General features: G+C 52.1%; 103 protein-coding genes, 1 tRNA gene, 1 other RNA gene and 1 pseudogene (1 of these 106 only partly in view). 57 read left to right on the plus strand and 49 right to left on the minus strand.

What is annotated here, in order from left to right; all coding sequences use genetic code 11:
• Together JM656_RS00295 and yicI are read left to right on the plus strand one after the other, a co-directional pair.
• A protein-coding gene (locus JM656_RS00295; RefSeq protein WP_203359560.1) for a glycoside-pentoside-hexuronide family transporter crosses the window boundary here: on the plus strand, positions 1-1,320 show its 3' portion. It extends 75 nt beyond the left edge of the window; the window shows 1,320 of its 1,395 coding nt (coding positions 76-1,395); its start codon lies off the left edge, out of view; the stop codon is at positions 1,318-1,320.
• Between the two features lie 12 nt (positions 1,321-1,332).
• Entirely contained in the window at positions 1,333-3,651 is a 2,319-nt protein-coding gene (gene yicI / locus JM656_RS00300) for an alpha-xylosidase (RefSeq protein ID WP_203359561.1), read from the plus strand.
• A 151-nt stretch (positions 3,652-3,802) separates the two neighbouring features.
• On the opposite strand, the gene JM656_RS00305 is transcribed toward yicI, so the two are convergent.
• Together JM656_RS00305 and xanP are read right to left on the minus strand one after the other, a co-directional pair.
• Positions 3,803-5,527: an AsmA family protein gene (locus JM656_RS00305; RefSeq protein WP_203359562.1), complete on the minus strand. Its 1,725-nt coding sequence runs from the start codon at positions 5,525-5,527 to the stop codon at positions 3,803-3,805.
• 121 nt (positions 5,528-5,648) lie between these two features.
• The gene (gene xanP, locus JM656_RS00310) at positions 5,649-7,040 is read right to left on the minus strand and encodes a xanthine/proton symporter XanP (RefSeq protein WP_192614080.1); all 1,392 of its coding nucleotides are present in this window, start codon (positions 7,038-7,040) and stop codon (positions 5,649-5,651) included.
• Between the two features lie 226 nt (positions 7,041-7,266).
• Here xanP and gltS point away from each other — a divergent pair, with 226 nt between their 5' ends.
• Positions 7,267-8,472, plus strand: coding sequence for a sodium/glutamate symporter (gene gltS, locus JM656_RS00315; RefSeq protein ID WP_203359563.1), 1,206 nt, complete (start codon positions 7,267-7,269; stop codon positions 8,470-8,472).
• 41 nt (positions 8,473-8,513) lie between these two features.
• On the opposite strand, the gene recG is transcribed toward gltS, so the two are convergent.
• The 5 genes from recG to gmk are packed head-to-tail and all read right to left on the minus strand — an operon-like array spanning position 8,514 to position 14,423.
• Positions 8,514-10,595: an ATP-dependent DNA helicase RecG gene (gene recG / locus JM656_RS00320; RefSeq protein ID WP_203359564.1), complete on the minus strand. Its 2,082-nt coding sequence runs from the start codon at positions 10,593-10,595 to the stop codon at positions 8,514-8,516.
• Positions 10,592-11,335: a tRNA (guanosine(18)-2'-O)-methyltransferase TrmH gene (gene trmH, locus JM656_RS00325; RefSeq protein ID WP_192614083.1), complete on the minus strand. Its 744-nt coding sequence runs from the start codon at positions 11,333-11,335 to the stop codon at positions 10,592-10,594. The genes recG and trmH overlap by 4 nt, the downstream gene beginning before the upstream one ends.
• Positions 11,336-11,339: 4 nt before the next feature.
• Entirely contained in the window at positions 11,340-13,451 is a 2,112-nt protein-coding gene (spoT, locus tag JM656_RS00330; RefSeq protein WP_203359565.1) for a bifunctional GTP diphosphokinase/guanosine-3',5'-bis pyrophosphate 3'-pyrophosphohydrolase, read from the minus strand.
• An 18-nt stretch (positions 13,452-13,469) separates the two neighbouring features.
• A complete protein-coding gene (gene rpoZ, locus JM656_RS00335) occupies positions 13,470-13,745 on the minus strand; it encodes a DNA-directed RNA polymerase subunit omega (RefSeq protein WP_000135058.1) in 276 nt (91 codons plus the stop codon).
• Positions 13,746-13,799: 54 nt separating this feature from the next.
• Positions 13,800-14,423, minus strand: a complete 624-nt coding sequence (gmk, locus tag JM656_RS00340) for a guanylate kinase (RefSeq protein ID WP_203359566.1) — start codon at positions 14,421-14,423, stop codon at positions 13,800-13,802.
• Positions 14,424-14,679: 256 nt separating this feature from the next.
• On the opposite strand from gmk, the gene ligB reads away from it, so the two are divergent.
• Positions 14,680-16,365 (plus strand): NAD-dependent DNA ligase LigB, encoded by a 1,686-nt coding sequence (ligB, locus tag JM656_RS00345; protein WP_203359567.1) that lies wholly within the window; start codon positions 14,680-14,682, stop codon positions 16,363-16,365.
• On the opposite strand, the gene JM656_RS00350 is transcribed toward ligB, so the two are convergent.
• The gene (locus JM656_RS00350) at positions 16,362-16,979 is read right to left on the minus strand and encodes a trimeric intracellular cation channel family protein (protein ID WP_203359568.1); all 618 of its coding nucleotides are present in this window, start codon (positions 16,977-16,979) and stop codon (positions 16,362-16,364) included. The genes ligB and JM656_RS00350 overlap by 4 nt on opposite strands.
• Positions 16,980-17,237: 258 nt before the next feature.
• Positions 17,238-18,101, minus strand: coding sequence for a YicC/YloC family endoribonuclease (locus JM656_RS00355; protein ID WP_192614087.1), 864 nt, complete (start codon positions 18,099-18,101; stop codon positions 17,238-17,240).
• Between the two features lie 125 nt (positions 18,102-18,226).
• Between JM656_RS00355 and rph the strand changes: the two genes are divergently transcribed.
• Together rph and pyrE are read left to right on the plus strand one after the other, a co-directional pair.
• Entirely contained in the window at positions 18,227-18,943 is a 717-nt protein-coding gene (rph, locus tag JM656_RS00360; protein ID WP_203359569.1) for a ribonuclease PH, read from the plus strand.
• 65 nt (positions 18,944-19,008) lie between these two features.
• Positions 19,009-19,650 carry an orotate phosphoribosyltransferase gene (gene pyrE, locus JM656_RS00365; protein WP_203359570.1) on the plus strand — a complete coding sequence of 214 codons (642 nt, stop codon included), beginning with the start codon at positions 19,009-19,011 and terminating at the stop codon, positions 19,648-19,650.
• A 48-nt stretch (positions 19,651-19,698) separates the two neighbouring features.
• Here pyrE and slmA read toward each other — a convergent pair whose 3' ends face one another.
• The 3 genes from slmA to coaBC form a co-directional block, all read right to left on the minus strand.
• Positions 19,699-20,295 carry a nucleoid occlusion factor SlmA gene (gene slmA, locus JM656_RS00370; RefSeq protein ID WP_203359571.1) on the minus strand — a complete coding sequence of 199 codons (597 nt, stop codon included), beginning with the start codon at positions 20,293-20,295 and terminating at the stop codon, positions 19,699-19,701.
• Positions 20,296-20,410: 115 nt separating this feature from the next.
• Positions 20,411-20,869, minus strand: coding sequence for a dUTP diphosphatase (gene dut / locus JM656_RS00375; protein WP_203359572.1), 459 nt, complete (start codon positions 20,867-20,869; stop codon positions 20,411-20,413).
• Positions 20,847-22,067 (minus strand): bifunctional phosphopantothenoylcysteine decarboxylase/phosphopantothenate--cysteine ligase CoaBC, encoded by a 1,221-nt coding sequence (gene coaBC, locus JM656_RS00380; RefSeq protein WP_203361183.1) that lies wholly within the window; start codon positions 22,065-22,067, stop codon positions 20,847-20,849. The genes dut and coaBC overlap by 23 nt, the downstream gene beginning before the upstream one ends.
• Before the next feature lie 180 nt (positions 22,068-22,247).
• Here coaBC and radC point away from each other — a divergent pair, with 180 nt between their 5' ends.
• The 4 genes from radC (at position 22,248) to mutM (ending at position 24,462) form a co-directional block, all read left to right on the plus strand.
• The gene (gene radC / locus JM656_RS00385; protein WP_203359573.1) at positions 22,248-22,913 is read left to right on the plus strand and encodes a DNA repair protein RadC; all 666 of its coding nucleotides are present in this window, start codon (positions 22,248-22,250) and stop codon (positions 22,911-22,913) included.
• A 216-nt stretch (positions 22,914-23,129) separates the two neighbouring features.
• Positions 23,130-23,366: a 50S ribosomal protein L28 gene (rpmB, locus tag JM656_RS00390; RefSeq protein WP_003024071.1), complete on the plus strand. Its 237-nt coding sequence runs from the start codon at positions 23,130-23,132 to the stop codon at positions 23,364-23,366.
• 20 nt (positions 23,367-23,386) lie between these two features.
• The gene (gene rpmG, locus JM656_RS00395; RefSeq protein WP_003024094.1) at positions 23,387-23,554 is read left to right on the plus strand and encodes a 50S ribosomal protein L33; all 168 of its coding nucleotides are present in this window, start codon (positions 23,387-23,389) and stop codon (positions 23,552-23,554) included.
• Between the two features lie 98 nt (positions 23,555-23,652).
• On the plus strand, positions 23,653-24,462 hold the full coding sequence (gene mutM / locus JM656_RS00400) for a bifunctional DNA-formamidopyrimidine glycosylase/DNA-(apurinic or apyrimidinic site) lyase (protein WP_203359574.1): 810 nt from the start codon (positions 23,653-23,655) through the stop codon (positions 24,460-24,462).
• 56 nt (positions 24,463-24,518) lie between these two features.
• On the opposite strand, the gene coaD is transcribed toward mutM, so the two are convergent.
• On the minus strand, positions 24,519-24,998 hold the full coding sequence (coaD, locus tag JM656_RS00405) for a pantetheine-phosphate adenylyltransferase (protein WP_203359575.1): 480 nt from the start codon (positions 24,996-24,998) through the stop codon (positions 24,519-24,521).
• A gap of 8 nt (positions 24,999-25,006) precedes the next feature.
• The gene (gene waaA, locus JM656_RS00410) at positions 25,007-26,284 is read right to left on the minus strand and encodes a lipid IV(A) 3-deoxy-D-manno-octulosonic acid transferase (protein ID WP_192614095.1); all 1,278 of its coding nucleotides are present in this window, start codon (positions 26,282-26,284) and stop codon (positions 25,007-25,009) included.
• 403 nt (positions 26,285-26,687) lie between these two features.
• Between waaA and rfaQ the strand changes: the two genes are divergently transcribed.
• The 7 genes from rfaQ to JM656_RS00445 all read left to right on the plus strand — a co-directional run bounded on the left by rfaQ (position 26,688) and on the right by JM656_RS00445 (position 33,809).
• Positions 26,688-27,758: a lipopolysaccharide core heptosyltransferase RfaQ gene (gene rfaQ, locus JM656_RS00415; protein ID WP_203361184.1), complete on the plus strand. Its 1,071-nt coding sequence runs from the start codon at positions 26,688-26,690 to the stop codon at positions 27,756-27,758.
• Positions 27,755-28,879, plus strand: coding sequence for a glycosyltransferase family 4 protein (locus JM656_RS00420; protein WP_203359576.1), 1,125 nt, complete (start codon positions 27,755-27,757; stop codon positions 28,877-28,879). Before rfaQ ends, JM656_RS00420 begins: the two co-directional genes overlap by 4 nt.
• Positions 28,872-29,669, plus strand: coding sequence for a lipopolysaccharide core heptose(I) kinase RfaP (gene rfaP, locus JM656_RS00425; RefSeq protein WP_203359577.1), 798 nt, complete (start codon positions 28,872-28,874; stop codon positions 29,667-29,669). The genes JM656_RS00420 and rfaP overlap by 8 nt, the downstream gene beginning before the upstream one ends.
• A 132-nt stretch (positions 29,670-29,801) precedes the next feature.
• Positions 29,802-30,812: a lipopolysaccharide 3-alpha-galactosyltransferase gene (gene waaO / locus JM656_RS00430; RefSeq protein ID WP_203359578.1), complete on the plus strand. Its 1,011-nt coding sequence runs from the start codon at positions 29,802-29,804 to the stop codon at positions 30,810-30,812.
• A gap of 40 nt (positions 30,813-30,852) precedes the next feature.
• Positions 30,853-31,557, plus strand: coding sequence for a lipopolysaccharide core heptose(II) kinase RfaY (gene rfaY, locus JM656_RS00435; RefSeq protein ID WP_203359579.1), 705 nt, complete (start codon positions 30,853-30,855; stop codon positions 31,555-31,557).
• Between the two features lie 83 nt (positions 31,558-31,640).
• The gene (locus JM656_RS00440) at positions 31,641-32,660 is read left to right on the plus strand and encodes a glycosyltransferase (protein WP_203361185.1); all 1,020 of its coding nucleotides are present in this window, start codon (positions 31,641-31,643) and stop codon (positions 32,658-32,660) included.
• Positions 32,661-32,666: 6 nt separating this feature from the next.
• Entirely contained in the window at positions 32,667-33,809 is a 1,143-nt protein-coding gene (locus tag JM656_RS00445) for a lipopolysaccharide N-acetylglucosaminyltransferase (RefSeq protein WP_203359580.1), read from the plus strand.
• Between the two features lie 49 nt (positions 33,810-33,858).
• Here JM656_RS00445 and rfaL read toward each other — a convergent pair whose 3' ends face one another.
• Genes rfaL through rfaD form a run of 4 tightly spaced genes read right to left on the minus strand, consistent with a single transcriptional unit; the run spans position 33,859 to position 38,047 of the window.
• The gene (gene rfaL / locus JM656_RS00450; RefSeq protein ID WP_203359581.1) at positions 33,859-35,064 is read right to left on the minus strand and encodes an O-antigen ligase RfaL; all 1,206 of its coding nucleotides are present in this window, start codon (positions 35,062-35,064) and stop codon (positions 33,859-33,861) included.
• A 28-nt stretch (positions 35,065-35,092) separates the two neighbouring features.
• A complete protein-coding gene (gene rfaC, locus JM656_RS00455) occupies positions 35,093-36,055 on the minus strand; it encodes a lipopolysaccharide heptosyltransferase RfaC (protein WP_203359582.1) in 963 nt (320 codons plus the stop codon).
• Between the two features lie 3 nt (positions 36,056-36,058).
• Positions 36,059-37,105: an ADP-heptose--LPS heptosyltransferase RfaF gene (gene rfaF, locus JM656_RS00460; RefSeq protein ID WP_203359583.1), complete on the minus strand. Its 1,047-nt coding sequence runs from the start codon at positions 37,103-37,105 to the stop codon at positions 36,059-36,061.
• 9 nt (positions 37,106-37,114) lie between these two features.
• A complete protein-coding gene (rfaD, locus tag JM656_RS00465; protein WP_203359584.1) occupies positions 37,115-38,047 on the minus strand; it encodes an ADP-glyceromanno-heptose 6-epimerase in 933 nt (310 codons plus the stop codon).
• Positions 38,048-38,346: 299 nt separating this feature from the next.
• Between rfaD and yibB the strand changes: the two genes are divergently transcribed.
• From yibB to tdh, 3 genes are all read left to right on the plus strand, one after another.
• Positions 38,347-39,204 carry a protein YibB gene (yibB, locus tag JM656_RS00470; RefSeq protein WP_203359585.1) on the plus strand — a complete coding sequence of 286 codons (858 nt, stop codon included), beginning with the start codon at positions 38,347-38,349 and terminating at the stop codon, positions 39,202-39,204.
• Positions 39,205-39,489: 285 nt separating this feature from the next.
• Positions 39,490-40,686 carry a glycine C-acetyltransferase gene (kbl, locus tag JM656_RS00475; protein WP_203359586.1) on the plus strand — a complete coding sequence of 399 codons (1,197 nt, stop codon included), beginning with the start codon at positions 39,490-39,492 and terminating at the stop codon, positions 40,684-40,686.
• A 9-nt stretch (positions 40,687-40,695) separates the two neighbouring features.
• Positions 40,696-41,721, plus strand: a complete 1,026-nt coding sequence (gene tdh, locus JM656_RS00480; RefSeq protein ID WP_192614107.1) for an L-threonine 3-dehydrogenase — start codon at positions 40,696-40,698, stop codon at positions 41,719-41,721.
• A gap of 115 nt (positions 41,722-41,836) precedes the next feature.
• On the opposite strand, the gene JM656_RS00485 is transcribed toward tdh, so the two are convergent.
• From JM656_RS00485 to gpmM, 3 genes are read right to left on the minus strand one after another with little or no spacing between them, the layout of a single operon-like run.
• Positions 41,837-42,787 carry a divergent polysaccharide deacetylase family protein gene (locus tag JM656_RS00485; RefSeq protein ID WP_370552339.1) on the minus strand — a complete coding sequence of 317 codons (951 nt, stop codon included), beginning with the start codon at positions 42,785-42,787 and terminating at the stop codon, positions 41,837-41,839.
• A gap of 24 nt (positions 42,788-42,811) precedes the next feature.
• Complete coding sequence (gene envC / locus JM656_RS00490; protein ID WP_238929261.1) at positions 42,812-44,071, minus strand: murein hydrolase activator EnvC; 1,260 nt, start codon at positions 44,069-44,071, stop codon at positions 42,812-42,814.
• Positions 44,072-44,104: 33 nt separating this feature from the next.
• The gene (gene gpmM, locus JM656_RS00495; RefSeq protein WP_203359589.1) at positions 44,105-45,649 is read right to left on the minus strand and encodes a 2,3-bisphosphoglycerate-independent phosphoglycerate mutase; all 1,545 of its coding nucleotides are present in this window, start codon (positions 45,647-45,649) and stop codon (positions 44,105-44,107) included.
• A gap of 248 nt (positions 45,650-45,897) precedes the next feature.
• Here gpmM and JM656_RS00500 point away from each other — a divergent pair, with 248 nt between their 5' ends.
• The 5 genes from JM656_RS00500 to cysE all read left to right on the plus strand — a co-directional run bounded on the left by JM656_RS00500 (position 45,898) and on the right by cysE (position 49,056).
• Positions 45,898-46,329, plus strand: a complete 432-nt coding sequence (locus tag JM656_RS00500) for a rhodanese-like domain-containing protein (RefSeq protein WP_203359590.1) — start codon at positions 45,898-45,900, stop codon at positions 46,327-46,329.
• A gap of 25 nt (positions 46,330-46,354) precedes the next feature.
• Positions 46,355-46,606 carry a glutaredoxin 3 gene (gene grxC / locus JM656_RS00505; RefSeq protein WP_152400605.1) on the plus strand — a complete coding sequence of 84 codons (252 nt, stop codon included), beginning with the start codon at positions 46,355-46,357 and terminating at the stop codon, positions 46,604-46,606.
• 62 nt (positions 46,607-46,668) lie between these two features.
• On the plus strand, positions 46,669-47,136 hold the full coding sequence (gene secB, locus JM656_RS00510; RefSeq protein ID WP_096759097.1) for a protein-export chaperone SecB: 468 nt from the start codon (positions 46,669-46,671) through the stop codon (positions 47,134-47,136).
• Positions 47,136-48,155, plus strand: coding sequence for an NAD(P)H-dependent glycerol-3-phosphate dehydrogenase (gpsA, locus tag JM656_RS00515; protein WP_203359591.1), 1,020 nt, complete (start codon positions 47,136-47,138; stop codon positions 48,153-48,155). Before secB ends, gpsA begins: the two co-directional genes overlap by 1 nt.
• Before the next feature lie 79 nt (positions 48,156-48,234).
• Positions 48,235-49,056, plus strand: a complete 822-nt coding sequence (gene cysE / locus JM656_RS00520) for a serine O-acetyltransferase (protein ID WP_192614113.1) — start codon at positions 48,235-48,237, stop codon at positions 49,054-49,056.
• A 183-nt stretch (positions 49,057-49,239) separates the two neighbouring features.
• Here the strand turns inward: cysE and trmL are convergent, their stop codons facing one another.
• The 6 genes from trmL to JM656_RS00550 form a co-directional block, all read right to left on the minus strand.
• Entirely contained in the window at positions 49,240-49,713 is a 474-nt protein-coding gene (gene trmL / locus JM656_RS00525) for a tRNA (uridine(34)/cytosine(34)/5-carboxymethylaminomethyluridine(34)-2'-O)-methyltransferase TrmL (RefSeq protein ID WP_203359592.1), read from the minus strand.
• 46 nt (positions 49,714-49,759) lie between these two features.
• The gene (locus tag JM656_RS00530; RefSeq protein WP_203359593.1) at positions 49,760-51,100 is read right to left on the minus strand and encodes an aromatic acid/H+ symport family MFS transporter; all 1,341 of its coding nucleotides are present in this window, start codon (positions 51,098-51,100) and stop codon (positions 49,760-49,762) included.
• A gap of 197 nt (positions 51,101-51,297) precedes the next feature.
• Complete coding sequence (lldD, locus tag JM656_RS00535; RefSeq protein WP_203359594.1) at positions 51,298-52,488, minus strand: FMN-dependent L-lactate dehydrogenase LldD; 1,191 nt, start codon at positions 52,486-52,488, stop codon at positions 51,298-51,300.
• Positions 52,485-53,261, minus strand: coding sequence for a transcriptional regulator LldR (gene lldR, locus JM656_RS00540; RefSeq protein WP_192614117.1), 777 nt, complete (start codon positions 53,259-53,261; stop codon positions 52,485-52,487). Before lldR ends, lldD begins: the two co-directional genes overlap by 4 nt.
• Positions 53,258-54,913 carry an L-lactate permease gene (lldP, locus tag JM656_RS00545; RefSeq protein ID WP_203359595.1) on the minus strand — a complete coding sequence of 552 codons (1,656 nt, stop codon included), beginning with the start codon at positions 54,911-54,913 and terminating at the stop codon, positions 53,258-53,260. The genes lldR and lldP overlap by 4 nt, the downstream gene beginning before the upstream one ends.
• 253 nt (positions 54,914-55,166) lie before the next feature.
• The gene (locus JM656_RS00550; protein WP_203359596.1) at positions 55,167-55,529 is read right to left on the minus strand and encodes a YibL family ribosome-associated protein; all 363 of its coding nucleotides are present in this window, start codon (positions 55,527-55,529) and stop codon (positions 55,167-55,169) included.
• Between the two features lie 289 nt (positions 55,530-55,818).
• On the opposite strand from JM656_RS00550, the gene JM656_RS00555 reads away from it, so the two are divergent.
• A complete protein-coding gene (locus tag JM656_RS00555; protein ID WP_192614120.1) occupies positions 55,819-56,028 on the plus strand; it encodes a hypothetical protein in 210 nt (69 codons plus the stop codon).
• Positions 56,029-56,040: 12 nt separating this feature from the next.
• Here JM656_RS00555 and mtlR read toward each other — a convergent pair whose 3' ends face one another.
• The 3 genes from mtlR to mtlA all read right to left on the minus strand — a co-directional run bounded on the left by mtlR (position 56,041) and on the right by mtlA (position 59,839).
• On the minus strand, positions 56,041-56,628 hold the full coding sequence (mtlR, locus tag JM656_RS00560; protein WP_203361186.1) for a mannitol operon repressor MtlR: 588 nt from the start codon (positions 56,626-56,628) through the stop codon (positions 56,041-56,043).
• A gap of 5 nt (positions 56,629-56,633) precedes the next feature.
• Positions 56,634-57,779 carry a mannitol-1-phosphate 5-dehydrogenase gene (gene mtlD, locus JM656_RS00565; RefSeq protein WP_203359597.1) on the minus strand — a complete coding sequence of 382 codons (1,146 nt, stop codon included), beginning with the start codon at positions 57,777-57,779 and terminating at the stop codon, positions 56,634-56,636.
• Between the two features lie 143 nt (positions 57,780-57,922).
• Complete coding sequence (gene mtlA / locus JM656_RS00570) at positions 57,923-59,839, minus strand: PTS mannitol transporter subunit IICBA (RefSeq protein WP_203359598.1); 1,917 nt, start codon at positions 59,837-59,839, stop codon at positions 57,923-57,925.
• 535 nt (positions 59,840-60,374) lie between these two features.
• Between mtlA and JM656_RS00575 the strand changes: the two genes are divergently transcribed.
• The 9 genes from JM656_RS00575 to JM656_RS00615 all read left to right on the plus strand — a co-directional run bounded on the left by JM656_RS00575 (position 60,375) and on the right by JM656_RS00615 (position 70,573).
• The gene (locus JM656_RS00575; RefSeq protein ID WP_203361187.1) at positions 60,375-60,737 is read left to right on the plus strand and encodes a DUF3302 domain-containing protein; all 363 of its coding nucleotides are present in this window, start codon (positions 60,375-60,377) and stop codon (positions 60,735-60,737) included.
• A gap of 2 nt (positions 60,738-60,739) precedes the next feature.
• Positions 60,740-61,876, plus strand: a complete 1,137-nt coding sequence (locus JM656_RS00580; protein WP_203359599.1) for an HlyD family secretion protein — start codon at positions 60,740-60,742, stop codon at positions 61,874-61,876.
• Between the two features lie 91 nt (positions 61,877-61,967).
• Entirely contained in the window at positions 61,968-62,576 is a 609-nt protein-coding gene (locus JM656_RS00585; RefSeq protein ID WP_203359600.1) for a glutathione S-transferase, read from the plus strand.
• 99 nt (positions 62,577-62,675) lie between these two features.
• Complete coding sequence (gene selA / locus JM656_RS00590) at positions 62,676-64,067, plus strand: L-seryl-tRNA(Sec) selenium transferase (protein ID WP_203359601.1); 1,392 nt, start codon at positions 62,676-62,678, stop codon at positions 64,065-64,067.
• On the plus strand, positions 64,064-65,911 hold the full coding sequence (selB, locus tag JM656_RS00595; RefSeq protein ID WP_203359602.1) for a selenocysteine-specific translation elongation factor: 1,848 nt from the start codon (positions 64,064-64,066) through the stop codon (positions 65,909-65,911). Before selA ends, selB begins: the two co-directional genes overlap by 4 nt.
• Positions 65,912-66,101: 190 nt before the next feature.
• Positions 66,102-67,253, plus strand: a complete 1,152-nt coding sequence (gene yiaY / locus JM656_RS00600) for an L-threonine dehydrogenase (protein WP_203359603.1) — start codon at positions 66,102-66,104, stop codon at positions 67,251-67,253.
• Between the two features lie 93 nt (positions 67,254-67,346).
• On the plus strand, positions 67,347-68,885 hold the full coding sequence (aldB, locus tag JM656_RS00605; RefSeq protein ID WP_192614128.1) for an aldehyde dehydrogenase AldB: 1,539 nt from the start codon (positions 67,347-67,349) through the stop codon (positions 68,883-68,885).
• 222 nt (positions 68,886-69,107) lie between these two features.
• Entirely contained in the window at positions 69,108-69,431 is a 324-nt protein-coding gene (locus JM656_RS00610; protein ID WP_203359604.1) for a DUF3302 domain-containing protein, read from the plus strand.
• Positions 69,432-69,436: 5 nt separating this feature from the next.
• On the plus strand, positions 69,437-70,573 hold the full coding sequence (locus JM656_RS00615) for an HlyD family secretion protein (protein ID WP_203359605.1): 1,137 nt from the start codon (positions 69,437-69,439) through the stop codon (positions 70,571-70,573).
• Here JM656_RS00615 and JM656_RS00620 read toward each other — a convergent pair.
• The gene (locus JM656_RS00620; protein WP_203361188.1) at positions 70,567-71,544 is read right to left on the minus strand and encodes a LysR family transcriptional regulator; all 978 of its coding nucleotides are present in this window, start codon (positions 71,542-71,544) and stop codon (positions 70,567-70,569) included. The two genes, JM656_RS00615 and JM656_RS00620, sit on opposite strands and share 7 nt — an antisense overlap.
• A gap of 121 nt (positions 71,545-71,665) precedes the next feature.
• On the opposite strand from JM656_RS00620, the gene JM656_RS00625 reads away from it, so the two are divergent.
• A complete protein-coding gene (locus tag JM656_RS00625; RefSeq protein WP_203359606.1) occupies positions 71,666-72,406 on the plus strand; it encodes a MipA/OmpV family protein in 741 nt (246 codons plus the stop codon).
• A gap of 33 nt (positions 72,407-72,439) precedes the next feature.
• Here the strand turns inward: JM656_RS00625 and JM656_RS00630 are convergent, their stop codons facing one another.
• Positions 72,440-72,751: a hypothetical protein gene (locus JM656_RS00630; protein ID WP_203359607.1), complete on the minus strand. Its 312-nt coding sequence runs from the start codon at positions 72,749-72,751 to the stop codon at positions 72,440-72,442.
• Positions 72,752-73,091: 340 nt separating this feature from the next.
• Between JM656_RS00630 and JM656_RS00635 the strand changes: the two genes are divergently transcribed.
• The gene (locus JM656_RS00635) at positions 73,092-73,565 is read left to right on the plus strand and encodes a 4Fe-4S dicluster domain-containing protein (protein ID WP_203359608.1); all 474 of its coding nucleotides are present in this window, start codon (positions 73,092-73,094) and stop codon (positions 73,563-73,565) included.
• 43 nt (positions 73,566-73,608) lie between these two features.
• Here the strand turns inward: JM656_RS00635 and avtA are convergent, their stop codons facing one another.
• Positions 73,609-74,859 carry a valine--pyruvate transaminase gene (gene avtA, locus JM656_RS00640; RefSeq protein ID WP_203359609.1) on the minus strand — a complete coding sequence of 417 codons (1,251 nt, stop codon included), beginning with the start codon at positions 74,857-74,859 and terminating at the stop codon, positions 73,609-73,611.
• Between the two features lie 176 nt (positions 74,860-75,035).
• On the minus strand, positions 75,036-77,066 hold the full coding sequence (malS, locus tag JM656_RS00645; protein ID WP_203359610.1) for an alpha-amylase: 2,031 nt from the start codon (positions 77,064-77,066) through the stop codon (positions 75,036-75,038).
• Positions 77,067-77,382: 316 nt separating this feature from the next.
• On the opposite strand from malS, the gene JM656_RS00650 reads away from it, so the two are divergent.
• Complete coding sequence (locus JM656_RS00650; protein ID WP_203359611.1) at positions 77,383-78,207, plus strand: protein bax; 825 nt, start codon at positions 77,383-77,385, stop codon at positions 78,205-78,207.
• A 47-nt stretch (positions 78,208-78,254) separates the two neighbouring features.
• Here JM656_RS00650 and xylR read toward each other — a convergent pair whose 3' ends face one another.
• From xylR to xylF, 4 genes are all read right to left on the minus strand, one after another.
• On the minus strand, positions 78,255-79,433 hold the full coding sequence (gene xylR, locus JM656_RS00655) for a D-xylose utilization transcriptional activator XylR (RefSeq protein WP_203359612.1): 1,179 nt from the start codon (positions 79,431-79,433) through the stop codon (positions 78,255-78,257).
• An 81-nt stretch (positions 79,434-79,514) separates the two neighbouring features.
• The gene (gene xylH / locus JM656_RS00660) at positions 79,515-80,696 is read right to left on the minus strand and encodes a xylose ABC transporter permease XylH (protein ID WP_203359613.1); all 1,182 of its coding nucleotides are present in this window, start codon (positions 80,694-80,696) and stop codon (positions 79,515-79,517) included.
• Positions 80,674-82,215: a xylose ABC transporter ATP-binding protein gene (locus tag JM656_RS00665; protein WP_203359614.1), complete on the minus strand. Its 1,542-nt coding sequence runs from the start codon at positions 82,213-82,215 to the stop codon at positions 80,674-80,676. Before JM656_RS00665 ends, xylH begins: the two co-directional genes overlap by 23 nt.
• A gap of 101 nt (positions 82,216-82,316) precedes the next feature.
• A complete protein-coding gene (xylF, locus tag JM656_RS00670; RefSeq protein ID WP_203361189.1) occupies positions 82,317-83,309 on the minus strand; it encodes a D-xylose ABC transporter substrate-binding protein in 993 nt (330 codons plus the stop codon).
• Between the two features lie 370 nt (positions 83,310-83,679).
• On the opposite strand from xylF, the gene xylA reads away from it, so the two are divergent.
• The 3 genes from xylA (at position 83,680) to JM656_RS00685 (ending at position 87,059) form a co-directional block, all read left to right on the plus strand.
• Positions 83,680-85,002: a xylose isomerase gene (gene xylA / locus JM656_RS00675; RefSeq protein ID WP_203359615.1), complete on the plus strand. Its 1,323-nt coding sequence runs from the start codon at positions 83,680-83,682 to the stop codon at positions 85,000-85,002.
• A gap of 74 nt (positions 85,003-85,076) precedes the next feature.
• Complete coding sequence (xylB, locus tag JM656_RS00680; RefSeq protein ID WP_203359616.1) at positions 85,077-86,531, plus strand: xylulokinase; 1,455 nt, start codon at positions 85,077-85,079, stop codon at positions 86,529-86,531.
• A 174-nt stretch (positions 86,532-86,705) separates the two neighbouring features.
• Positions 86,706-87,059, plus strand: coding sequence for a YiaA/YiaB family inner membrane protein (locus tag JM656_RS00685; protein WP_203359617.1), 354 nt, complete (start codon positions 86,706-86,708; stop codon positions 87,057-87,059).
• 24 nt (positions 87,060-87,083) lie between these two features.
• On the opposite strand, the gene JM656_RS00690 is transcribed toward JM656_RS00685, so the two are convergent.
• The gene (locus JM656_RS00690) at positions 87,084-88,079 is read right to left on the minus strand and encodes an acyltransferase (protein ID WP_203359618.1); all 996 of its coding nucleotides are present in this window, start codon (positions 88,077-88,079) and stop codon (positions 87,084-87,086) included.
• 178 nt (positions 88,080-88,257) lie between these two features.
• On the opposite strand from JM656_RS00690, the gene JM656_RS00695 reads away from it, so the two are divergent.
• From JM656_RS00695 to glyS, 3 genes are all read left to right on the plus strand, one after another.
• Positions 88,258-88,560, plus strand: coding sequence for a YsaB family lipoprotein (locus JM656_RS00695; RefSeq protein WP_203359619.1), 303 nt, complete (start codon positions 88,258-88,260; stop codon positions 88,558-88,560).
• Positions 88,561-88,655: 95 nt separating this feature from the next.
• A complete protein-coding gene (gene glyQ, locus JM656_RS00700) occupies positions 88,656-89,567 on the plus strand; it encodes a glycine--tRNA ligase subunit alpha (RefSeq protein WP_006817708.1) in 912 nt (303 codons plus the stop codon).
• A gap of 9 nt (positions 89,568-89,576) precedes the next feature.
• Entirely contained in the window at positions 89,577-91,646 is a 2,070-nt protein-coding gene (gene glyS, locus JM656_RS00705) for a glycine--tRNA ligase subunit beta (RefSeq protein ID WP_203359620.1), read from the plus strand.
• Between the two features lie 57 nt (positions 91,647-91,703).
• Here the strand turns inward: glyS and cueP are convergent, their stop codons facing one another.
• The 3 genes from cueP to JM656_RS00720 all read right to left on the minus strand — a co-directional run bounded on the left by cueP (position 91,704) and on the right by JM656_RS00720 (position 93,198).
• A complete protein-coding gene (gene cueP, locus JM656_RS00710) occupies positions 91,704-92,243 on the minus strand; it encodes a copper-binding periplasmic metallochaperone CueP (protein ID WP_203359621.1) in 540 nt (179 codons plus the stop codon).
• A 173-nt stretch (positions 92,244-92,416) separates the two neighbouring features.
• Positions 92,417-92,629 carry an RNA chaperone/antiterminator CspA gene (gene cspA / locus JM656_RS00715; RefSeq protein ID WP_004126446.1) on the minus strand — a complete coding sequence of 71 codons (213 nt, stop codon included), beginning with the start codon at positions 92,627-92,629 and terminating at the stop codon, positions 92,417-92,419.
• A 278-nt stretch (positions 92,630-92,907) separates the two neighbouring features.
• Positions 92,908-93,198, minus strand: coding sequence for an HTH-type transcriptional regulator (locus tag JM656_RS00720; RefSeq protein ID WP_203359622.1), 291 nt, complete (start codon positions 93,196-93,198; stop codon positions 92,908-92,910).
• Between the two features lie 427 nt (positions 93,199-93,625).
• On the opposite strand from JM656_RS00720, the gene JM656_RS00725 reads away from it, so the two are divergent.
• Positions 93,626-94,336: a DUF3053 domain-containing protein gene (locus tag JM656_RS00725; RefSeq protein WP_203359623.1), complete on the plus strand. Its 711-nt coding sequence runs from the start codon at positions 93,626-93,628 to the stop codon at positions 94,334-94,336.
• 78 nt (positions 94,337-94,414) lie between these two features.
• On the opposite strand, the gene ghrB is transcribed toward JM656_RS00725, so the two are convergent.
• From ghrB to JM656_RS00735, 3 genes and pseudogenes are all read right to left on the minus strand, one after another.
• Complete coding sequence (gene ghrB / locus JM656_RS00730; RefSeq protein WP_203359624.1) at positions 94,415-95,389, minus strand: glyoxylate/hydroxypyruvate reductase GhrB; 975 nt, start codon at positions 95,387-95,389, stop codon at positions 94,415-94,417.
• 22 nt (positions 95,390-95,411) lie between these two features.
• Positions 95,412-95,528, minus strand: a pseudogene (locus JM656_RS22195) (hypothetical protein); the annotation flags it as partial.
• Positions 95,529-95,725: 197 nt separating this feature from the next.
• The gene (locus tag JM656_RS00735; protein WP_203359625.1) at positions 95,726-96,388 is read right to left on the minus strand and encodes an OmpA family lipoprotein; all 663 of its coding nucleotides are present in this window, start codon (positions 96,386-96,388) and stop codon (positions 95,726-95,728) included.
• 157 nt (positions 96,389-96,545) lie between these two features.
• On the opposite strand from JM656_RS00735, the gene JM656_RS00740 reads away from it, so the two are divergent.
• Entirely contained in the window at positions 96,546-98,879 is a 2,334-nt protein-coding gene (locus JM656_RS00740; RefSeq protein ID WP_203359626.1) for a molybdopterin guanine dinucleotide-containing S/N-oxide reductase, read from the plus strand.
• Here the strand turns inward: JM656_RS00740 and JM656_RS00745 are convergent.
• Positions 98,848-99,288 (minus strand): N-acetyltransferase, encoded by a 441-nt coding sequence (locus JM656_RS00745; protein WP_203359627.1) that lies wholly within the window; start codon positions 99,286-99,288, stop codon positions 98,848-98,850. The two genes, JM656_RS00740 and JM656_RS00745, sit on opposite strands and share 32 nt — an antisense overlap.
• Complete coding sequence (gene tag / locus JM656_RS00750) at positions 99,266-99,847, minus strand: DNA-3-methyladenine glycosylase I (RefSeq protein ID WP_203359628.1); 582 nt, start codon at positions 99,845-99,847, stop codon at positions 99,266-99,268. Before tag ends, JM656_RS00745 begins: the two co-directional genes overlap by 23 nt.
• Before the next feature lie 156 nt (positions 99,848-100,003).
• Between tag and JM656_RS00755 the strand changes: the two genes are divergently transcribed.
• The 11 genes from JM656_RS00755 to JM656_RS00805 all read left to right on the plus strand — a co-directional run bounded on the left by JM656_RS00755 (position 100,004) and on the right by JM656_RS00805 (position 112,291).
• A complete protein-coding gene (locus JM656_RS00755; protein WP_203359629.1) occupies positions 100,004-100,708 on the plus strand; it encodes an autotransporter outer membrane beta-barrel domain-containing protein in 705 nt (234 codons plus the stop codon).
• A 253-nt stretch (positions 100,709-100,961) separates the two neighbouring features.
• Positions 100,962-102,164, plus strand: a complete 1,203-nt coding sequence (locus tag JM656_RS00760; RefSeq protein ID WP_203359630.1) for an MFS transporter — start codon at positions 100,962-100,964, stop codon at positions 102,162-102,164.
• A gap of 277 nt (positions 102,165-102,441) precedes the next feature.
• A complete protein-coding gene (eptB, locus tag JM656_RS00765) occupies positions 102,442-104,133 on the plus strand; it encodes a kdo(2)-lipid A phosphoethanolamine 7''-transferase (RefSeq protein ID WP_203359631.1) in 1,692 nt (563 codons plus the stop codon).
• 91 nt (positions 104,134-104,224) lie between these two features.
• Positions 104,225-104,301 (plus strand) — tRNA-Pro (locus tag JM656_RS00770).
• A 32-nt stretch (positions 104,302-104,333) separates the two neighbouring features.
• A non-coding RNA gene (locus JM656_RS00775) (RtT sRNA) lies at positions 104,334-104,466 on the plus strand.
• A 734-nt stretch (positions 104,467-105,200) separates the two neighbouring features.
• A complete protein-coding gene (dppA, locus tag JM656_RS00780) occupies positions 105,201-106,808 on the plus strand; it encodes a dipeptide ABC transporter periplasmic-binding protein DppA (protein WP_203359632.1) in 1,608 nt (535 codons plus the stop codon).
• A gap of 161 nt (positions 106,809-106,969) precedes the next feature.
• Positions 106,970-107,989: a dipeptide ABC transporter permease DppB gene (gene dppB / locus JM656_RS00785; RefSeq protein WP_192614156.1), complete on the plus strand. Its 1,020-nt coding sequence runs from the start codon at positions 106,970-106,972 to the stop codon at positions 107,987-107,989.
• 9 nt (positions 107,990-107,998) lie between these two features.
• Positions 107,999-108,901 carry a dipeptide ABC transporter permease DppC gene (gene dppC / locus JM656_RS00790; RefSeq protein ID WP_203359633.1) on the plus strand — a complete coding sequence of 301 codons (903 nt, stop codon included), beginning with the start codon at positions 107,999-108,001 and terminating at the stop codon, positions 108,899-108,901.
• 10 nt (positions 108,902-108,911) lie between these two features.
• Positions 108,912-109,895, plus strand: a complete 984-nt coding sequence (dppD, locus tag JM656_RS00795; protein ID WP_203359634.1) for a dipeptide ABC transporter ATP-binding protein — start codon at positions 108,912-108,914, stop codon at positions 109,893-109,895.
• Positions 109,892-110,896 carry a dipeptide ABC transporter ATP-binding subunit DppF gene (gene dppF / locus JM656_RS00800; RefSeq protein ID WP_203359635.1) on the plus strand — a complete coding sequence of 335 codons (1,005 nt, stop codon included), beginning with the start codon at positions 109,892-109,894 and terminating at the stop codon, positions 110,894-110,896. Before dppD ends, dppF begins: the two co-directional genes overlap by 4 nt.
• A 180-nt stretch (positions 110,897-111,076) precedes the next feature.
• Positions 111,077-112,291, plus strand: a complete 1,215-nt coding sequence (locus JM656_RS00805) for a sigma-54-dependent Fis family transcriptional regulator (protein WP_203359636.1) — start codon at positions 111,077-111,079, stop codon at positions 112,289-112,291.
• A gap of 42 nt (positions 112,292-112,333) precedes the next feature.
• On the opposite strand, the gene JM656_RS00810 is transcribed toward JM656_RS00805, so the two are convergent.
• Positions 112,334-113,632 (minus strand): aromatic amino acid transport family protein, encoded by a 1,299-nt coding sequence (locus JM656_RS00810; RefSeq protein WP_203359637.1) that lies wholly within the window; start codon positions 113,630-113,632, stop codon positions 112,334-112,336.
• Between the two features lie 129 nt (positions 113,633-113,761).
• Complete coding sequence (gene megL / locus JM656_RS00815) at positions 113,762-114,958, minus strand: methionine gamma-lyase (RefSeq protein ID WP_203359638.1); 1,197 nt, start codon at positions 114,956-114,958, stop codon at positions 113,762-113,764.
• Between the last annotated feature and the right edge of the window lie 385 nt (positions 114,959-115,343).

Below are 115,343 nucleotides of genomic sequence, written 5' to 3' on the forward strand. Positions count from 1 at the left end.
GATAACGTCATGTTGTATATGATGTTTTTCTATACCGATATTTTTGGTATTCCTGCCGGTTTTGTCGGCACCATGTTCCTGTTGGCGCGCGCGCTGGATGCGATCTCTGACCCTTGCATGGGACTGCTGGCTGACCGCACCCGTTCCCGCTGGGGCAAGTTCCGCCCGTGGATTTTGTTTGGCGCCATCCCGTTCGGCATTGTCTGCGTGCTGGCCTACACCACGCCGGATCTCAGCATGAACGGCAAAATGATTTATGCCGCCGTTACCTACACGCTGCTGACCCTGCTGTATACCGTGGTGAATATTCCGTACTGCGCGCTGGGCGGCGTGATCACCAACGACCCGACGCAGCGTATCTCCCTGCAATCCTGGCGCTTTGTGCTGGCGACGGCGGGCGGCATGCTCTCCACGGTGCTGATGATGCCGCTGGTGAATCTGATTGGCGGCGACGACAAAGCCTTCGGTTTCCAGGGCGGGATCGCAGTGCTCTCCGTGGTGGCATTTCTGATGCTGGCGTTCTGCTTCTTTACCACCAAAGAGCGCATCCAGGTGCCGCCGAGCACCACCTCAATGCGTGAAGATCTGCGCGACATCTGGCAAAACGACCAGTGGCGCGTCGTTGGCGCGCTTACCATTCTCAACATTCTTGCCGTCTGCGTGCGCGGCGGCGCGATGATGTACTACTGCACCTGGATCATGGGCTCACCGGAAATCTTCGTCGCGTTCCTCACCACCTACTGCGTCGGCAACCTGATTGGTTCCGCGCTGGCGAAACCGCTTACCGACTGGAAATGTAAAGTCAGTATCTTCTGGTGGACCAACGCCGCACTGGCGGTCGTGAGCGTGGCGATGTTCTTCGTGCCGATGCAGGCCACAATCATAATGTTCGCCTTTATCTTCGTGATTGGCGTACTGCACCAGCTGGTAACGCCGATTCAGTGGGTCATGATGTCCGACACCGTCGACTATGGTGAATGGACCAACGGCAAACGCCTGACCGGCATCAGCTTCGCGGGCACGCTGTTCGTGCTGAAACTCGGCCTGGCGCTGGGCGGGGCGATGATTGGCTGGATGCTGGCCGGCGGTGGCTACGACGCCGCAGCTAAAACACAGAACAGCGCCACTATCAGCATCATCATTGGCTTGTTCACGCTGGCCCCGGCGGTTTGCTACGTGCTGAGTGCGATTATCGCCAAACGCTATTACACGCTGAAAACGCCATTCCTGACCAAAATCATGGGCGAGCTGGCGCAAGGCGCGCGCCGCAATCAGCAGGCGTTTGAAACCCTGCCGGTCAGCAAAGAACTGCAGAACTAAGAGGATAAAAGTATGAAAATCAGTGACGGTAACTGGCTCATTCAGCCGGGCCTGAATGTGACGTATCCGGTTCAGGTGTTTGATGTGGAGCAGCAGGGCAACGACCTGGTGGTGTACGTTGCGCCGCGCGACGTGCGCGAGCGCACCTGGCAACTCGACACATTGATGTTTACGGTTCGCCTGTTCTCGCCGCAGGAAGGGATTGTCGGTGTGCGCATCGAACACTTCCAGGGCGCGCTGGACAACGGCCCGCACTATCCGCTGAACGTGCTGAAAGACGTGAAGGTTGAGATTGAAAACAACGCGGAATTTGCCGGGCTGAAAAGCGGCAACCTCAGCGTGCGCGTCACCAAAGGGGAGTTCTGGGCGCTGGATTTCCTGCGCGATGGGCAGCGCATCACCGGCAGCCAACTGAAAAACAACGGCTACGTGCAGGACGGGAATGCCGGCAGCAACTACATGTTTGAGCGTCTGGACTTGGGCGTCGGCGAAACGGTGTACGGCCTGGGCGAGCGTTTTACCGCGCTGGTGCGCAACGGTCAGACGGTCGAAACCTGGAACCGCGACGGCGGCACCAGTACGGAGCAATCGTACAAAAACATCCCGTTCTACCTGACCAACCGCGGCTACGGCGTGCTGGTGAACCATCCGGAAAACGTCTCCTTTGAAGTCGGCTCCGAGAAAGTCTCCAAAGTGCAGTTCAGCGTCGAAGGCGAATATCTGGAATATTTCGTGATCGACGGCCCGACGCCAAAAGAGGTGCTGAACCGCTACACGCAGTTCACCGGCCGTCCGGCGCTGCCGCCCGCGTGGTCATTCGGCCTGTGGCTCACCACCTCGTTTACCACCAACTACGATGAAGCGACGGTAAACCGCTTTATCGACGGTATGGCGGAGCGCAATTTGCCGCTGCACGTTTTCCACTTTGACTGCTTCTGGATGAAAGCCTTCCAGTGGTGCGATTTTGAGTGGGACCCGGTGACCTTCCCGGACCCGGAAGGGATGATCCACCGACTCAAAGCCAAAGGGCTGAAGGTCTGTGTGTGGATAAACCCCTATATCGGTCAGAAATCACCGGTGTTTAAGGAACTGAAAGAGAAAGGCTATCTGCTCAAACGGCCGGACGGTTCTCTGTGGCAGTGGGATAAATGGCAGCCGGGGCTGGCGATTTATGACTTCACCAATCCGGATGCCTGTAAATGGTATGCCGACAAGCTGAAAGGCCTGGTGGATATTGGCGTCGACTGCTTTAAAACCGACTTCGGCGAACGTATTCCGACCGATGTGCAGTGGTTCGACGGTGCCGATCCGCAGAAAATGCACAACCATTATGCGTACATCTACAACGAACTGGTGTGGAACGTGCTCAAAGAGACCGTCGGTGAAGAAGAGGCGGTACTGTTTGCCCGCTCTGCGTCGGTGGGGGCGCAACAGTTCCCGGTACACTGGGGCGGCGACTGCTACGCCAACTATGAATCGATGGCGGAGAGCCTGCGCGGCGGGTTATCTATCGGCCTCTCTGGCTTTGGTTTCTGGAGCCATGATATTGGCGGGTTCGAAAATACCGCACCAGCGCATGTCTACAAACGGTGGTGCGCGTTTGGCTTGCTCTCCAGCCACAGTCGCCTGCACGGCAGCAAATCCTACCGGGTGCCGTGGGCGTACGACGACGAATCCTGCGATGTGGTGCGCTATTTCACTGAACAGAAATGCCGGATGATGCCGTATCTGTACCGGCAGGCGGCGCTGGCTCGCGAGTGCGGTACGCCGATGCTGCGTGCCATGATGCTTGAATTCCCGGACGATCCGGCCTGTGATTACCTCGACCGCCAGTACATGCTGGGGGATTCCGTGATGGTGGCACCGGTGTTCTCGGAGGCGGGTGATGTGCAGTTTTATCTGCCGGAAGGGCGCTGGACGCACCTGTGGCGCAATGACGAGGTCGCGGGTAGCCGCTGGCACAAACAGCAGCATGACGTCCTGAGTTTGCCCGTGTACGTGCGGGATAACACCCTGCTGGCGCTGGGCAGCAATCGTCAGAGACCGGATTACGCCTGGCATGAAGGCACCGCTTTCCAGCTGTTCCACCTGGAAGAGGGGCGTGAAGCGTTCTGCGAAGTCCCTGCCGCAGACGGCTCGGTTATCTTCACGCTAAAAGTGAAGCGTACTCACAATATGCTCACGGTAACGGGCGAAGGCGACGCGCGCGACTGGACGCTGTGCCTGCGTAACATCCCGCAAATCGGCGATGTGAAAGGCGGCTCTTACGCCAGCAGCGAGTGGGGTGTGGTGGTGAAAGCGGCAGGAAACGAGCTGGTGATTCATCTGTGATGCTGTTCCCCTCTCCCCAAAGGGGGCGAGGGGATGTGTATGGTGCCGGAGTTTGATTTGTAGGCCGGGTAAGGCGAAGCGCCACCCGGCGTTTTTGTTGGCCCCTGAGCCTAAAATTGCCGGGTGGCGCTGCGCTTACCAGGCCTGTGTTTCAGGGCTGGGGTGAAGTAGGAGCCACTGCGGGAACTACAGCCGAAACCGTCGACACTACGCCCCCCGTCATCGTCTGCTCGACCTGCTGTTTCTCGGCATTCAGAGCGTGTAACTGACCGTTCACCGTGGGTTTCAGCGGCGTATCGGCCTGAACAGTGCCGCTGGCGGTAAGCTGGATATTCCCGTCGCCAGAAATCGGCAGTGCTGGCCAACCCCACGGCTGCAGGATGTTCACCGGAACACCTCGTCCGTTCAGGCTTATCTGGGTCTGACGCTGCGACACCTGTGAAACGCTGGCGGTAGCTTCCAGCAATCCTCTCTCGGTGTAGCCACTCAGTTCACTGATGTTAATCGTACTGCTGTTTGCCGTCAGCGCCAGAGAGGGGCGACGCACATCCACGCGATTGAACGTACCCACCGCAGCGTTAAATGTGGCGTTTCCGCTCCACACGCCCCACTGATGGTCCTGTACCAGCCCCAGGTTTGCGCCGTAGCTGTCCAGCGCGGTGAGCTGCCATGGGAACGTGGGATCAACATCAATCACCAGATTGCGGCTGGCGTTGAATTTCTTCAGCGTCAGGCTGTTGAGCCAGCCTGGCAATGGTTTCATCCACAACTGTTTCCAGTTTGTCGGCAGGGTGTATTCCAGCCCGGCAATGGCAGTATCGTCGAGAACGAGTGCTTTACCGGAGCGTAGCCAATGACCGGATGTGCGGATCATGCCGCCTTCCCAGCGGGTGGTGAACTGACGTAGCGCGATGCCGTGCGGAGAAAACTCCGCATTTAAGATGGGATCGAAGAGATGCAGCGAACCATAGATGAACTCGCTGGCATTCATCGACAATTTGCCCTCCTGCGTCTGCCAGTCATCTTTGCTGAAGGTCAGGCTGCGCAAGCTGAGGTCAAGATCGGTCACTGCCCAGTCCGGACCTTGCAGGCGTGCGTCGGTCACCTCAAGGCGGCCAATCTGCAGGGAAGGAATACTTGTGAGCGGCGAAAAGAATTCCACCAGCACTTTGTCGCTTTGTAAGCGGATGTCGTTCAGACGAAGGCTATCAACAATCCAACTGCCGTCCGCATTTCGTCGCGCCACGCCGGTTAATGCGCCGCGTGCGACGTCTGCGCCAATGTTGCTCAGTGTCACCTGTTCTTTGTCGATGCTGCCTTCAATCAGCACGTTAGTGGCGGGGATGTCGTTCAGCGTCAGCGAACCTGCACTGAGCTGGATCTGTGCTTTGCTGCCGAGTACCCGACCCGCTTCAGGATTCCAGGGGATCACGCCACCGTCCACCCGTTGCGCGCTCAGGTTCCACTCGCTGCCGGGACTGTTGAACGCCATATCGTGCAGCTCTAAGCGAACGGCCCGGAAGGGAAGCGGCGCCGTTTGCGAGGAGATATTCAGCGTCCCGTCTTTAAGCAGGATGGTGTCAACATGCTGGGGATCGGTCAGTTGTCGACTACTGAGTCCGATATCCACGGTTTTTGCGACTAACGTGGCAGGCTGACCATCCCGGCCAAAGGTGACGTTCTCCAGCAGGATGTGGGAAGGGGAGGAAAAACGGTGATCCATCGCATCAAAGGCCACGTGGTAGCCGCTATTTTCAGAGATCCAGTTGCTGACGCGTTCTGCTCCCCAGCGGGTTTGCAGCAGAAAATAGAGCACGATAATCGCCACCAAAAAGGCGATCAGCACGTAGATAAGCAGCTTTCCAATAAATTTCATGGTCTTCCATCCCGCGAAGTGCACATAACTGAGTTATGCACGATTTAGGCGTAATCCTCAAGGCGGGAATAGTGAAAGAGCGTTTCTGTGGCGGCGATTGTCGATCGCCGCCACATTCCGCTTACGGCTTTTCTGGCGGGAAAATCAGGTTCAGAACGATTGCGGTGATACCACCCGCAGCAATCCCGGAGGAGAGCAGGTTTTTCACCCAGTCCGGTGCAAATTGCAGGATCAGCGGCTGTTGGGAAACGCCCAGACCTACCGCCAGCGACAGGGCGATAATCAGGATAGCGCGACGGTTCAACGGTTCGCGCGACACGATACGCACCCCGGAGGCGGCGATGGTGCCGAACATCACGAGAGTCGCACCGCCGAGCACGGGTTCTGGAATGTGTTGTACAAATCCGCTCACTGCCGGGAAAAGGCCCAGGACAATCAGCATCAACGCAACCACAAACCCAACATAGCGGCTGGCAACGCCCGTCAACTGGATCACGCCGTTGTTTTGACCGAAGCAGGAGTTCGGGAAGGTGTTAAACACCGCAGAGACAAACGAGTTCAGGCCGTTAGCCAGCACCCCGCCTTTTAGACGTTTCATATACAGAGGCCCGGAAACGGGTTGCTCAGAAACATCGGAGGTGGCGGTAATATCGCCAATGGTTTCCAGTGAAGTGATCATAAAGACCAGCATCAGCGGCAGCAGAAGATTCCAGTCAATGCCCAGTCCGTAATACAGCGGCGTTGGCACCATGATGACATCCTGCGTGGTCGGGGCGGTATTTTCCGGCAACATACCCATAAACCATGCCATCGCGTAGCCTGCGGCCATGGCTATCACCAGCGAAGCAACCCGCAGGTAGGGGTTACGCTGACGGTTAAGCAGAATGATCAATGCCAGTACGACGCCCGCCAGCAGCAGGTTTTTCGGTGAGCCGAAGGTGTTGTCGTTCATCGCGGCATAACCACCGCCGATGGACGTCAGGCCGACCTGAATCAGCGACAGGCCGATGATCATGACCACCACGCCGGAAACCAGCGGGGTAATGATACGGCGCGCGAGATGCAGTACGCGGGAGAGAATCATTTCGGTGCAGCTTGCCAGCATCAGTGTACCGAACAGCGCCGCCATCATCGTGGGAACATCCGCCCCCCCGGTTTTCAGCGCCGTGCCGCCCATAATCAGCGGGGCGACAAAGTTGAAACTTGTTCCCTGAATCGAGAGCAACCCCGAGCCTACCGGACCCCATGCTTTAATTTGAATAATAGAGGCCACACCGGAGGCGAACAGCGACATGCTGATAATGTGTTGAGTATCCTGGGCCGGCAAACCGAGCGCCTGGCAGATTAACAGCGCGGGCGTGATGACTGCGACGAACATTGCCAGCAGGTGCTGAGAGGCGGCAAAAAGAGTTTGAGGAAGCGGCGGACAATCTTCAAGACGGTAAATCAGTTCGCTGTTTTGAGTCTGCGCAATCGGTTGCGCATTTTCTGACTCGACAGTGTTAACAGACATCAGAGGCAATCCCGTGGTGTAAAAGCGGGCATTTTATCCGACCTGGTGACAAAAGCAAACGTTTGCTAATCGTTATTCTTAATATTTAAAACAGATAAAATCACCTTTTTATATAACTTTTGTACCTTTTCTGATTAAAATCCATGCCGATTACTCGTTAAGAGCTGAGAAATGACCGAGGAATACATCGTTCGCGAGGAGCGATGCGTACTTAAAGGAGCTTAATATGTTTCATCTCGATACTTTATCGACACTTGTTGCCGCAACGCTGACGTTGCTGCTGGGACGCAAGCTGGTCCAGTCTGTCTCCTTTCTGAAGAAATACACCATTCCTGAACCGGTTGCTGGTGGATTACTGGTGGCAATCGCTCTGCTGGTGCTGAAAAAGAGCATGGGCTGGGAAATTGATTTTGATATGAGTCTGAAAGACCCGCTGATGCTGGCGTTCTTTGCCACCATTGGTCTGAACGCTAACATTGCCAGCCTGCGTGCGGGTGGCCGTGTCGTCGGCATCTTCCTGATCGTGGTGGTAGGTTTACTGGTAATGCAAAACGCCATCGGCATCGGTATGGCCAGCCTGTTGGGGCTGGATCCGTTGATGGGGTTGATTGCGGGTTCAATTACCCTTTCGGGTGGACACGGCACCGGTGCGGCGTGGAGTAAGCTGTTCATCGAACGCTATGGCTTCACCAATGCGACGGAAGTGGCAATGGCATGCGCAACCTTTGGTCTGGTGCTGGGTGGGCTGATTGGCGGTCCGGTGGCGCGTTACCTGGTGAAGCACTCCACCACGCCAGACGGTATGCCAGACGATCAGGAAGTGCCGACAGCGTTTGAGAAACCGGATGTCGGGCGCATGATCACCTCACTGGTACTGATCGAAACCATTGCGCTTATCGCCATCTGTCTGACCGTCGGCAAAGTGGTTGCCCAGATGTTGGTGGGAACCGTGCTGGAACTGCCGACATTCGTCTGTGTACTGTTCGTCGGCGTGATCCTCAGTAACGGTCTGGCGCTCGCGGGCTTTTATCGCGTGTTTGAGCGGGCGGTTTCGGTGCTGGGCAACGTGAGTCTCTCACTGTTCCTGGCGATGGCATTGATGAGCCTGAAGCTGTGGGAACTGGCTTCGCTGGCGTTGCCGATGCTGGCGATTCTTGTGGTGCAGACGATCTTCATGGCGCTGTACGCCGTGTTTGTGACCTGGCGCATGATGGGTAAAAACTACGATGCCGCTGTACTGGCTGCCGGGCACTGCGGTTTTGGTCTTGGCGCGACGCCGACGGCGATCGCCAATATGCAGGCGATTACCGAGCGTTTTGGTCCGTCGCATATGGCGTTTCTGGTGGTGCCGATGGTGGGGGCGTTCTTCATCGACATCGTCAATGCGCTGGTGATTAAGCTGTATCTGTTGTTGCCGATTTTTGCGCAATAAGGACAATGCGGCGGTGTGAAAACCGCCGCATTGTTTTAGCTTCAGGCGTTGGAGTAACGTTCGGTTTCCGGCATCCAGCGCTCGATCAACGCCGTAGCCTGTTGTGGATAACGTTCGTGAATATGGCGCGCAATGCGCTGAACTTCCGGAATAATGGCCTGATCGCGCAGTAAATCCGCCACTTTAAATTCAGCGCTGCCCGTCTGACGGGTACCCAACAATTCGCCAGGTCCGCGGATCTCCAGGTCTTTTTGCGCAATCACAAAACCGTCGTTGCTGTCGCGCAGAACCTGCAGGCGTGTCTGCGCCGTTTTTGACAGGGGAGATTTGTAGAGCAGGACGCAGTGCGAGGCCACTGCGCCGCGACCGACGCGTCCGCGCAGCTGGTGCAATTGCGCAAGACCCAGACGCTCCGGGTTTTCAATAATCATCAGGCTGGCGTTGGGAACATCCACCCCCACTTCAATGACGGTGGTCGCAACCAGAAGATGAAGATCGCCCTGCTTAAAGGCAGCCATGATCGCCTGCTTCTCGGCGGGTTTCATTCTCCCGTGCACCAGACCAATGTTCAGCTCAGGCAGGGCAAGTTTCAGTTCTTCACTTGTGGCTTCCGCCGCCTGCGCTTCTAACAGATCCGACTCTTCAATCAGCGTACAGACCCAGTAAGCCTGGCGTCCTTCGTGGGTACAGGCGTTACGCACCCGGTCAATAATATCGCTGCGGCGGGTATCCGGAATGGCGACCGTGGTGACCGGCGTACGGCCCGGCGGCAGTTCGTCGATCACCGAAGTGTCGAGATCGGCATACGCAGTCATCGCCAGGGTGCGTGGAATCGGTGTCGCGGTCATGATCAACTGATGCGGGTGGAAGCCCTGCTGCTGACCTTTCTCCCACAGCGCCAGACGCTGATGCACGCCGAAACGGTGCTGTTCGTCGATGATCACTAACGCAAGGCCGTTAAACTGCACCTGTTCCTGGAAAATCGCATGAGTGCCGACCACCATTTGTACCTGACCGCTGGCGATGGCGTCCTGTTGCGCAAGACGCGCTTTGCCTTTTTGTTTACCGGCCAGCCAGCCCACTTCAATGCCGAGCGGGGCAAACCAGTGGCGGAAGTTATTGGCGTGTTGTTCAGCGAGCAGTTCGGTCGGCGCCATCATCGCCACCTGTTTGCCGTGGGCAATCGCCCGCAGCGCGGCGAGTGCCGCAACCAGCGTTTTGCCGGAGCCGACATCACCCTGCACCAGACGCATCATTGGCACATCCAGCGCCATGTCGCGTTCGATTTCCGCCACCACACGCGTTTGCGCCCCGGTCGGTTTAAAGGGCAGTGAATCAAGAAAACGATTTTTGAGTTCGCCTTGCGCACTGAGCGACAGCGCGTGATATCGCTGCGCTCCGGCGCGCAACGCCAGCATACTCAGGTTATGCGCCAGTAATTCTTCCAGGATCAGCCGCCGCTGCGCCGGGTGTTGCCCGGTTTCCAGGTCGCTGAGCTGGAGCGACGGCGGCGGGCGGTGCAGGGTGCGTAATGCCTCCGGCAGACTCATCATGCCCTGTAGAAGCTCTGGCGGTAACAGCTCGGCAATGGCGCAGGTATCCAGTAAATCCAGTGCCTGATCGGTGAGTTTGCGCAGCGTTGCCTGTTTTATCCCTTCGGTGGTCGGGTAAACGGGGGTGAGCGTCTCCTGCAACTCCGGCGTGCTGAGATCGCCCTGAACGCGGTATTCCGGGTGGAACATTTCTGCCCCGTATTTTCCGCGCTTTGCTTCTCCGTAGGCCAGTACGCGGCGACCTGTCGCCAGGCTGTTTTTCATTGCCGCACTGAAATTGAAAAAACGCATAGTGAGGATGCCAGAGCCGTCGCTGATCTGACAGGTCATCATCCGTCGACCGCCAAACGTGATGTTGCAGTTCAGCACTTCCCCTTCTACGGTGGCGTAAACGCCCGGCAGCAGTTCGCCTATCGGATAGAGATGGGTACGATCTTCATAACGCAGTGGAAGGTGCAGGAGGAGATCCTGTACGGTATGCAGGCCAATTTTCGCCAGTTTACTGCTTTGTGCTGCGCCAACGCCCGTTAGTGAACTGAGCGGAACAGCATCTAACAGGCGCCCTTTCATTTACGCTTTATCCTTCCCGCCGCCTCAATGCAACGTGGATGATTTTGCGTAATATTGGAAGCCTGCATGGTTGCCCACCACGCAGCATCGGCTTCAATTTCGCCTTGCGCATTCACATGAGGGTAAGGCAGGCCTTTGCGTTTAGCCACGTTCGCCAGTACCGGATAACCGCCTTCAAACAGCAGACGCTGCTGCTCGTCTTCCGGCAGCATACTGTTCTCACGTCGGTACATGCCCGCGTTTTGCCGCTGGCGCTGTGCTTCGTAGAGAATCAGTGCCGAAGCGACAGAGACGTTGAGTGACTGCACCATGCCAATCATCGGGATGATGATGTCCTGATCCGCAAGGTCTAATGCTTCTTGCGTGATGCCGGTTTTCTCTTGCCCCATCAGAATACAGGTCGGGCGAGTGTAATCAATTTCGCGGAAATCGACGGCTTTGTCCGAAAGGTGAGTGGCCAGAATCTGCATGTCCTGGCTTTTCAGGTGGGAGACGGCGTCGCTAATGGTGCGGTGAGTCTTCACCTGCACCCAGCTGTTGCTTCCCGCCGCCGAAGAGGCCATGGTGCGCATACGGCTACCTGGCCAGACGGCGTGAACTTCATGTACGCCAACGGCATCTGCGGTACGGATAATCGCAGAAACGTTATGAGGTTTATGGACCTGCTCCATGCAGACGGTCAGATCAGGCTGACGCCTGGCGAGCATCTCGCAGATACGCGCATAACGCTGTGCATTCATAAGGCTAGTTTCGGTTACGGGTGACTTTTATCACGTCCGGCATCACGCGGATTTTGCGCATGATATTCGCCAGATGCACACGATCGCGTGCGGTGAGACGAATAAAGGCGCTATAGACGCGACCATCTTTCTCTTCAGTATTCAAACTTTGAATATTGGAGGTGGTGGTGTTAATTGCCGCAGTCAGATTCGCCAGCGCACCCTGATGGTTAAACATGTCCACCTTGATTTCAGCGATGAACTCCTGCTCCGTCTCTTTATCCCATTCGACGGCCATAAACTTCTCTGGCTCTTTCTGGTAACCACGGATGTTACGGCAGGACTCATGGTGAATAACCAGACCTTTTCCGGGGCTGACGTGAGCGATAATCGGGTCGCCGGGAATCGGTCGGCAGCATTTGGCGAAGGTGATCAGCACGCCATCTGCACCTTTAATCGGCAGATGTCCGTGGCTGGACTGCGCTTGTGTGGTTGCCGAAGCATCACCTTGCTGAAGATTCTTCGCCACTACGACGCTCATGGCGTTACCCAGACCGATTTCCGCCAGCAGATCTTCCAGCGTCGCGAGCTTCATGCGCTCAATTTCGCGCTGGATGCTTTCCTGCGGAATTTCAGCCAGTTTACGGCTGCCGCCTAAGGCATGATTCAGCAAGCGACGACCGAGGCTGACGGAATCGTCGCGCTTGAGATTCTTCAGTAACTGGCGAATTTTGGCACGCGCTTTCGAGCTGACGACAAAGTTGAGCCAGGCGGCATTCGGACGTGCGCCCGGTGCGGTAATGATCTCAACCGTCTGGCCGCTGGAAAGCGGTTGCGACAGCGGATAGGGCTGGCGGTCGACGCGCGCGCCGACGCAGGCATGACCGATATCGGTGTGTACCGCGTACGCGAAGTCGACAGGTGTGGCACCGGCAGGCAGTTCGACAATTCGCCCTTCCGGTGTGAAAACGTAAATCTCATCCGGGAAGAGATCGGATTTAACGCTCTCGATAAATTCAAACGAGCTACCGGCACTCTGTTGTAGCTCCAGCAGGCTCTGCATCCAGCGCTGAGCGCGGATTTGTGCGGTGGTGCTGGTTTCGCCGTGCTCTTTATAAGCCCAGTGCGCCGCAACCCCCATTTCCGCCATCTGGTCCATGTCTTCGGTACGGATTTGTACCTCAACCGGAACACCATGTGGGCCGATCATCGAGGTGTGCAAAGACTGATAGCCGTTCGCTTTTGGAATGGCGATATAGTCTTTTACGCGCCCTGGACGCGGCTTATAGAGGCTGTGCATCTGGCCAAGCACGCGATAGCAGGTGTCGGAATCATGAACGATGACGCGGAACGCGTAGATGTCCATGATCGAGTGAAAACGCTGCTCTTTAAGCACCATTTTGCAGTAGATCGAGTACAGATGTTTTTCGCGACCGCTAACGCGACACGGAATTCCCGCTTCCTGCAAACGCCCTTCAATCTCTGAGAGGATTTTTTGAATCATCTCTTTACGGTTGCCGCGCGCAGCTTTCACCACTTCTTTAATAACGCGATAACGGTTCGGGTATAACGCTTCAAAACCCAACTCTTCGAGCTCGGTTTTAATGTGATGAATACCTAAACGGTGCGCCAGCGGACTGTAAATTTCGAGGGTTTCACGGGCGATGCGGCGACGTTTGTCCGGGCGTAATGAGCCCAGCGTGCGCATGTTATGGGTTCGGTCAGCGAGTTTGATGAGAATGACGCGGATATCCTGCACCATCGCCATAATCATCTTGCGAAAGTTTTCGGCCTGCGCCTCTTTCTTATCGCGGAACTTGAGTTTATCAAGTTTCGACACCCCTTCTACCAGTTCAGCAACGCTTTTACCAAAAAGCTGTTCCATGTCCTGGTAGGTGGCGGGAGTGTCTTCAATCACATCATGCAGCAGCGCCGCCATTAGCGTTTCATAGTCGAGTTTCATCTCGGCCAGAATGCAGGCAACGGCTACTGGATGGGTGATATAGGGTTCACCGCTTGAACGTGTCTGGCCCTCGTGAGCGTCACGTGCAACGAGATACGCCTGCCGCAGACGCTTAATTTGGTCTTCCGGCAGGTAGTGTTGAATCAGTTGATTCAGGCTTTCAAACAGATACAAGGGCGACCCGCTGAGTAATTAACGACGACCTTCAGCAATAGCGGTAACGGCTTGTAATTCAGCGGCTTCCTGCTCTTGCTGTTCCTGGCGTTCACGTACGTCGAGGATCTGGTTGTTGATCAGACCTTCTTCGATTTCGCGAAGCGCGATTACGGTAGTTTTATCGTTTTCTTCCGGTACGAGCGGATCCTTTCCGCCTACCTGCATCTGACGAGCGCGACGCGCGGCGACCAGTACCAGGTCAAAACGGTTACCAATTTTCTCTACAGCGTCCTGAACAGTTACGCGTGCCATACTTAAAATGCTCCACAGGTGAAGAAATGACTGGGCATGATACTGAATGTGGGTTCAGTCTGCCAACAGTTTGCTGATTAAAGCGTCATGACGCTGCTTTTGGCGGCTCATGCGCAGACGTTCGGCGCGAATGATGGTTTTCAGATCGCCGAGGGCGGTATCAAAATCATCATTCACAATGAGGTAATCATATTCGGCGTAATGGCTCATTTCTGCAACAGCTTGCGCCATACGTTTTGCAATGACTTCCTCGCTATCCTGACCGCGACCGCGAAGACGGCGGTCCAGCTCAATTTTGGACGGCGGTAAAATAAAGATACTGCGTGCCTGTGGCATCTTTTCACGAATTTGCTGGGCACCCTGCCAGTCAATATCAAGAAAAACATCCACACCGGAAGCCAGCACTTGCTCAATGGCCTCGCGAGACGTGCCGTAATAATTACCGAACACTTCAGCATGTTCGAGAAACGCCTCTCTGCCAATCATGGTTTTGAATTCATCATGATTCACAAAGAAATAATGTTCGCCATGCACTTCACCCGGACGCGGAGCGCGTGTGGTGTGTGAAACAGAAACCTGGGTGTCATACAACGGTTGGGTTTTCAATAAAGCCTGAATCAGGCTGGATTTACCCGCGCCACTGGGGGCAGAAACAATATAAAGCGTGCCTTGAGCCATGAGTATCTTATGTATGTGATTGTCGAAAGAGAGCCTACATACGAGCTTATTATACACGTCGCCGCTATATGACGTAGCCCTTGTCACACTTTTTGCCCCTGATTATTGCGTTTTGCGTACCTTTTTCCTGATTTACCGTGAAATTACTGCAATGAGTAAAAATGACAGGAAGCCTGCTCGCAGGCTGTGCGTTTGCCGCTCGGTACCGAAATCATTCTGCGCTATACCTGCCGGACAACGTACAGCGGAGGTGCAAATGACATTATGGAAGTACATCGCAATCAGTGTATTGCTGTGCCATTCATCAGCTGGCGCGATTTGCCCCGCCTGGCCGGCAGCCAGGGCTGAAGAGGAAATAGCCCGCTTAACGCGGCAAATCGCGCAGTGGAATGATATTTACTGGAAGCAGGGCATTAGCGCAGTTGATGATACTGTTTACGACCAGCTCAGTGCGCAACTCACACAATGGCGGCGCTGTTTTGGCGAGGAGGCCACTACAGATCCGGCTGCGCCGCCAAAAAATGGCGCAATGTTGCATCCTGTTGCCCATACTGGCGTGCGCAAGCTTGCGGATAAACAGGCGATGCAGCAATGGATGCATCGTCGAAGCGATCTGTGGGTTCAGCCGAAGGTAGATGGCGTGGCAGTGACGTTAGTGTACCGGGACGGTAATCTCATCAAGGCGATTAGCCGGGGGAACGGGCTGGAAGGTGAGGACTGGACGCAACAGGTTCGCCATATTCCATCTGTGCCGCGCACCACAAAAGGAACGCTTGCCAATAGCATCCTGCAGGGCGAAATCTTCCTGCTTCAGGAAAACCATATCCAGCGGCAAATGGGGGGAATGAATGCCCGGGCAAAAGTCGCAGGGATGATGATGCGTGCAGAGCCTTCTTCCTCGTTAAGTGCATTAGGCATTTTTATCTGGGCGTGGCCTGATGGTCCGCAGTCGATGCCTGAACGATTGCAGAAACTGACCGATGCGGGGTTTGGTTTAACACAGCGCTATACCCAACCGGTGATCAACGTCGATGATGTTGAGAAAGCGCGAGAGAGATGGTGGACAACGAGTCTACCGTTTGCAACCGACGGCATCGTGGTGCGGATGGCTAAAGAGCCGGAAGCCCGAAGCTGGCTTCCTGGTGAAGGGGACTGGCTGGTTGCCTGGAAATACACCCCGGTGTCACAGGTCGCAGAGGTGGCGGAAATTCTCTTCACCACGGGAAAGAGCGGGAAAACCGCAGTGGTGGCATCGCTTGTTCCTGTCATGCTGGACGATAAAAAGGTTCAGCGTGTCAATCTTGGTTCCGTCCGACGGTGGGAAGAGTGGGACATCGCGCCTGGCGATCGCATTCTGGTCAGCCTTGCCGGGCAAGGTATTCCGCGTATCGACGATGTTGTCTGGCGGAGTACGCAACGGACTAAGCCAACACCTCCCGGAGGGCATTTGGGGCCACTGACCTGTTTTTATGCCTCATCTGAGTGTCGGGAACAATTCATTGCGAGACTGGTTTGGCTGGGATCGAAATCGGTATTGGATCTGGATGGCGTGGGAGAGGCAGGATGGCGTGCGCTGCATCAGGCACATCGCTTTGAGCATATATTTTCCTGGCTTGCGTTAACTCAGGAGCAATTACAGAACACGCCTGGAGTAGGCAAAGGGAAAGGTGCGCAATTGTGGCATCAGTTCAATATGGCGCGCCGCCAGCCCTTTATCCGCTGGGTTATGGCGATGGATATACCGCTAACGCAGGCGGCGCTTAAGGTCAGCGGTATTCGTTCGTGGGAGTCATTAGTGGCGCAGACAGAGCAATACTGGCGAATGCTGCCGTCAACGGGCGAGCGTCGTGCCAGACAGGTCATACAGTGGAGAGAGAATCCGGAGATAAAAACGCTGAGCCAGTGGTTAGCTGCTCAGCGTATTGCGGGGTTTATGCCTTAGTGGCCTTCGTGATGATAATAAAACACGGGCAAACCCAGCTTGAGACGCAGCGCCAGCAATCTCGCGGTGAAGCCAAATATCAACGTGGAGATAACGACCACATCATGGCTGGAGACGTAGTGCTGAAGCGCTATATAAAGCACGGCAGAAGCAAATGACACGCCGGCGTACAGCTCTTTCTGGAAGACGAGGGGAATGCGTTTACAGAACATGTCACGCAATACGCCGCCAAATACGCCAGTGGTCACTGCGGCAACCACGGCAATGATCGGGCCATGACCCATATCCAGCGCAACCTGAGCACCGATGATGGAAAAGACCACCAAACCCAGCGCATCGAGCACAAGGAATAATTTGCGCAGGTAAGGCATGACGGGGGCGACAATGGTCGTCAGCACCGCGGCCGTCGCCACGATAATGACATACTCAGGATGCTTCACCCAGCCGAGCGGATAATGCCCAAGCAGAATGTCGCGAACGGAGCCGCCGCCAATGGCAGTCGCGGTTGCAATGATGATGACGCCGAAGGTATCCATGCGACGACGACCTGCAGCAAGTGCGCCCGTCATGGCTTCTGCGGTAATGCCAATTAAGTACAAAACGTGTAACAGCATGCCTTCCCCCTGATTTACTGGGGATAAAGGTTAGCGATTTGTGCGCAGTATCACGATTGAGATTTTCTAAGGCGAGATGGTTTTAATAACTTTATCTTATGCAAAATTATGTTGTTCATCATATCTCACGCCTTTTCAGGTTATGATGATGAAAAAGAATGATGAAAATAACTAATAGAAAAAGAGGCAGGTGACTTGAAACAATGGAAATACACGTAGCACCGCTTCATTTTCACGGGCTACGTGGTGAACAATGGCTTACTCGATGTTCTGAATCTGTTCGCGCATTTGTTCGATCAATACTTTCAGTTCAATGGCGGAATTAGTGACTTCTGCATTGATCGACTTAGACGCCAGCGTGTTCGACTCACGGTTGAATTCCTGCATCATGAAGTCCAGACGGCGGCCAACCGCCTCTTTTTTCTTCAGGATGTTGTAGGTTTCTTTCACGTGCGCTTCCAGACGATCCAGCTCTTCTGCCACGTCGATGCGTTGCGCCATCAGCACCAGTTCTTGTTCCAGGCGGTTATTTTCCAGCTGAACCTGAGCGTCTTCCAGCTTGGCCACCAGACGTTCGCGCTGCCACTGTAAGATCTCCGGCATGTGCGAGCGTACTTTGACGACTTCGGCGCTGACGCCTTCAAGACGTTGCTCAATCAGGGCCTTCAGCGCCTGGCCTTCGGTTTCGCGGGCGATGATGAAGTCGTCCAGCGTACCGTCAAGGGCGCTCAGGATTTCTGCCGCAATGGCGTCCAGATCCTGCTCCTGAGCGGCCATGACTCCCGGCCAGCGCAGAATATCAACCGGATTGATTTCCCCTTCATCACTCTGCATTTTGACCCAGTTAGCGGCGGTGACGAGTTGCTTTGCGAGCTTCTCATTCAGAATGAGTTCACCTTGTGCGCTGGCATCGGGTTCAAAACGCAACGTACATTCGACTTTACCGCGCGTCAGGCGCGTGCGAATACGTTCACGAACAACAGGCTCGAGGCTACGAAACTGTTCCGGCAGACGAAAATACGTTTCCAGATAACGCTGGTTTACCGAGCGCATTTCCCAGGTGGCGCTACCCCATTCACCCTTGATTTCACGCCGGGCGTAGGCGGTCATACTGCGGATCATAGACGTTCCTGTTTTTAAAGGAGAGATGGGGGGATTATAGCTATGCATGCCCTGTCAGGATAGGAATAACCGACGGAAGTCCGTATAATGCGCAGCCACATTCGTTTCAAGCCGGAGATCTCAATATGCGTCCAGCAGGCCGTAGCGCTAATCAGGTGCGTCCCGTAACCCTGACCCGTAATTATACAAAACATGCTGAAGGCTCGGTGCTGGTCGAATTTGGAGATACCAAAGTGCTGTGTACTGCCTCTATTGAAGAAGGCGTACCCCGTTTTCTGAAAGGGCAAGGGCAGGGTTGGATTACTGCCGAATACGGTATGCTGCCACGCGCTACGCATACGCGTAATGCGCGTGAAGCGGCGAAGGGCAAGCAGGGCGGCCGTACCATGGAAATTCAGCGTCTGATCGCGCGCGCATTGCGTGCCGCGGTTGATCTCAAGACGCTGGGCGAATTTACTATCACGCTGGACTGCGATGTTATTCAGGCCGACGGTGGTACTCGTACGGCTTCTATCACCGGTGCTTGTGTTGCTCTGGCCGATGCGCTGAAAAAGCTGGTCGAGAACGGTAAGTTGAAAACCAACCCGATGAAAGGAATGGTAGCTGCGGTATCCGTGGGTATCGTGAATGGCGAAGCGCTGTGCGATTTAGAGTATGTTGAAGACTCTGCTGCAGAAACCGATATGAATGTGGTGATGACTGAAGATGGCCGCATGATTGAAGTTCAGGGGACGGCAGAAGGCGAGCCGTTCAGCCACGAAGAACTTCTCACCTTGTTGGCGCTAGCCCGAGGGGGAATCGAATCTATTGTAGCGACGCAGAAGGCGGCGTTAGAAAATTGATTTTTAAGGCGACTGAGAAGTCGCCTTTTTTTTGTCTGAAATAAAGTGAGATGAGGAGCGAATCCATGAAACCGTATCAGCGCCAGTTTATTGAGTTTGCGCTTAACAAGCAGGTACTAAAGTTTGGCGAATTTACGCTGAAATCCGGGCGCAAGAGCCCCTATTTCTTCAATGCCGGACTGTTTAATACCGGGCGCGACCTGGCTCTGTTAGGTCGTTTCTATGCGGAAGCGCTGGTGGATTCCGGCATTGAATTCGATTTGCTGTTTGGCCCTGCATACAAAGGGATCCCGATTGCCACCACAACTGCAGTTGCGCTGGCGGAGCATCACGACAAAGACCTGCCATACTGCTTTAACCGTAAAGAAGCCAAAGACCATGGGGAAGGCGGCAATCTGGTCGGTAGTGCGCTACAGGGGCGCGTGATGCTGGTAGACGATGTGATTACTGCCGGCACCGCGATCCGTGAATCGATGGAGATTATTCAGGCGAATGGCGCAACGCTTGCGGGCGTGCTGATTTCATTGGATCGTCAGGAGCGTGGACGTGGCGAGATTTCAGCCATTCAGGAAGTGGAACGCGACTATCGCTGTCAGGTGATCTCTATTATTACGCTGAAAGACTTGATTGAGTACCTGAGTGAGAAACCAGAGATGGCTGAGCATCTGGCTTCCGTTCGCGCGTACCGGGAAGAATTCGGGGTGTAATTTCGCCTGAAATGCCCGGTAGCGTTTCGCTTACCGGGCAATAAAGAGTTACTGCAACTGTGCGGCAACCAGCGGCCAGCGGGCGTCGAAATCGTCCGTCGGTCGGTATTTGAATTCGCTGCGAACAAAACGTGACAGCATGCCTTCACAGAACGCCAGAATCTGGCTCGCCAGCAGCGTTTCTTCCGTGACGTAACCTTCGCCTTCACGCATTCTCTTTTCCCGCAAAACCTGGCGCAACTGCGCTTCGATACGTTCAAAGAGCTGATTGATTCGCCCTTGCAAGCGGTCTTGTTCAAACATTAATGCGTGTCCGGTGAGAATACGCGTCAGACCGGGATTGCGTTCGCCAAATCCCAAAATCAGCAACACAATCAAACGCAAGCGTGTGCTGGTGTCTTTCTCATCTTTCAAAATTAAATTGATACGGGTAATCAGACTATCTTCGATAAACTCAATCAGGCTATCGAACATGCGCGTCTTGCTGGGAAAATGGCGATACAGCGCAGCTTCAGAAACGCCGACGGAAGCTGCCAGTTTTGCTGTCGTGATGCGCTGGCTTCCATCGCTGGATTCCAGCATCAGAGCCAGAGACTGAAGTATTTCTTCGCGACGATTCCGTTTCGCAGTTTGTTTTTCTGCCATGTTACAAAATACCCCTGAAAATAAGCACTTGCCAGGCTGGCACCCACACTACGACCGCAAACTCAGGGTTTGCGGTAATATTATGACGTTATTGCGTAGTGGGATACGTGACGTACTACTTGCGTCCTGAATGGCCGAAGCCGCCTTCACCACGGTCAGTGGCATCAAAATCTTCCACCAGATTAAATTCGGCCTGCACAACAGGAACAAAAACCATCTGTGCGATACGTTCGCCAGGCTCAATGGTGAAGCTGTCCTGACCACGGTTCCAGACGGAAACCATCAACTGGCCCTGGTAATCTGAGTCGATCAAGCCGACCAGGTTGCCCAGCACGATACCATGTTTATGACCCAGGCCGGAGCGCGGCAGAATAACGGCTGCCAGAGAGGGATCGGCGATATGAATAGCCAATCCTGTCGGCAGCAACGTCGTTGCGCCAGGCGCCAGCTCTACGGCGGCGTCGAGACAGGCTCGCAGGTCAAGTCCGGCGGAACCGGAGGTGGCATATGTCGGAAGCGGGAACTGCTGTCCAACTCGCGGGTCCAGAATCTTAACGTCGATTTTTTTCATCATAACGGGTCACGATCTCGTCGAGTAATAATTGGCCGAGGAGTTCTTTACGCTCAAGCGGTAAGACTTTATCTCCATCCTGCCAGAAAAGGTGCAAAGCGTTGCTGTCGCTGTTAAAGCCTTGAGTTGTAATCGAAACATCATTCGCGCAGATCATATCAAGGTTTTTACGGATACGTTTTTGCCGGGCATATTCTTCCACATTATTCGTTTCGGCGGCAAACCCAACAACAAAGGGACGATTAGCATCAAGTGCGGCGACCCCGGCGATAATGTCAGGGTTTTTGACCATTTTTATTGTTAATTCATCACCCTGAGTGGCTTGTTTCTTGATTTTTTCATTCGCGACAGAGGCAGCCCGATAGTCAGCCACTGCGGCACAACCGATAAAAATATGCTGCTGTTGCGCCGCCGCCTGGACTGCCGCTTCCATTTCCAGCGCAGTCATCACATCAACACGCTGAACAAAAGGCGGTGTCGGCAGTGATACCGGCCCGGAAACCAGCGTCACATTAGCCCCGCGCCGCGCGGCTGCGGCGGCAATCGCGAATCCCATCTTGCCGGAGCTGTGGTTAGAGATATAGCGCACCGGGTCGAGTGGTTCGCGCGTTGGACCCGCCGTAATCATGATGTTGAGATGTTGCAGATCGTTGACAGGCGAAAAATGTGCTGCGGCCATGTCCACAATCGTTAACGGGTCGAGCATGCGACCAGGACCCACGTCTCCGCATGCCTGGTTTCCGCTGTCCGGGCCCCAAATCAGCAAGCCGCGGGAGGCAAGAATGCTCAAATTATGCTGCGTTGCCGTGGCGCGGTACATTTGCTGGTTCATCGCCGGGAGCACGGCAACCGGTGACGGCGTGGCCAGACAGATCGTTGAGACCAGATCATTCGCCATACCGGCAGCGACGCGGGCAATCAGGTCGGCCGTCGCCGGAGCGAGGATAACCAGATCGGCCCATTTCCCCAGCTCAATGTGACCCATGGCCGCTTCGGCTGCGGGATCCAGCAGGCTGTCGGAAACGGGGTAGCCCGAAACCGCCTGTAAACTCAGAGGGGTAATAAAGGCTTTTGCCGCTTCAGTCATTACCACGCGGACATCGGCGCCGCGTTCGCGCAAACGACGTACCAGTTCCGGGGTTTTATAGGCCGCAATGCCGCCGCTAACACCGAGAACGATTTTTTTACCGGCCAGGCTCATCATGATCTTTCCTGTGGGGTGTTGGGTTTCACCAGAAGGCGGATATTTTATCACAATCCTTAGCGCGTCGTGTTTTTGCCCGCGATTCACTTTGCGAAGCGGTACGCAGGAGTGATAACAGGGCGTCGAATCCCCTGAGTGGCTGTGCCAACATGTGGCATGACTAAGGGGAGGGTGCGTATGGATACCGCAGAAAGTTTGATGCCTCGGGAAAAAATGCTGCAGTCAGGAATTGGTTCCCTCAGCGATGTGGAGCTTCTGGCCCTCTTTCTGCGTACGGGAACGCCAGGAAAAGATGTGATGACGCTGGCGAAAGAGATGCTCTGTCATTTCGGTTCGCTCTACGGCCTGCTGACGGCTGATTTTATACAGTTCCGTTCCCTTTCTGGGGTGGGCATTGCTAAATATGCGCAGCTAAAAGGGATTGCAGAACTGGCCCGGCGTTACTACAACGTGCGGATGATGGAGGAAAATTCGCTGCTGAGTCCGGAAATGACGCGGGAATTTTTGCAAAGCCAGCTCATGGAAGAGGAACGGGAGATCTTTCTGGTGATCTTTCTTGATGCCCAGCATCGCGTCATTACCCACAGTCGTCTTTTTGCCGGAACGCTCAGCCATGTTGAGGTGCATCCGCGTGAAATCATCCGCGAGGCGATAAAATTAAATGCGTCGGCGGTGATCCTTGCACATAATCACCCTTCGGGGTGTGCAGAGCCGAGTAAAGCGGATAAACTCATCACCGAGCGTGTGGTAAAATGTTGCCAGTTCATGGATATCAGAGTACTTGATCACCTTGTGATTGGGCGCGGAGAGTACGTTTCTTTTGCCGAACGTGGCTGGATTTAGAGCACTTTGCGCGATCCAGTGGGATCTTTGTCTGTTCGGGACTTGAGCACACCGCTTACACAGCGTATACTACGCCACCTTTGAGAATCTCGGGTTTGGCATTTGGGCCTGGCAATCGAGAGTTCGCTTAGAACTGCGATAACCGGGCTGAGAAGCCTGACGAGGCGCCAATACCCCATACGAAGCTCGAGCTAATTTGATTTTTGGAGAATAGACATGTCCCGAGTCTGCCAAGTTACTGGCAAGCGTCCGGTGACCGGTAACAACCGTTCCCACGCACTGAACGCGACTAAACGCCGTTTCCTGCCTAACCTGCACTCTCACCGTTTCTGGGTTGAGAGCGAGAAGCGTTTTGTCACCCTGCGTGTATCTGCTAAAGGTATGCGTGTTATTGATAAGAAAGGCATCGAAACAGTTCTGTCTGAACTGCGTGCCCGTGGCGAAAAGTACTAAGTACTAAGAGGAAATAAATCATGGCTAAAGGTATTCGTGAGAAAATCAAGCTGGTTTCTTCTGCTGGTACTGGTCACTTCTATACCACTACGAAGAACAAACGTACTAAGCCGGAAAAACTGGAACTGAAAAAATTCGATCCAGTTGTTCGTCAGCACGTTTTATACAAAGAAGCGAAAATCAAATAATTTTCGTTTTGATGTAAAGAAAAACCCTGCCTCGGCGGGGTTTTTTGTTTTCTGGCTGTCCCCATAATAAAAACATATCAAACAGTGCCGGAGACGCTATGCCTGAATTACCTGAAGTAGAAACCAGCCGTCGTGGGATTGAACCCCACCTGGTCGGGGCAACCATTTTGCACGCCAACGTGCGCAATGGGCGTTTACGGTGGCCTGTATCAGAAGAAATCTACCGTCTGAGCGATAAGCCCGTACTGAGCGTGCAGCGCCGTGCCAAATACCTGCTGCTGGAGCTACCGGATGGCTGGATAATCATTCATCTGGGGATGTCAGGCAGCTTACGTATCCTCCCCGAAGAACTCCCTGCAGAAAAGCACGACCATGTTGATTTGGTGATGAGCAACGGGAAAATTCTCCGCTATACCGATCCGCGTCGCTTTGGCGCATGGCTGTGGACGAAAGAGCTGGAAGGGCACAATGTCCTGGCACACCTTGGCCCGGAGCCGCTGAGCGACGATTTCAACGGCGAGTATCTGCAACAGAAATGCGCAAAGAAGAAAACGGCCATAAAGCCGTGGTTGATGGATAACACGTTGGTGGTGGGTGTCGGTAATATCTACGCCAGCGAGTCGCTGTTTGCGGCAGGCATCCATCCTGACCGTCTGGCCTCGTCATTGTCGCAGGATGAGTATGTGCGGCTTGTACGTGTGATTAAGGCTGTTTTACAGCGTTCTATCGAACAGGGCGGGACGACGTTGAAGGATTTCCTGCAAAGTGATGGTAAGCCCGGGTATTTTGCCCAGGAATTGCAGGTGTACGGACGTAAAGGTGAACCTTGTCGGGTCTGTGGCACACCGATTATCGCCACCAAACATGCTCAGCGCGCGACGTTTTATTGTCGTCAGTGTCAGAAGTGATTGAAGGGGTGAGTGGTTGCATGCCGGATTAGCGCCAACGCTATCCGGCATCGTCGTTACTTCAGCTTATCCATCAGTGCCTGATGGACGTTGGCTGGCAGGAAATGGGTAACATCGCCCTGATGACGCGCCACCTCTTTGACCAGCGAAGAAGAGATAAATGACCACTCTTTGGAGGGCATCAGGAAGACACTTTCCAGTTCAGGCATCAGATGGCGATTCATGTGCGCCAACTGCATTTCATACTCAAAATCCGCCACCGCACGCAGTCCACGAATCAGAATGCTCGCCTGTTGTTCGCGAGCGAAGCTCGCCATTAAGTCGCTAAACCCCATCACGTCGACGTTACCGAGATGCGCCGTCGCCTGTTGCGCCAGCTCCACACGTTCTTCAAGTGTGAACATCGGTTTTTTACTGGGGCTGGCGGCAATGGCCAAAATCACGCGATCGAACATTTGAGTCGCACGTGTCACGATATCGATATGACCGTTAGTAATCGGATCGAAGGTACCCGGATAAATTGCCCGTTTTTGCATGACAGCCCTCAATGCGTTTTAGGTGGCAGATAGGGTTCCAGCAGTTGTAGCAGACGCTGAAGCGCGCCCTGGTTTTGATACAGCACTTCAACAGCATGGCGACCATAGAAATTACGGTAATCGGCATCGGTCAGCAAAGAAGAGACTTCTTTTGCCAGTGTTATGTCATCGGTGACGGTGATAAGACCACTTGCCTGCTCCAGCCGGGCGCAAATATCTTTAAAATTAAAGGTATGCGGTCCCATTAATACCGGGATAGCGTGCGCAGCGGCTTCCAGTGGATTATGCCCGCCCCGATCAACCAGTGAACCGCCGACGAAAGCGAGATCCGCAATACCGTAGAGCAACATCAACTCGCCCATGGTGTCGCCAATGACCACCTGAGTACTGGCGGAGGGGACTTCTCCTGAGGAGCGTGTGGTAAAGCTTAGTCCAGCCTGGCGCACGAGGTTAATCGCATCCGGAAAACGTTCAGGATGTCGGGGAACCAGAATCAGCAGCAGATTGGGAAACTGGTGTAGCAACGCCTGATGCGCGGCGATAATCACGCTTTCTTCACCGTCATGGGTACTGGTGGCAATCCACACGGGACGATGCGGCGCCCACTGACGACGCAAGGTGACGGCTTTGGCCGCAAGTTGTGGGGTGACAGAAATATCGAACTTCAGGCTACCGGTGACGGTAACTTGATTGCTTCTCGCCCCCAGCGTTACGAAACGCTCACCGTCTTCGCCATTTTGCGCCGCAATAAGCGTAATTCGACGCAGTAGTGTGCGGACAAATTTGCCCAGCTTTGCGTAACCCGCTGCTGACCGTGCAGAAAGGCGCGCATTGGCAATCACTAATGGAATATGGCGTTTGTGCAGTGCAGCAATCAGATTTGGCCACAGCTCAGTTTCCATGATCAACACCAGTTTGGGGTCGACTTTATTGAGGAAACGATTGAGTGCGTCTGGTAAATCATAAGGCAGATAGACGTGCTGAACATCGCTACCAAAAGCGGACTGCACGCGCTCTGAACCCGTAGGCGTCATGGTTGTGACCGTGATCGGAAGATCCGGATAACGGTGACGCAGAGCACGGACTAAAGGTATTGCGGCCAGTGTTTCACCCACGGAGACGGAGTGCAGCATGATCCCGCCGGGTTTCAGTGGGCGACGGTAAAATCCGTAGCGTTCACCCCAACGTTTTCGATAGGCTGGCGCCTTACGTCCGCGCAACCAAAGCCGTATCCAGATCAATGGCTGAATAAGGTAGAGAAGGGCGGTGTAAAGCAATTCGAGCATAATAAATAGCTGACTTAGGGATGTGCTGGGGATTCTATGTATTTAGCTCAGGCTTTACCATTACTTTTCCTATTTTTGAATCAAATAGCTTGAAACGTGGATAAAGAATGCAGGAGGCCACAGTTTTTTTGTATTTTTATGCGATTCATTGATTTTCCCCTGTAACGCAATCTTAAATGGCCGTATTAGCTCGGTGTGCTGTTTTTTATTCCACTGATTATAAAAGAAAAAAAATGCGACGCGCTTAAAATTTATTCATATCGGATCGCGACGAAAGAAGTGTTACACTAACATGCACAAAGTAAGTGCGCGTATCAGTATTCAGGTAGCTGTTGAGCCTGGGGCGGTAGCGTGCTTTTTTTCTGCTTACCTTTACCGGAAAATCACAACAAAAGAGTCGCTTGTGGATAAGCCATTTAGAAAAATCCTGGTCGTAAAGATGCGTTTTCACGGAGATATGTTACTCACGACTCCCGTTATTAGTACGCTAAAGCAGAATTACCCTGATGCAAAAATCGATGTACTGCTTTACCAGGACACAATGCCCATTTTGTCTGAAAATCCTGAAATTAATGCTCTTTACGGCATAAAAAATAAGAAAGCCGGCGCGATGGAGAAAATTTCAAACTTCATTCAACTGGTCAAAACGTTACGGGCAAACCAATACGATCTGATCGTAAATTTGACCGACCAGTGGATAGTCGCTCTGCTGGTGCGAATGCTGAATGTTCCGGTCAGGATTTCACAGGATTATAGCCACCGTCAGTCCTCATTTTGGCGAAATAGCTTTACTGCCATGGCGCCACTGCAGGGAGCGAATGTGGTGGAGAGTAACTTATCCGTTCTGGCTCCATTAGGGGTCACGTCGAACGTGGCTCGCACGACCATGAGCTATAACCCGTCTTGCTGGGAGCGTGTGCGCAGCGAGTTAGATAGGGCGGGGGTCGGCGAGCGTTATGTGGTGATCCAACCCACCGCACGCCAAATTTTTAAGTGCTGGAATAACGAGAAGTTTTCACAGGTCGTTGATGCTTTGCACGATCGTGGCTACGAGGTTGTGCTGACTTCCGGACCCGGGCAGGACGATTTGGCTTGTGTTGATACCATTGCTCGGGGCTGTAAAACACAACCTGTTACGGCGCTTGCCGGTAAGGTGACGTTTCCAGAACTGGGGGCGTTGATTGATCATGCCGATCTGTTTATTGGCGTAGATTCAGCGCCTGGACACATTGCCGCCGCCGTCGATACTCCGCTGATTTGCCTGTTCGGGGCGACGGACCATAATTTCTGGCGGCCGTGGTCGAATAATATGATTCAATTTTGGGCGGGTGACTATCGCGCCATGCCTCCACGCGAGCAGCGCGATCGCAATGAAATGTATCTTTCCGTTATTCCGGCAAGTGACGTTATTGCGGCTGTTGATAAGCTGCTGCCATCAGGTTGCGTTTCTTCTGTGGCGGATACCCCATCATGATCGTCGCATTTTGCCTGTACAAATATTTTCCCTTCGGCGGTTTACAGCGTGATTTTATGCGCATTGCGCAGACCGTCGCCTCGCGCGGTCATCATGTCCGGGTCTATACCCAGTCCTGGGAAGGCGAGTGCCCGGATGATTTTGAACTGATCCGGGTTCCAGTGAAATCGCGCACGAATCATGGTCGTAACGCTGAGTATTATTCCTGGGTGCAGGCGCATATGCGTGAGCATCCGGTTGATCGGGTTGTCGGGTTTAATAAAATGCCGGGGCTGGATGTCTACTACGCCGCCGATGTCTGTTATGCCGAGAAAGTCGCACAGGAGAAAGGTTTCTTTTACCGGTTGACGTCACGGTATCGCCATTATGCAGCCTTCGAGCGTGCAACCTTCGAGCAAGGTAAGCCAACGAAATTGCTGATGTTAACGGATAAGCAGATAGCCGATTTTCAGAAGCATTATCAGACTGAAGCCGATCGCTTTCACATTCTCCCTCCGGGAATTTATCCGGACAGAAAATACAGCCAGCAAATTCCAGATAGCCGGGAAATTTACCGTCAGAAAAACGGTATCACAGAGCAACAGAATTTACTGTTACAGGTCGGTTCTGATTTCACGCGTAAAGGTGTCGATCGATCTCTCGAGGCGCTTGCTTCATTACCTGAGGCTCTGCGGCATAATACGCTACTGTTTATTGTGGGTCAGGATAAGCCGAGAAAATTTGAATCTCTGGCAGAAAAGCTGGGCGTAAGAGCAAATGTCCATTTCTTTTCTGGCCGTAATGATGTGGCTGAGTTAATGGCCGCCGCCGACATATTATTACACCCTGCTTATCAGGAAGCTGCCGGTATTGTTTTACTGGAGGCGATCACCGCGGGATTACCGGTTCTGACCACCTCCGTTTGCGGCTACGCACATTATATTGTGGATGCAAATTGCGGTGCAGTGATTGAAGAGCCTTACCGACAAGAAGGGTTAAATGAGATTTTACGCAAAGCGTTAACTCAACCTTCATTGCGTGCAGCCTGGGCAGAAAACGCCAGGCATTATGCTGATACACAAGATTTGTACAGTCTGCCAGAAAAAGCGGCGGATATTATTACAGGTGATTTGGATGGTTGAGCTGAAAGAGCCGCTGACCACGCTATGGCGAGGTAAAGATGCGTTCGAGGAAGTGAAAACGTTGCAAGGTGAAGTCTTCAGAGAACTGGAGACCCGCAGAACACTGCGATTTGAACTGGCCGATAAAAGCTACTTCCTTAAATGGCATAGAGGCACGTCCCTAAAAGAGATCGTCAAAAATCTACTCTCACTGCGTATGCCAGTGCTAGGCGCCGACAGAGAGTGGAATGCGATTCATCGCCTCCGTGATTTAGGCGTAGACACGATGCACGGCGTGGGGTTTGGTGAAAAAGGCGTGAATCCGCTGACCAGAACTTCCTTCATCATTACCGAAGATCTCACCCCCACCATCAGTCTGGAAGAGTATTGCGCTGACTGGGCAACGAACCCTCCTGATGTAAAAGTGAAGCGGATGATCATTGAGCGTGTTGCTACGATGGTGCAAAAAATGCATGCAGGCGGAATCAATCATCGTGATTGCTATATCTGCCACTTCCTTCTGCATCTGCCTTTCTCAGGTGAGGAAAAAGGCCTCAAGATTTCGGTTATTGACCTACATAGGGCGCAGATTCGTCATAGCGTTCCACGCCGCTGGCGCGATAAAGATCTCATCGGTCTCTATTTTTCCTCAATGAACATCGGCCTGACTCAGCGGGACGTTTTTCGCTTTATGAAGGTTTATTTTGGTTTACCTCTGAATGTCATCTTTCAGCGGGAAGATGAGCTTATTAAAAAAGCTAAAATAAAAGCAGAAAAAATCAGAGAAAGAACGATTCGCCGGTCGTTATAAATAAATTATTGCGAGTATTGTCGATTTACAGGTCAGGATGAAGTTCAGCGCTTCATCTTTTTCCGAATTGAATAAAAGGCGGTGCAGAGTAATATCAACCGCACTTTCAAATATATTGGGTAACTATTAAATATGTCACAGTTTAGTGATAAAGACGTCATTCTTTCTGTCATGGAGTATAACTTTCATAACAGAACATCTGAAAATAATTTTAATATAGCGTTTGGCATAGATAAAAATTTTCTTTTTGGATGTGGTGTATCTATTGCTTCTATATTATTAAGTAATAAATCGATAAACTTTGACTTTCATGTTTTTACTGATCATTTTAGCGAAGATGATCAGAAAAGATTTTCTGCATTAGCCGAACAATATAAAACCTGTATCAAAGTCTATTTAATAGATTGTAATAAATTAAAGTCATTACCCAGCACAAAGAACTGGACATATGCGACGTATTTCCGTTTTGTTATTGCCGATTATTTTTATGGTAAGCTGGATAAGCTTTTGTACCTTGATGCTGATATCGCCTGTAAAGGCAGTATTCAGGAACTGGTTGATTATTCATTTACGGAGCATGAGATTGCTGCGGTAGTCGCAGAAAGAGATATCGAATGGTGGACTGACCGTTCTGTAACGCTGACAACTCCTGAGCTTGTATCTGGATATTTTAATGCAGGTTTTTTGCTTATTAATATTAATGAATGGCAAAAAAATGATATTTCAGTTAAAGCCATTGAGATGTTGCGAGTTCCTGAGTGGGTGGCCAAAATTACGCATTTGGATCAGGATGTTTTGAACGTTCTTCTTGTTGGAAAAGTGAACTTTATTGATGGGAAATATAACACTCGATTTAGTATCAATTATGAACTGAAAGATAAAGTGATTAACCCGGTCAATGATGAAACCGTGTTTATTCATTATGTTGGACCGACAAAACCCTGGCATGAATGGGCAAACTATCCAGTTTCGCAAAGCTTTATTTATGCGAAAGAGCATTCTCCTTGGTGTAATGTCGCTCTGCTCCAGCCTGCAAATAGCAACCAATACAGATATTGTGCCAAGCATAAATTTAAGCAGAAAAGATTTCTTCAGGGCGTGTTAAATTACATAAAATATTACAAGGCTAAAACGATTAAATAATAAAAGACCTTTTAATAGTAACTAATATAATGGCTATCCCATGATTCATAAAAAAAAGATTAAAGATTTAACTGTATTCATAAAAGATAATGATCCTTTTTATGAGAAAATATTAAATGATTTTCTCAATTTCGATCTCAAAATACTGAAGGTATTTCGCTCGATTGATGATACAAAAGTCATTTTGATTGACACACCTCGAGGTCCGATTGTATTAAAAGTCTTCGCACCAAAGCATAAAAAGATAGAGCGATTTCTTAAATCGTGTATAAAAAAAGACTATTATGAGAATTTGATCTACCAAACTAATCGAGTTCGTAGTGAGGGGGTCAATTCTATTAATGACTATTATTTGCTTGCAGAGTATAAAACATTAAATTTTGCACATTATTTCATAATGCTCATCGAGTATATTGAAGGCGTTGGACTAGAAGAATATAAAGAAATACCTGCAGATATAAAACTGCAACTTGCTGAATCAATTAAAGAGTTACATGCTCACGGTATGGTTTCAGGAGACCCTCACAAGGGTAACTTTATTGTTTCTGAAAAAGGTCTTCGCCTGATAGATTTATCAGGTAAAAAAATAAGTCCTGTATTGAAGGCTAAGGACAGAATTGATCTAGAACGCCATTATGGTATAAAAAACGAAATTCAAGATTCAGGATATAACTCGTTGCTCTTTAAAAAGAGATTGAAATCTATAATCAGGGATATAAAAATAAAGCTCGGGTTGAAAAAATAGTAACAAAATTGAACGACTAAACTCCGACACAATATCAATGTATTGATGCTGTAATATCTATGAAAACGAAAGGTGAACGGGAATTGGATTTTAAAAATTTAACCAAATTTAAAGATATCATAGTATTAGACAGTCGTACGGTTAAATGCAATGACCGCGATACTTTTAATATTTCATGGGGAATTGATAGTAATTATCAAGTCGGTGCTGCAATATCGATAGCATCAATTCTTGAGAATAATAAGCAGAATGATATTGAATTTACATTTCATATTATTGCTGACTACCTTGACCAGGATTATGTCGAGCTCTTAACACAGTTAGCAGAACAGTATAAAACAGTCATTAAATTATATCATATCGACTCTGAACCATTGTCTACGCTGCCAAAAACTAATATATGGCCAGTATCAATATATTATCGCTTACTTTCTTTCGATTATTTCTCTGAACGGCTGGATAAGTTACTCTATCTTGATGCTGATATCACATGCAAAGGTTCATTGCTAGAGCTTTCCGAACTGGAATTCGATCACGAGTACGGAGCAGTAGTGGTTGATGTTGATTCAATGCAAGCTAAAAGCGCAGAGCGACTGAATAACACAGAGTTTGAAGGTAATTATTTTAACTCTGGGGTGATGTATATCAATATGAAGCAATGGTTGCAATCAAATCTGACTGAGCGGTTTTTCGATTTACTTTCTCAGGAAGATATTGCTGCAAAAATAAAATATCCTGATCAAGATATTTTAAATATTATGTTCCTTCACCATGCTAAAATCTTGTCCAGAGAATATAACACTATTTATTCTTTAAAATCTGAGTTTGAGATAAAAAATAAAGATTACTACAAATCAATCATCAACGCGAAAACCATATTTATACATTATACTGGTGTGACGAAGCCATGGCATGATTGGGCAAATTATCCATCAGCACAATTTTTTCGTAGTGTATATCAAATATCGCCATGGCGAGTGAAAAATTTACTTCCCGCAGTACGGAAACATGAATATAGAGAAAAATACAAACACTTGCTTTATCAAAATAAAATAATCAGCGGTCTTTTTTCAGCAATTAAATATAACTTAATGAAGGGTTGATTTTATATGATTGATAAAATCATCTTTACGGTTACACCAATTTTCTCTATACCACCGCGTGGTGCGGCTGCAGTTGAAACATGGATGTATCAGGTCGCGCAAACTACCCGTATTCCAAACCGTATCGTCTGCATCAAAAATGAAGGGTATACTGATTATTCGAAGGTAAGTGATAGTTGCTCTATTCACCGTATTGGATTTAGCAGAATATATAAGCGAATTTTTCAGAAATGGACCCGACTGGATCCTTTACCTTACTCTCAGCGCATATTAAATGTTGCTAAAGATTTTTCAGTCACTGATAAAAGTGTCATTGCTGTACACAACAGCATGAAACTGTATCGACAGATTCGCCAGCGAGCCCCTCAGGCAAATGTCGTGATACATATGCATAATGCGTTCGAACCAAAAGGATTGGAGAAGAACGTTAAGATGATAGTTCCCAGCCTGTTTTTAAAAAACTACTATCATTCATATCTCCCTGAAGCAGATATTGCCATTGTTCCTAATGGAATTAATCTGGAAATTTATCAATCAGATTATGAGCCAATCTCCAGGTCGGACCTGAATATCACACCCGAAGATAAGGTGATATTTTACGCTGGGCGTATTGTACCTGATAAAGGTGTATTACTGCTTTTACAGGCATTCGAAAAACTCGTTGAGTCGCACCCGAACTTTAAACTGGTGGTGGTTGGCGATCATATTGAAGTCAGTAAAAGCGACAAAGGGGCTTATCAGCGTGAAGTCCGCGAGATCGCTGAGCGTTTGACAGATAACTGCATTATGTTGGGAAGTATTCCTCCCGAAAAAATGCACTGCTACTATCCACTCGGTGATTTAGTTGTGATCCCTTCTCAATTTCAGGAACCTTTCTGCATGGTTGCAATAGAAGCCATGGGGGCAGGTAAACCCGTGTTGGTGAGTACGCGTGGAGGAATGATTGAGTTTGTTAAAAACAAGGATACTGGCTATCACTTAAGAGAACCCATGACCGCAGAAACTATTGCGGAGGACATTGAGTGCGTACTGCATGACAGCGAACTATCTACTATTGCGAAACGCGGGCAACAGTATGTTTTTGAGCATTACAGTTGGACGAGTGTGACTCAGCGGTTCGAGGATGTCATTCATCATTGGTTTGACTGAAATAAAAAAGGCTACGTTAGGTAGCCTTTTTTATTGAGAATACCCAGAGTTATTTCTTCATGGCAAGCAACAGGCCAACAAGAATACCCAGGTTATCCAATTCGATCTGTTCAACGTTTCCGCGAATAATAAAATACCCGAAGAAAGATAACAGTATAATCATGTGTGCGTTATAGGGGGAGTCACGACCCTCTTTAAACGCCTTTGACACAGTTTCTTTTACGATTGCTGCGTACACAAGTAGCAACCCAGCCAATCCGAGAAGACCGGTGCCAAACCAGACAAATAACGCGAGGTTATGGGGACCGATTGAGGTTCTAAATTTCCATAATGGATAATCTACGGCGCGATTGTTATAGACCGTTTTATAGGCCTTATTACCAAAGCCATAGCCGATAACCGGATTTTCGAGTATGAGATCCAGTGCGCTGCCCTGAGTACCATTTCCATATCGGTATGAGCTGTCTGTCTGGTTGAGTTTAAAGGCCAACTTTGCCGATATTTCTTTGTGAGAGAAAATAGCGGTCGCCGCCAGACCTGCTATAATCATTCCCACAGTCAGCATTTTCCATTTTTTATGCATCAATACCCACGCCAGCCCGATGATTAAGACTGAGAGCCATGCTCCACGAGAAAGAGTACCCAGCATCAGGAAAAGATAGATTGCACTAAAAATAATAAAAGCGATTCGATGTTTTGTTGATTTAAATAACCACAGATTCAGAAGTACCGGGAACAAAAAGACTAATGAATCTGAGATGCTACGGTGTCTGTAATCAATGAATGGCATAACTCCATTCTGAAAATCCTTAATATAAAAGACGATCTCAGACAAACATCGTAAACTTAACGATGTGAGGAAAGAGATGAAAATGAATTTTGAAATAAATTCTACTTTCTCATCCTTTAATAAGACGGGAATGGCAATAGTATACAAAAACATATTTTCGATGACGGAATTATTAATTTCTTTCAGGCTGGCTTTTAAGTCTGGCGTCTGAAATAGCGAAAGAAGTACTGCTATGGTAAGAAATAAAATACTGCCGAAAAGGAATGTTTTGAAGGTGGAAATATAATGTTTTGGTTGCTTACAAAGATAAACAATTGTTGTGATCGTCATAAGAATGACGATGAGATGTTTATAGCGAGTAATACCACCTAAGAAATAGGTGGCGATCAACAAGAATATAAGTGTTCTATTCCAGTATAATTTCCAGTTTTTTTTCTCGTTGGAAAAAAACAATGTGAGGGCCATCTTTTCTCCGATGTTTGTTTGCAAGAGCTTATAAGTTCGAAACTAGTACTTCAAATACGGCAGAGGCAGGCAAATCGGTAAGATTTTTGCTTGCGGAACGGCACTCTACCTGGTTCCTTCCATAGCCACCAATTAACCCAGGGTCCGTTGGGCCGTATAGTGTTACATTTGGACGGTCTAGCGCGGCTGTCAGGTGACTCAGTCCCGTATCAACCGACACGACAAACGTTGCCCCTGCCAATACACGCGCGACGTCTTCCAGGCTCATACGCGGTAAAACATCTACGTAATCAAACCCTTCTGCCAGTCTCTTCGCCCGGGCTTCTTCGTGAGCGGCTCCCCACGGCAATTTAATGCGCACTCCAGACTGGCTTAGCAGACCAATTAATTCCCGCCAGTTTGCCTCCGGCCAGTGTTTATCATCTCTGGTGGTGGCATGTAAAAATACAGCATACTGGTCCGTATCGGTATTCATATTGTTCAGAAAATGCTGCGCAATAGCGTAATCACCCTGAGTCTGGGGTTTGTTGTAACCCAGGCTTTTGGCGAACAGTTCGCGGGTGCGCTCTACCGCATGCTGCTGTTTAGCAACATGATGGCGACAGTTGTAAAACAAGCTGGCCAGCGGCTCACGGGCTGTTTGCCAGTCCATGCCATGCTTAATGCCATGCCCCAGACGAGTGACCAAAGCCGCGCTTTTCACCAGCCCCTGCGCATCTATAATGGCATCATAATGTTGCGCCTGTACTGCCGCCTGAAAGGTTTTGCGTTCAGCTTTAATGGCGGCGGAAAACCAGGCTTTCCGCCAGCGGCGAATCGCCACCGGGATCACCCGATCAACCGCTGCATGCCATGACGGAATTTGTGCAAACCCCTCTTCCACCACCCAGTCAAAGCGAATTCCTGGAATGGCCTGCTGTGCATCAGTGAGCGCAGGAAGCGTATGTAACACATCACCCATTGATGATGTTTTGACGATCAGAACCCGCATTCGTCAGGCTTCCTCTTGTAACAACAGACTGTTGAGTTCTTCCAGGACACGATCTGGTGTAATGTCGATTAGGCTCTGATGATACCCTTCTGCCGCATCTCCTTTACGCACCCGGTGATAACCTGTAATCAGGCGGATCACGCGCGCTTTCTGTGACAGTGGCGGTGTGAAGTCCGGGCTGCTTGGGCCATAAAGTGCGACCAATGGGCGGTTCAGCGCCGCCGCCACGTGCATCAAGCCAGAATCGTTGGTGACAACGGCCTGACATGCCGCGAGGAGGATGACAGCCTGTTCCAGCTGCGTTTCGCCAGCCAGATTACGGCACCACGCCTGTTGTTCGGTGTTCAGAGCCGCCAGGATCTCGTTTCCGGACTCATGATCTTTCGCCGAGCCAAACAGGACAATTTGATAACCTTCATCAATGAGCTGTTTGGCCAGTTCCGCGTAGTGATAGTGTGGCCAGCGTTTTGCCGGACCAAATTCAGCGCCAGGACAAAAGCCGATTATCGGACGTTCAGTGGAAAGTGCAAATTCATTGCAAGTGAGTGATTTTTCCCCTTCACTAACCTGCAATTGCGGCCAGAGTAGAGGTTGTGGCAAATCTTTTGCTGTCTGCATTACGCCTTTGTCGTAGGCCAGCGCAACATAGCGCTCGACCATCAATGGCCAGGCTGCTTTGTCGAGCACACGCGCATCGTTAAGCAGGCCATAGCGCATCTCGCCGCGCCAGCCCGTACGATGAGGAATACCGGCAAAGAAGGGGACGAGTGCCGATTTAAACGAGTTTGGCAGCACGTAAGCGCGATCGTAACGTTTTTCACGCAAACCATGTCCGAGTTTGCGCCGCTCGCCCAGTTCCAGAGCCCCATGACCCAGCGGCATCGGGATCGCTTCATTGACTTCCGGCATCCGCGATAACAGCGGACGGCACCACGCAGGAGCCATCACGTCTATTATCGCCTGGGGATAGCGCGCCTTGAGCGTACGATAGAGACTTTGCGACATCATCATGTCGCCCACCCATGACGGGCCGATCACCAGTATCTTCATGCTTACTTCTTACGCGTCGCGGTTCAGCCAGGCCATATATTCCGTTACGCCTTCGGCAACGGTCTTGAACGGCTTGTCGTAGCCAGCTGCACGCAGGTTGGTCAGATCAGCCTGAGTAAACGCCTGATAACGTCCTTTCAGTTTTTCCGGGAACGGAATGTATTCGATGTCGCCTTTTTTATGGTAAGCGAGAGCTGCATCCGCTACGGCCTGGAAGGATTCCGCACGGCCTGTTCCCAGGTTAAAGATGCCGGAAACGCCATTTTCGAGGAACCACAAATTCACGGCGGCAACATCGCCAACATAGACGAAATCGCGTTTGAAGTTTTCGCTGCCTTCAAACAGTTTCGGCGTTTCACCGTTATTGAGCTGGGTGTTCAGATGGAATGCGACACTTGCCATGCTGCCTTTGTGGCCTTCGCGCGGCCCGTAAACGTTAAAGTAGCGGAAGCCTACAATCTGTGAGTTGGCTTCTGGAAGGATCTGGCGTACGTATTCATCGAACAGGAATTTGGAATAGCCGTAAACGTTCAGTGGTTTCTCGTATTCACGAGATTCAATAAAATCGGATGTGCGGCCGCCGTAGGTTGCTGCGGAAGAGGCGTACAGGAATGGAATTTCGCGCTCCAGGCAATAATGCAGCAGCTCTTTGGAGTATTGATAGTTGTTGTCCATCATATACTTGCCATCCCACTCTGTCGTAGAGGAGCATGCGCCTTCATGGAAAATCGCTTCGATATCGCCGAACTCTTCCCCTGCCATAATCTGGATCAGGAAATCTTCCTTATCCATATAGTCAGCAATGTCCAGATCCACCAGGTTCACAAACTTGGTGCCGTCTTTCAGGTTGTCCACCACCAGGATATCGGTGATGCCTTTATCATTCAGGGATTTAACGATGTTGCTGCCGATAAAGCCCGCGCCGCCGGTAACGATGATCATAACTGTAACCTTCAAATTATGGAGTCAGAGACAATCTCAGACACGAATATCTGTAATCATACCATCACATTGACTCCCCTTCAGCCATTTGCGTGGTGGATAGTGATGAGGAGAAGGAAGAACGCCTTTGCCATTAAACCCTTATGTGTATTTGTATATTTATTACAGAGGTCAGGTGAACTAATCTGTATTTTAGAATGGTAATGATTATTGCTATATCACACAAAGTTACACTCAGCATGCAGAGTGTAACTTTGTGTGATATAATGTTTTTTTTATATTAATGGTTTTTATTAGCGATGAAATCATCTACCACAATAGTAACGGCATATTTTGATATAGGTAGAGGGGAGTGGACTGCTAATAAAGGGTTCCGTGAAAAACTTTCCCGCTCAGTTGATGTCTATTTAAGTTATTTCGAACGACTGGCTGCATTAGAAAACGACATGGTCGTGTTCACGTCTCCTGATTTAGAAGCCAGGGTTGCTGAAATACGCAAGGGGAAACCGACAAAAATCGTTACTGTTGATATAAAAAATAAATTCAAACACATTCGGAGCCGAATAGAGAAAATTCAGCAGGATGAAGCATTTACACGTAAATTAGAAACCCGTCAGTTAAAAAATCCAGAATATTGGTCCCCGGATTACGTGCTGGTTTGTAATTTAAAAGCATATTTTGTGAATAAAGCGATTAATTCTGGTCTGGTCAAAACCCCGCTGGTTGCGTGGATTGATTTTGGCTATTGCCGTAAACCGAAAGTCACACGCGGTTTGAAAGTATGGGACTTCCCTTTTAATCAAAATAAAATACACCTGTTCACGATCAAGAAAGGGTTAAGTGTTTCGTCATTGCAGCAATCGTTTGATTTTATGATTGGTAACCACGTTTATATTATTGGTGGTGCAATTGTTGGCTCTCAGGAAAAATGGAAAGAATTTTACCCATTAGTTACAGAGTGCCAGAAAGTCACACTAGAGAATAATATTGTGGATGACGACCAGGGCATCTTTGTCATGTGTTATTACAAACGACCTGATTTGTTTGTTCTTAACTATCTGGGCCGAGGCAAATGGTTTGATCTCTTCCGCTGTTTCAAACGAACTGCGCTTGGCGCGAAGCTCCAGTCATTAAGGCTCTTTCTTTCCAGAAAATAGTTGCCCGACACAAACGTAGAATCCGCATTTTTTGGCAAGGTACCTCCTGAGTGGGGGATCTTGCCTTATCAACATTGGTTCTCACGCCTAACACTCTGTAAATTCTAATAAATTCATGCCATTAATTGCTTTTTTGCGCAATGCATTCATTCTGAAAATCACCGATAAGCCATGTGGATACGCGTGATTTATGCTGCATTTTAAAGAAGTGATAACGCGTCATCTCGTATCAACGTATAGGTTTGGGTAATATGTGCTGAAATTTGCCCAGTCTGGAGAATCGCAATGCGTGGGGATTTTTATAAGCAGTTGAACAACGATCTGGAAACCGCTCGTGTGGAAGGATTGTTTAAAGAAGAGCGCATTATCACGTCTGCGCAGCAGGCGGACATCACCGTGGCAGATGGAAGCCACGTCATCAACTTTTGCGCCAACAACTATCTGGGGCTGGCGAATCATCCGGAATTGATTGCAGCGGCGAAAGCCGGCATGGATTCCCACGGCTTCGGGATGGCCTCGGTTCGTTTTATCTGCGGTACCCAGGACAGCCATAAACAGCTGGAGCAAAAACTGGCGACTTTTCTGGGTATGGAAGATGCCATTCTGTATTCCTCCTGCTTTGATGCCAACGGTGGCCTGTTCGAAACACTGCTGGGTGCAGAAGATGCGATTATTTCCGATGCGCTGAACCACGCCTCTATTATTGATGGTGTACGTCTGTGCAAAGCGAAGCGTTTTCGCTACGCCAACAATGATATGCAGGAGCTGGAAACACGTCTGAAAGAAGCACGTGAAGCCGGTGCCCGCCATGTGCTGATCGCGACCGACGGCGTGTTCTCCATGGACGGTGTGATTGCCAACCTGAAAGGGGTATGTGACCTGGCGGATAAATACGATGCGCTGGTGATGGTCGATGACTCTCATGCTGTCGGTTTTGTGGGTGAAGGCGGTCGTGGCTCTCATGAATACTGCGATGTGATGGGCCGTGTAGACATCATTACCGGTACGTTAGGTAAAGCACTGGGTGGCGCATCCGGCGGTTATACGGCTGCGCGTAAAGAGGTGGTGGAGTGGTTGCGTCAGCGTTCTCGCCCGTACTTATTCTCCAACTCATTAGCTCCGGCGATTGTTGCCGCCTCCATTAAAGTGCTGGAGATGGTGGAAGCTGGCGGCGAACTGCGTGGCCGTCTGTGGGCGAATGCACGTCAGTTCCGTGAGCAGATGTCTGCAGCAGGCTTTACGCTTGCGGGCGCTGACCATGCCATTATCCCGGTCATGTTGGGAGATGCGGTGGTAGCGCAAGAATTTGCCCGCGAACTGCAAAAAGAGGGTATCTATGTCACCGGGTTCTTCTATCCGGTGGTGCCAAAAGGTCAGGCGCGTATTCGTACCCAGATGTCTGCGGCGCATACGCCCGAGCAAATTACGCGTGCCGTTGCGGCGTTCACGCGTATTGGTAAACAACTGGGCGTAATCGCCTGAGGATGTGAGATGAAAGCGTTATCCAAACTGAAAGCGGAAGAGGGCATCTGGATGACCGACGTTCCTGAACCGGAACTCGGACATAACGATCTGCTGATTAAAATCCGTAAAACAGCCATCTGCGGGACCGACGTTCACATCTATAACTGGGACGAATGGTCGCAAAAAACGATCCCGGTACCTATGGTTGTTGGGCACGAATACGTTGGCGAAGTGGTCGGTATCGGCCAGGAAGTCAAAGGATTTAAAGTGGGTGACCGCGTTTCCGGTGAAGGTCATATCACCTGTGGTCATTGTCGTAACTGTCGTGGCGGACGTACTCACCTGTGCCGTAATACGACCGGTGTGGGTGTTAACCGCCCTGGCTGTTTTGCTGAGTATCTGGTTATTCCTGCGTTTAACGCCTTTAAAATCCCGGACAACATCTCCGACGATTTAGCCTCTATCTTTGACCCGTTCGGCAATGCGGTACACACGGCGTTGTCGTTCGATCTGGTGGGCGAAGATGTGCTGGTATCAGGCGCGGGCCCGATCGGTATTATGGCGGCGGCAGTGGCAAAACATGTGGGTGCGCGTCACGTAGTCATCACTGACGTCAATGAATACCGTCTGGAACTGGCACGTAAGATGGGTATCACACATGCGGTAAACGTCTCGAAAGAGAACCTGCCTGATGTGATGGCCAGACTCGGAATGACCGAAGGGTTTGACGTGGGTCTGGAAATGTCCGGTGCGCCGCCAGCGTTCCGTGCCATGCTGGATACCATGAACCACGGTGGTCGTATTGCCATGCTGGGGATCCCTCCTTCAGACATGTCTATCGACTGGACGAAGGTGATCTTTAAAGGCCTGTTTATCAAAGGCATTTATGGTCGCGAAATGTTTGAAACCTGGTACAAGATGGCCGCGTTGATCCAGTCTGGTCTGGATCTGACCCCGATCATCACCCATCACTTCTCAATTGATGAGTTCCAGAAAGGCTTTGATGCGATGCGCTCAGGCCAGTCAGGAAAAGTGATCCTGAGCTGGGATTAATATTAAAAGGGCTGGTTATCCAGCCCTTTTTTCTTAAAAACACCTGAACGCTGCGAAGGCGTTGTCATAAACATTAGTCACATAGCAGGATTTTATCTTGCTGCTCATCTTCCGCTTAATTTGCGTTAGCGTTAATTCCATTGGAGGAGGATGTGTTCCCCCAACCTTGCCACTGATGCTGGAAGTAAGTGACGACGGTGCTCTGGCGAATACTTTCACTCAATACGTTAAAGAACTGGTCGGCATAGACCGGCGCTAACGGTTGCTTCGGTTTACACAGCTTCACGCCACGGAACGGGTTGCGCGGTGCGTTGGGTTCGCTGTTGCCCGGTGGCGTCAGGTTCGGTGTGGAAGTATCCACCTGGGGTTCGTTGAGCAAGGTGCTTGGGCGCACCAGCGTGATGTCGGCCGGTAGGTTATAGACCATTTGTTGCAACACGCGCACCGTTGATGGGTGGGGGTGTCCGATAGCAATGGCGGATCCATTACGGCGAGCTAACTCAATGGCACGATTAAACTGATGACGGATATCTGCTTCGTTCTGCGAGTCATCAAGGAACACTTTGCGTTTAATCACTTTCACGCCCGTTCCGGATGCGGCCCGCATTGCCTGGCTGTTGCCGATCGTCATGCTGTCGAGGAAATAGAGATCGTAACGCTCCAGTGCCTGCATCACTTTTTGCATACCAAACAGGCTGGAGGTCATCGCGCTGCCCATATGGTTGTTAAGCCCAACGGCGTACGGCACTTTGTCGACGGCATCGCGGATAATCCGCTCAATGTCGGCGCTGTTCATTTCCGGGCGTAGGGTGTCTTTCTCCAGCGGCTGCTTACTTAATGGCGCCATCGGCAGATGGATCAGGACTTCGTGGCCGCTATTGTGTGCTTTGGTTGCCATTTCACGCGCATGCGGCGCATTGGGCAGCACGGCGACAGAGATGTTGGAAGGCATCGCCAGCACCTGGTTTTCATTGTGCGGGCGATAGCCGAAATCATCGATGACGATGGCAAGTTTGCCAGCAAAAACAGGGGTTGCGAACGCCAGCAGGCTGACCAGTGAGAGCATGATACGGCGAAACTGAGGCAAAACTTATCTTCCCAACCACGGCTGTGGATTGACGGCCTGACCCTGGCGACGAATTTCGAAATAGAGCGCTGGTCGACCCTGACCACCGCTGCTGCCAACCAGCGCAATAGGCTGGCCTGCGCGCACTTGTGTACCTACACTGACCAACGCACTCTGGTTGTAACCGTAAAGGCTCATGTCGCCTTTGCCGTGTTCTACAACAACAACCAGACCGTAACCTTGTAACCAGTCCGCCAGAATGACCCGGCCATCCGCAATGGCTTTCACTTCAGTGCCTTCAGACGCACCGATAACCATCCCCTTCCACCGTAGCTCACCCTGCAGTTGTTCGCCATAACGGTGTAGCGTTGGACCGCGTACTGGCCAGAATGCCTGGCCGCGAGGCGCACCCAGACCGCCGGTACGTGATATCAGTGATTTTTCGCTTTCGGTAGGTTTATAGGTCGTGCCTTTGCGAGTCGCTTCCTGTTGGCGATTACGCACAGCTTGCGCTTCGTTGGCTTCACGTTCAGCCCGCGCTTTTGCTGCGGCTTCTGCCCGTGCAAGGCTGTTGCGCAGGCGGGATTCATTAGCGCGCATTTCGCTCAGCTGCTGTTGGCCTTGCTGAATCGATGATTCCAGACCGGAGAGCGTTTTTTGGCGCTCATTACGCGCCTGTTCCAGTTTGGCCTGTTGGGCGCGCTGTTCGTACAGCAGCGTCTGCTGCTGGCTTTGCTTCTCTTCCAGCTCGGCCTTTTGCGAGGCCACTTCTTCACGGGTTTGTTTCAGTTCAGCGATGGTTTCCTGACGCGCCTGGTTCAAATAACCAAAGTAGGCTTGCAGACGTTGTCCACGCTGGCTCTCTTCGCCGCTGAGAATCAACTGAATTCCGGTATGTTCGCCCTGACGAAATGCGGCATCAAGCTGTGCCGCGAGGCTGCGTTCCTGACTGGCTTTTTGTTTCTCCAGTTTGGCAATGGACGCATTCATCTCGGCGATCTGTTTATTCAACTGGGCGAGGGTATTCTGGGTTTCACGCAGTTGACGGGCGGCGGCAGAAATGGCTTCTTCCTGGGCTTTTAACTGCGCAAGCAGGCTTGAACGCTGCTGCTGTTGCTGACGTACGGCGCGTTCTTTCGCGGCGATGTCCGCCTGAATGGATTTGAGTTGGTCACGCTCATCTGCGTGTGCGGAAAAGGCGCACAACAATACGCCAGCGCTAATAACGCTGGCGTAGATCAGGGGCCTGACTGAAAACCTTTGCGGTTTCAGGGCCCATGTAATGGAATTCAACGCCTTTCCCCTCATGGGGAGGGATTATTCCACGATGAACAGCGGCTTACCAGTCATCTCTTGCGGGATTTCCATACCCATCAGCGTCAGCATGGTCGGCGCGATATCGGAAAGTTTACCGCCTTCTACTGCTTTCACGTTTTTAGCACCGACATAAATCAGCGGAACAGGCAGGTTGGTATGCGCTGTATGCGCCTGACCCGTCGCCGGATCGCGCATTTGTTCAGCGTTGCCGTGGTCAGCGGTGATCAGCAACTGGCCGCCAACGGATTCAACGGCTTTGGTCACTTGCTCAACGCAGTGATCCAGCGCTTCAACCGCTTTAACCGCCGCGTCCATCACACCGGTGTGACCCACCATATCGCCGTTCGGATAGTTACAGATGATGGTGTCGTATTTACCGCTCTCAATGGCGGCAACCAGTTTTTCGGTCAGCTCAGCGGAGCTCATTTCTGGCTGCAGATCGTAGGTCGCCACTTTCGGTGAGTTGATCAGAATGCGATCTTCACCGTTGAACGGCTCTTCTACACCGCCGTTGAAGAAGAAGGTCACGTGTGCATATTTCTCGGTTTCAGAGATACGCAGCTGAGTTTTGTCGTTCTTCGCCATCCACTCGCCGAGGGTGTTCGCCAGCGATGCCGGCGGGTAAGCCACTGCGGTTTTGATGTCGGCCGCATATTCGGTCAGCATCACGAAGTTCAGATTGACCACTTTCTTACGGGAGAAGCCGTCGAAGTCAGCGTTAACAAATGCACGGGTAATTTCGCGGGCACGGTCAGCACGGAAGTTCATGAAAATCAACGTATCGCCATCTTCCATCGCTGCGTCGGGCTGGCCTTCTGCACGAATCACGGTGGCTTTCACGAATTCGTCGTTCTCGTCACGCGCATAGGCGGCCTGCAGGCCTGCAACAGCGGTGTCGGTCTGGAATTCGCCCTGCGCCAGTGTCATCAGGTCATACGCTTGTTCAACGCGATCCCAACGGTTGTCGCGGTCCATTGCATAGTAACGACCGATGATGGACGCTACGCGCCCTTTGCCCAGCGCGGCAAATTTGTCTTCGAATTTTTTCAGCGAGGATTCAGCGCTGCGCGGCGGGGTATCACGGCCATCGAGGAAGGCGTGCAGGTAGATTTTCTCTGCGCCGCGCTCGGCGGCCATTTCCACCATCGCCAGGATGTGATCTTCGTGGCTGTGTACGCCGCCCGCAGACAGCAGACCCATGATGTGCACCGCTTTACCGGTATTTTTCGCTTGATCAACGGCAGCGGTCAGCGTTGGGTTCGCAAAGAACGTGCGTTCTTTAATTTCAACGTCCAGGCGAGTCAGATCCTGATACACGATGCGGCCTGCACCCAGGTTGACGTGACCTACTTCGGAGTTACCCATCTGGCGGTCAGGCAGACCCACTTCCAGACCGGAAGCATCGATCAGGGTATGCGGACGTTTTGCCCACAGAGCATCCATTACTGGGGTTTTGGCATTAAAAATGGCGTTATCCTGGCTGTCTTCGCGATAGCCATAGCCATCCAGGATCACCAGTACCATAGGTTTTTTAGAAACCGACATTGCGACAACCTCATACTCAAGAGACAAAAATAATTGCGTAATTTTACTACAGCTGAATCGATAAAATAGCCTCAGAAGATCAAAGAATGAAGTAGAGCGGTCGGAGGATGGCGCGGATTTACGGTTTTTTTTCCGTAGCACCCCGCAAAAATGCAATCCATTGCACGCTCTGGCTGTATTTGCGACAACGCGCAGGTATACTTCTTCCCTGGTTTTTTTAATCACTGAGTCGGGAGTTGTTACCCCCCATGCAAGAAATTATGCAATTTGTTGGCCGCCATCCTGTTCTAAGTATCGCCTGGATTGCGTTACTGGTGGCGGTATTATTCACCACGTTCAAAGGCCTGACCTCGAAAGTGAAGGTAATTACACGCGGCGAAGCGACACGTCTTATCAATAAAGAAGATGCCGTTGTTGTGGATTTACGTCAGCGCGACGACTTCCGCAAAGGCCATATCGCGGGCTCCACTAACCTGCTGCCAAGCGAAATCAAAGCCAACAACGTCGGCGAGCTTGAGAAGCACAAAGACAAACCGGTTATCGTGGTGGATGGCTCTGGCATGCAGTGCCAGGACTCTGCAACGGCGCTGATTAAAGCCGGTTTTGAGAAAGTGTTTGTGCTGAAAGAAGGTGTTGCAGGCTGGAGTGGTGAAAACCTGCCTCTGGTACGCGGTAAGTAAGCTGTAGGTAAACAGGAGCAAAGTCATGGCCAATATTGAAATCTACACCAAAGCGACCTGCCCGTTTTGCCATCGTGCAAAAGCGCTGCTGAGCAGTAAGGGTGTGAGTTTCCAGGAACTTCCAATTGATGGCGATGCCGTTAAGCGTGAAGAGATGATCAAGCGTAGTGGTCGTACGACGGTTCCGCAGATTTTTATTGATGCGCAGCATATCGGTGGGTGTGACGACTTGTATGCGTTGGATGCGCGTGGTGGACTGGATCCCCTGCTGAGCTAACGCACGTCGTTAACATTGCATCAAGACAGTATTAAAGGACAACATTAAAGGGTTTTCTAAACATGTCAGAACAAAATAACACTGAAATGGCTTTCCAGATCCAACGTATTTATACCAAGGATGTCTCTTTCGAAGCGCCAAATGCGCCGCATGTTTTCCAGAAAGATTGGCAGCCAGAGGTTAAACTTGATCTTGATACAGCATCAACCCAACTGGCAGATGACGTGTATGAAGTTGTGCTGCGTGTCACCGTAACGGCTTCCCTGGGTGAAGAAACAGCGTTCCTGTGTGAAGTTCAGCAGGGCGGTATTTTCTCCATCAGTGGTATTGAAGGGACTCAAATGGCGCATTGCCTGGGTGCATACTGCCCGAACATTCTGTTCCCGTATGCCCGCGAATGCATCACCAGCCTGGTTTCCCGCGGTACATTCCCGCAACTGAACCTTGCGCCGGTCAACTTTGATGCGCTGTTCATGAACTATTTACAGCAGCAGACTGGCGAAGGTACTGAAGAACATCAGGATGCCTGATGAACCAAAGTAATGCTTCAATGACTGTGATCGGTGCCGGCTCGTACGGCACCGCTCTTGCCATCACGCTGGCAAGAAATGGCCACCAGGTTGTCCTGTGGGGCCATGATCCTAAACATATCGCGACCCTTGAACACGATCGTTGCAATGTCGCGTTCCTCCCTGATGTGCCTTTTCCTGACTCGCTTCTCCTGGAAAGTGACTTAGCCACTGCGCTGGCGGCCAGCCGTAATATTCTGGTCGTGGTGCCGAGCCATGTCTTTGGCGAAGTGCTGCGTCAGATCAAACCGTTGATGCGCCTGGATGCGCGCCTTGTATGGGCGACAAAAGGTCTGGAAGCGGAGACGGGACGCCTGTTGCAGGATGTCGCGCGCGAAGCGTTAGGACCGGAAATTCCACTCGCAGTGATCTCTGGCCCAACGTTTGCCAAAGAGCTGGCCGCAGGTTTACCAACGGCGATTTCCCTGGCCTCAACGGATGACACGTTTGCTGACGATCTGCAGCAATTGCTGCACTGCGGTAAAAGTTTCCGTGTCTACAACAACCCGGATTTCATTGGCGTACAGCTGGGCGGCGCGGTGAAAAACGTCATTGCGATTGGCGCGGGAATGTCCGACGGTATCGGTTTTGGCGCCAATGCGCGTACAGCGCTTATCACCCGTGGGCTGACCGAAATGTCACGTTTGGGGGCCGCTCTGGGCGCCGATCCGACCACCTTTATGGGGATGGCTGGGTTAGGCGATCTGGTACTGACCTGTACTGACAACCAGTCGCGTAACCGCCGCTTTGGCATGATGCTCGGGCAGGGCATGGATGTTCAGGGTGCGCAGGACAAGATTGGCCAGGTGGTTGAAGGCTATCGCAATACGAAAGAAGTTCGTGAATTGGCGCACCGTTTTGGTGTCGAAATGCCAATAACCGAGGAAATTTATCAAGTATTGTATTGCGGAAAAAACGCGCGCGAGGCAGCATTGACGTTATTAGGTCGCGCACGCAAGGATGAGCTGAGCCGCCACTAGCCGCAAGGATCTGTCATCACAAAATGACCCGGCCCGCGAAGAACGGGCCGGTCGTTAGCCTCAATACCTGGAGTCCGCAATGCCGTGTGAAGAACTGGATATCGTCTGGAACAATATTAAAGCCGAAGCCCGTCAACTTGCGGACTGTGAGCCGATGCTGGCCAGTTTTTACCACGCCACGCTACTCAAGCATGAGAATCTGGGCAGTGCGCTCAGTTATATGCTGGCGAATAAACTGGCTTCGCCCATCATGCCCGCGATAGCCATACGTGAAGTGGTGGAAGAAGCCTACGCGGCAGACCCGGAAATGATCGCCTCGGCGGCCTGCGATATTCAGGCGGTGCGCACTCGCGACCCGGCGGTCGATAAATACTCAACCCCGCTTTTGTACCTGAAGGGTTTTCATGCCCTGCAGGCGTACCGTATTGGCCACTGGCTGTGGAATGAAGGTCGGCGAGCGCTGGCGATTTTCCTACAAAATCAGGTTTCAGTGAGCTTCCAGGTCGATATTCATCCGGCGGCAAAAATTGGCCGTGGGATTATGCTCGATCACGCCACCGGGATTGTGGTGGGTGAAACGGCAGTCATTGAAAACGATGTTTCCATCCTGCAATCCGTTACGCTGGGCGGTACCGGTAAATCGGGCGGCGACCGCCACCCGAAAATTCGTGAAGGCGTGATGATTGGCGCAGGGGCGAAAATCCTCGGCAATATTGAAGTCGGGCGCGGCGCCAAGATTGGCGCAGGTTCCGTCGTATTGCAGCCTGTTCCGCCGCACACCACCGCCGCGGGCGTTCCGGCACGTATTGTCGGTAAACCTGACAGTGATAAGCCGTCCATGGATATGGATCAGCATTTCAATGGGATACACCATACGTTTGAGTTCGGCGACGGTATCTGATTTTCGGGCTATCTTACTTGTCATCCTGAACCCGGGCTGTGCTCGCCATCCTCACGTACTGCGTGTACGCTCCGGTGGCTGCGCGCAGTCCGTGTCCAATCTGACTGCGCCGATAACGCCCGAAAAATAAATGGCAAATGCGTTCACAGGTCGGATAAGGCGTCAGCCGCCATCCGACAAAAATCAACTACGCAATACCGCCCCTGGATACCCCAACTGTCTCCACGCTTCATACACCACCACCGACACGGCATTTGACAGGTTCATACTGCGGCTGTCCGGCATCATTGGAATGCGAATTTTTTGTTCAGCGGGTAGGGTATCAAGAATGCTGGCTGGCAGACCTCGTGTTTCCGGGCCAAACATCAAATAATCGCCATCCTGATAGCTGGCTGCGCTGTGCGCCGGTGTGCCTTTAGTGGTCAGTGCAAACAGGCGCTGTGGATTTTCCGCTGCCACAAAAGCGTCGTAATCGTGGTGGCGTTTTACCGCGGCGAACTCATGATAATCCAGACCTGCGCGGCGCAAGCGCTTGTCGTCCCAGGTGAACCCCATCGGTTCAATAATGTGCAGACGAAAGCCGGTATTGGCGCAAAGACGAATGATGTTGCCCGTATTTGGCGGGATTTCTGGTTCGAATAGAACGATGTTTAGCATACTGCCCCCTTGAGTGCGGGGGGCAGAATAGCAGAAATCACGAGTATTATGCGACGGTCAGGCGTTGTAGCTTGTAGCGTTGCAACTTATAAAGCGTGGCGGCGGCGGCCACGAGCGCCGGCAGGCTGAGAAACATCAGAATACTGTCGGCCTGCCATTGCAGAGAGAGTAACTGAGCGCTGGTCATGGTCCCAGCCACGCCGCCAAAGCGTCCGACCCCCTGCATCCATGCGATACCCGTTGCGCGGCAGTGGGTAGGATAGAACGTTGCTGCCAGTGTCTGCAGACCGGATTGCGCGCCATTCATGGTGATCCCCATCAGGAAGATCAGCGCGCCAAACAGGATGATGTGGTTGTTTTCAAACCCGAGCGCAAGGGCGAACAGCATGGTCAGGATAAAACCGGTGGTGACCACTTTGTGCGCTTCCCAGCGGTCCATCATCCAGCCTGCCAACAGGATCCCTGCCGTACCGCCGAAGGTGAACAGCGAGGTGAGCCACGCCGATTCCGCGAGAGGGTAACCCATTCCCAGCATCAGCGTCGGCATCCAGCTCAGTAACACGTAGTAGATAACCAGCCCCATAAAGTAGGTCGTCCAGAGCATCAGCGTACCGGGTAACCAGGGCATGCTGAACAGTTGCGCCACGCTGCCCTTTTTGTCTGCAGTGCGTTCTTCATCCAGATAAAACTGGGTGACCTGCTCAAGATTGCCCGTGATGAAACGCTGGGCGACACGTCTGATTTGCGCGATGTCTTTACCACGATGTACCAGGTATTTGACCGACTCCGGCAGGAATAGCACCAGTAATACGGTTAAGACCAGCGGGGCGATCGCACCCGCCAGCAGCACGCTGTGCCAGCCGTAGTTGGGGATAAGCCAGGAAGAGATTGCCCCGCCGCCCGCCGCGCCGAGAGGAAAACCGCAGTACATAGCGTTAATCGTCATCGAACGGCAACGCTTTGGCGCAAATTCTGACACTAACGTAATGGCGTTAGGCATTGCGGCACCCAGTCCGAGCCCGGTGAGGAACCGCCAGAGCGTCAGCATATTCAGCGATTGCGCATACGCGGTGCCCAGACTGGCAAGGCCAAAAAACAGACAGGAAAAGACCAGCACGCGCTTACGCCCCATGCGATCTGATATTGGCCCGGCAACCAGCGCCCCGAGCGACAACCCCAACAGCGCAGCGCTTAATACCGGCCCGAGATCCTGCTTCTGAATCCCCCAGTCGGCAGAGAGCGTGGGCGCAATATAGCCCATCGCCGCCGTATCGAATCCGTCGATGGCCAGAACCAGAAATCCCAATACGATAATCACCCAGTGAAAGCGCGAAAAAGGAGTGTCATCTATCGCCTGCTGGATATTCACTTTGCCGGAATACACCATGTAACCCTCGCCCGTTGTGATGTTGGATATGTGTGAATTGCTCTTGTATTTGCTTGTATATACATTTGCGATCGCACAAAAAATTGTCAAATTAATTTGGTGTAAATGTTAACCAATCGTTATTTTTGAATTAAAAATGGCCGGACTGAAAATCAGACCGGCCATTCGGAAACAGAGGATGTTAAGAGGGGATTGAGTTACGCGGCGTCACCACGGGTCAGTGACGTCAGCGCGGCAGGCAGGCTTTTTCCGAGCTCCTGCACCAGAGAATCGCGGCTGATTTCGCTAATCGTTTTCGCGCCGGTCAGCGTCATTGCCACTTTCATCTCTTTTTCGATCAGATTCAGTAAATTGGCCACGCCCGCTTGTCCTGCCGTCGCCAGCGCGTAAAGGTAAGCACGTCCCAGCAGCACGGTATCAGCCCCCAGAGCGACCATACGTACGACGTCCAGCCCGTTACGGATACCGCTGTCGGCCAGAATAGCGATATCGCCTTTAACGGCATCGGCAATGGCGGGCAGGGCGCGCGCGGAGGAGAGCACGCCATCGAGCTGACGACCGCCGTGGTTAGACACCACGATACCATCGGCACCGAAGCGCACCGCGTCGCGGGCATCTTCAGGATCGAGGATCCCTTTGATCACCATCGGGCCGTCCCAGAACTCACGGATCCACTCGAGGTCTTTCCAGGAGATAGAGGGATCGAAGTTGTTCGCCAGCCAGCCAATGTAATCTTCCAGCCCGGTCGGTTTGCCCAGATAGGTGGAAATGTTACCTAAATCGTGAGGGCGACCGTTCAGGCCGACGTCCCACGCCCATTGCGGATGGGTTACTGCCTGCCAGTAGCGGCGCAGTGCGGCATTCGGGCCGCTCATGCCTGAGTGAGCGTCACGGTAGCGTGCCCCCGGCGTTGGCATATCGACGGTAAAGACGAGGGTTGAGCAGCCTGCTGCCTTCGCGCGTTCCAGCGCGTTGCGCATAAAGCCACGGTCGCGCAGCACGTAAAGCTGAAACCACATCGGACGTTTGATGGTCGGCGCCACTTCTTCAATCGGGCAGACGGAAACGGTGGAAAGCGTAAACGGAATGCCGTGGGCATCAGCGGCGGCGGCGGCCTGCACTTCGCCGCGACGGGCGTACATACCACACAACCCAACCGGGGCTAAGGCAACCGGCATCGACAGCTTTTCATTAAACAGTGTGGTTTCCAGGCTTAAGTCAGACATGTTTTTCAGGACTCGCTGGCGAAGTGCCACCTCAGACAAATCTTCCACGTTGCGGCGCAGGGTGTGTTCCGCGTAGGCGCCGCCGTCAATATAGTGGAACAAGAAGGGGGGCAGAATGCGCTGGGCTGCGGCGCGATAATCGCTGGCTGCTGAAATAATCATGCTTTGTTCTCCCTGGAAATATCATTATGGTCTCCGGGCAGGCGGGTGATTCGCGCCTGGCGGGCCTGGTCTTCATCAAATCGTTTAATCGTGGTGTGGACAAAACCTAAGTGGGCCATCATCGCCTGACGAGCGCCTTCCGCGTCGCCTGCCACAATGGCGTCGAGAATGGCCTGATGCTGCTCTGTCAGACGAGCAAACACTGGCGGAACCAGATACATACGCTGGCGGCTCTGTTTCACCGAAGAGTGCAGTACATCGAAGAAACCTCGCATGGTCTGCAGCAGCACCACGTTGTGTGAGGCTTCGGCAATGGCGAGATGAAAGCGAACATCCGCCTGTGAGGCGATATCCGGGTCTTCACTCAGCGTGGCTTCAAAGCAGAGCTTAATTTTTTCTTTATCGATCTCAGTGGCGCGCATCGCGGCGTGCCAGGCGGTACTGGCCTCGATAGCGTGGCGGGCTTCCAGGATATCAAAACTGTAATCCGGGTCGTCTGCCATCAGGGTCTTCAGTGGCTGAACGATATTTTGTTCAGACCAGGATTCATGCTGCCAGCGGACAAATGTCCCACCGCCGCGACGGCTCAGCAGCACGCCCTCGCTCACCAGTTTTGCCAGCGCCTCGCGCAATGAATTGCGCGACACGCCAAGCTGTACGGCCAGCTGGCGCTCAGCGGGCAATTTCATGCCTGCTTCCAGCTGTTGTTCTTCAATCAGCGCCCGCACACGAGAAGCAACCTCGTCCGACAGGCGTCTGGGCATCACAATCATGGAATCATCCAGGTCAGGACATAGGCCTGAAGCGTGGTGATCACGCCCACCATACAGGTGAAAATCAGGCTGTGTTTAACGGTAAAACGGAACAGGTCTGACTCTTTGCCGACCAGCCCGACCGCCGCACAGGCGATGGCGATGGACTGCGGCGAAATCATCTTGCCGGTAACGCCACCGGTGGTATTGGCGGCCACCATCAGCACATCAGAGACGCCGATTTGCTGAGCGGCAGTCGCCTGTAGAGCGGCAAACAACGCGTTCGAAGAGGTATCTGATCCGGTCAGGAATACCCCCAGCCAACCAAGGAACGGTGAGAAGAAGGTAAAAGCGCTGCCCGTGTGTGCCAGTGCCAATGCCAGCGTCGAGGAAAGACCGGAATAGTTAGAGATAAAGGCGAACGCCAGCACCATCCCGATGGAGTAAATCGGCAGCGCCAGATCTTTCAGGGTACTGCCGAAAGTCTGGATGGCGGCAGACGGCTTCATTTTCAGCCAGACGACTGACAGCAATGCGGCAAACAGAATGGCGGTACCGGTGGCCGAGAACCAGTCGAACTTGTAGACCGCAGCGTAGGCGGTGGCTTCGTGGACCACCGGCGGCATACGGGCGACCAGTTTGTCGAGATATGGAACCGGAATGTTAACCACCCAGTGGTACATTGCGCCACCCGGCGCAAACAGCGCCTTAAACGGTGGGATACTCCAGAGAGTCACGGTCGCCGTCAGGAACAGGAACGGTGACCAGGCGCGAACCACTTGCCCCGCGGTGTAGTTTGTACGGGCCAGGGTCTGATCAACCTGTGACGCGCCCATATCGCCAAAGCGGAAGATGCGTACCGGCTGCCAGCGTTTCAGGAACAGGGTCAGACACACCAGAGAAACCAGTGACGAGATGATGTCAGGCAGCTCCGGTCCAATAAAGTTAGAGCTCAGATACTGGGCGATGGCAAACGAACCGCCAGCCACCATGACTGCTGGCCAGGTTTCCTTCACGCCGCGCCAGCCGTCCATAATCGCCATGATCCAGAACAGAACGATAATCGTCAGGAACGGCAGTTGACGGCCCACCATCTGGCCTATTTCAAAGCTGTCCAGCCCGGTGACCTGACCGGCAACCAGAATAGGGATACCCATTGCGCCAAACGCCACAGGCGCGGTGTTCACTATCAGGCACAGTCCCGCTGCGTACAGCGGATTAAAACCCAGGCCGACAAGCAGCGCGGCGGTAATCGCTACCGGAGCGCCAAAACCTGCCGCCCCCTCAAGGAATGCGCCGAAGCAGAACCCGACAATCAGCATCTGCAAGCGCTGGTCAGGGGAGATCGACAATATCGATGATCGGATGATGTCGAACTGGCCTGTTTTCACGGAGATTTTATAGACGAATACTGCGGCAATAATTATCCAGGCTATCGGCCACAGGCCGTAGAAGAAGCCGTATACCACAGAGGCCAGCGCATGATCGACAGGCATTTTGTAGAACAGCAGCGCCACGGTTAGCGCAATAACCACCGTCCACGAGGCGGCAACATAGCCTTTCAGCTTGAGCTTAATCAGCGCGAAGAAAAAGAACAGAATGGGGAGCGATGCTACCAGACTGGAAAGCCAGATATTCCCAGCCGGATCGTAGTTTTGTTGCCAGAGATTCATTGCAGGTCTCCTGAGGGCCACGCACACAATGCAATGAGTCTGTGCTCATCTCTAAGTCACATTCTGTGTAAAAGTGGTCCTGCCAATATTGTTGTGTAGGGATAATGACAATGAATGGTTAACTGAATGTTATTTATTGGCAACGTTAGTGTAATGAAATTTTGGGGAAGTGTGAACCACTGAGCGGATTGGGCGGGAATTGGTAGGGCCAATCGGAGGGGCCGGGTAAGCATGGCTGCTACCCGGCTGAAGATCAGAATTCGGTCTTCGCGAAACCGGTCATCTCTTGCAGGTCCATTTCGCGACCTAACGCTGTCATCGGGTGTACGACCACCAGACCACGGACGCTTTTCTTCAGTTTGCCCATGTCAGCTTGTTCTTTTTTGGTAATCGCACGACGAAATGGCAGGTTCATCAATTTCTGTGCTTCTTTACTCAGCTTTTGGCTGTGAACGTCGCGCAGACGCGCAATTTCAGCTTCCAGGGTTGTTTTTTCTTGTTCCAGTTCGGCGTACTTCTCGGCGCCCTCGACCAGGGAGAGATCGGCCTGCTGGTGGCGGATGGCATCCAGGCGATCGCTGAGGCGTTTAATTTCGTTTTTTTCAATTTCTTTCATGGGATAGCTTCTGATGGAAATAGGATGAATATCTTATAGTATGCCCGCAGAGCGGTATTATTCACAACTAATGGGATAAAAATAATGAAACATGGTAAGTATTACGATGCTAATTATTTTTTGTAGTGGACTGATTAAATAAGATTTTTAGATTAAAAGGGGAGGATGTGAAGATTAATTAATCGGTTTACGATTAAGCACGTTTTCCTCAATCTCATTATTCATCTGATCCTAAACTGCAATAGGCAACCGCGTCTTTGAAACGTGGAGAATTCATGGAGGGTTTATCATGGGAAAAATCGGTGAGAATGCATCAGTTCTTATTGATAAGACTGTAGATTTCATGGCTTCAAGTCAGGCTTTCCGGGAATATCTGAATAAAACGCCGCCGCGTAATGTTGTCCCTACTGAGATACCGCAAGCGAATGTGGAGATGTATCTGCAGCGGCTGGAATATTATCGGCAGATATACAGGCCAAAGCAGGACGAAAATCAGTAGGTCTGCGCCGGGCTATTTCTGAAATGCTTTTTTTAAGCTGATTTTGGAAATCAGCTCGGTCAGAGAAAGCACCATGGTTGAGCGCACTGCTTGTTGGTAGCGCTGAATTTGCATGGCATACAAACTGGGGTCAGTGGTGTCGAAATGCGGCGGCGGCGGAAGCGCCATCACGCAGTGTAGCTCGCCAAATGGCCCGAGGATTTCGTCGTCCGTAAATGCGTACTCACTGCCGTCGTGATTCAGCTCTTCACGCAGCGCCATCAATAGCTCAGCATCTTCATATTCCGGACGGCTGAGTACACCTAAGCCATAGATGAGCTTCAGACGCACAGAAAGATCGCCCAGCGGTCCGTCGCCGTCGAGCAACGGTTCTACAGCATATTTCACCGCGTAATCGTCTTTGCGGAATACCTGGAGTACCAGAATATTCACCGCCTCGGTGAGTAGATCCACGGCGGTGATCAGGAAACTCCGTACGGTTTTGCCAGCATTCAGACGTTCAAGCACACGGTTTTCAAAGGCCTGGGTTTGTTCCATTATTGGCTGCATATCTGACAATCTATTATTCAGGCGCAGGATGCCCTGCGCCTGGTACGGCATCATAATTACTTTGCGTTATACGCGCTAACCGCCTCGGCAACGACATCGCTATTCGCATCCAGTCCGGAAACCTGTGCCAGCGCCGCCTGCGGGCCTTTCTCTTCAATCAGTGCAGCCAGTTCCTGAGCCTGTGGGTCTTCATCGCTGCGATAGTGCATCGCGCCGGCAATCCCTTTGACCAGATTGGCGTGCCCCAGCGCATATTCCAGCGTTCCGAGCAGCGGTTTGATCAGACGATCGCCCGCGCTCAGTTTACGCAGCGGCTGACGTCCCACACGCTCAACGTCATCTTTCAGATACGGGTTTTCAAAGCGACCGAGGATTTTCTGAATGTATGCTGCGTGTTTATCCGCATCAAAGCCGTAGCGTTTGATCAGCACCGCGCCGCTCTCTTCCATCGCGCCTTTTACCACCGCACGGATTTTCTCATCGAGAATCGCGTCACGGATGGTCTGATGACCTGCCAATTTTCCGAGGTACGCGGTTATAGCATGCCCGGTGTTCAGCGTGAAGAGTTTACGTTCGACAAATGCCATCAGGTTATCAGTTAATTCCATACCTGGGATGTTCGGCAGTTCGCCTTTGAACTGGGTCTTGTCGACAATCCATTCGCTGAAGGTTTCTACGGTCACTTCCAGCGGATCGTTGGTGGCCGAAGCCGAAGGCGGAACAATACGGTCTACAGCGGAATCCACAAAGCCCACATGCTGCTCAACCCAGGCTTTATCTTCCTCTGGCAGCGCATTCATCACATGGCCTTTCAGTTGGCTGGTGCCACGCACCATGTTTTCGCAGGCGATGATATTCAGCGGGGTTTCGATGCCCTGCGCTTTGCGTTTCACCAGACCTTTGGCGACCGCCGGTGCAATACGCTCCAGCACCACCGGCCCAACCGCAGTGGTCACAATATCGACGTGCGCGATCAGATCAATGACCTCGTCACCAATGCTGCTTACGGCATTCACGTTAGAAACGGTTTCGACCTGCTCATTTTCACCCACAACATGAACCTGATAGCTATGACGGGCATTCAGGGCGTCGAGCACCACCTGATTTACATCCGCGAAAGTCAGTTGTATCCCCGCGTCGGCCAGCAGTTTGCCGATAAAGCCACGACCGATATTACCTGCGCCAAAATGTAATGCTTTCATAGTGTTAACCTTCATTAATGTTTTTACCCGAGAGGGCTGGGGTGAGGGACTGCGAAACGTTCCCCCTCACCCAAACCCTCTCCCGTTACGGGAGAGAGTAGGGCGTAGGCCCGATTGGCGTTAGCGTCATCGGGCTACGCGACTTACTTACGACCTGCCAGCAGTTCCAGAACCTCATCCACGCTGGTGGTGTGCGCCAGACGTTCGATCACGGATTCATCATCCAGTGCGTTGGTCAGGCTGGTAATGACCTGGATGTGCTCGTTGTTGCGTGCGGCGATACCAATCACCAGACGGGCAATGTCGTCTTCTTCTTCGCCAAAGCGAACGCCTTCCGGGTACTGGCAGAACACCACTCCCGTTTTCAGCACGCGGTCTTTGGCTTCAACAGTGCCGTGTGGAACTGCGATAGACTCGCCCAGATAGGTCGGGGTCAGCTTCTCGCGTTCCAGCATCGCATCAACGTATTCCGGCTCTACATAGCCGCCTTTCACCAGTTGCTCACCGGCAAAGAGAATCGCTTCTTCTTTCGTCGCCGCTTTGCGACCCAGGAAGATGTTTTCCGCACTCAGCTTGAACAGGTTGTTGTCGCCTTCGTCAAAGCTGTCTTTCAGATGATCGCGAACTTTCTCTTCGTTGACGTTGTGGCGCTGTGCTGCAACCAGACGCTCGGTCAGGCTGGAGTACAGGCCGCTGTCCAGGAAATTAGTCAGCGAAATATGCTGTGCCTGAGGCACCTGGCGCATCGCACGCTCGGTCAGATCGCGGTGGGTAATCACCAGATCCACATCTGGCGGCAGGCTGTTGATTGCGCTGTTGGTGACAGAGATGTGGCTCAACCCTGCATCCTGCACTTTTTTACGCAGTACACCGGCGCCCATGGCGCTGGAGCCCATACCGGCATCGCAGGCAACGATGATTTTACGCACGTGGCTCAGGTCGTTGGTGACATCACCTGCGGTCAGCGCAGATGCACCTTTAGACTCAGCTTTCATGTCGTGCATACGGCGGGTTGCCGCGTCGATATCGTCCTCTTCCTCTTTCACTTTGCTGGTTTTCAGCAGAATGGCAGAGACAACGAAGGAGACCGCCATCGCCGCACAGATTGCTGCGATGTTCGCGAAGTAGGCGCCTTTTGGCGTCATCGCCAGTACCGCCAGAATGGAACCCGGAGAGGCCGGAGAAACCAGACCGCCGTTGAGAATGGTCAGTGTGAACACACCCGTCATACCGCCAAGGATAACGGCGAGGATCAGACGTGGGTTCATCAGCACGTACGGGAAGTAAATTTCGTGAATACCACCCAGGAAGTGGATGATTGCCGCACCGCCAGCTGACTGCTTAGCGCTGCCGCGACCGAAGAACATGTATGCCAGTAGAACGCCCATCCCCGGACCTGGGTTCGCTTCAATCAGGAAGAAGATGGATTTGCCCATCTCATGGGACTGTTGAATGCCCAGAGGTGAGAAGATACCGTGGTTGATGGCGTTGTTGAGGAACAGGATTTTCGCCGGTTCAACGAAGATAGAGGCCAGCGGCAGCATGTCATGGACAACCATGAAGTTAACGCCAGCAGCCAGAATTTTGGACAGTGCTTCAACCAGCGGACCAATGCCGAGGAACGCCAGAATGGCGAGGATCATACCGATGATGCCAGCGGAGAAGTTATTCACCAGCATCTCAAAACCGGACTTGATCTTACCGTCTACCCAGCTATCGAAATGTTTGATTGCCCAGCCACCCAGCGGACCTGCGATCATCGCGCCGAGGAACATTGGCATATCCGCACCAACGATAACCCCCATCGTGGTGATTGCGCCCACCACACCACCGCGATCGCCACCGACCAGACGGCCGCCGGTATAACCTATCAGTAACGGCAACAGGTAGGTGATCATCGGTCCAACAAGCTTCGCCAGCGTTTCGTTCGGCAACCACCCTGTTGGAATGAATAATGCGGTGATAATACCCCACGCGATAAACGCGCCGATATTTGGCATCACCATGTTGCTGAGGAATCGACCAAAGCTTTGCACTTTGATCTTAATATCGGATGACATAAAAACACCCCTTCTTATGTTGCTGTCGCGCAGGCCGGAAGCCCGAGGATTATTGTTAATGTGGCGGCAGAGGTAGCCGGACCCTGTAGATACTGCGAAATCTGGCACTGAATCGTTCAACTGTCCAGTCGACGACCTGTTGTGTGATTTTTGTCACATAAATATAGGGGGTAGAGCGGTATTTGATGTGATGTTGATCACGATAGGGCTGTGTAAAAAAACAACAAAACGACCGAAGCGGCAAAAAATGGCAATTAAATGTGATGGTTGTCACCTTTATTCTTTGGTGGTTTGTTGAATTTTTGTGATGTTAGTCACAAGATATTTTCGCCGCGGCGACGCATGGACGTGATCCTTCAGGGGTTCTACCCTTCACTTTAACGCCCCTGAAATTGAGCAACCTCTCACCCTGAAAATTTAGCATTTCGTGCTATGGCGAAAATGGCAATTTCGAATTATGTTCAAAACACCAGCCATGACAGTCATCGGCTGCCTGCAATTTAAAACTCTTATTAAACGTGAACGCGAGGCAGGTATGTTTCTAAATTATTTCGCGTTAGGAGTGCTGATCTTCGTTTTCCTGGTTCTGTTTTATGGAATCATCGCGATTCACGATATCCCCTACTTGATTGCGAAAAAGCGCAATCACCCTCATGCCGACGCCATTCATACGGCAGGCTGGGTAAGCTTATTTACGCTGCATGTTATCTGGCCGTTTCTGTGGATTTGGGCAACGCTCTATCAGCCAGAACGAGGCTGGGGCATGCAATCACACGCCAGGCCGCCAGGGCAGGAGCCTGACCCCGACATTGCCGCGCTGTCAGAGCGTATTACACAGCTAGAACAAAAACTGGCCCGGGCACAAACCCCCGACGATGATTCCTCTGTGGAGCGCTAATCATGGATCTGCTGATTGTGTTGACCTACGTGGCGTTGGCGTGGGCGGTATTTAAGATTTTCAGGATCCCGGTCAATCAATGGACGTTGGCAACGGCAGCATTAGGCGGTGTATTTTTGGTGAGTGGGCTCATTCTCTTAATGAACTACAACCACCCCTACACCTTTACGGCACAGAAAGCGGTTATTTCCATCCCGATTACGCCGCAGGTCACCGGCATTGTTAGCGAAGTGACGGATAAAAATAATCAGTTGATTAAAAAGGGTGAGGTGTTGTTTAAACTCGACCCTGTTCGTTATCAGGCGCGAGTCGATCGCCTGCAGGCTGACCTGGTGACGGAAACGCATAATATACAGACGTTAAAAGCGCAACTCGCTGAAGCGCAGGCGAATACCACGCGGGTATCCGCCGAACGCGATCGGCTGTTCAAAGATTATCAACGTTACCTGAAGGGCAGCCAGGCGAAGGTGAATCCTTTCTCTGAAAGCGACATCGACAATGCCCGGCAAAACTATCTGGCGCAGGATGCCATGGTAAAAGGCTCCGTTGCAGAACAAGCGCAAATTCAGAGTCAGTTAGACAGTATGGTCAACGGCGAGCAGTCGCAGATCGTCAGCCTGAGAGCACAACTGGCGGAAGCCAGGTATAACCTTGAACAAACAGTCATTCGCGCGCCCAGCAACGGTTATGTCACCCAGGTGCTTATCCGTCCTGGTACCTATGCGGCCGCGCTACCGTTACGCCCAGTGATGGTGTTTATTCCTGAGCAAAAACGGCAAATCGTTGCGCAATTCCGCCAAAATTCATTACTACGTCTTGAAGCGGGTGATGATGCGGAAGTGGTGTTCAATGCGCTGCCAGGGCAAGTTTTTCACGGCAAACTGAACAGCGTTTTGCCAGTGGTCCCCGGTGGTTCTTATCAGGCCCAGGGCGTATTACAGTCGCTGACGGTGGTACCGGGAACGGATGGCGTCCTCGCGCTGATTGATTTGGATCCGAACGCTGAGGTAGAAGCATTACCCGATGGTATCTATGCGCAGGTGGCTGTTTACTCTGACCATTTCGCCCATGTGTCCGTCATGCGTAAGGTATTGCTGCGCATGACCAGCTGGATGCACTATCTCTATTTGGATCACTAATGAAATGAAAGGCAGGAGTGCGATAAGCATTACCTGCCTTTTGCTCAATCCTGAGCCATACTGATATTTTTGTTGGCAAAAAGGACTGAACATGAAACTCATCGGCAGCTACACCAGCCCATTTGTACGCAAAATTTCCATTCTGTTGCTGGAAAAGGGCATCACCTTCGAATTTGTTAATGAACTCCCTTACAACGCAGAAAATAGCGTGGCGGATTATAACCCGCTGGGCAAAGTCCCCGCGCTGGTGACTGATGATGGGGAGTTCTGGTTCGATTCGCCCATCATTGCTGAATATATCGAATTGCTGGATATCGCTCCGGCCATGCTGCCGCGTGAACCGATGGCGTCACTGAAAGTTCGACAGATTGAAGCGCTGGCGGACGGCATCATGGACGCTGGGCTGGTTTCTGTTCGTGAACAGGCGCGACCCGCAGCACAGCAATCAGAAACAGAACTGCTGCGCCAGCGGGAGAAGATCAACCGCAGTCTGGATGCGCTGGAAGGCTATCTTGCGAAGGGGACGATCACCACCGATACGGTGAACCTGGCCACTATCGCGATTGCCTGTGCGGTGGGCTACCTCAACTTCCGCCGCGTAGCGCCAGGCTGGTGTGTGGACAGGCCGCAGTTAGTCAAACTGGTCGAAACACTCTTTAGTCGCGAAAGCTTCGCGCGCACAGAACCGCCAAAGGCTTGACGCGTATTATGTCCGCCTGAATAAACTCACGGTACAATCCCCCCCTATGTCTACCTCCCTCTCCGCACCGGAGAGGGCCACCAACAGCCAGGCTTTTTCATGACAACCGAAACGCGTTCGCTTTACAGTCAGCTTCCCGCTATTGATCGCTTATTGCGTGATAGCGCCTTTCATTCTTTGCGTGACATTCATGGGCATACCCAACTGGTGGAACTGCTTCGCCAGATGCTTGATGAAGCCAGAGAGATGATACGGGACGCGCAGGCATTGCCGGTATGGAGTGAAAACTGGGCGCAAGAGGCGAAAGCCCGGCTGGAAAAAGAGTCGCAAAGTGCGTTACGCCCGGTGTTCAACCTGACAGGAACGGTGCTGCACACCAATCTCGGGCGTGCGATACAAGCGCAAGAGGCGATTGACGCCGTCGCTGATACGATGCGCTCTCCGGTCACGCTGGAGTATGACCTGGATGATGCCGGCCGCGGGCATCGCGATCGGGCGTTAGCTGACCTGTTGTGCCGCATCACCGGTGCGGAAGACGCCTGTATCGTCAATAACAACGCGGCGGCGGTGCTGCTGATGCTGGCGGCAATGGCCAGCGGCAAAGAGGTGGTCGTTTCCCGCGGTGAACTGGTCGAAATTGGCGGCGCGTTCCGCATTCCGGATGTCATGCGTCAGGCCGGGTGTACGCTGCATGAGGTGGGGACGACCAACCGGACGCATGCAGAGGATTATCGCCAGGCGGTGAACGAGAACACCGGCCTGTTGATGAAAGTGCATACCAGCAACTACAGCATCGAAGGATTTACTCACTCGGTGGATGAAGCTGAACTAGCGACCATCGGGATGGAGCGGGATATTCCAGTGGTGACGGATCTGGGTAGTGGTTCACTGGTGGATCTGAGTCAGTATGGTTTGCCAAAAGAGCCGATGCCGCAGCAATTGATTGCGGCTGGCGTCAGCCTGGTGAGTTTTTCTGGCGACAAACTGCTGGGCGGACCACAGGCCGGGATTATTGTCGGTAAGAAAGAGATGATTGCCCGTTTGCAACGTCACCCGCTGAAACGTGCGCTGCGGGCGGATAAAATGACCCTCGCGGCGCTGGAAGCGACGCTGCGCCTGTACCTGCACCCGGAAGCATTAGCAGAGAAATTACCGACGCTGCGGCTGTTAACCCGCAGCGAAGCGGCGATTCAGGCACAGGCACAGCGGTTACAGGCGTTGCTTGCCGCGCATTATGAAGGGCTGTTTGCCGTTAATGTCATGCCCTGTCTGTCGCAGATTGGCAGCGGCTCACTGCCAATTGATCGGTTGCCCAGCGCGGCACTGACATTTACCCCGCATGATGGGCGGGGAAGCCATCTCGACGCGCTGGCGGCGCGCTGGCGTGCGCTACCTACGCCAATCATTGGCCGCATTTACGATGGCCGCTTATGGCTGGATTTGCGCTGTCTTGAAGATGAAACCCGGTTTATGGAGTTGATGTTGAAATGATTATTGCCACTGCCGGACACGTTGACCACGGTAAAACAACGTTATTACAGGCGATTACGGGCGTGAATGCCGATCGTCTGCCTGAAGAGAAAAAGCGCGGCATGACCATCGACCTGGGGTATGCCTACTGGCCGCAGGCTGATGGCCGCGTGCTTGGGTTTATTGACGTTCCAGGCCACGAGAAATTTTTGTCTAACATGCTGGCGGGGGTAGGCGGTATTGACCACGCACTGCTGGTGGTGGCCTGCGACGATGGTGTGATGGCGCAAACGCGCGAACATCTGCAGATCCTAAAACTGACGGGGAATCCGCAACTCACCGTCGCGCTCACCAAAGCTGACCGCGTGGATGAAACGCGAATTGAAGAGGTGCGTGAAGAGATTCAGACGACGCTGGCCCACTATGGTTTTTCCGGGGCCTCGCTGTTTGTGACCGCCGCCAGTGAAGGGCGCGGCATTGACACGTTGCGTGAACATCTGCAGCAATTATCGACGTGTGCCCATGCAAGTAATCAGAGTTTCCGTCTGGCCCTCGATCGCGCCTTTACGGTGAAAGGGGCGGGACTGGTGGTGACCGGGACAGCGCTCAGTGGTGAAGTCAATGTCGGCGACACGTTGTGGCTCACTGGCGTGAATAAACCGATGCGTGTACGTAGCCTGCATGCGCAAAATCAGCCGACTGAGTACGCCCATGCGGGGCAGCGTATCGCGTTAAATATCGCTGGCGACGCGGAAAAAGATCAGCTTAACCGTGGCGACTGGTTGCTCTCCGATGCGCCGCCGGAGGCATTCACCCGCGTCATTGTCTCTTTAGAACAACAGGCGCCGCTCACGCAGTGGCAGCCGCTGCATATCCACCATGCCGCCAGCCATGTGACCGGGCGCGTCTCCCTGCTGGAAGGTTCGCTGGCCGAACTGGTTTTTGATACTCCGCTCTGGCTTGCTGATAACGATCGTCTGGTATTGCGTGATATCTCCGCGCGCGCCACGTTGGCGGGGGCGCGTGTTGTGATGCTCAATCCGCCGCGCCGCGGTAAACGTAAGCCCGACTATTTACAGTGGCTGTCGGCGTTGGAAAATGCGCAGGATGACAGCGCCGCGCTGGCGATTCATCTGGAGCGTGGCGCCGTCAATTTGCCCGATTTTGCGTGGGCCCGCCAACTCAATGGCGAGGGTATGCGTCAACTTATTGATCAGCCTGATTTTATTCAGGCCGGATACAGCCTGTTAAACGCCCCTGTCGCCGCCCGCTGGCAGCGTAAAATCCTCGATACGCTGGCGACCTACCATGAGCAGCATCGTGACGAACCGGGACCTGGACGCGAGCGGCTGCGACGCATGGCGCTGCCAATGGAAGACGAAGCGCTGGTACTGTTGCTGATCGAACGTATGCGGGAAAGCGGCGTTATTCATAGCCATCATGGGTGGTTGCATCTCCCCGATCACAAAGCCGGGTTCAGCGACGAGCAACAGGTCATCTGGCACAAAACCGAATCGCTGTTTGGCGATGAACCCTGGTGGGTGCGGGATCTGGCGCGGGAAACCGGAAGTGATGAACAAATCATGCGCCAGGTATTACGACAAGCTGCGCAGCAGGGGATGATCACGGCAATCGTGAAAGATCGTTATTACCGTAATGATCGAATTGTCTCTTTTGCCAATATGATCCGCGACCTGGATCGGGAAAAAGGATCAACCTGTGCGGCTGATTTCCGTGATCGACTCAATGTTGGGCGAAAACTGGCCATTCAGATTCTGGAGTATTTTGACAGGATTGGTTTTACTCGTCGCCGGGGAAATGATCACCTGTTACGGGATGCTTTATTATTTCCTGAAAAGAAATGATACGGTTAATATATGTACGACATAAATTAATACAAAAAATACATTGATTTGGATAAAGCATGTTCAGTTATTAACCGAACGTGCTTTTTTATTTTCATCATTATGAAAAAAACAACGCTGATCATATTTTGAGTAAACGTTACTCCGTATGCTGTTTTTCTGATTTATTGATGAAATTAAGGATAGTTTTATGGCTGCTTCAACATTTTTTATTCCTTCCGTTAATATCATTGGCGCTGATTCACTGAAAGACGCGATGAATACGATGGCGGAATATGGATTTCGCCGCACGTTAATTGTCACGGATACGATGCTGACAAAATTAGGTATGGCGGGCGAAATTCAAAAAGCGCTGCAGGAACGTGATATTTTCAGCGTAGTTTATGATGGTACGCAGCCTAACCCAACCACTGGAAACGTTGCCGCTGGGCTGAAAATGCTTGAAGAAAATGCGTGCGACAGCGTGATTTCTCTGGGCGGTGGCTCTCCGCACGACTGCGCAAAAGGTATTGCGCTGGTGGCGGCTAACGGCGGTGATATCCGTGATTATGAAGGGGTGGACCGCTCTGCGAAACCACAGCTGCCTATGATTGCCATTAACACCACGGCAGGAACTGCATCGGAAATGACCCGCTTCTGCATCATCACCGACGAAGCGCGCCACATTAAAATGGCGATTGTGGATAAACACGTCACCCCGCTTCTCTCCGTGAACGACTCTTCGCTGATGGTCGGTATGCCGAAATCGCTGACCGCCGCGACCGGCATGGATGCGTTGACCCACGCGATTGAAGCGTATGTTTCTATCGCCGCCACGCCGATTACCGATGCATGTGCTCTGAAAGCCGTCACCATGATTGCCGAGAATCTGCCGACTGCGGTTGAAGATGGCAGCAACGCGCAGGCGCGTGAAGCGATGGCCTATGCGCAGTTCCTGGCGGGAATGGCGTTTAACAACGCGTCACTTGGCTATGTCCATGCGATGGCGCACCAGCTCGGCGGTTTCTACAACCTGCCGCATGGCGTGTGCAACGCCGTATTGCTGCCGCACGTTCAGGTATTTAACAGCCAGGTTGCGGCAGGACGTCTGCGTGATTGCGCGGCGGCGATGGGCGTGAACGTGGCTGGTATGAGCGACGCGGAAGGCGCGCAAGCTTGTATCGCCGCGATTCGTGAACTGGCGCAGCAGGTGAACATCCCGGCGGGTCTGCGGGATCTGAACGTGAAAGAAGAAGACTTTCCGGTACTGGCGACCAATGCGCTGAAAGATGCTTGCGGTCTGACCAACCCGATCCAGGCGACCCACGAGGAGATCATGGCGATTTATCGTGCTGCCATGTAATTCGTGATACTTGTCGTAAAGCATGAAAAGGCTGGCGAAGATTTCGCCAGCCACGTCTACCCTTGTAGTACCTCTACAGCTAAGGAGACGTTCATGACCAATAATCCCCCTTCAACACGTATCCAGCCCGGCGAATATGGTTATCCTCTGAAGTTAAAAGCCCGCTACGACAACTTTATCGGTGGCGACTGGGTTGCGCCTGCAGACGGTGAGTACTATCAGAACCTGACGCCTGTGACCGGGCAACTGCTGTGTGAAGTGGCCTCTTCCGGCAAAAAAGATATCGATCTGGCACTTGATGCTGCCCATAAGATAAAAGACAAATGGGCGCATACCTCAGTGCAGGATCGCGCTGCCATTCTGTTCAAAATTGCCGATCGTATGGAGCAAAATCTGGAGCTGCTGGCAACGGCGGAAACCTGGGATAACGGCAAACCGATTCGTGAAACCAGCGCTGCCGACGTGCCGCTGGCGATCGATCATTTCCGCTATTTTGCCTCGTGCATCCGTGCGCAGGAAGGCGGTATCAGTGAAGTGGACAGCGACACCGTCGCCTACCATTTCCATGAACCGCTTGGCGTGGTGGGACAAATCATTCCGTGGAACTTCCCACTGCTGATGGCAAGCTGGAAAATGGCGCCAGCGCTGGCGGCGGGCAACTGTGTGGTGCTCAAACCTGCGCGTCTGACACCGCTTTCGGTGCTGTTGCTGATGGAAATCATTGGCGATTTGCTGCCGCCGGGCGTGGTGAACGTGGTGAACGGTGCGGGCGGGGAGATCGGTGAATATCTGGCAACCTCGAAACGCATCGCAAAAGTGGCGTTTACCGGTTCGACGGAAGTTGGGCAGCAGATCATGCAGTATGCCACGCAGAACATTATTCCGGTGACGCTGGAGCTGGGTGGGAAATCCCCGAATATCTTCTTTGCTGATGTGATGGATGAAGAAGATGCGTTCTTCGACAAGGCGCTGGAAGGCTTTGCCCTCTTTGCATTTAACCAGGGCGAGGTCTGTACCTGCCCGAGTCGCGCGCTGGTACAGGAATCCATTTATGAGCGCTTTATGGAACGAGCGATTCGCCGGGTGGAGAGCATCCGCAGTGGTAACCCGCTCGACAGCGTGACGCAGATGGGGGCGCAGGTCTCTCATGGTCAGATGGAAACCATTCTGAATTACATTGATATTGGTAAGAAAGAAGGGGCTGATGTTCTGACTGGCGGGCGGCGCAAACAGCTGGAAGGTGAGTTAAAAGAGGGCTATTACCTCGAGCCGACCATCCTGTTCGGTAAGAACAATATGCGCGTATTCCAGGAGGAGATCTTCGGCCCGGTGCTGGCGGTGACGACCTTCAAAACGATGGATGAAGCGCTGGCGCTGGCTAACGACACTCAATATGGCCTCGGCGCTGGGGTCTGGAGTCGCAATGGTAATCTGGCCTATAAAATGGGGCGTGGCATCCAGGCAGGGCGCGTGTGGACCAACTGTTACCATGCTTATCCCGCGCATGCCGCGTTTGGGGGCTATAAGCAGTCGGGCATTGGCCGTGAGACACACAAAATGATGCTCGAGCACTATCAGCAAACCAAATGTCTGCTGGTGAGCTACTCTGATAAACCGCTAGGATTGTTCTGATATTTATTTTATAACATGCCCGGTGACCTTATGTTTACCGGGCATGAATCCCTTCAAATCCAGCGCAGGTTCATCCGCAACACCACTGTAGTATATATAAAACTATATAGCTTTATATAAATATGGGCATTGCCTGGCGAGCGCCCCCCCCATTACTATCCTCCAGATGTATTTGTTTTTGTTAAAATGCTGATTGATATTTTTTGAGTTTTTGAGGGAAATATGTTCCTGAATTATTTTGCACTAGGTGTATTGGTTGTCGTATTCCTGGTTATTTTTTATGGGATTATCATTCTGCATGATATTCCTTACCTCATTGCGAAAAAACGCAATCATCCACATGCCGATGCGATACATGTCGCCGGTTGGGTGAGTTTGTTTACGTTACATATTATTTGGCCTTTCTTATGGATTTGGGCCACGCTGTATCGTCCGGACCGCGGATGGGGAATGCAGAGTCATAACCCTGACCTTATTGAGTTGCAACAACGTGTCGCCGGACTGGAAAAACAACTGGCCGAGGCTAAGTCCTCCCCAGCGGAGTAATTGTTATGGATTTACTGATTATTCTCACCTATGTGGCTTTTGCATGGGCCATGTTTAAGATCTTCAAAATTCCCGTCAATAAATGGACAATACCGACTGCGGCATTAGGCGGTATATTTATTGTGAGCGGTTTAATATTACTGATGAACTATAACCATCCGTATACTTTTAAAGCGCAGAAGGCGGTGGTTTCCATTCCGGTAGTGCCGTTGGTGACGGGTACTGTCATCGAAGTGACGGATAAGAAAGATACCCTGATAAAAAAAGGGGAAATTCTTTTCAAATTGAATCCGGGACGTTATCAGGCTCGGGTTAATCGTTTGCAGGCTGATATTGTCACGGCGACCCATAAAGAGCAGACGCTTGTCGCGCAACTGGCAGAAATGCAGGCAAATACTCAGAAGGCGAAAGCCACGCGGGATCGAGTTGGGAAAGATTATCAGCGTTACCTGCAGGGCAGTCAGGCAAAAGTGAATCCGTTCTCGGAACGCGATATTGATGCTGCACGGCAGAACTATCTGGCTCAGGAAGCGGCAGTCAAATCATCCATTGCAGAAGAACAGCAGATCCAAAGTCAGTTAGACAGTCTGGTTGAGGGCGAAAACTCGCAGGTCGCCAGCCTCAGAGCGCAACTTGCGGAAGCTGAATTTAACCTTGAACAAACCGTCGTGCGCGCGCCGAGCGATGGATATGCGACGCAGGTATTAATCCGCCCTGGCACCTATGCCGCCGCTCTGCCTCTGCGTCCGGTGATGGTGTTTATTCCCAGCCAGAAACGACAAATTATCGCTCAGTTCCGGCAGAACTCGCTGCTGCGTTTGAAGCCTGGCGATGAAGCTGAAGTGGTGTTTAACGCCTTGCCGGGAAGAGTGTATAGCGGGAAGCTCTCTTCCATTAGCCCCGCAGTACCCGGGGGGACATATCAGTCGATGGGCGCCTTACAATCTTTAAACGTCACGCCTGGAACAGATGGGGTGATCGCCAGCATCGAACTGAATGAGAATGTGGATTTCAACGCGCTGCCTGACGGTATCTTCGCCCAGGTTGCCATCTATTCCGAGCACTTCAGCCACGTCTCCGTTATGCGTAAAGTGCTGTTGCGAATGACCAGTTGGATGCACTACCTGTATCTCGATCATTGATCTGTTAACTGACAAGCTTGCTCAGGTGATTTCTGGATTACGTGAGCAAGCTGATGACGAATTTCGTTCAGCAACTCATCCAGCACATACTGCACCCGCCAGGGTTGATACTCACGCTTGCGGAAGATAACGACTAAATCCAGCCACCACTGATGTTGTTCCGGAAAACAGGGGAACAACGTTCCAGACTGAATATCCTGCTTCAATGTTGTATCTGGCGCAAAGACAATACCCAAATGATTGCGGGCAAGGTCGAGTGCTGCTTGCGTATTGTCGCAAACATAATTTCCTTTCACCCGATACTCATGAATATCCACCCCGCCGTTTGATGCAAAACGCCAGATATTGGCATCATCAATCATCATTGAATCAATAAGAATACAGGAATGATTTTCAAGTTCCTGTGGGTGATTAATGGGATGCTTATTTAGATATTCACGACTGGCATAAGCGCTGACGGCATATTTTGCCAGGAATGAGGCAACCAACGTTTGATCTTTCGGTGGCGCATACGTCACCATAATGTCGCAGTCATCTGGAAAGTCGACACCTTCATAAAATGCTTTTCGTTCAAGGTTTGATGTTTTAAGTGTTAAAATAATGTCGCCAATATTTGATATATTAGCAATAACATTCTTAGATAAATAAGAAGTAATACCTGTAGGTGCATACACGGTAACGCGTCCGCTTTTTTCATGCTTATAATCAGCAATAAAATTAGTTAGCTGATTATTTTTATCCAGGCAGGTGTTGATATACGGGAGAAGCGCGGCCCCAAACGGCGTGAGCGTCAGTTGTCGGGTGGTTCTGTCGAATACCTTTAATCCTATTTTTGATTCAAAATCAGCAAGGTACTTGCTAACGTTTGCCTGTGCGATACCCAGCGCTAACGCGGCATGGCTGATATTTTCGCTGGCAGCAATTACCGAGATAATCTTTAATTCTCTCAGCTTGAGTTGTTGTTTATTCATCATGGAATCCATGTATATATGAATTTATATATTACTATATAAATAAGTACATTGCATCGATGAAATTGTAAGCATTATTATGCACGCGCTTTGTAGCTTATTTTAAAATGGAAAGTTTGGCATGTTAATTAAACGTAATATTTTGGCAGTATTTGCAATGTCTTTTATGGCGAGTGCAACTGCTTCAGAATTCTCTCTTGGTGCCGGTGCTGTTTATAATGAATCACCGTATCGCGGCTATAATGAAAATGTTCACGCGGTGCCGCTGATCAGTTACGAAAGTGAGTCTTTTTATTTCAGACAGACATCCTTAGGTTATATTCTTTCAAAAAATGAAAAAAACGAATTTAGCATAACCGCTTCCTGGATGCCGCTGGAGTTTGATCCTGCCGACAACGACGAGCATGACATGAAGCAGCTGGATAAGCGCGACAGCACAGCCATGGTCGGTGCCGCATGGTATCGCCACGAGAAGTGGGGAAGCGTGAAAGTCTCTGCTGCCGCAGATGTTCTGGATAACAGCAATGGTTGGATGGGTGAGGTTTCTGTTTTCCGCCAAATGCCTGTGGGTAAATTCACCCTTACACCGTCTGCTGGTGTCTTCTATTACGACGAAAATTTCAACGACTACTACTACGGTGTATCGGGCAGCGAATCCCGCCGCAGCGGACTGTCCAGCTACTCGCCTGACGACAGCTGGATGCCGTATGTGGGTCTGACCATGAAGTATCCGTTAACCAACAATTTGGTGCTGGTTGCCAACGCAACTTATACCGTGCTGCCAGACGATGTTAAAGACAGCCCGATGGTGGATCGCGACGACAGTTTCGCTTTCATGACCGGACTGAGCTGGCGCTTCTGATAATGGTTTTAGCCCGGCTGCGTGCCGGCCGGGTTAATCCAGCGTCTTTACCTTAAGAGGACGAAAACGGCTGTAGATCCACAGTCCCAGGCAGGTGACTGAGCCCATGAATGCGGTAAAGATAACGGTAACAAACAGGGCGCTGAACATCGCTGCCGGAAGCGCAAGAATGCCATGCACCGGTTGATCGTTCCATTTCACCATGTCGGCCCCAAAGATACCCATCACACCGCACACCACCGCAAAAATTTGCAATGGAATACCAAGGCCAATCAGCATAAGCCGATAGATTGCTGACGGTTTGATTCGCTTCATGGAGATGTCGGTGGCGCTGTCCTTGCTCATTTTTATTTTCTCATCGAAAGGTAAAGTGCTGTGATTGTAGCATGAAGGGATGAGCCTGACCCGCAAGCACCTGTTGTGCCGCCGGGTTGGTTTTATCTTTTATTTCTCTTATTTCTCTATGCCTTAATCAGGTGAGAGAAAAGAATTTTCTTAAGTTGCTGCGTGAGGCCGCTTTGGCAAATTCGAATGAACTGGGTTTTTGTGCGCGGGATTAACGTCGTCAGACAAAACACCAGAACATGACGGGCATCTGACAAAAATGTGTGGTTTCCGTTGTCGGATCAAAGCAGCGCTGGCGGCCTCTCTGGCACTCTGGCGTTTTAGGTCGGAGGAGCAGGTCATGAACCCATTTATTGTGGCGGATGCAACGAAGTGCATTGGATGTCGGACCTGCGAAGTTGCCTGTGTGGTCTCACATCAGGAGAACCAGGACTGCGCAGCAGTCTCCTCCGGAGAATTTGTCTCGCGAATTCGGGTCATTAAAGATAACGCATTCACCACAGCGGTCACCTGCCATCAATGTGAAGATGCACCGTGTGCGAACGTCTGCCCGACGCAGGCTATTCGTCGCGAACGTGGGCATATCTTCGTTGAGCAATCGCGCTGTATCGGGTGTAAAAGTTGTATGCTGGCATGCCCGTTTGGGGCGATGAATGTGGTTTCGACGTTGTCACGGGCGCAGGCCATCAAGTGCGATCTTTGCTGGCATCGCGAGGCGGGACCCGCCTGCGTCGAGGCCTGTCCAACCCATGCCTTAGCGTGCCTGGACGTCGTCACGCTACAACGTCATCGTCTGCTTTCCCAACCATTGTGAACACGACATTCCCGGCAATCATGACCGGGAATGTGACGTTCTGTCAGCCCTCAAGCCAGGCGCGTTCAATCTCTTCAGCCAGAATTTTTACGCCCGCTTCGATTTTTTCCGGTTCGGGAACGTAATTCATCCGCATACATTGATGCGTGTGCGGCCATGGCTTATCAAGACCAGGGAAGAAGTAGTCGCCAGGTACCATCAGGACGCCGCGTTTTTTCAGGCGCTGGTAGAGCAATTCTGTGGTGATGGGCAAATCCTTAAACCACAACCACAGGAAAATGGCGCCTTCGGGTTTATGGATCAGGCAGCGGTCTTCAGATAAATAACGACGAATGATGGCAATCGTCTCCTGAACGCGCTGGTAATAAAACGGTTTGATCACCGTCTCTGACAGGCGCAGCAGATCGTTGCGTTTGATCATTTCACACATCATCGCGGGCCCCATCCCCCCAGGCGCCAGGCTGATAATGCCGTTCATGTTGGTGATGGCGGTGATGATTTCTTCATTGGCGATAATAATGCCGCAGCGAGAGCCGGGCAGCCCCAGCTTGGAGAGGCTCATGCACAGGATAGTGTTGGGGTTCCACAACGGTCGAGCGTCGCTGAAAATAATCCCCGGGAAGGGAACGCCGTAGGCGTTATCAATCACCAGCGGGATGTCGTGTTGGTGCGCCAGAGCGTCCAGCTTCATGAGCTCTTCGTCGGTGATGACATTGCCTGTTGGGTTTGTTGGGCGCGATACACAGATCATGCCCGTCTCTTCGCCGATATGCAGATGTTCAAAATCAACGTGATATTTAAACTGGCCTTCCGGTAGCAGCTCAATATTCGGGCGAGCCGAAACGAAGAGATCTTCCTCCAGACCCGAATCTGCATAGCCAATGTATTCCGGCGCGAGCGGGAAAAGCACTTTTTTGGTCGTGCCGTCGGCGCGGCGTCCGGCAAAGAGATTAAACAAGTAGAAAAATGCGCTCTGACTACCATTTGTTAGCGCAATATTTTGTGGCCCGATATCCCAACCCAGCGTTTCACGGAGCAGTGCGGCGAGCGCGTCCAGTAATTCGGTTTTTCCCTGCGGACCGTCATAATTACAAAGCGCATCAGTGGCTTTGCCATTTTCCAGCATCCCGGTCAGCAGCGTGTGGAAGTATTCCTGCATCGCCGGGATTTGCGCCGGGTTACCGCCGCCAAGCATGATTGCGCCGGGCGTGCGTAAACCGTCGTTGAGGTCCTCCATCAGGCGGGTAATGCCTGAGTGGCGGGTAAATTTGTCGCCAAAAAGTGAGAATGTCATAGCAGGTGATCTGTCGGGCTGAGTAGTAAAGTGGCTAACCATAGCGCTACCTCTGGCAGGGTGCAAATCAGCCGACGGTGAAGAGAGTCACGCTTTATGCTGCCAGTTTCCTTCTGGTTAGTGTTTTATATTGCTAAAGGGTTCTGACACATAGTGGATGCCAGAACCCGGAGAAATCAGGGGCGGCCAGCCCAAATGACCATCACTTTATCGTCAGCATGCTCGCGCACGAAGCCGTATCCTTGTTTTAATGAGAGGGGTGTTTGTTTGCCCGCGCCAATGGCGGAATGCCTGGCTCTGAACTGGCTTATACGCTGCCAGTGTGCAACGGTATCCGCCGCGTTACCGTTGACGTCCTGCCAGTTCATCTCTGACCGTGTCCCTTGCAGAGGATCGGAGCCTGTCGGGCCGAAAGGTCGCGCAGACTCATCACCGTAAAAGATTTGCACAGCGCCAGGCGCCAGCAGCAACAGCTCCGCTGCCTTATCGCCGCCTTCCCGGAACAGGCGAGTGTCGTGCGATGAGAGATAGCTCAGGACGTTGAAATCCTGCAATTTTTCTGCCATTTGTTGCCAGGTGAGGTCCATGTCGGCCAGACAATCAAACGCTTTTGCCGCCTGTTCCTGGTAATCAAAATTGATCATCGCGTCAAAGCCGTGGCGGTAGTAGTCGCTTTGCATCACGCCATGACCCCAGGCTTCACCGGTCATCCAGAAGGGGCTGTTATCCAGCGCTTTGTCTGGATTGGCGCGTTTCCATTCAACCAGCGCTGCGCTGGCCTGCGTTTTCAGTTGTTGCCAGGCGGGAAGTTCGACGTGCTTGGCGGTATCGACGCGGAAACCGTCGATGCCGTAGTCTCGTACCCACTGACTTAACCAGTGGGTTAAATAATCTCGCGGCGTGTAACCCGCAATGGCTTTGGCATGGGTATCCGGTTTGTGTTGATAGAACACGGGCAGGCCAGAAGGGGTGGTGGACTCGGTTTTGAGATCGGGCAGAAAGGCCAGGGACATGGTCAGGTCATCAAAGCCTGGCGCGTCGTAATCTCCGATGTCGGTGCGGATCCACTTTTTTCCCCACCATTTTTCCCATGCGGTTTTATCGCCGAAGTTGATGTAATCATTAAAGCTGTGCCAGCTTTGACCTGCTGCGGGTTTCCAGTCCGTCCAGCGCTCACCGAGCGTTTTCTTCAGCTCATCTCCCGATAAATACAGCGCGCCAAACTGGTACTCCTGCATATCCGCCAGCGTGGCGTAACCGGTATGGTTCATCACCACATCGAACAGAATTCGAATGCCACGCTGATGTGCGCCGTCAACCAGCGCGCGCAGGTCATCGGCGGTACCCATATTGGCGTCAAGCGTGGTCCAGTCCTGGGTGTAATAACCGTGGTAGGCGTAATGAGGGAAATCGCCTTTGGTGCCGCCGCCGACCCAGCCATGAATTTGCTCAAAGGGGGCGCTTATCCACAGGGCGTTGACGCCAAGCTGCTGCAGATAGTCCAGTTTGCTCGCCAGTCCGCGTAAATCGCCGCCATGAAAGGTACCGATCTCCTGCATACCGTCTTTATGGCGGCCATAACTGTTGTCGTTTGTCGGATCACCATTCTGGAAGCGGTCTGTCAGCACAAAGTAGACGGTGGCGTTATGCCAGTCGAATGCGGCGGGAGCGTTGGTCTCTGCCCGTTCCAGCAGTAAAAGCCCATTACTGGTCGCCGCGGGCTGGAGCGTGATGTGGCCATTTTTAACCGTGGCGATTTGCTGACTGTAGAAATCGCGTACTTTTGAGCCTTCCGCAAAGGTCCCGGCGACATCCTGGGTCAGCGGCGAACCGTCCCATTTCGGGCACTGGCGTATTGGGTTTTCGGCAGGTTCGGCGGCATTCTTTACCGACAGCATCAGTGTTGGTGTACCCGAGCGGGTATCCACCTCCAGCGTATAGTCGCCCTCTTTAAAAAGCCGCCATTGTGGAGGGGCTCCTTCGCACTGTTTGAGGGACAGCATTTGATTGAGCTTTATCGTCTCTGCAGGCTGCCAGCACTGTTGGTCAAACGTCAGCGTTAAAGGGCGGGTACCCTTCGTCAACGTGGTATGGCTGACAAACTTACCGGTTCCTTGTGCAGTAAAAGCCGGGAAGCCGGGCGTTGTCCATGATGCGGCGATCGCAATGCCGGGCATCAACGCCAGAACAATGGCGGCAAGTTTCATAACGCGGTCCTTGTTGCTGCGATTTTAGTCAGTTTGCCAGTGAAATGGGGCGGCAAAATCATCCTTTGGATGAATACCTCCAGGATGAGGCGCGAGGATGAGCGATCGTGCGCAAAAAACAGCCTTATTTTGCGATAACCTCCACATTTTCATCGAATTAATGACATTCCTAACCGTTAGCGCGTGACATAGTTTCAGAATTGGACTATTCCTTTGAGTGCTCTGGACGGCTATTTTTGATATGATTTGAGATTCAACTCTCATTTTTGTGAAAAATATAAGGTGTTGGAATGTATAAATCCGACCAGGAGACCTAATGATATTGACTCCCATTCGACGATATGGGGCCATGATTCTTATGTTACTCACCATCGCATTTTCGGGTGAAGTGCTGGCAAAGACGCACACGACGACAACGAGTCAGAAGTCCCACGTAACCAAGACAAGTAATACACAGGCAAGCAGTAAACAAGAGTATTCTCGCAATAGTGCAAAGAGCAGTTCACTTCCTGATTTGCGAAAATACCCTTCCGGAACACCAAGGAAAAAAGCGTTTCTCCGGACGGTTATGCCTTATATTACCAGTCAAAATGCTGCCATTACGGCTGATCGTAACTGGCTGATTTCAAAGCAGTACCAGAACCGCTGGTCGCCTTCTGAGCGTGCGCGCATGAAAGATATCGCGAAGCGCTACAAGGTGAGCTGGTCCGGCAATACGCGTAAAGTTCCGTGGAACACGTTGCTTGAGCGTGTCGACATTATCCCTACCAGTATGGTGGCGACGATGGCTGCGGCAGAAAGCGGCTGGGGTACCTCTAAGCTGGCCCGTAACAATAACAATCTGTTCGGTATGAAGTGCGGGAAAGGCCGTTGCAGCAACGCGCCTGGTAAGGTGAAAGGTTATTCTCAGTTCGACTCAGTTAAAGAGTCGGTCAGCGCCTATGTCATCAACCTGAATACCCACCCGGCTTACTCCTCCTTCCGTAAGTCGCGCGCGCAACTGCGCAAAGCGGATCAGGAAGTGACGGCGACCGCGATGATTCATAAGCTGAAGGGTTATTCAACGAAAGGACAGAGCTATAACAACTATCTGTTCGCCATGTATCAGGATAACCAGCGCTTAATTGCCGCGCATATGTAATCGTTACATGCCGGATGGCGCATTAGCGCCGCCATCCGGCAAGCACATCACAGCAACACTTCACTGTTCAGGTCACGGTACTCTTTTGGGGTCGTGCCATACTCTTTTTTAAAGACCGAATAGAAATATTGCAGGGAAGGATAGCCGCACATCTGTGAGATTTCGTTGATCGACAGTGTGGTGGAAATCAACAGGCTACGCGCTTTTTCCAGTTTTTCAGCATGGATTACGGCGTGGATAGTCTCCCCCACCTCCTCTTTGAATCGCTTTTCCAGATTTGAGCGGGAAATTCCCACCGCGTCCAGCACCTGATCAACCTTGATACCTTTACAGGCATGATTGCGAATGAAATGCATGGCCTGAATGACGGCCGGGTCTGTGAGCGAACGGTAGTCGGTCGACTGACGCTCAACGACGCGCACCGGAGGGACGAGGATACGCTGTAAGGGCATCTCTTCGTTGGCCAGCAGGCGGTGCAGCATTTTGGCGGCCTGATATCCCATCTGCCGTGCGCCCTGTGCGACCGACGAGAGCGCGACGCGTGACAGGTAACGGGTGAGTTCTTCGTTATCAATCCCAATGACGCTCAGCTTTTCGGGCACCGGGATGTGCAGATGTTCACAGACCTGCAGCACATGCCGCGCACGGGCGTCCGTCACCGCAATAATGCCGGTTTGTGGCGGCAGAGTCTGCAGCCAGTCCGCCAGGCGATTTTGCGCGTGCTGCCAGTTTTCTGGCGCCGTCTCCAGCCCCTGATAGACCACGCCGCGGTATTTCTCTTCTGCCACTAACTGACAAAACGCGTATTCACGTTCTGCTGCCCAGCGTTTACCGCTGGAGGCGGGCAGGCCATAGAAGGCAAAACGGTTAATCCCTTTTTCTTTCAGGTGCAGAAAGGCGCTTTCCACTAATGCGAAGTTATCCGTGGCGATGTAATGGACCGGAGGATAATGTTCAGGAAGATGGTAGGAACCGCCGACGCCGACGATGGGAACGTCAACGTCAGCAAGCAGGCGGGCAATTTCATCGTCGTCGTAGTCGGCGATGACGCCATCTCCCAGCCACTCTTTGATGTTATCAATCCGGGCACGAAAGTCTTCTTCAATAAAGATATCCCACTCGGATTGCGACGCTTGCAAATATTCACCGACACCTTCGACGACCTGACGGTCGTAAGCTTTGTTGGCGTTAAATAACAGCGTGATACGATGACGTTTATCAAACATGGTTCTTTTCCTGCTGAATCATGCATAAAAACAATGCCGGTAGGCATTTACCGGCATTGAAACTTCCCCATTTTCTTACATTCAGGCACGGCGTTTGGTTGCTGAGTCCATCCATACTGCCAGCAACAGAATTGCTCCCTTCACTATATACTGCCAGAAGGTGGGAACATCCATCATACTCATTCCATTGTCGAGAGAGGCCATAATAAATGCGCCCATAACGGCACCGGCGACACTCCCGATACCGCCCGCCAGGCTGGTTCCCCCAATTACACACGCGGCAATCGCATCCAGTTCCGCAATATTCCCGGCGGAAGGGGAGCCTGCGCCAAGTCGTGAACTGAGGATCAGCCCGGCAATCGCCACCATCAGGCCATTAATGGCGAAGACCGCGAGCTTGGTACGCTCGACGTTAATGCCAGACAGACGTGCGGCTTCGATATTGCCGCCGATGGCGTAAATGCGACGACCAAAGGCGGTGCGCGTTGCCATAAACATCCCCCCAAGCAACAACAGCGTCAGCAGCAGCACCGGCGTCGGGACACCACGATAATCATTCAGCAGCCAGATCGCGCCTAATACGATAATGGCCGTCAACGCCTGGCGACCGACAACCGACGTCGGTACAGGAGATTCAAGACCTAACGCCTGGCGGCGCATACGCCCGCGCCATTGCCAGCCGATAAACGCCATTAACCCGAGTGCGCCGATGATAAAGCCAGTACCATCTGACAAGTAACTTTGGCCAATCTGCGACATGGCGGCGCTGGTGGGAGAGACGGTTGTGCCGTTGGTGATCCCGATGAGAATACCGCGGAAAGCCAGCATGCCGGCAAGCGTCACAATAAACGAAGGGACTTTGCGGTAGGCGACCCACCATCCGTTCCAGGTGCCGAGGAGCAAACCCAGAGCCAGCGTGACGATCACCGTCAGCGGTAATGGCCACCCGAGCCAGACATCGCAGATTGCCGCGACGCCGCCCAATAAGCCCATCATCGAACCGACCGAGAGATCGATTTCGGCGGAGATAATCACGAACACCATACCGACTGCCAGGATACCCGTGATCGCGGTTTGCCGCAGCAGGTTAGAGACGTTACGGGCGCTCAGGTAGGCGCCCTCTGTGGTCCACGTGAAAAACAACATGATTACGATGATCGCCGCAATCATGACGAAGACTTGTAAATTAAGCGATTTGATTCCGGGGAAGCCGCCTGCCCGTGGGGCCGCAAGTTTCGCTTCAGACGGGGTGTTTTTCGACATGCTGTTCGCTCCTCAATGCGGCTTCCATGACCTGCTCCTGAGTCAGGTTATGATTCACCAGGTTAGCTTTCAGTTTTCCTTCATGCATCACCAGGATGCGATCGCTCAGTCCGAGCACTTCGGGTAATTCGGAAGAGATGACAATGACGGCGATACCTTGCTGCACAAGCTGGTTAATAAGCTTGTAGATTTCATATTTAGCGCCGATATCAATTCCCCGCGTGGGTTCATCAAGGATGAGAATGCGGGGATTTAACAGGAGACAACGTGCCAGAATCGCTTTTTGCTGATTGCCCCCGCTCAGACGACCAATGGCCAGATCGGGAGAGGAGGTTTTGACTTTGAGCTGCTGGAGAGATTCCAGAATGCATTTTTGTTCTGCGGCATCATCGAGATGGCTCAGTGTCCCGGTAAAGGTATCGAGGGCCGCCAGCGTGATGTTTTTTCCCACCGCCATCACGGGAACAATGCCGTCTCTTTTACGGTCTTCGGGAACCATGGCAATACCCTGAGCAATGGCTTGCTGGCAGTTACGAATATCTACCGGATTGCCCTCAATGAATATTTTCCCCTCCCAACGACCAGGCCAGACGCCAAACAGACACTGAACGGCTTCGGTACGCCCGGCCCCAACGAGTCCGGCAATGCCCAGAATTTCACCGCGCTTAAGGGAGAAGGAAATATCGTTAACCCGCTTAATATGGCGGTTCACAGGATGCCAGGCGGTAAGGTGCTCAACCCGTAAAATCTCGTCTCCCATTGTGTGTGGTTCACTGGGATAGAGCGCGGTTAGCTCACGACCGACCATCATGGTGATAATATCGTCTTCGCTCATGCCAGTGGCATCACGAGTGCCAATATGCTGACCATCGCGAATAACGCAAATCGTATTCGAAATGGCTTTAACCTCATTGAGTTTGTGTGAAATGTAAATGCAGGCAATATCATGCTGTTGCAGATCGCGAATGATATTCAGCAGTATGGCGGTTTCCTGCTCGGTGAGCGAGGCCGTGGGTTCATCGAGAATGAGCAGGCGGACCTGTTTGTTCAGCGCCTTGGCGATTTCGACCAGTTGCTGTTGTCCCAAACCTAAATCACCGACTCGTGTATCGGGCGAAATGGACAAGCTGACCTGTTCTAATAATTTTTGGCAACGCAGCGTCATCATGTCGTAATCCAACAGGCCATGACGCGTGATTTCGCTGCCAAGAAATATATTTTCCAGAACCGTCAAATGTTTAACCAGGGCTAATTCCTGGTGGATAATGGCAATACCTTTGCGTTCGGTGTCGCGAATATGGTTGGCCTGAATCGTTTCTCCCGCAAAAATGATCTCGCCTTCGTAAGATCCGTGCGGATAAATACCGCACAGCACTTTCATTAATGTCGATTTTCCGGAACCATTTTCGCCGCATAATGAAACGATTTCACCAGCATTGACCCTGAGGCTCACGTTATCAACCGCCTTCACGACGCCGAATGTCTTGGTAATGCTCTTCATTTCAAGTAGATATGGCATAACTGCTCCACATAAGCCAATGAGAGAACCCTGCGTGTATACCTGTCGTTATTGTGCAGCAACGTCGGTATAGCCCTCTGATGGTTCAGAGGGCGTAACGCTTAAAGCTCGCTTTTCTTGTGGAACCCGTCTTTGATGACCGTTTCGGTAATATTGTCTTTGTTCACATCAATAGGTGTAAGCAGTCGGGAAGGGACATCTTTCAAACCATTGTTCAGCGTGGTATCTGCCTTGGGCTGTTGATCATTCCCCAATTCGACAGCGATTTCCGCAGCAGTGTTGGCGAGCAGGGTGATCGGTTTATACACCGTCATCGTTTGCGTTCCCGCCATAATGCGTTTGATACCGGCAAGGTCCGCATCCTGCCCGGAAATAGCGACTTTTCCTGATAAACCTTGCGCACTTAACGCCTGAACCGCACCGCCCGCCGTTGCGTCATTTGAGGCGACGACAGCATCAATTTTGTTATTGTTGGCGGTCAAAGCATTTTCCATAATCTTCAACGCATTTTCAGGCAGCCAGCCGTCAACCCATTGATCGCCGACGACCTTAATTTTGCCTTCGTCAATATACGGTTTTAATACTTTCATTTGCCCGGCGCGGAACAGTTTTGCATTATTATCGACAGGTGATCCTCCCATCAGAAAATAATTTCCCTGGGGTACAATATTGACCAATGATTGAGCCTGTAATTCGCCCACTTTTTCATTATCAAAAGAGATATAAAAATCGATATCGGCATCGTTGATCATGCGGTCATAAGCCAGGACTTTTATCCCTTCTTGTTTCGCCTCTTTGATGACGTTGCTTAAGACTTGTCCGTTGTAAGGAATTATCACGAGGACGTCTACGCCACGGTTGATCATGTTTTCAATCTGCGACATTTGGGTTTCTTCATTACCATTTGCAGACTGTACAAATACTTTTGCACCGAGCGATTCCGCTTTGCTGACGAAAATATCGCGATCTTTCTGCCAGCGCTCCAGGCGGAGATCATCAATCGCCATACCGATTTTAACTTCTTTGGCATGACCCGCGACGCTGGTGAGTAAAAGGGATGTGCAGACAGTCAGTAAAATATTTTTTATCTTCATCTTCATAATCGTGATGCCTTTTGTAGGAGAGGACGGCAGTAAAAGTAACAATCACAGCGTAAGACGTAGCAGATTTTTAACAGTTAATGCACGGAAGGCAATTATAGATTTTTATCTTCCGGTTACGATTTTTGGTTTATTTCGTAATTTATGACCGGGATCTTATTTTAAATGAATTAGCGATTAACTTGCATTTAAGTTTGATATGTAACGTTTTTTTGATTGTTTGACTTTTATTTTGCGAAGTGGCGCACACTTGTGAATTATCTCAATGGCAGTGTGAAATAACATAATTGAGCAATGGTCAGGGAGTGCCCAATATTACGACATTATCAATCACCCGCCGCATTACCTGATTATGGAGTTCATTATGCAAGCCTATTTTGACCAGCTTGATCGTGTTCGTTATGAAGGCACCAAATCGACTAATCCATTAGCATTTCGTCACTATAATCCGGACGAAATCGTGTTGGGCAAACGCATGGAAGATCATTTGCGTTTTGCGGCGTGCTACTGGCATACCTTCTGTTGGAATGGCGCCGACATGTTTGGCGTCGGGTCGTTTAACCGTCCATGGCAGCAACCTGGCGACGCGATTGAACTTGCGAAGCGCAAGGCTGATGTCGCATTTGAGTTTTTCCACAAACTGAATGTGCCGTATTACTGTTTCCATGATGTGGATGTCTCACCTGAAGGCGCTTCGTTACAAGAGTACAAAAATAACTTTGCGCAAATGGTTGATGTTCTGGCGCAAAAGCAAGACCAGAGCGGCGTGAAGCTGTTATGGGGGACGGCGAACTGCTTTACCAATCCTCGCTACGGCGCGGGTGCAGCCACTAACCCCGACCCGGAAGTCTTTAGCTGGGCGGCCACTCAGGTGGTGACGGCAATGGATGCCACCCATAAATTGGGTGGGGAAAACTACGTACTGTGGGGCGGTCGTGAAGGCTACGAAACCCTGCTGAATACCGACCTGCGGCAGGAGCGCGAGCAAATTGGTCGCTTTATGCAGATGGTGGTTGAGCATAAACACAAAATTGGCTTCCAGGGCACGCTGCTGATCGAACCCAAACCGCAGGAACCCACTAAACACCAGTACGACTATGATGTGGCGACTGTCTACGGCTTCCTCAAACAGTTCGGCCTGGAAAAAGAGATCAAAGTTAACATTGAAGCAAACCATGCCACACTGGCGGGACACTCTTTCCATCATGAAATTGCCTCTGCTATCGCGCTGGGTATTTTTGGTTCCGTTGACGCCAACCGTGGCGACGCGCAACTGGGCTGGGATACCGATCAGTTCCCGATAAGCGTGGAAGAAAATGCACTGGTGATGTATGAGATCCTGAAAGCGGGCGGCTTTACCACCGGCGGCCTGAATTTTGACGCCAAAGTGCGTCGTCAGAGCACCGATAAATACGATCTGTTCTACGGCCACATTGGGGCAATGGACACCATGGCGCTGTCGCTGAAGGTGGCGGCGCGTATGCTTGAAGACGGTGAACTGGATAAACGCGTGGCGAAACGTTATGCCGGATGGAATGGCGAGTTGGGTCAGCAAATCCTGAAAGGTCAGTTATCACTCAGTGAGCTGTCGCAGTATGCTGAGCAACGTAACCTGGCACCGGTTCATCAGAGCGGCCATCAGGAGTTGCTGGAAAATCTGGTGAATCAATATCTGTTCGACAAGTAACCGGCTTCATTAGCTGCCCGTAAGCCCGGTAAGCGAGAACGCCACCGGGCATTTCTTTTAAAGGAATCATCGCTATGTATATCGGGATTGATCTGGGTACCTCCGGCGTGAAGGCCATTCTGGTGAATGAGCAAGGGGAGGTCGTTGCCTCACAAACAGAGGCGCTTACCGTCTCCCGGCCTCATCCATTATGGTCGGAGCAGGATCCTGAACAGTGGTGGCAGGCGACCGATCGTGCGGTAAAAGCGTTGAGTCAGCAGCACACCTTGAGCGGCGTGAAAGCCGTGGGTATTGCGGGGCAAATGCATGGTGCCACGTTACTTGATAAACAACAGAAAGTATTACGCCCGGCGATTCTGTGGAATGACGGTCGCTGCGGCGAAGAGTGCGTATTACTTGAAAAACAGGTGCCAGCATCGCGCGCCATAACCGGCAACCTGATGATGCCTGGTTTTACCGCGCCTAAAGTATTGTGGGTTCAACGCCACGAGCCGGAGATTTTTCGTCAGGTCGCCAGCGTGTTGCTGCCGAAAGATTATCTGCGTCTGCGGATGACCGGTGAGTTTGCCAGCGACATGTCTGATGCCGCAGGTACGATGTGGCTGGATGTGGCGAAGCGTGACTGGAGTGACGTCATGCTTGAAGCGTGTGGGCTGACCCGTGAGCATATGCCCGCTTTATACGAAGGGAGCGATATCACTGGTACGCTGTTGCCAGAGGTGGCGCAGCGCTGGGGGATGTCTGCGGTGCCTGTTGTGGCCGGCGGAGGCGATAACGCAGCCGGTGCTGTTGGCGTCGGGATGATGAATGCCGATCAGGCGATGCTCTCTCTGGGCACATCCGGCGTGTATTTTGCGGTGAGCGATGGCTTTCTCAGCAGACCCGAAAGCGCAGTACACAGTTTTTGCCATGCGCTGCCCGGACGCTGGCATTTAATGTCCGTCATGCTGAGCGCCGCCTCTTGCCTGGACTGGGCGGCAAAATTAACCGGGATGGCAAATGTTCCTGCGCTGATCGCCGCCGCGCAACAGGCGGACGACAACGTCGAGCCTGTCTGGTTCCTGCCCTATCTTTCCGGTGAGCGTACGCCGCACAACAACCCGCAGGCTAAGGGGGTGTTCTTTGGTCTGACGCATCAGCATGGCCCGGCAGAGTTGGCGCGGGCGGTGCTGGAGGGGGTCGGTTACGCGCTGGCCGATGGTATGGATGCGGTACATGCGTGTGGTGTGCAACCCGGCAGCATTACGTTGATTGGCGGCGGTGCCCGCAGTGAGTACTGGCGGCAGATGCTCTCTGATATCAGTGGATTGCAATTAGATTATCGCACCGGTGGCGATGTGGGACCGGCACTAGGGGCGGCGCGTCTGGCGCAAATTGCAGTGAATAGCGAAAAGCCGTTATCCGATTTGCTGCCGCAACTCCCGCTGGAACAGGCGCATTATCCGGATGCACACCGCCATGCGCGTTATCAACAGCAGCGTGACACTTTCCGCCGCCTCTATCAGCAACTCTTGCCGCTGATGTCTTAATCCGCAATCCCTTCCGGTTCATGTCGGAAGGGATTCGTCATATCTATTAATTCTTTGAATACACATAGAAATTAATATGTATGTTTTCTGATTTTCACGGTATGGCCACGCCATCGTCTTTCTCATCTCTATTTCTTGCCTTAATGTGAATCACCAAAGCATAAGGAGAGTGATATGGACGATAACATTGTGCGCAGGAAGCGGGCAGTGGGGTTACTACTGCTGGTCTGTGGAGCGCTGATCTATCTGGCAGGACTATGGCCTGTTTGCCAAACGTTGTGCCAAAAAGGCTATTTTTTGGGCGTTATCGTCATGATGGGCTTTCCTGTGCTGATTCATTATGATCAGACCGACAACGAACGTCTGCTTACTCACTGCAAGTATTTGTTATTGTTTGGTTCGGGAATGCTGTTCGTTGGGTTATGGAATATTGAGTTGTCACCGGTGATGAAAGTGACCTGCCTGTTGGCGGTGGGAGTGTGTCTGTACGGCACGGACATGTACGCGTCATATTGTGAAAGTGAATGATGGCCGGAGCCATCATTTGTCAGCTTAGCTGACCAGCCTGCGCGTATCCACTCGCTGCAATAGCATGGAAAGTAGCAAGCTCCCTGCCAGCGTGATACTGAAAATCCAGACGATATCCAGCGGCGGCCACTGTTTCATTTCAATCCCATTGGTGCGCAACGCATGGATAATGAGCGCGTGGAATCCATAAATGCCGAGTGAATGACGCGAGATCAGCCCCAGAACCGGAACGGTTTGTTTATTCAACGTATTCTTGACCAGCGTCAGCAGCGACATCGCGAAAACAAACACCGCAGGTCCGCAATAGACATACCAGGTATCGGCAAAGTTTCCCCGCCAGCGAAGTTCATACAACGTGCCTCGAGAAATCACCACCACGGCGGTAATGCAAAGCAGCGCGCTTATTACGGTGAGCGCTCTTTTTTGTGTGTCCATCATGCCAATGGCCCGACCGAGCATGCCGTACAGGATGTAATAGAAGGTGTCGCCATTGATATATAAATTAATCGGTAGCCACTCAAATCCCCCTATTTTCTGCGTCACGGTATTGGGATTCGCGATGATGCCAATCATTACCATCAGTACCAGCAACATTTTTCCACTGACATTTTTGACCTGTATCAGCGGTGATACCAGGTAGATAACGGCGATCGCGAAGAAAAACCATAAATGGTAGAACACCGGTTTTTGCAGCAGATTTTTCAGCGAGAGTTCTGCGTTGATAGAGGTAAACAACGCGATATATGCCAGCGCCACGCCGCTGTAGAACAACAGGCAGAGCGCAATACGTAAAAAATGACGTGGCTGGGCGCTACGTTCCCCAAAAAAGAGAAAGCCTGAAATCATAAAGAAAAGCGGAACGCTCACGCGTGAAGCTGAGTTCAGGATATTCGCAAGATCCCAATTCATCGGGCTGACGCTTTGCGCATTCGTGACATACCAGGTGGTGGTATGAATCATGACCACCATTAAACACGCTATCCCGCGCAGATTATCAATCCAATATATTTTGGGCTGCATCAGTGCCTCTGTTGCTGTTCTAAAAATAGTCTGACTGGTGATTTGCCGGTGTATCTCACTGGAATAATCTGAGTTTATACGCTAAAGCTTGTGATGCGCTGGCGAGATTCGCAAAATGCGCTGGCTACGCGAACGTTAATAATAATAAGACAGACCGGCATATAAGGCGGTAATAAAAATGATGATGAAGTCTCTCTTCCCGGCCATGTTGACTCTGGTGCTGGCAGGATGTGCTGGCGAGCAACCGCCGGTGCAAAAAGCGCAGAAACTCAAAGTAAGCCCCTCGAGAACGCTGGATATGGAAGCGTTGTGCAAAGGTCAGGCGGCAAAGCGCTACAACACAGGCCCACAAAAAATTGATGTTACCGGCTTTGAACAATTTCAGGGCAGTTATGAAATGCGTGGCTATACCTTCCGCAAAGAGGGTTTTGTCTGTTCTTTTGACGCGGACGGGCAGTTTTTACACCTTTCCATGCGTTAAGCCCTGCCTTTTTCCCGTTTCGTACTGTATATCTTGCAGTCAGCGGGTATACTGATCCCTTCCTTTAAATCCACACGTATCCAGCACGAAATAATATGCAAAAGTTTGATACCAGGACCTTCCAGGGCTTGATCCTGACCTTACAGGATTACTGGGCTCGCCAGGGCTGCACCATTGTTCAACCATTGGACATGGAAGTCGGCGCGGGGACTTCTCACCCAATGACTTGCCTGCGTGCGCTGGGGCCAGAGCCGATGGCGACTGCCTATGTGCAGCCTTCACGTCGTCCGACCGATGGCCGCTACGGCGAAAACCCGAACCGTTTACAGCACTACTATCAGTTCCAGGTGGTCATCAAGCCATCTCCGGACAACATTCAGGAGCTGTACCTCGGTTCCCTGAAAGAGCTGGGAATGGACCCGACCATCCACGACATCCGTTTCGTGGAAGATAACTGGGAAAACCCGACGCTGGGTGCCTGGGGTCTGGGCTGGGAAGTGTGGCTGAACGGGATGGAAGTGACTCAGTTCACTTACTTCCAGCAGGTGGGCGGTCTGGAGTGTAAACCGGTGACCGGCGAGATCACCTACGGTCTGGAACGTCTGGCGATGTACATTCAGGGCGTAGACAGTGTTTACGACCTGGTCTGGAGCGACGGCCCGCTGGGTAAAACCACCTACGGCGACGTGTTCCATCAGAACGAAGTGGAGCAATCCACCTACAACTTCGAATACGCGGACGTGGACTTCCTGTTCTCCTGCTTCGAGCAGTATGAGAAAGAAGCTCAACAACTGCTGGCGCTGGAAAACCCACTGCCGCTGCCAGCCTACGAGCGTATTCTGAAAGCCGCTCACAGCTTCAACCTGCTGGATGCGCGTAAAGCCATCTCCGTCACCGAGCGTCAGCGCTACATTCTGCGCATTCGCACCCTGACCAAAGCAGTGGCAGAAGCTTATTATGCTTCCCGTGAAGCCCTTGGCTTCCCGATGTGCAACAAAGACAAGTAAGAGGCGGCCATGTCTGAGAAAACTTTTCTGGTGGAAATCGGCACTGAAGAGCTGCCACCAAAAGCCCTGCGCAGCCTGGCGGAGTCCTTTGCTGCGAACTTTACCGCGGAGCTGGATAACGCCGGTCTCGCACACGGCAACGTTGAGTGGTTTGCTGCTCCGCGTCGTCTGGCGCTGAAAGTCGCGAATCTGGCTGAATCACAGGCAGACCGCGAAGTTGAAAAACGCGGCCCGGCGATTGCCCAGGCGTTCGACGCTGAAGGTAAACCGAGCAAAGCGGCAGAAGGTTGGGCACGTGGCTGCGGGATAACCGTAGACCAGGCCGAGCGTCTGACCACCGACAAAGGCGAATGGCTGCTCTATCGCGCCCACGTGAAGGGCGAAAGCACCGAAGCGCTGGTGCCGAACATGGTGGCAACCTCGCTGGCGAAACTGCCGATCCCTAAACTGATGCGCTGGGGTGCAAGCGACGTCCACTTCGTGCGTCCGGTACATACCGTGACTCTGTTGCTGGGCGATAAAGTCATTCCGGCAACGATTCTGGGCATTCAGTCCGATCGCGTGATTCGCGGTCATCGCTTTATGGGCGAGCCGGAATTCACCCTCGACAACGCCGATCAGTATCCTGAAATTCTGCGTGAGCGCGGCAAAGTCATCGCGGATTACGAAGAGCGTAAGGCGAAGATTAAAGCGGATGCAGAAGACGCTGCACGTAAGATTGGCGGTAACGCTGACCTGAGCGAAAGCCTGCTGGAAGAAGTTGCCTCGCTGGTGGAGTGGCCGGTTGTCCTGACCGCGAAATTCGAAGAAAAATTCCTCGCAGTGCCGTCTGAAGCGCTGGTGCACACCATGAAAGGTGACCAGAAGTACTTCCCGGTTTACGCGAACGACGGCAAACTGCTGCCGAACTTTATCTTCGTCTCCAACATTGAGTCGAAAGATCCGCAGCAGATCATCTCTGGTAACGAGAAGGTGGTGCGTCCGCGTCTGGCTGATGCTGAGTTCTTCTTCAACACCGACCGTAAAAAACGTCTGGAAGATAACCTGCCGCGTCTGCAAACCGTGCTGTTCCAACAGCAACTGGGTACGCTGCGTGACAAGACTGATCGTATTCAGGCGCTGGCAGGCTGGATTGCTGGACAGATTGGCGCTGACGTAAACCACGCGACCCGCGCGGGTCTGCTGTCTAAGTGCGACCTGATGACCAACATGGTCTTCGAGTTCACCGACACTCAGGGTGTGATGGGCATGCACTACGCGCGTCATGATGGCGAAGCGGAAGATGTGGCCGTGGCGCTGAACGAGCAGTATCAGCCGCGTTTCGCGGGTGATGAACTGCCGTCAAACCCGGTGGCATGTGCTGTGGCGATTGCCGACAAGATGGACACCCTGGCGGGTATCTTCGGTATCGGTCAGCATCCGAAAGGCGACAAAGATCCGTTTGCGTTGCGTCGCGCTGCGCTGGGCGTGCTGCGTATCATCGTTGAGAAGAACCTGAATCTGGATCTGCAGACGCTGACCGAAGAAGCGGTGCGTCTGTACGGCGACAAGCTGACGAACACCAACGTGGTGGATGACGTTATCGACTTTATGCTGGGCCGTTTCCGCGCCTGGTATCAGGATGAAGGCTACACCGTCGACACCATTCAGGCAGTGCTGGCGCGTCGTCCGACCCGTCCGGCAGACTTCGATGCGCGTATGAAGGCGGTTTCGCACTTCCGTACTCTGGAAGCGGCATCTGCACTGGCTGCGGCTAACAAGCGTGTATCCAACATTCTGGCGAAATCCGACGAAACGCTGAACGAGCGTGTGAACGCCGCGACCCTGAAAGAGCCAGAAGAAATTAAGCTGGCGATGCAGGTTGTGGTGCTGCGCGATAAGCTGGAGCCGTTCTTCGCGGAAGGCCGCTATCAGGAAGCGCTGGTTGAACTGGCTGAACTGCGTGAGCCGGTCGATGCTTTCTTCGAGAAAGTGATGGTGAACGTCGAGGATAAAGACTTGCGTATTAACCGTCTCTCTATGCTCGAAAAACTGCGTGAACTGTTCCTGCGCGTCGCGGATATTTCGCTGCTGCAGTAAGCGTTCGCTCTGATGCAAAAAAACCTGCCGAATGGCAGGTTTTTTTATGCAGAAGGGTTAGCGCAGCTGCAACGACGTCAGGCAGGTTTGGCTGTCATTCATGGTCTTAATAGGATGAACCGCTTTCTTGCCGTTGTAGCTCACTTCAATGGCGCCCTCCATCTTGCGTGGCAGCCACACGCCGACAAAGCCGTTCTGATGGCTTTTCATCTCTTTTTGGACGACAACGTCACCCTTGTTATCCGTTACTTTCACGTTAAATGTTGTGTTCGGCATCTCTCCCCGACAGCCGGAAAGGCTGTGGTTGAAGCAGGGATGCGTTTGCTGTTCATAAGGCGCAAAGGAGAGATAGAACTTATCACCCAGCGGTAACGTGTATGTCTGGTCTCCGTCCGATAACTTCAGCTCGGTACTGGTTATGGATGCAGAGTAAGGCAGCGGGCGGTTTTGCGGAGACTGATCAATGGTTTCGACGATCTGTTCAACGGATTTACCGGCAAGCCCATGCTCTGCAAGGAATGTAGATTCTGACGTCGCGGCGAATGCGGCGCTGCTGGTGAGTAATCCCAGGCATAACAAGAGTGAGGATTTCGGCATAGCTTCAATTCCATGTGAAAAACAGGGATTTCACTATAATGCTTGCCCTAAGGGGAGGGTCAAAGGTAACGCAGGTAAAGTAATGCAAAGACGGGTGAGAGAAGGACTGTGGAATTCAGATAAAAAAAATCCCCGCCATCTGGCAGGGATCTTGAATTCTGAGCTTTTTAAGCTTACAGGCTGGTTACGTTGCCAGCTGCCGGGCCTTTAGCGCCGCTTTCGATGGTGAAGGAAACTTTCTGACCTTCATCCAGAGATTTGTAACCTTCGTTCTGGATAGCAGAGAAGTGTACGAACACGTCTTTAGAGCCATCGTCAGGAGTGATGAAGCCGAAGCCTTTATCAGCGTTGAACCATTTTACGATACCAGTCATTTTACCGGACATAGTGTATTACCTTTTAAAAAATAAGTTTGCCTTTCGGCGATATGGCGTGCTTTACAGATTTTTTAAGCGTTAAGGAAATGCGCACTACGAGGGGTATCAACGATAACTCTTGAAGGGGACTTGCCTTACTAAACTGCTTTAATGGTCTGTACGTCAAACCGTTGAGTGCATTAACTCATGTAATGCGTATTGATGCAACTTTTATTTTCTCTTTTTGGAAACTAAGCGGGAAAACGGTCCCGATGCAGGACCGTTAAGTGAGGGAGTTTGCAGGTCGCTCACTCCATCAATTGCTTACTTAATCTCGGGTTCGCCTGGATGAGACGCATCAGTTTTAACTCGGTGGCGGAAGGCTTTACGCGTTTTGACTCCCACTCTTGCACCGTAGCAACTGTCACGCCCAACGCTCTGGCGAACTCATCTGTTTGCAACCCGGTTCCTCTTCGCAGTTGTTCAAATTCGGTGAAGGGACTGGGCTTATGCGTCAGGGCCATCTTTTGATATTCATCTTTAAAAACAATCTGTTCCAGGCTGCTCAGTAGCTCAGGCATGGGATCTTTATATTCCATTGATAACTCCTATAAATCACACAGCGGGATCGTGAATTTCATCGAAGCTCATTAAGAATAGTCGGGAAAAATAGGGCGGGGAGAAAGACACAGTGTGTTATCCCGAAGTGGATTCGTTTCAGCACAAGTCCGACGCGGATCAACCGTTTTCTAATGGCCTGATATCGGTCGAGATCTGCACAGTATCAGCAACATTTGTAAAGATTACGAAATTCTTACTATATCGCGAAGGTGGGGTCAGGGACCTGGTTCCCGGCAGCGCAGGATCAGCTTTCCATGTCTCGTGGTATTGCCGCCTTCACTTGTGTAATTTTCCGCTACAAGATTACGTGGAAAGGGTATCTTGCAAGCCTGACCTGGACTATCCTTGTCAGCGTCAGGCACGCGGGTGTCGTTGTGCGCATTTATGGGTGAAAGGAGTATTAAAATGGCGACAGGTAAGTCCTGCTCTCGCTGGTTTGCGCCTGTTGTGGCGTTATTAATGGTAGTTAGCCTGAGCGGGTGTTTTGATAAAGAAGGCGATCAGCGCAAAGCGTTTATCGATTTCCTGCAGAATACTGCAATGCGTAGCGGGGAGCGTTTACCGACGCTGACTGCCGATCAGAAAAAACAGTTTGGCCCCTTTGTTTCTGATTACGCCGTTCTGTATGGCTTTTCGCAGCAGGTAAATCAGGCGATGGATGCGGGTCTGCGCCCGGTCGTTGATAGCGTCAATGCAATCCGCGTTCCTCAGGATTACTTAACCCAACGTGAACCGCTGCGTCAGGCAAATGGTTCGTTAGGTGTGCTTGCCCAGCAATTGCAGAACGCGAAATTGCAGGCAGATGCTGCGCATAGCGCGCTGAAACAGGCTGACGATCTGAAACCTGTTTTCGATAAGGTTTACAGCAAAGTCGTTTCCGCTCCGGCAGATGCATTACAGCCGCTGATCCCAGCCGCGCAAATTTTTACGCAGCAACTGGTACAGGTCGGCGATTTTGTGGCGCAGCAAGAAGCGCAGGTGAGCTTTGTGGCGAACGGCATTCAGTTCCCTACATCTCAACAAGCCAGCCAGTACAACACGCTGATTGGCCCGCTGGCATCCCAGCATCAGGCATTTACTCAGGCATGGACGGCTGCGGTGAACGCGACCGAATAAACGATTAATGCCCGAGAGGATCGGGCATTGAACCCGTTGATATAAAAAAGAGGCGAGCGATTCGCCTCTTTTTTATTACTACCTTGCGACTTGCGGGTTAACGCAATTCTTCTCTACCTTGCCTTGCAGCGCATCGATTAAATTATCCACGGCGCAGGCGGCCATGTTATAGCGCGTTTCATGGGTCGCCGATCCGATGTGCGGCACCGCCACCACGTTCGACAGAGACAGTAACGGTGAGTCTACCGGCAACGGCTCTTGCTCAAACACATCCAGGCCTGCTGCGTGAATCACGCCGTTTTGCAGGGCGGCAATCAGTGCGTTTTCATCGACAACCGGGCCACGCCCTGCGTTGATGAAAATGGCGGAAGACTTCATTTTGGCAAATTGTTCTGCACTAAACAGATGATGCGTTTCTTCTGTTAGCGGCAGGATCAGGCAAACAAAGTCAGATTCCTGTAACAGTGTGTCGAGGTCGCAATAGCGCGCGTTAAAACGATCCTCCGCCTCCTGGTGGCGGCGACGCGCGTTATAGAGAACCGGCATGTTAAAACCGAAATGGGCACGCTGCGCCAGTGCCAGACCAATGCGGCCCATGCCAACGATCCCCACTGTTTTGTGGTGAACATCGGTACCAAACCAATCCGGGCCAATACTGTTCGTCCATTCGCCCGCCTTCACGCGCTCTGCGACGTCCACCACGCGACGTGCCGTGCTCAGGATCAGCGCCATCACCGTATCGGCAACGGTTTCTGTCAGTACGGTGGGCGTGTGCATCAGCAGTACATTGCGCGCATTCAGGGCATCCACATCAAAATTGTCATAGCCTACCGAGATGGTGGATGTTGCGCGCAGTTGCGGCATCTTCTCCAGCAATGTGCTGTTGACGGCTTCACTGGAGCCCAGCAGGCCTTCTGCCGCGGCAAAGGCAGTGGCGTGTTGTTCTACCGTCTCCGGACACAGGTTTGGCACCTGCGTAACGGCGAAGTGTGCTTCCAGGCGATGCAGTAAATCGTCAGGCAACGCTTTGTAGAGAATAATGGACGGCTTCATGCAAATCTCCGTGAGTTAAAATTTACGCGTGGCGTGCGCCAACCGGCAGCTGATGATTATTTGCGGGTTTAACGATTAGAGTTAGCCATACTGGGGTAAAAAGTGCCACCCCCATAAACGTGTAAGAGGCGGAAGGCGTGCAGCTTTTGCTGCGTCGCTGATGGTGGGATGCGCTGATGTTGCCATAGGAGATTCCCACGCCTGTAAGAGAGAACACCTTAGCGCGTAAATTTGGCTCATCAAGTATTTTGCCCGGCAGCGGGATGCTTACCGGGCTTGCGAATGTCTACCCGAGGCCGGACAAGACGCTGGTGCGTCGTTTTCCGGCAACAAAAATTACTGAATCGGGCTTAAGGTGATTTCGACGCGGCGGTTCTGCGCTTTGCCTTCTGCGGTGCTGTTGCTGGCAATTGGGTTTGCCGGGCCCATACCGCTGGTGCGGATACGGTTAGCTTCAACACCCTGGGTGATCAGAGAACTGGCCACGGAGTCGGCGCGCTGTTGCGACAGACGCATGTTCAGGTCCTGGCTACCGGTGCTATCGGTGTAACCAAGGACGTTGACTGCCGTTTTATTGTACTCTTTCAGTACCATCGCGACGCCTGTCAGAGTATTGGCACCCGCTGGTTTCAGGTTGGCGCTGCTGCTGTCGAAGGTTACGTTGTTTGGCATGTTCAGAATGATGTTATCGCCACTACGCGTCACACTCACGCCTGTTCCCTGCATTTTCTCGCGCAGTTTTGCTTCTTGCGCGTCCATGTAGTAGCCAATACCGCCACCTAATGCAGCTCCCGCCGCGGCGCCAATCAGTGCGCCTTTACCGCGATCCTTTTTGGATGAGGAGAGAGCGCCGACGCCAGCACCAACCAGCGTACCAATACCTGCGCCAATACCGGCTTTACCCGCTTCGCGTTCACCGGTGTAAGGGTTTGTTGTGCAGCCAGATACCGCCAGGGCGCCGCTCACGATGGCAGCAATCACAAATACACGTTTCTTCATCTTAATTCCTTAATGACTTTTTATTCTTTACCACAGCGACCGTGGCGATTGATTATGACGCGTGAACATGAAGAAAATTCCAGGGAAGACTCTTAAATTTGTAAGTAACATTGAACGGAACAATAAAAAAGCCGCCACACCTGCAGGAGCGTCTCACTTGTCCAACGCATCATCACGCTATTCAGTACTCACCGCAGCTCACTGGGGACCCGTTCTGGTCGAGACGGATGGTAACACCGTCTTTTCGTCCCGTGGAGCATTACCTACGTCACATCCTAACTCGCTGCAAACCGTCGTGCGCGATCAGGTCCACAGTAAAACCCGGGTTCGTTTCCCGATGGTGCGTAAAGGATTCCTCGCCTCGCCAGAATGCCCGCAGGGCGTGCGCGGACAGGATGAATTTGTCCGTGTGAGCTGGGATGAGGCGCTGGATCTGATTCACGCGCAGCACAAACGCATTCGCGACAACCATGGTCCGGCGTCGATTTTCGCGGGCTCGTACGGCTGGCGCTCGAACGGCGTACTCCACAAAGCGGCGACGTTGTTGCAGCGGTATATGGCGCTTGCTGGCGGGTATACGGGGCATCTGGGAGATTACTCTACCGGCGCGGCGCAGGCCATTATGCCGTATGTGGTCGGGGGAAATGAGGTCTATCAGCAGCAAACCAGTTGGCCGATGATTCTGGAACACAGTGATGTGGTGGTGTTGTGGAGCGCTAACCCGCTAAATACGCTGAAAATTGCGTGGAATGCGTCGGATGAACAGGGTATCGCCTATTTTGATGCGCTGCGTAAAAGCGGTAAACGGCTGATCTGTATCGATCCCATGCGATCGGAAAGCGTCGATTTCTTTGGCGAAAAAATAGAGTGGATCGCCCCGCATATGGGCACGGATGTCGCACTGATGCTGGGTATTGCGCATACGCTGGTCGAAAACGGCTGGCATGATGAAACCTTTCTGGCGCGCTGCACGACCGGATATGAGCGCTTCGCTGACTACCTGCTGGGCGTGAGCGACGGGACAGCGAAGACGGCGGAGTGGGCTGCAGAAATTTGTGGCGTATCGGCAGCGAAAATTCGCGAACTGGCAGAAATTTTTCATCAAAACACCACCATGTTGATGGCTGGTTGGGGCATGCAGCGCCAGCAATTTGGCGAGCAAAAACACTGGATGATCGTCACGCTTGCCGCCATGCTTGGGCAGATTGGCACACCCGGCGGCGGTTTTGGTCTGTCTTATCACTTTGCCAATGGCGGTAACCCGACGCGACGCGCGGCGGTACTGGCTTCCATGCAAGGAAGCCTCAAGGGCGGCACCGATGCGGTGGATAAAATTCCGGTAGCGCGCATCGTGGAAGCGCTCGAGAACCCCGGCGGGTTTTACCAGCATAACGGCATGGACCGTCGCTTCCCGGACATTCGCTTTGTCTGGTGGGCAGGCGGGGCGAACTTTACCCATCACCAGGACACCAATCGCCTGATTCAGGCCTGGCAAAAGCCGGAGCTGGTGGTTATCTCCGAATGTTTCTGGACGGCGGCGGCAAAGCACGCGGATATTGTGTTGCCTGCCACGACCTCCTATGAACGCAACGATTTAACCATGACCGGGGATTACAGCAACCAGCACCTGGTGCCCATGAAGCAGGTTGTGCCGCCGCGTGATGAAGCACGCAATGATTTTGATGTGTTTGCTGCGCTGTGCGAACGCTGGGAAGCGGGCGGCTATGCGCGTTTCACTGAAGGAAAAAGCGAGCTGGAGTGGCTGGAGACGTTTTACAACATTGCCGGGAAACGCGGCGCCAGCCAGCAGGTGACGCTGCCGCCGTTTGCGTCGTTCTGGGCGAAGAATACCTTCATTGAAATGGCGGAACACCCGGCCAATGCGCAGTTTGTTCGCTTCGCCGATTTTCGTCGTGATCCCTGGGCTTATCCGCTAAAAACAGACAGCGGCAAAATTGAGATCTACTGCCAGCGAATTGCCGGTTACGGTTATGCCGATTGTCCGGGACATCCGACGTGGCTGGCACCGGACGAATGGCACGGTAACGCTGAAGCGGATCAACTGCAGGTTTTATCTGCGCATCCGGCGCATCGCTTACACAGCCAGCTCAACTACAGCTCACTGCGCGAGCAGTACGCGGTGGCCGGGCGCGAGCCGATCACACTGCATCCACGGGATGCTCAGGCGCGGGGCATTGCCGATGGCGATACGGTGCGGGTCTGGAATCAGCGTGGACAAATCCTTGCGGGCGCGGTGGTCACGGAAGGGATTAAGCCTGGCGTTATGTGTATTCACGAAGGCGCGTGGCCAGACCTGGATAATACAGCGGGGGGAATGTGCAAAAATGGCGCGGTAAACGTGTTGACCAAAGATCTCCCCAGCTCGCGGCTGGGGAATGGTTGTGCAGGCAACACCGCACTGGCATGGGTGGAGAAGTACACCGGTCCGGCGTTGATGCTTACGGCGTTTGATCCGCCCGCCAACTCATGATCCAGGTCGGATGCCGGGTATCGTCCTGCCATGCGCTGTCTTCAATACGAAAACCCATCGCATGGTAGAAATTCACGGCAGACTGATTTTTCTGGTAGACCTCCAGACTGAGAACCGGAAAGCGCTGTTGAACGAACTGGACCAGCGCTTTACCGATCCCGCTTCTGATGGCCTCTGGCGCGACAAACAGCGCGCCCAGAAATCTCGCCTCCATGACGCTGGCGAAACCTTTCAGAATGCCGTCTTCTTCCCATACCCAGGTTTGCGCAGCAGGCAAATAGACATCGCGCACTAAATGCTCGCTCTCATGCCAGTAGCGCGCTTCAATGAACGGGTGGGCGTAAAGGGTGCTCTTCATCCATAGCGCCAGTAGCGACGCCATATCGTTACTCTGAGACTCGCGAATCATGAGGTTCTCCCGGATGGCAAAAACAGCCGGTCACATGGTCATTGACCAGTCCGCACGCCTGCATAAAGGAGTAGCAGATAGTGGTTCCGACAAACTTAAACCCACGTTTTTTTAACGCCTTAGAGAGCGCATCGGAGGCGGGGGTAGATGTGGGGATCTCACTCAGTTCGGCGGCACGCGTCACCTGTGGCGGGTTATCAACAAACGACCAGACAAAATCGGCAAACGATTCACCGTTTTGCTCCATCGCAAGGTAAGCCCGGGCATTGCCGATGATGGCCTGAATTTTTCCACGATGGCGAATGATGCCGGCATCCTGGAGCAGGCGTTCGACGTCCTCTTCCTGCATGGCCGCTACGCGAACGGGATCAAACTGATAAAAATTAGCGCGATAGTTTTCACGCTTTTTCAACACGGTTATCCAGGACAACCCGGCCTGTTGCCCTTCCAGGCAGATCATTTCGAACAGTTTTTTGCCATTGGTTTCGGGGACGCCCCATTCCTTGTCGTGATAAGCAATGTAAAGGGGATCCTGACTGACCCAGCCGCAACGCTGCATATTCTTCCTCGCTTTTGACTACCGTAAATATTTCATTCGGCTCGCCTTGACGCGCCAGCTAAAAAGACAATATTTAATACAGGGCTAAGTTGCCCGATATCCTTCACACAATGACAATAATATCGCCGAATTCGGCTCTTCTCTGGAGTCGCGTTGATGATTATAAAAAAATGCAGTGGTCGCCGGGCGTTATGCGTGATGGCGAGCGTAGTAGTCTGTTCGTTTTACATCAACACAGCTTATGCCTGGCAACAAGAATATATCGTTGATGCCGTTTCGGGTCATACGACAGAACGTTATACATGGGATAGCGATCACCAACCAAGTTATAACGATATTCTGGCAGAACGTATTAGCGCTGCTCAGCATTCGCCTGGGCTGGTGGTCAGTCTGGCGGATGAATCGCCGGTAGAGTCGACCAGCGGTATGAGCATGGGCTGGAACATCCCCGTTTCGGAGCGGGTCACCACAGGGCCCATTGCCGCCCTGCATTACGACGGCTCGACTACCACGGCGTACAACGAATTTGGCGATAGCGTGACGACGCAAACGCTGACCGATCCCTTGTGGCATGCCAGTGTCAGTACGCTAGGCTGGCGAGTTAATTCGCAGTTCGGCGATGTGCGGCCCTGGGCGCAAATTAGCTACAACCAGCAATTCGGGGAAAATATCTGGAAAGCGCAATCGGGGTTGAGCCGTATGACAGCCACAAGCCAGGAGAGCAACTGGCTGGATGTGACCGTGGGCGCAGACATGTTGCTGAACCCTCATATGGCGGCCTATGCGGCGCTCTCGCAGGCAGAAAATAGCGCGAATACCAGTGACTATCTTTACACCATGGGGGTAAGTGCCAGATTTTGATCAATGCGGATACGTAATTAAAACAATTTATTCACATGGCGTATTCAATATTTACAACGTTCTCAGCGATAGTGTGTACTAACTGACTCAAAAAAAATCAGCACATCGCTTATTTGTCTCGTCATTCATTCCGCAATCCAGGCATTTCATTCCGTTCTGATGGCATTTCATGCCGTTTTTTCCCTGCATAAAAAGCACTTCGTTATTGTGGTCAGCAGTGAATGACTCCATTTGTTTATGCAGGAAGACGGCCATGAAAAATTCTGATTATCAGCGCACCCGTTGGTTAACGCTTATCGGCACCATCATTACACAATTTGCGTTAGGCTCTGTTTACACCTGGAGCCTGTTTAATGGCGCGCTTTCTGAAAAACTGAATGCGCCCGTCAGTCAGGTTGCGTTCTCATTCGGTCTGTTGAGCCTGGGTCTGGCGATCTCTTCTTCCGTTGCCGGGAAGCTTCAGGAACGTTTCGGCGTGAAACGCGTCACGATGGCTTCAGGGATTATGCTGGGCGTGGGGTTCTTCCTGACCGCTCACTCTGACAACCTGATCATGCTGTGGCTGAGTGCCGGTGTGTTGGTCGGTCTGGCGGATGGCGCAGGATACCTGTTAACCCTCTCCAACTGCGTGAAGTGGTTCCCGGAGCGCAAAGGTCTGATTTCTGCTTTTGCGATTGGGTCTTATGGTCTGGGCAGCCTGGGCTTCAAATTTATCGATAGCCATCTTCTGGCAAGCGTCGGTCTGGAAAAAACGTTCATGATTTGGGGCGCTATTGCGCTGGTGATGATTGTTTTTGGTGCCACGCTGATGAAAGACGCACCGAATCAGGAAGTTAAAGCGAAAAATGGCGTAATGGAGAACGACTACACGCTGGCGGAATCCATGCGTAAACCTCAGTACTGGATGCTGGCGGTGATGTTCCTGACAGCTTGCATGAGCGGTTTGTATGTCATTGGTGTGGCGAAAGATATTGCTCAGGGTCTGGTGCATATGGACGTTGCGACGGCGGCAAATGCAGTGACCGTCATCTCTATCGCCAACCTGTCTGGTCGTCTGGTTCTGGGTATTCTGTCTGACAAAATGTCCCGTATCCGGGTCATCACGATCGGTCAGGTCATTTCACTGGTTGGTATGGCGGCGCTGCTTTTCGCCCCGCTGAATGAGGTAACGTTCTTTGCAGCCATCGCCTGTGTCGCGTTTAACTTTGGCGGTACGATCACGGTGTACCCATCGCTGGTCAGCGAGTTCTTCGGCCTGAACAATCTGGCGAAAAACTACGGTGTAATTTACTTAGGCTTTGGTATCGGCAGTATCTGCGGTTCGCTGATAGCGTCTCTGTTCGGTGGGTTTTACGTTACCTTCTGCGTTATCTTCGCGTTGTTGATTATCTCTCTGGCGCTCTCCACGACGATTCGCCAGCCGAAACAAGAACGACTCGAAGCGGTGCATGCGTAACCCTCACATCTGATAAACACGTTGAAAAGGCCAGTGTAATGACTGGCCTTTTTTCGTATTCCCCGCCTGCCATCACTGATAATTTGTGCATTGATTCTTGCATTTTTGTAAATCTATGCTTTGATCACACACTTTGTAGACACTTTTTCCTCTTCTTGTGGTCTACTTAGCCGCGCTTGTAGATTGTCCTGATACTACTACTTCCGCATTTTCACCTGTCCGGTCTGTTTGACCGTTGCGCAGGCAGTTTTAATCCCGACTCCCAGGGTTTGTTTGCATGAGATACATTAAGTCGATAACGCAGCAAAGGCTTAGCTTCTTGCTGGCGCTTTATATCGGTCTGTTTATGAATTGTGCTGTATTTTACCGTCGCTTCGGTAGCTACGCGCAAGAATTTACCGTCTGGAAAGGACTCTCTGCGGCTGTCGAGTTGGCGGGCACTGTTCTCGTCACGTTCTTTTTGTTACGCCTTCTCTCGCTGTTTGGCCGACGAGCCTGGCGTGTACTGACCACGCTGGTCGTGCTCTTTTCCGCTGGCGCCAGTTATTACATGACCTTCCTGAATGTGGTCATCGGCTACGGCATTGTGGCCTCTGTCATGACTACCGATATTGATTTATCGAAAGAGGTTGTGGGGCTGCATTTCATTCTATGGTTAGTGGCGGTGAGCATCCTGCCGCTGTTTTTTATCTGGAGCAACCGCTGCCGCTACACGCTACTGCGCCAGTTGCGCACGCCGGGTCTGCGCGTTCGCAGCGTGGCCGTTGTCGTGCTTTCCGGGGTGATGGTCTGGGCGCCGATTCGTTTGCTTGACGTACAGCAGAAGAAAGTTGAGCGGGCGACGGGGGTCGATTTACCCAGTTATGGCGGCGTGGTGGCAAACTCTTACCTGCCATCAAACTGGTTATCCGCGTTGGGTCTGTACGCCTGGGCGCAGGTGGATGAATCCTCCGATAATAAGTCGTTAATGAACCCTGCCAAGAAATTCACCTACGTTGCGCCAAAAGACATTGATGATACGTATGTGGTGTTCATCATTGGCGAAACGACGCGCTGGGATCACATGGGTATTTTCGGCTATGAACGAAATACCACGCCGAAGCTGGCTCAGGAGAAAAACCTGGCGGCATTCCGTGGTTACTCATGCGACACCGCGACAAAACTCTCCCTGCGTTGCATGTTCGTGCGTCAGGGCGGGGCGGAAGATAATCCGCAACGTACGTTGAAAGAGCAGAACATTTTTGCGGTGCTTAAGCAGTTAGGTTTCAGCTCAGATCTGTATGCGATGCAGAGTGAGATGTGGTTCTACAGCAACACGATGGCCGATAATATCGCCTATCGTGAGCAGATTGGCGCCGAGCCGCGCAACCGTGGCAAGACTGTCGATGACATGCTGTTGGTTGAAGAAATGCAGCAGTCATTAAAGCGCAATACTGATGGTAAGCATTTGATTATTCTGCATACCAAAGGGTCGCACTTTAACTATACCCAGCGCTATCCGCGTAGCTATGCGCAATGGACGCCGGAGTGTGTCGGAGTGGATAACGGCTGTACCAGAGCCCAGATGATCAACTCTTACGATAACTCGGTGACTTACGTCGACCATTTTATTACCAGCGTTTTTGACCAGCTGCGCGATAAGAAAGCCATCGTGTTCTATGCTGCGGATCATGGCGAGTCGATCAATGAGCGTGAGCATCTGCACGGTACGCCGCGTAATATGGCGCCGCCAGAGCAGTTCCGCGTGCCTATGCTGGTCTGGATGTCCGACAAGTATCTTGAGAATCCGCAACATGCGCAGATGTTTGCTCAGTTGAAGCAGGAAGCCGAAATGAAGGTGCCGCGTCGTCATGTTGAACTCTACGACACCATTATGGGTTGCCTCGGCTTTACCTCGCCAGATGGCGGAATCAATGAGAACAGTAACTGGTGCCGTATTCCTGAAGCGGGGAAAGCTGCAGCGAACTAACCGCGCTGCTGACTTTCTCGCCTATTAGATGGCATTTTGATACTAAGGGATTGACGGGCGCGCACCTCAGCAGTAATATGCGCCCCGCATTCGGTGATTGGCGCAGCCTGGTAGCGCACTTCGTTCGGGACGAAGGGGTCGGAGGTTCGAATCCTCTATCACCGACCAAATTCAAAAAGCCTGCTCTTGAGCAGGCTTTTTTGCATCTAAAGCCAGTGAGGATGAGAACCTCCGGGGGAAGAGGTTCGAGCCGAGCGAAGCGAGACAACGTTGCGTCAGCAACGGCCCGCTGGGCGAGCCATGCAGTGGCGAGTAATCCTCTATCACCGACCAAATTCAAAAAGCCTGCTCTTGAGCAGGCTTTTTTGCATTCGTAGGCCTGATAAGCGAAGTGTCATCAGGCAAAAACATCACATCGTACCCGGCATTGCCGGATGGCGGCGCAAGCGCCTTATCCGGCCTACGGGCGAAGCGTCATCAGGCAATTCCCTGCCTGTGACTGATCTGCACCACTGCGACCAAAAACGTGCCCCAATTCGCTCTGTGTGTTAACGATTTTGTGACATATTCCATTGTCTTTTTTGATATGTGCTTGAATCTTTTTTGGGTGTTACTTATGACTGAACCCAGCATTTTCCGCTGTGCGCTTTAACGTTCATGATATTAATCGCTCAGATATGCAGCATCTCGTCAGAAATTTTTCATAATATGCACAAACGTTAACCACCAAATGTTGCGAAGTATGAAGAGATTAATTCTGGCGTTGTCCGCGTAGCACAAATTTCTCTGCTGAAAATAGTGGTCCGAAGTTTTTTTAATCTTTGTTTGTGAATTCTCACCATTGTTGTAAATCGTGGTTAGCTGTATTGACGTTTTCACATTCTGTTGACAGATTGTAGGGCATGAGGGGCATTTCATGGAGAATCCGCACTGCAACTCAGTCGTTTATGTGAACGGAATCCCCATCCTCTTAACGCCGACCCGGCCGGGTAAAAAACAAAAAAGGCCAGGCGGTGCAGCCCACTGCAAAGGGTAAAACAACAAAACATCACAATTGGAGCAGAAGAATGAGTATTTCCTTGAAGAAGTCAGGGATGCTGAAGCTTGGTCTGAGCCTTGTGGCTATGACTGTCGCAGCAAGTGTACAGGCTAAAACTCTGGTTTATTGTTCAGAAGGATCTCCTGAAGGGTTCAACCCGCAGTTGTTCACCTCTGGCACAACCTATGACGCCAGCTCAGTACCTATCTATAACCGTCTGGTAGAATTTAAAATCGGAACTACCGAAGTCATTCCTGGCCTTGCTGAAAAGTGGGAAGTCAGCGAAGACGGTAAAACCTATACCTTCCATTTGCGCAAAGGCGTGAAGTGGCAGGACAACAAAGAATTTAAACCGACGCGTGACTTTAATGCTGATGACGTCGTGTTCTCCTTCGATCGTCAGAAAAATGCACAGAACCCTTACCACAAAGTCTCTGGCGGCAGCTATGAATACTTTGAAGGGATGGGGCTGCCTGACCTGATTAGCGAAGTGAAGAAAGTCGACGACAGTACCGTTCAGTTCGTGCTGACGCGTCCGGAAGCGCCGTTCCTTGCTGACCTGGCAATGGACTTCGCCTCTATTCTTTCCAAAGAATATGCAGACAACATGCTGAAAGCCGGTTCGCCGGAAAAAGTCGACCTGAACCCAATCGGTACCGGTCCGTTCCAGCTGCTGCAGTACCAGAAAGACTCTCGTATTCTCTACAAAGCGTTCCCGGGCTACTGGGGCACCAAGCCGCAGATCGATCGTCTGGTTTTCTCCATCACGCCTGACGCCTCTGTGCGTTACGCCAAACTGCAGAAGAACGAATGCCAGGTGATGCCGTACCCGAATCCGGCGGACATCGCGCGCATGAAGCAGGATAAAAGCATCAACCTGATGGAGCAGGCGGGTCTGAACGTCGGCTATCTCTCCTTCAACACCGAGAAGAAACCGTTTGATGATGTGAAAGTTCGTCAGGCGCTGACCTATGCGGTAAACAAAGACGCGATCATTAAAGCGGTGTACCAGGGGGCTGGCGTTGCGGCGAAGAACCTGATCCCGCCAACCATGTGGGGCTATAACGACGACGTTAAAGACTACAGCTATGACCCGGAAAAAGCCAAAGTGCTGCTGAAAGAAGCCGGTCAGGATAAAGGCTTTACTGTAGAGCTGTGGGCAATGCCAGTACAACGTCCGTACAACCCGAACGCTCGCCGTATGGCCGAGATGGTTCAGGCCGACTGGGCGAAGATTGGCGTTCAGGCCAAGATCGTGACCTACGAGTGGGGCGAGTATCTGAAACGCGCCAAAGCGGGTGAACACCAGGCAGTAATGATGGGCTGGACCGGCGACAACGGGGATCCGGATAACTTCTTCGCCACCCTGTTCAGCTGCGCCGCGGCGAAAGACGGTTCCAACTATTCTCGCTGGTGCTACAAGCCGTTTGAAGACCTGATTCAACCGGCACGCGCGACCGACGACCACAACAAGCGTATTGAGCTCTACAAGCAGGCTCAGGTAGTGATGCATGACCAGGCACCTGCGCTGATCGTTGCTCACTCCACCGTGTATGAGCCAGTGCGTAAAGAAGTTAAAGGCTATGTGGTTGATCCATTAGGCAAACACCACTTCGAAAATGTCTCTGTCGAATAATTAAAAGCAACGCCGGGAGGCGCTACGCACCGTTAAGTCGGTCCGCGTACCGCCCCCGGCAGTAATGCTTTATCTCCTTCTCGCATGAGGGGGAGATAAGATTTGTGAGCAATACAGACGCACTGTCACCAGGCGGCGCGTCATTAGAGAGAATCCGGGTTATGTTGCAGTTCATTCTCCGACGTTTGGGACTCGTCATCCCCACGTTTATCGGTATCACTCTTCTCACCTTTGCCTTCGTTCATATGATCCCTGGCGATCCGGTGATGATCATGGCGGGTGAGCGTGGTATCTCCCCTGAGCGTCACGCTCAATTGCTGGCAGAACTCGGTCTTGATAAACCGATGTGGCAGCAGTACCTCCATTACATTTGGGGGGTTATGCATGGTGATTTGGGCATCTCACTGAAAAGCCGCTTACCGGTGTGGGAAGAGTTCGTCCCTCGCTTTAAAGCGACGCTGGAGCTGGGTGTCTGCGCCATGATTTTCGCGACCGCGGTCGGAATTCCGGTCGGGGTACTCGCCGCCGTCAAGCGCGGTTCCATTTTTGATCACACCGCCGTTGGCCTTGCGCTGACCGGTTACTCCATGCCTATCTTTTGGTGGGGCATGATGCTGATTATGTTGGTTTCCGTGCACTGGAACCTGACGCCGGTTTCCGGGCGGGTGAGCGATATGGTGTTCCTTGACGACACCAATCCGTTGACCGGCTTTATGCTGATCGACACGGCCATCTGGGGTGAAGAGGGCAACTTTATTGATGCGCTGGCGCATATGGTCCTGCCTGCCATGGTGCTTGGCACCATCCCACTGGCGGTGATTGTGCGTATGACACGTTCCTCGATGCTGGAAGTGCTGGGTGAGGATTACATCCGTACCGCGCGCGCCAAAGGGCTCACCAGAATGCGCGTGATCGTCATTCACGCCCTGCGTAACGCAATGCTGCCTGTCGTGACCGTGATTGGTTTGCAGGTGGGGACGCTGCTGGCAGGGGCGATTCTGACCGAAACTATCTTCTCGTGGCCTGGACTTGGGCGCTGGCTGATTGATGCGTTGCAACGTCGTGATTATCCGGTGGTACAAGGCGGAGTGTTGCTGGTCGCGACGATGATTATTCTCGTCAACCTGCTGGTCGATCTGCTGTACGGCGTGGTGAACCCGCGTATTCGTCATAAGAAGTAAGGGGCCATCATGTCACAGGTTACTGAAAATAAAGTTATTGCTGCACCGGTGCCAATGACCCCGTTGCAGGAGTTCTGGCACTATTTTAAACGCAACAAGGGCGCCGTTGTCGGTCTGGTGTATGTCGTCATCATGATCCTGATTGCGGCTTTTGCAAACTTCCTCTCCCCCTATAATCCGGCAGATCAGTTCCGTGATGTGCTGCTGGCACCGCCTGCATGGCAGGAAGGTGGCACGATGTCGCACCTGCTGGGGACTGACGATGTGGGCCGTGATGTGCTGTCACGTCTGATGTACGGCGCGCGTTTATCGCTGCTGGTCGGCTGTCTGGTGGTGGTGTTGTCGCTGATCATGGGCGTCGTGCTGGGACTGGTGGCGGGATACTTCGGCGGTATCGTCGATAACATCATTATGCGCGTGGTCGATATCATGCTGGCCTTGCCAAGCCTGCTGCTGGCGTTGGTATTGGTGGCGATTTTTGGCCCCTCAATTGGTAATGCCGCACTGGCGCTGACCTTCGTGGCGCTGCCGCACTACGTTCGTTTAACGCGCGCTGCGGTGCTGGTTGAGGTGAACCGCGATTACGTCACCGCGTCCCGCGTGGCAGGCGCTGGCGCGATGCGTCAGATGTTCGTCAATATATTCCCTAACTGCCTTGCGCCGCTGATCGTTCAGGCGTCGCTCGGTTTTTCTAACGCCATTCTCGATATGGCCGCCCTTGGCTTCCTAGGTATGGGCGCGCAGCCGCCAACGCCGGAGTGGGGCACCATGCTCTCCGACGTGTTGCAGTTCGCGCAAAGTGCCTGGTGGGTCGTGACCTTCCCGGGTCTGGCGATCCTGCTGACGGTGCTGGCATTTAACCTGATGGGTGACGGTCTGCGTGACGCGCTCGATCCCAAACTGAAGCAGTAAGAGGTTCGAGATGGCGTTATTAAATGTAGACAAATTATCGGTGCACTTCGGAGACGTTGGCACTGAGTTTCGCGCCGTAGACCGTATCAGCTATAGCGTAAATCAGGGTGAAGTGGTCGGTATTGTGGGTGAGTCCGGTTCGGGTAAATCGGTCAGTTCGCTGGCGATCATGGGACTGATTGATTATCCCGGTCGGGTGATGGCGGAAAAGCTGGAGTTTAATGGCCAGGATCTGAAGCGTATCTCCGAGAAAGAGCGCCGCAATCTGGTCGGCGCCGAAGTGGCGATGATATTCCAGGACCCGATGACCAGCCTTAACCCTTGTTACACCGTGGGTTTCCAGATTATGGAGGCCATCAAAGTGCATCAGGGCGGCAACAAGAAAACCCGCATTCAGCGTGCGATCGACCTGTTAAACCTGGTCGGTATTCCCGACCCGGCCTCGCGCCTGGATGTCTATCCGCACCAGTTGTCCGGTGGGATGAGCCAGCGTGTGATGATTGCGATGGCCATCGCCTGTCGGCCAAAGCTGCTGATTGCCGATGAACCGACCACCGCGCTGGATGTGACTATCCAGGCGCAAATCATCGAACTGCTGCTGGAACTGCAGCAGAAAGAGAACATGGCGTTGGTATTGATTACCCATGACCTCGCGCTGGTGGCGGAGGCTGCGCACAAAATCATTGTGATGTATGCCGGTCAGGTGGTGGAAACGGGCAATGCGCATGATATCTTCCGCGCCCCGCGACATCCGTATACTCAGGCGCTGTTACGCGCATTGCCTGAATTTGCGCAGGACAAGGCGCGGCTGGCCTCGCTGCCGGGTGTGGTGCCGGGAAAATATGACCGCCCGAACGGCTGTCTGCTGAATCCCCGCTGCCCGTATGCGACGGACAAATGCCGTGGCGAAGAGCCGGAACTGATGCAACTGGGTGAAGGTCGCCAGTCGAAATGCCACTACCCACTCGATGATGCCGGGAGGCCAACACTATGAGTACGCACGAGGCCACCTCGCAACAACCGCTGTTGCAGGCTATCGATCTGAAGAAATACTATCCGGTGAAAAAGGGGCTGTTCGCCCCTGAACGGCTGGTAAAAGCGCTGGATGGCGTTTCGTTTACCCTTGAGCGCGGTAAAACCCTGGCAGTGGTGGGGGAATCAGGCTGTGGGAAATCCACACTTGGTCGTCTGTTGACGATGATTGAAACCCCGACCGGCGGCGAGCTGTATTATCAGGGGCAGGATCTGCTCAAGCACGATCCGCAGGCGCAGAAACTGCGTCGGCAGAAAATCCAGATCGTGTTCCAGAACCCGTACGGTTCTCTGAACCCGCGTAAAAAAGTGGGACAGATTCTGGAAGAACCACTGCTCATCAATACCAGCTTAAACAAAGAACAACGTCGTGAAAAAGCGCTGGCGATGATGGCGAAAGTCGGTCTTAAAACCGAGCATTATGATCGCTATCCGCACATGTTCTCCGGCGGTCAGCGGCAGCGTATCGCCATTGCTCGCGGGCTGATGCTCGACCCGGATGTGGTGATTGCCGACGAACCGGTCTCCGCGCTGGACGTTTCCGTGCGCGCGCAGGTGCTGAACCTGATGATGGATTTGCAGCAGGAGTTGGGGCTCTCTTATGTCTTTATCTCGCACGACCTGTCGGTGGTGGAACACATTGCCGATGAAGTGATGGTGATGTATTTAGGCCGCTGCGTGGAGAAAGGGACGAAAGACCAGATCTTCAGCAATCCCCGCCATCCGTATACGCAGGCTCTGCTTTCCGCAACGCCGCGTCTGAACCCGGACGATCGTCGGGAGCGTATTAAACTGACCGGCGAACTGCCAAGCCCGCTGAATCCGCCGCCGGGGTGCGCCTTTAATGCGCGCTGTCGTCGTCGCTTCGGCCCCTGCACCCAGTTGCAGCCGCAGCTTAAAGACTACCGTGGTCAGCTGGTGGCCTGCTTCGCTGTTGATCAGGATGAAAACCCGCAGCAATAACTGCCGGGTATCCCCTAATAACCGGAGCCTTGTGCTCCGGTTTTTTTATATTTAATTTTTGAGTCCACAGTGTGAGTCCATTGGCAGAAGATTATTCCGCATAGGTTAGAATGTATGCAGAATTCGTAACGTCACAGAATTATCGGTTAAATCGCCGTTGCTGAATAAAATGGAGCAAACGTGGTCACGATACGCTGGGATATCAGAACAATCGATCGCCTGTCCATGGTTGAGGATGTCCTCAAGGAGTTTTCCTGCTGCGACATTAATATTATCTCAATGAAGGTAACGCCCGGCAGGATCCTGATTAAATCCTGGTGTCGCCATTTGCAGGATATTTCCAGCGTGCAGAAACGGTTATGCCAGCGCGCAGACATTATCAATGTTGCCTGGCTTTCCGAAGATATGACTGAGCGATCGTCGTCAGAACTGGCATGCCCGCGTTATTTCTCCGATATCATTTGCAGCAGCCCGGGCATGCAGTCGCTGATTGAAAAAGCGATAAAAATTGCCGACAGCAAATATACGGTATTGATCCGTGGTGAAACCGGAACCGGTAAGGAACTGCTGGCGCGCGCCATTCATAATTCCGGGCAACGTCGTTTTTATCCTTTTATCCCTGTGAACTGTTCCGCACTTCCTGAAACGCTGATGGAGAGTGAGTTTTTCGGCTATGAAAAAGGGGCATTCAGCGGTGCTGACAGCAAAGGGAAAAAAGGACTCTTCGAGATGGCGGACCACGGTACGCTTTTTCTGGATGAGTTCGGTGAAATGCCGTTGAATCTTCAGGTTAAATTGTTGCGTGTGTTGCAGGACGGTGGCATTCGCCGGGTGGGTGGTTCACACGTTATTCCGGTTAATGCGCGTATTATTGTCGCTACCAACGCTAACCTGGAAGAGATGGTTGAACTGCGCCAACTGCGTGCCGATCTTTATTATCGTATTAATGTCCTTTCGCTCACTATCCCTCCGCTTCGCGAGCGCCCGGAGGATATCGCCTTGCTGATCCGCCACTTTGTCCATAAATATGCAAAGGAATTTCAGCGGCGGCTTATTCTGGACAGAGCCTGTTTTTCGTTTTTACTTCGTCATCGCTGGCCGGGTAATGTCAGAGAACTGGAAAACGCTATTATCCGGCTGATGCTAATGTCTGAGTGTGATGTGATAACGACGGAGGATTTACGCCTGGTGAGCCTGCCGGTTGAAGAGTGCCCAAATATAACGCAGGGTACGGCATTCCCGTTTAAAGAGCAGGTTCAGCATGCTGAGCGTAAAATCATTGAGCAGATGGTCGGTGAGAACGTCTCGTCACGGGATATTGCAAAAGCGCTTGGCGTCTCGCATACCACCGTGCTGAATAAGATCCGTAGTTATCAACTTGAGGATGTTCATTAAGCGCCGCCACTCGCTGGAGCCACTGACGGCGCTTAACCTGAATTATTCAATCAGCTTCAATAGCGGTGAAAAGCACAGCAGGATCCCGTACAGCAAAATCAGCCAGGTTCGCAGGCCGCGCAGTTTTTCCAGTTGCTTGACTTTATAGATCAGGAAGAAAGGAATGATACAGGAAACAATACCATAGAGCGGGCTACCCAACTGGAAGAATACAAGTACCGAGACGCGGAAAGAGACCCAAATAACCAGTGTGATGACAATAAAAGTACAAATACCCAGGGTGAGCGTCAGTGGGCTAATTTTCTCAACGTTAATTACGCGACTCAGTAAATTAAGGATAATGCCTTTCATCGCTTCATGAAAGCCGAGATAAATACCAAAAAAGGCCGTCAGCACTGCGAAGATATTTAATATCGTAGAAGTGATATGAATAATTTTCCCCGGAATCACCTGCGCCGCCAGCGCCAGCGCGGAGATATTTTGCTCAAAAGCGGAAACGGCTTCTTCGTGGCTAATCGAAAACGTAAATGAGAAGGAGAAGAATAAAATAACCGCAATCAGAGTGATGTAGCTAATACGGTGTGTACGGATCGCCATTCGGGTTGCCATAACCCGGTCGGCCTCGCGTTTCCGGTAGGCGATATTCATAGGGTTTAGCACCTGAATAAATACCGCAGAGAAAAAGCAAAAAGGAACCGTCAGCAAAACGTCGCGGAAGAAGACCGATGCCTGTGGGAATGCCGTTATGTTACTGAAATTCCAGTGTGGAACCATGGCGAAACCAAACACGACAATGATGCCAACTTTCACCACGACCATCGGTCCTGAGATTTTAAACAGTAACTTTTCACCGCCGGAGGCAATGGCGACAAGGAGGGCAAAGATCGCCACTTTGTAGAGGATGGATTGCGAGAGGTCTGCATCGGTCAGACCAAATGTTTTAATATACGATGCGCTGTCAAATACAACGGATAACGAGTAGATAAAAATACCATGGATAATCATCAGGAAGTAAATTACTCCCAGAAATACACCCCAGTTTTTACCCAGATAGTGGCTGATAATATCGGTGTAATCGTTACAGGTTTCACTTTCAGATAATGTCTTTAAATAAATATCCTGCACAATATAGGTCGCAGGATAGGCAATAATAAAGGCGACGATAAATACCCATATTCCGGTCAAACCGATTTGCACGGGCATCAGGACGGTTCCCGCGCCAATGGCCATACCGATGCATAATAACACCCAGCCAAAATCATATTTTGTAAACGGTAATTTTTTTGAGGATGGCGTAATGGTTGTTTTATTGTTACTTAATTGTATTGTGTTGTCCTGCATAGAGCCCCCTGCCCAAAATACACATCATCCTCCGGGGTGCTTCATGGCGAAGGATGAGGCGTATAGCCAGGCTGTTTGTGCCTTGATTTCATCCCCCTGGACCGGTGATGTCGGCCCAGGGCGTCATGGTCAGAACGTTGCCTTTCTGATGGCATTTTCAAGGTCGTTAATAATATCTTCTGGATCTTCAAGACCCACAGAAAGACGGATAAGTCCGTCGGTAATACCTGCTTTTAGCCGCTCCTCTGGTGCAACAGGCGAATGTGTCATAGACGCAGGATGCTGAATGAGGGTTTCGGTATCACCGAGACTGACCGCGAGGAGGCACAATTCTACAGAATTGATCATTCGTCTGCCAGCCTCGATTCCGCCTGCAATTTCAAAGCTAATAATGCCGCCCGGCAGGCTCATTTGCCGCTTGCCAAGCTCGTACTGCGGGTGCGATGGCAACCCGGGATAGTAGACGCGTGTGATTGCCGGGTGATTTTCCAGAAAACGGGCAATTTTTAGCGCGTTTTCGCAGTGGCGTTCCATGCGGATGCCCAGCGTTTTAATCCCGCGGAGCGTGAGCCAGGCGTTGAAGGGGCTCATACAGCCGCCGGTGATATCTTTAAGACCGACAAAACGGGCCTGATCAATGAATGCCTGACTACCGACGATAACGCCGCCAATGACATCTCCATGGCCGTTAATGTATTTCGTGACGCTATGCACCACGATGTCCGCGCCCAGCAGCAGCGGTTTCTGGCAATACGGCGACATGAAGGTATTGTCCACGACCAGCAGCGCGCCATGCTGATGCACAATCCCGGCGACCGTTTCAATGTCGACCAGTGAGAGTGTTGGGTTGGCGGGCGTTTCGATATAGACAACCCGGGTTTCGGGGCGTATCGCTGCACGAATTTCATCGGGGTTGGCGGCATCGACAAAACTCACATTGATGCCGAACTTCGGCATGCTGTGCGACAGGAAGGCATGGGTGCAGCCATAAATCGCGCTGGCGGAAACGATATGGTCGCCTTGCTGGCACAGTGTAAGCAGCGTGGTGGTGATTGCCGAAATACCCGAGGCCGTTGCCAGCGCCGCTTCGCCTCTTTCGAGCACCGCCAGTTTTTTCTCCAGCGCATCGGTTGTCGGGTTGCCAAGGCGAGTGTAAATGTACCCGGACTCTTCGAGAGCAAAGCGGGCGGCGCCTTGCTCGGCGCTGTCAAAAACAAATGTTGAGGTCTGGAAAATAGGTGTACTGAGCGCACCTGTGGAAGGATCGGGTTGTTGGCCCGCGTGAACGATCTGGGTGTTGAATCCGTAAGTACGACAGTCAGTCATGATATCTCCTTTGATTCGAAACAAAACAGCTCATACTCATATAGCAATCGCTGTGCCATGAAAGGAGTTCTTTAATATCAGTGTATTAGTGGATTATATGCCGGGGTGGGTGTCAGGAAAGTTGCCAACTGGCAAGAATCTTTCCAGTGGTGGAGTGACCGTTCGTCATGAAAATCCCGTAAATGCGAGGCGTCACGCAGTGTGGGGAGCGCGGGATGATAAGAAGTGGGGGTTGCCGTAGAATCCGCGATAAGCCGGGTTTACCCGGTGAGGCGCAATGTTGCGGGGGCTTGATCCCCGGCGGCATCGGTTGCTGGAAAGAGAAAACCCCCGCACGTTGTTCGGTATAAACCTGGCAACAAAACGGGGGCTAACTTGAACCTGA

Source organism: Citrobacter sp. R56, from assembly GCF_016811995.1.
GTDB lineage: Bacteria > Pseudomonadota > Gammaproteobacteria > Enterobacterales > Enterobacteriaceae > Citrobacter_D > Citrobacter_D enshiensis.

Coding starts and splice junctions, on each gene's coding strand:
- JM656_RS00615 (WP_203359605.1), top strand. CDS start 69,437: ATGGATTTACTGATTATTCTCACCTATGTGGCTTTTGCATGGGCCATG.
- mutM (WP_203359574.1), top strand. CDS start 23,653: ATGCCTGAATTACCTGAAGTAGAAACCAGCCGTCGTGGGATTGAACCC.
- JM656_RS00760 (WP_203359630.1), top strand. CDS start 100,962: ATGAAAAATTCTGATTATCAGCGCACCCGTTGGTTAACGCTTATCGGC.
- glyS (WP_203359620.1), top strand. CDS start 89,577: ATGTCTGAGAAAACTTTTCTGGTGGAAATCGGCACTGAAGAGCTGCCA.
- tag (WP_203359628.1), bottom strand. CDS start 99,847: ATGCAGCGTTGCGGCTGGGTCAGTCAGGATCCCCTTTACATTGCTTAT.
- JM656_RS00630 (WP_203359607.1), bottom strand. CDS start 72,751: ATGAGCAAGGACAGCGCCACCGACATCTCCATGAAGCGAATCAAACCG.
- xylB (WP_203359616.1), top strand. CDS start 85,077: ATGTATATCGGGATTGATCTGGGTACCTCCGGCGTGAAGGCCATTCTG.
- mtlD (WP_203359597.1), bottom strand. CDS start 57,779: ATGAAAGCATTACATTTTGGCGCAGGTAATATCGGTCGTGGCTTTATC.
- dut (WP_203359572.1), bottom strand. CDS start 20,869: ATGATGAAAAAAATCGACGTTAAGATTCTGGACCCGCGAGTTGGACAG.
- JM656_RS00755 (WP_203359629.1), top strand. CDS start 100,004: ATGATTATAAAAAAATGCAGTGGTCGCCGGGCGTTATGCGTGATGGCG.
- JM656_RS00665 (WP_203359614.1), bottom strand. CDS start 82,215: ATGCCATATCTACTTGAAATGAAGAGCATTACCAAGACATTCGGCGTC.
- lldD (WP_203359594.1), bottom strand. CDS start 52,488: ATGATTATTTCAGCAGCCAGCGATTATCGCGCCGCAGCCCAGCGCATT.
- cspA (WP_004126446.1), bottom strand. CDS start 92,629: ATGTCCGGTAAAATGACTGGTATCGTAAAATGGTTCAACGCTGATAAA.
- dppD (WP_203359634.1), top strand. CDS start 108,912: ATGGCGTTATTAAATGTAGACAAATTATCGGTGCACTTCGGAGACGTT.
- JM656_RS00305 (WP_203359562.1), bottom strand. CDS start 5,527: ATGAAATTTATTGGAAAGCTGCTTATCTACGTGCTGATCGCCTTTTTG.
- JM656_RS00810 (WP_203359637.1), bottom strand. CDS start 113,632: ATGCAGGACAACACAATACAATTAAGTAACAATAAAACAACCATTACG.
- JM656_RS00355 (WP_192614087.1), bottom strand. CDS start 18,101: ATGATCCGCAGTATGACCGCCTACGCCCGGCGTGAAATCAAGGGTGAA.
- lldR (WP_192614117.1), bottom strand. CDS start 53,261: ATGATTGTGATGCCCAGACGCCTGTCGGACGAGGTTGCTTCTCGTGTG.
- dppA (WP_203359632.1), top strand. CDS start 105,201: ATGAGTATTTCCTTGAAGAAGTCAGGGATGCTGAAGCTTGGTCTGAGC.
- JM656_RS00685 (WP_203359617.1), top strand. CDS start 86,706: ATGGACGATAACATTGTGCGCAGGAAGCGGGCAGTGGGGTTACTACTG.
- rpoZ (WP_000135058.1), bottom strand. CDS start 13,745: ATGGCACGCGTAACTGTTCAGGACGCTGTAGAGAAAATTGGTAACCGT.
- radC (WP_203359573.1), top strand. CDS start 22,248: ATGGATACCGCAGAAAGTTTGATGCCTCGGGAAAAAATGCTGCAGTCA.
- JM656_RS00725 (WP_203359623.1), top strand. CDS start 93,626: ATGGCGACAGGTAAGTCCTGCTCTCGCTGGTTTGCGCCTGTTGTGGCG.
- secB (WP_096759097.1), top strand. CDS start 46,669: ATGTCAGAACAAAATAACACTGAAATGGCTTTCCAGATCCAACGTATT.
- selA (WP_203359601.1), top strand. CDS start 62,676: ATGACAACCGAAACGCGTTCGCTTTACAGTCAGCTTCCCGCTATTGAT.
- ghrB (WP_203359624.1), bottom strand. CDS start 95,389: ATGAAGCCGTCCATTATTCTCTACAAAGCGTTGCCTGACGATTTACTG.
- JM656_RS00350 (WP_203359568.1), bottom strand. CDS start 16,979: ATGCTGTTACACGTTTTGTACTTAATTGGCATTACCGCAGAAGCCATG.
- eptB (WP_203359631.1), top strand. CDS start 102,442: ATGAGATACATTAAGTCGATAACGCAGCAAAGGCTTAGCTTCTTGCTG.
- JM656_RS00690 (WP_203359618.1), bottom strand. CDS start 88,079: ATGCAGCCCAAAATATATTGGATTGATAATCTGCGCGGGATAGCGTGT.
- aldB (WP_192614128.1), top strand. CDS start 67,347: ATGACCAATAATCCCCCTTCAACACGTATCCAGCCCGGCGAATATGGT.
- JM656_RS00445 (WP_203359580.1), top strand. CDS start 32,667: ATGATTGATAAAATCATCTTTACGGTTACACCAATTTTCTCTATACCA.
- JM656_RS00550 (WP_203359596.1), bottom strand. CDS start 55,529: ATGAAAGAAATTGAAAAAAACGAAATTAAACGCCTCAGCGATCGCCTG.
- cueP (WP_203359621.1), bottom strand. CDS start 92,243: ATGCCGAAATCCTCACTCTTGTTATGCCTGGGATTACTCACCAGCAGC.
- JM656_RS00745 (WP_203359627.1), bottom strand. CDS start 99,288: ATGATTCGCGAGTCTCAGAGTAACGATATGGCGTCGCTACTGGCGCTA.
- megL (WP_203359638.1), bottom strand. CDS start 114,958: ATGACTGACTGTCGTACTTACGGATTCAACACCCAGATCGTTCACGCG.
- yibB (WP_203359585.1), top strand. CDS start 38,347: ATGAAATCATCTACCACAATAGTAACGGCATATTTTGATATAGGTAGA.
- coaBC (WP_203361183.1), bottom strand. CDS start 22,067: ATGAGCCTGGCCGGTAAAAAAATCGTTCTCGGTGTTAGCGGCGGCATT.
- waaO (WP_203359578.1), top strand. CDS start 29,802: ATGTCACAGTTTAGTGATAAAGACGTCATTCTTTCTGTCATGGAGTAT.
- ligB (WP_203359567.1), top strand. CDS start 14,680: ATGACATTATGGAAGTACATCGCAATCAGTGTATTGCTGTGCCATTCA.
- JM656_RS00580 (WP_203359599.1), top strand. CDS start 60,740: ATGGATCTGCTGATTGTGTTGACCTACGTGGCGTTGGCGTGGGCGGTA.
- grxC (WP_152400605.1), top strand. CDS start 46,355: ATGGCCAATATTGAAATCTACACCAAAGCGACCTGCCCGTTTTGCCAT.
- malS (WP_203359610.1), bottom strand. CDS start 77,066: ATGAAACTTGCCGCCATTGTTCTGGCGTTGATGCCCGGCATTGCGATC.
- JM656_RS00575 (WP_203361187.1), top strand. CDS start 60,375: ATGTTTCTAAATTATTTCGCGTTAGGAGTGCTGATCTTCGTTTTCCTG.
- cysE (WP_192614113.1), top strand. CDS start 48,235: ATGCCGTGTGAAGAACTGGATATCGTCTGGAACAATATTAAAGCCGAA.
- JM656_RS00635 (WP_203359608.1), top strand. CDS start 73,092: ATGAACCCATTTATTGTGGCGGATGCAACGAAGTGCATTGGATGTCGG.
- xylH (WP_203359613.1), bottom strand. CDS start 80,696: ATGTCGAAAAACACCCCGTCTGAAGCGAAACTTGCGGCCCCACGGGCA.
- JM656_RS00650 (WP_203359611.1), top strand. CDS start 77,383: ATGATATTGACTCCCATTCGACGATATGGGGCCATGATTCTTATGTTA.
- trmH (WP_192614083.1), bottom strand. CDS start 11,335: ATGAATGCACAGCGTTATGCGCGTATCTGCGAGATGCTCGCCAGGCGT.
- rfaP (WP_203359577.1), top strand. CDS start 28,872: ATGGTTGAGCTGAAAGAGCCGCTGACCACGCTATGGCGAGGTAAAGAT.
- lldP (WP_203359595.1), bottom strand. CDS start 54,913: ATGAATCTCTGGCAACAAAACTACGATCCGGCTGGGAATATCTGGCTT.
- rpmB (WP_003024071.1), top strand. CDS start 23,130: ATGTCCCGAGTCTGCCAAGTTACTGGCAAGCGTCCGGTGACCGGTAAC.
- dppB (WP_192614156.1), top strand. CDS start 106,970: ATGTTGCAGTTCATTCTCCGACGTTTGGGACTCGTCATCCCCACGTTT.
- xylA (WP_203359615.1), top strand. CDS start 83,680: ATGCAAGCCTATTTTGACCAGCTTGATCGTGTTCGTTATGAAGGCACC.
- gpsA (WP_203359591.1), top strand. CDS start 47,136: ATGAACCAAAGTAATGCTTCAATGACTGTGATCGGTGCCGGCTCGTAC.
- recG (WP_203359564.1), bottom strand. CDS start 10,595: ATGAAAGGGCGCCTGTTAGATGCTGTTCCGCTCAGTTCACTAACGGGC.
- mtlA (WP_203359598.1), bottom strand. CDS start 59,839: ATGTCATCCGATATTAAGATCAAAGTGCAAAGCTTTGGTCGATTCCTC.
- rfaC (WP_203359582.1), bottom strand. CDS start 36,055: ATGCGGGTTCTGATCGTCAAAACATCATCAATGGGTGATGTGTTACAT.
- kbl (WP_203359586.1), top strand. CDS start 39,490: ATGCGTGGGGATTTTTATAAGCAGTTGAACAACGATCTGGAAACCGCT.
- pyrE (WP_203359570.1), top strand. CDS start 19,009: ATGAAACCGTATCAGCGCCAGTTTATTGAGTTTGCGCTTAACAAGCAG.
- slmA (WP_203359571.1), bottom strand. CDS start 20,295: ATGGCAGAAAAACAAACTGCGAAACGGAATCGTCGCGAAGAAATACTT.
- JM656_RS00530 (WP_203359593.1), bottom strand. CDS start 51,100: ATGGTGTATTCCGGCAAAGTGAATATCCAGCAGGCGATAGATGACACT.
- JM656_RS00735 (WP_203359625.1), bottom strand. CDS start 96,388: ATGAAGAAACGTGTATTTGTGATTGCTGCCATCGTGAGCGGCGCCCTG.
- rph (WP_203359569.1), top strand. CDS start 18,227: ATGCGTCCAGCAGGCCGTAGCGCTAATCAGGTGCGTCCCGTAACCCTG.
- JM656_RS00620 (WP_203361188.1), bottom strand. CDS start 71,544: ATGAATAAACAACAACTCAAGCTGAGAGAATTAAAGATTATCTCGGTA.
- gmk (WP_203359566.1), bottom strand. CDS start 14,423: ATGGCTCAAGGCACGCTTTATATTGTTTCTGCCCCCAGTGGCGCGGGT.
- yiaY (WP_203359603.1), top strand. CDS start 66,102: ATGGCTGCTTCAACATTTTTTATTCCTTCCGTTAATATCATTGGCGCT.
- dppF (WP_203359635.1), top strand. CDS start 109,892: ATGAGTACGCACGAGGCCACCTCGCAACAACCGCTGTTGCAGGCTATC.
- JM656_RS00420 (WP_203359576.1), top strand. CDS start 27,755: ATGATCGTCGCATTTTGCCTGTACAAATATTTTCCCTTCGGCGGTTTA.
- rpmG (WP_003024094.1), top strand. CDS start 23,387: ATGGCTAAAGGTATTCGTGAGAAAATCAAGCTGGTTTCTTCTGCTGGT.
- glyQ (WP_006817708.1), top strand. CDS start 88,656: ATGCAAAAGTTTGATACCAGGACCTTCCAGGGCTTGATCCTGACCTTA.
- rfaY (WP_203359579.1), top strand. CDS start 30,853: ATGATTCATAAAAAAAAGATTAAAGATTTAACTGTATTCATAAAAGAT.
- selB (WP_203359602.1), top strand. CDS start 64,064: ATGATTATTGCCACTGCCGGACACGTTGACCACGGTAAAACAACGTTA.
- JM656_RS00485 (WP_370552339.1), bottom strand. CDS start 42,787: ATGCTCTCACTGGTCAGCCTGCTGGCGTTCGCAACCCCTGTTTTTGCT.
- yicI (WP_203359561.1), top strand. CDS start 1,333: ATGAAAATCAGTGACGGTAACTGGCTCATTCAGCCGGGCCTGAATGTG.
- JM656_RS00625 (WP_203359606.1), top strand. CDS start 71,666: ATGTTAATTAAACGTAATATTTTGGCAGTATTTGCAATGTCTTTTATG.
- rfaL (WP_203359581.1), bottom strand. CDS start 35,064: ATGGCCCTCACATTGTTTTTTTCCAACGAGAAAAAAAACTGGAAATTA.
- rfaF (WP_203359583.1), bottom strand. CDS start 37,105: ATGAAGATACTGGTGATCGGCCCGTCATGGGTGGGCGACATGATGATG.
- xylR (WP_203359612.1), bottom strand. CDS start 79,433: ATGTTTGATAAACGTCATCGTATCACGCTGTTATTTAACGCCAACAAA.
- coaD (WP_203359575.1), bottom strand. CDS start 24,998: ATGCAAAAACGGGCAATTTATCCGGGTACCTTCGATCCGATTACTAAC.
- xanP (WP_192614080.1), bottom strand. CDS start 7,040: ATGTCTGTTAACACTGTCGAGTCAGAAAATGCGCAACCGATTGCGCAG.
- JM656_RS00585 (WP_203359600.1), top strand. CDS start 61,968: ATGAAACTCATCGGCAGCTACACCAGCCCATTTGTACGCAAAATTTCC.
- dppC (WP_203359633.1), top strand. CDS start 107,999: ATGTCACAGGTTACTGAAAATAAAGTTATTGCTGCACCGGTGCCAATG.
- JM656_RS00500 (WP_203359590.1), top strand. CDS start 45,898: ATGCAAGAAATTATGCAATTTGTTGGCCGCCATCCTGTTCTAAGTATC.
- tdh (WP_192614107.1), top strand. CDS start 40,696: ATGAAAGCGTTATCCAAACTGAAAGCGGAAGAGGGCATCTGGATGACC.
- gltS (WP_203359563.1), top strand. CDS start 7,267: ATGTTTCATCTCGATACTTTATCGACACTTGTTGCCGCAACGCTGACG.
- avtA (WP_203359609.1), bottom strand. CDS start 74,859: ATGACATTCTCACTTTTTGGCGACAAATTTACCCGCCACTCAGGCATT.
- trmL (WP_203359592.1), bottom strand. CDS start 49,713: ATGCTAAACATCGTTCTATTCGAACCAGAAATCCCGCCAAATACGGGC.
- rfaD (WP_203359584.1), bottom strand. CDS start 38,047: ATGATCATCGTTACCGGCGGCGCGGGCTTTATCGGCAGCAACATCGTT.
- waaA (WP_192614095.1), bottom strand. CDS start 26,284: ATGCTCGAATTGCTTTACACCGCCCTTCTCTACCTTATTCAGCCATTG.
- JM656_RS00610 (WP_203359604.1), top strand. CDS start 69,108: ATGTTCCTGAATTATTTTGCACTAGGTGTATTGGTTGTCGTATTCCTG.
- xylF (WP_203361189.1), bottom strand. CDS start 83,309: ATGAAGATAAAAAATATTTTACTGACTGTCTGCACATCCCTTTTACTC.
- JM656_RS00555 (WP_192614120.1), top strand. CDS start 55,819: ATGGGAAAAATCGGTGAGAATGCATCAGTTCTTATTGATAAGACTGTA.
- JM656_RS00695 (WP_203359619.1), top strand. CDS start 88,258: ATGATGATGAAGTCTCTCTTCCCGGCCATGTTGACTCTGGTGCTGGCA.
- gpmM (WP_203359589.1), bottom strand. CDS start 45,649: ATGTCGGTTTCTAAAAAACCTATGGTACTGGTGATCCTGGATGGCTAT.
- JM656_RS00720 (WP_203359622.1), bottom strand. CDS start 93,198: ATGGAATATAAAGATCCCATGCCTGAGCTACTGAGCAGCCTGGAACAG.
- mtlR (WP_203361186.1), bottom strand. CDS start 56,628: ATGCCGTACCAGGCGCAGGGCATCCTGCGCCTGAATAATAGATTGTCA.